Raw genomic sequence first — 111,337 nt, forward strand, 5'->3', positions numbered from 1 at the left:
TTGCCGGGTCGAACTGGGCGCGCATCGCGGCCAGCGTTTCTTCGGCCAGCTTCATCCGCTTTTCGCCATCGGCGGGGGTGTAATCGTCGAGCTTGTCGTAATTGGTCTTGAGGCCGAGCGCGGTCTGCGTTTCCGGGCTGAGCGCCACGCCCTTGTCGAACGCGGCGTCGAGGAAGGCGGTCAGGCGCGCATCCTCTGCCTGGGCCGTCGCCTGGGCGGCCGGTTCGGCGGGCGCAGCGGCCAGCATCAGCGGAGCGGCGGAAATCATCAGGAGCGGCAACAGCTTGCGCGACATCAGGCAGCCCTTTTTGCATCGGGGTTTCGGGATGGGCGCGAAGCTGGCCGATTGTGGCGCGCGGGGCAAGGGGGTGTATGCGTCCGCTAGGTCACTTCCGGCTGCAGGTCAGTCATCCTCATCCTCGAAGCCGACGAGATCGAGGGCGCGGGCCTTGATCTGATGCGTCTGGCACCAGTGGACGAGGGCATCCTCCCGCCCGTGCGTGACCCAGACTTCTCGCGGGGCGACATCGCGGATGGTGGTGGTGAGTTCGTCCCAGTCGGCATGATCGGACAGGATGATCGGAAGTTCCACGTTGCGCTGGCGCGCGCGCTGGCGCACCCGCATCCAGCCCGATGCCATGGCGGTCAGCGGATCGGGCAGGCGGCGGGACCAGCGGTCGTTGAGCGCCGAGGGCGGAGCAAGCACGATGCGGCCGGCAAGATCGGCCTTGCTCGCATCGCTGGCCGGGCGCAGTTCACCAAGGTCGACGCCGTGCGCGACATACAGGTCGCACAATCGCTGCAGCGCGCCGTGCAGATACAGCGGATCGTCGAACCCCGCATCGCGCAGTTCGCGGATCACCCGCTGCGCCTTGCCCAGCGCATAGGCGCCGACCAGCACGCAGCGCGTCGGATCGGCGCGGACGGCGGCGATCAGCTTGGCGACCTCTGACGGGGTGTCGGGATGAACGAAGACGGGCAGGCCGAACGTCGCCTCTGTCACGAACACGTCGCAGGGGACGACTTCGAAGGGCGCGCAGGTGGGATCGGGACGGCGTTTATAGTCGCCGGTGACGACGACGCGCTCGCCCCGATGCTCCAGCACGATCTGGGCCGAGCCGAGGACATGGCCGGCGGGGACGAAGCGGATATCCACCTCCCCCAGCCGCACGGTGTCGCCATAGCCGACGGGATGGCCCGATTGTTCGCCATAGCGCACACCCATAATGGCGAGGGTTTCGGGCGTCGCCCAGACCGCGCCATGCCCGCCGCGCGCATGATCGGCATGGCCGTGCGTGACGAGCGCGCGGGATTTCGGCTGGCTGGGGTCAATCCACGCATCGGCGGCGGGGACGTAAATCCCCTCCGGTCGCGGGTCTATCCAGTCGCCGAGCCTTGCCATGCGCGGGATATGGGGCGGGGGGACGGGTGGGGGAAGGGATGCGTCCTTCGACAGGCTCAGGACGAGCGGGGTTTCTGGTTGGGGCCAGGTTCGCTCATGCTGAGCCTGTCGAAATATTGTGCCCGCAGCCAGCAATTGGGCAACGTCCTTCGACAGGCTCAGGACGAGGGAGGGTGCGGGACGCTGGGCGGGGGAAGGGTGGAAGGAAGAACACCCTCACCCTTCCCGCCGCTTCGCGGCGGGCCCCTTCCCTCTCCCGCATGCGGGAGAGGGAGGGAGGCGCGTCAGCGCCGGAAGGGTGAGGGCTTCTTCTTACAGCCCGCACGGGTGAGCGCGGGGGGCTAGGCGCAGGCGGGGGGTGTGCCCCATATGGGGCGGGTGAGCGACCTTTCCCCCATCCTGACCGACTGGTTCGCATCGCGGGGATGGGGGGTGCGGGACCATCAGTTGCGGATGCTGGCATCGGCGCGGGCGGGGCGGCACGCGCTGCTGGTCGCGCCGACGGGGGCGGGCAAGACCATGGCCGGGTTTCTGCCGGTGCTGGACGACCTGATCCGTGCGCCCGCCGAGGGGCTGCATACCCTGTATATCAGCCCGCTAAAGGCGCTGGCGGTGGATGTGCGGCGCAATCTGCTGGCGCCGATCGAGGACATGGCCCTGCCGATCCGGGTGGAGACGCGGACCGGCGATACGCCCAGCGACCGCAAGGCGCGGCAGCGGGCGCGGCCGCCGCAGATATTGCTGACCACGCCGGAATCGCTGAGTTTGCTGATCAGCTATCCCGACAGTTTCGAATTGCTGGCGGGCCTGAAGACCATTATCGTCGATGAGGTTCATGCGTTCGCCACCGGCAAGCGGGGTGACCTGTTGTCGCTGGCGATGAGCCGATTGCAGGCGATCGCGCCCGCAGCGCGGCGGGTGGCGCTGTCCGCCACGGTCGCCGATCCGGACGGGTATCGCGCCTGGCTGGCCCCGGATGGCGATATCGATGCGGTCGATCTGGTCGCCGGGGTCGAGGGGGCGGAGCCGGATATCGCCATCCTGTTGCCCGAGGGGCGCGTGCCCTGGTCCGGCCATTCGGGGCGATATGCCGCGCCGCAGGTGATGGCGGAGATCGAGACGCACGAGACGAGTATCGTGTTCTGCAACACTCGCGGTCTGGCCGAGCTGATCTTTCAGGAGTTGTGGAAGGTCAACGAGCTGAAGCTGCCAATCGGGGTGCATCACGGCAGCCTGTCGATCGAGGCGCGGCGCCGGGTGGAGGAGGCGATGGCGCGCGGCGAACTGCGCGCGCTGGTCGCCACGGCCAGCCTGGACCTGGGCGTGGATTGGGGCAATGTCGATTGCGTCATTCAGATGGGCGCGCCCAAGGGTTCATCGCGCCTGCTCCAGCGGATCGGGCGGGCCAATCACCGGCTGGACGAGCCGAGCGAGGCGGTGCTGGTGCCGGGCAACCGGTTCGAATATCTGGAAGCGCGCGCGGCGCTGGACGCGGTGCGCGACGGCGAGCTGGACCCTGATATCTTTCGCCCCGGCGGGCTGGACGTGCTGGCCCAGCACCTGATGGCGTGCGCGTGCGCCGCGCCGTTCGATGCTGCGGCCATGCTGCGCGAGGTGCAGTCGGCGCTGCCATACTCCGGGCTGGATGCAGCGACGTTCGACCGGGTGCTGGGGTTCATCGCCGATGGCGGCTATTCCCTGCGCGCCTACGACCGGTTCAAGCGGCTGATCCTTGACAAGTCCCTGGGGGACAGGGACGGCCTGTGGCGGGTCAGCCATCCGCAGTTCGTGGCGCAGCACCGGTTGAATGCCGGGATCATCGTCGATGCCCCCGTGCTGGACGTGCGGTTCAAGAACGGGCGCAAGCTGGGCACGGTGGAGGAGTATTTCGCCGCGTCGCTCAGCCCAGGCGACACGTTCTTCTTTGCGGGCATCAGCCTGGAGGTGGAGCGGATGGACGCCGCCGAGCTGATCGTGCGGGCGACCAGCCGGCCGGCGCGCATCCCCACCTATGTCGGCGCGCGGATGCCGCTGTCCACGAACCTCGCCAACCGGGTCCGCCATTTCCTGCACGAGCCGGAGGAATGGGCGCGCTTTCCCGCCGATGTGCGCGAATGGCTGGAGATGCAGCAGCGGCGCTCGCGCCTGCCGGAACCGGGCGAATTGCTGGTCGAAACCTTTCCGCGCGAGGGGCGGCATTACATGGTCGCCTATAGCTTTGAAGGGTGGAACGCGCATCAGTCGCTGGGGATGCTGATCACCCGGCGGATGGAGGCACAGGGGCTGAAGCCGCTGGGGTTCGTGTCCAACGACTATGCGCTGGCGTGCTATGGGCTGGAGCCGATCACGGACCCGGCGGCGCTGTTTTCGCGCGACATCCTGGAGGAGGAGTTTGTCGACTGGGTGCAGGGATCCTCGCTGCTGAAGCGCGCGTTCCGCGAAGTCGCGGTGATCGGCGGGCTGGTCGAGCGGCAATTGCCGGGCAAGCGCAAGACCGGGCGGCAGGTGACGTTTTCCACCGACCTGATCTACGACGTGCTGCGCCGGTACGAGCCGGGGCACCTGCTGCTGCAGGCGGCATGGGCGGATGCGCGGGCGCGGATGACGGATGTCGGGCGGCTGGCCGACCTGCTCGACCGGGCGGCGGGCACGATGCTGCACGTCGAGCTGGACCGGATCAGCCCGCTGGCCGTGCCGGTCATCGTCCTGATCGGGCGGGAGAGCGTGGCGCAGGGATCGGTGGACGACGAATTGCTGATCGAGGCAGAGGCGCTGGCGGCCGAGGCGATGACATAAGGCGCGGGCGCGGCGGCGGTCATTGACCGGGCAGGCCCCATGGCCCTAAGCGGCGCGGGACATTTTCTGCCGTTCGCGAATGGACCCCAGCCTTGGCACAGCCGCTCAGTTTCCAGCGCATGATCCTGACGCTCCACGATTACTGGAGCCGTCACGGATGCCTGATCCTGCAACCCTATGACATGCGCATGGGGGCAGGCACGTTTCACACCGCAACGACGCTGCGCGCGCTGGGGCCGGAGCCGTGGAACGCCGCGTTCGTCCAGCCGTGCCGCCGCCCGACCGATGGCCGCTATGGCGAAAACCCCAACCGGTTGCAGCACTATTACCAGTATCAGGTGATCCTGAAGCCCAGCCCCGAAAACCTGCAGGAACTGTATCTGGGTTCGCTGGCCGAAATCGGCATCGACCCGCTCAAGCACGATATCCGGTTCGTCGAGGATGACTGGGAAAGCCCGACACTGGGCGCATGGGGCCTGGGCTGGGAAGTGTGGTGCGACGGGATGGAGGTGACGCAGTTCACCTATTTCCAGCAGATGGGCGGGTTCGACTGCAAGCCGGTGGCGGGCGAGCTGACCTATGGCCTCGAACGGCTGGCCATGTACATCCAGAATGTCGACAGCGTGTACGACCTGGCGTTCAACGATGCGGGCGTGACGTACGGCGAGGTGTTCCTGGAAAACGAGCGCCAGATGTCGAAATATAATTTCGAGGTGGCGGATACCGAAACGCTGTTCGAAGGATTTCGCAAGGCAGTGGCCGAGTGCGAAAACTGCCTGACCCACAATGTGCCCATCGCGGCGTATGAACAGGCGATCGAGGCGAGCCACCTGTTCAACCTGTTGCAGGCGCGCGGCGTCATCAGCGTGGCCGAACGGCAGGCCTATATCGGCCGGGTCCGCGATCTGGCCAAGGGTAGCTGCGAGGCGCACATCAAGCACATGACGCCAGACTGGCAGGCGAAGTTTCCGGAGTGGACGCTGTGACCGATTTTCTGCTGGAGCTGCGGTCGGAGGAAATCCCGGCGCGGATGCAGGATCGCGCGCGGGCCGATCTGGAAAAGCTGTTCGTCGCCGAGCTGGAGAAGGCGGGGCTGAAGGCCGGGGGCATCGTCACCTATGCCACGCCGCGCCGGCTGACCCTGATCGCGCGGGACTTGCCGGAGGCGACGGCCGCGGTGAGCGAGGAGCTGAAAGGTCCGCCCGCCGATGCGCCTGATGCTGCGGTCGAGGGGTTTCTGCGCAAGGCGGGGCTGACCCGCGACGCGCTGGAAACGCGGGACGTGAAGGGGCGGGCGACGCTGTTCGCGGTGATCGAGCGGGCGGGGCGGCCGACGGCGGACCTGCTGGCCGAGGCGATCCCGGCGATCGTGCGCGCGTTCCCCTGGCCCAAGTCGATGCGCTGGGGCGCGGCGTCGATTTCGACCGAGAGCCTGCGCTGGGTTCGGCCGTTGCAGGGCATCGTCGCGCTGTTCGGGGATGCCGTGGTCGACTGCGAAGTGGCGGGCATCCGGTCGGGGCGGGACACGGTGGGGCACCGGTTTCATTCGAGCGGCGCCATCACCATCGGTTCGGCTGAGGATTATGCGGACACGCTGCGCGCCGCCCATGTCATCGTGGATCAGGACGAGCGCCGCGCGATGATCCGCGGCCGCGCCGCGGAACTGGCGGCGGAGGCTGGCCTGACCCTGATCGAGGACGAGGGGCTGGTCGCGGAAAATGCGGGCCTGACCGAATGGCCGGTTCCGCTGATCGGCCGGTTCGATCCGGCGTTCCTAGAGGTGCCGCCAGAGGTCATCCAGCTAACCGCACGGGTTAATCAAAAGTATTTCGTTTGTGCCAATGCGGATGGAAAGCTGGCCAATGCGTTCGTGTGCACCGCGAACATCGCGGCGAGCGACGGCGGGGCCAAGATCGTCGAGGGCAACCAGAAGGTGCTGGCCGCGCGATTGAGCGACGCGCGCTTCTTCTATGACACCGACCTGAAGGTGCCGCTGGAGGCGCAGGCCGAAAAGCTGAGCAAGATCGTGTTCCACGAAAAGCTGGGCACGGTGGCCGACAAGGTCGAGCGCGTGGCGAAGCTGGCCCGCTGGCTGTGCAAGGAGGGGATTGTAAAGCCCTCTCCCCTTCAGGGGAGAGGGTTGGGAGAGGGGGATGCCTCGCAGAGCGCATCGCCTGCAACTCAGCCCCTCTCCCCGGCCCTCTCCCCTGAAGGGGAGAGGGAGAAGCTCGCCGACCTTGCCGAACGGGCGGCGCGGCTGTGCAAGGCGGACCTGGTGACCGGGATGGTCGGCGAGTTTCCGGAATTGCAGGGCCTGATGGGTGGCTATTATGCCGCCGCGCAGGACGAACATCCCGCCGTCGCGGCGGCGATCCGCGATCATTACAAGCCGGTCGGGCAAGGGGACGAGGTGCCCACCGATCCGGTGACGGTGGCGGTGTCACTGGCGGACAAGCTGGATACGATTGCGGGCTTTTTCCTGATTGATCAGCGGCCGACGGGATCAAAGGACCCTTTCGCGCTTCGACGCGCAGCGCTTGGCATTATTGAGTTAGTGTTGGCGAACCGTCTGAAGATGGAAACCATGTACTTTTTCGCATGGGCGATCGGACACTACGCACGCCAGTTCGAAACGCGTCCCGAATATCAAGGCGAATGGCAGGACGGTCTTGGTAACCTCATCAATACTGATTTGTATGCCGCGGTTGTCAGTTTCATTTTTGATCGCTTGAAAGTGCAGCAACGCGCGCATGGCGTGAAGCACGACCTGATCGATGCAGTTTTTGAGCTTGGTGACGATCAGCCGCTCCGCCTGCTCGCCCGCGTCCATGCGCTGCAGGCGTTCATGGGGACCGAGGATGGCGCGAACCTGCTGGCCGGATACAAGCGGGCGGCGAACATCCTGAAGAGGGAGGGGTGGGGCGGCAACACCCCAACCCGTCACCCCGGCCAGGAGCCGGGGGCCAGCGTATCCAATGGTGGCCAAGGCAGCCTTGCCCCGGATCAAGTCCGGGGCGACGATGGGGGTGTGGCGGGCGTGTCGCCCGGAACCGCCCCTCTCCCAACCCTCTCCCCTGAAGGAGACAGGGCTTTGGTGCCCGCCGAAGGCGCGCTGGTCGCGGCGCTGGATGCGGCCGAGCCGCTGGCGTCGGCGGCGGTGGCGGAGGAGCGGTTTGGCGACGCGATGGCGGCGCTGGCCAGCCTGCGCGCGCCGATCGATGCGTTCTTCACCGACGTGATCGTCAACGATCCCGATCCGGCGATCCGCGCGGCGCGGCTGGCACTGCTGGCGCGGATGCGGGATGCGGTCCACGCCGTCGCGGACTTCAGCCGGATCGAGGGATAGCGATATCATTGGTCGTCGTGTCCCGCTGCGACGCAACAAAATCATTGCATACGAATGCAAGCTCTGGTGAAGGGGCGTGAAAGCGACGATGGAACACAGCGGCGCAACCGCGCGGTGCCGACCAGTACAAGGGGCAGGAACAAGCAGATGACCCAATATGTGTATCGCTTTGGCGGCGGCGTGTCGGATGGCGGCAAGGGGGACAAGAACCTGCTGGGCGGCAAGGGTGCGAACCTGGCCGAAATGGCGTCGATCGGCCTGCCTGTTCCGCCGGGCTTTACCATCGGCACGCCGATGTGCGCGGTCTATTACGACAATGGCGAGCAGTTTCCCGACAGCGTGAAGGCCGAGGTCAAGGGCGGCATCGCGCATATCGAGGGGGTGACGGGCAAGACGTTCGGCAATCCGGCCGATCCGCTGCTGGTATCCGTCCGTTCGGGCGCGCGTGTGTCGATGCCGGGCATGATGGACACGGTGCTGAACCTGGGCCTGAATGACGAGACGGTCGAGGGGCTGGCGGCGACGAGCGGCGACGAACGCTTTGCCTGGGACAGCTATCGCCGGTTCATCCAGATGTATTCCGACGTGGTGCTGGGCCTGGACCATGGCCGGTTCGAGGAAGCATTGGAGATCGCCAAGGAGGACAACGGATTCTACCTGGACACCGACCTGTCGGCAGCGGACTGGAAGAAACTGGTCGCCGAATACAAGGCGCTGGTCGAGGAAATGTGGGGCAAGCCGTTCCCGCAGGACGTGCACGACCAGTTATGGGGCGCGATCGGCGCGGTGTTCGGATCGTGGCAGTCGGAACGGGCCAAGGTCTATCGCCGCCTGAACGACATTCCCGGCGACTGGGGCACGGCCGTCAACGTGCAGGCGATGGTGTTCGGCAACATGGGCGATACGTCGGCCACGGGCGTTGCGTTCACGCGCGATCCGTCGACGGGGCACAATGCCTATTATGGCGAATTCCTGATCAACGCGCAGGGCGAGGATGTGGTCGCGGGCATCCGCACGCCGCAATATCTGACCAAGGCAGCGCGCGAGGGCGCGGGGGCCAAGCCGCTGTCGATGGAAGAGGCGATGCCGGAAACCTATGCCGAGCTGGCATCGGTATTCGACCTGCTGGAACGGCATTACCGCGACATGCAGGACATCGAGTTCACCGTGGAGCGCGGCAAGCTGTGGATGCTGCAGACCCGGTCGGGCAAGCGGACGGCCAAGGCGGCGCTGAAGATCGCGGTGGACATGGCCAATGAAGGGCTGATCACCGAGGCGGAGGCGGTGGCGCGCGTCGACCCGTCGGCGCTGGACCAGCTGCTCCACCCGACGCTGGATCCGGCGGCACCGCGCGACGTGCTGACCAAGGGGTTGCCCGCATCGCCCGGCGCGGCGAGCGGCACGGTGGTGTTCGATGCCGACACGGCGGAACGCCATGCGGCGCTGGGCGAGAACGTCATCCTGGTCCGCATCGAGACCAGCCCGGAGGATATTCACGGCATGCACGCGGCGCGCGGCATCCTGACCGCGCGGGGCGGGATGACCAGCCACGCCGCCGTGGTCGCGCGCGGCATGGGCCGGCCGTGCGTGTCGGGCGCGGGCGCGCTGCAGATCGATCCCAAGGCGCGGATGATGCGGGTGGGCGCCGGAGAACATTGCCGCGAGGTGAAGGAAGGCGACACCATCACCATCGACGGCGCGACCGGCGAAGTGATGGCGGGCGAGGTGCCGACGATCCAGCCCGAACTGGCCGGCGATTTTGGCACGTTGATGGTGTGGGCGGACCGGGTTCGCCGGCTGAAGGTGCGGGCGAACGCCGAAACGCCGCTGGATTGCCGCACCGCGCGCGATTTCGGCGCGGAGGGCGTGGGCCTGTGCCGCACCGAGCACATGTTCTTTGACGGCGCGCGGATTACCGCGGTGCGCCAGATGATCCTGGCCGAGGACGAGAAGGGCCGCCGGGCGGCGCTGGACAAGCTGCTCCCCGAACAGCGGGCGGATTTCATCGAGATTTTCGAGGTGATGGCTGGCCTGCCCGTCACCATCCGGCTGCTCGATCCGCCGCTGCACGAGTTTCTGCCGCACGAGGAATCCGAATTTGCCGATGTGGCCGAGGCGGCGGGCGTGGGGATCGAGGCGCTGAAGCGGCGCGCGGCGGAGCTGCACGAGGTGAACCCGATGCTGGGCCATCGCGGGTGCCGGCTGGGCGTTACCTATCCCGAAATCTATGAGATGCAGGCGCGCGCGATTTTCGAGGCGGCACTGGCGGTGGCCGAAAAGTCGGGCGCTGCGCCGATCCCGGAAGTGATGATCCCGCTGGTCGCCACGCGGCGCGAGCTTGAGCTGATGAAGGCGGTGGTCGACCGGGTGGCCGAGGCGGTGTTTGCCGAGGCGGGGGCGCGGGTCGAGTATCTGGTCGGCACGATGATCGAGCTGCCGCGCGCGGCGCTGAAGGCCGGGGAAATCGCCGAGGTGGGCGAGTTTTTCAGCTTTGGCACCAACGACCTGACCCAGACGACGCTGGGCGTCAGCCGCGACGATGCCGCCCGCTTCCTGGGCGTCTATGTCGACAAGGGCATTTATGCGCGCGATCCGTTCGTGTCGCTGGACATCGAAGGGGTCGGCCAGCTGATCGAACTCGCTGCAGAGCGCGGGCGGGCGACCCGGCCCGACGTGAAGCTGGGCATTTGCGGCGAGCATGGCGGCGATCCGGCGAGCATCGCGTTCTGCGAGACGCTGGGCCTGGATTATGTGTCGGCCAGCCCGTACCGCGTGCCGATCGCGCGGCTGGCCGCGGCGCAGGCGGCGCTGAAGCGATGAGCGAGCCGCAGCCCAATGTGACGCGCGGCGGATATGACCGCATCTATGGCCTGCACCCGTTCTTTTTCTGGGCGGCGGTGCTGTTGCTGCAGGTGGCGTTCGTGGCGGTGATCGTGACCGCGCTGGTCGCGACGATCGACTGGACCGAGGATCTGATCTGGCCGGGCGGGCCGGAACTGCTGCCGTTCTGATAATCCTCCCCTGCAAGGGGAGGTGGCGCGCATAGCGCGTCGGAGGGGTGTCGCCCTATCCGTTGGCGTATACCCCTCCGTCAGGCCTTCGGCCTGCCACCTCCCCTTGCAGGGGAGGAGCTTTGCTTAATTGCTGAGCAGCGCGTCGTTGATCGAGCAGGCCGCCGGGCCAAGGATGACGACGAACAGCACCGGTAGGATGAACAGGATCAGCGGGATCGTCATGATCGCGGGCAGGCGCGCGGCCTTTTCCTCGGCGCGCATCATGCGTTCGTTGCGGAATTCGGCCGACAGCACGCGCAGCGCGGAGGCGAGCGGGGTGCCGTATTTCTCGGTCTGGATCATGGTGGTGACCACGCCCTTTACCGCATCCAGATCGATCCGCATGGCCAGGTTTTCGAACGCCTGCCGCCGGTCGGTCAGGAAGCCCAGCTCGATCGCGGTCAGGCTGAATTCCTCGCCCAGTTCGGGATAGGCGCGGCCCAGTTCCTTTGCCACGCGGTGAAAGGCGGCATCGACGGTCAGGCCGGCCTCGGCGCAGATGACCAGCAGGTCGAGCGCATCGGGCAGCCCCTTTCGGATCGCGTCGGACCGTTTCGTGATCTTGTTCTTCAGCCAAATATCCGGCGCCTTGTAAGACCCGATAAAGGTGATGGCGACCAGGCCATAGGCCTTGAGCGGCGACCAGTCGGAAAAGGCCTGCGTGCCATAGACCAGATAGACGGCCGCGCCGCCCAGCACGATCGGCAGCACCAGGCGGCCGAAGATGATGGCGGGTGCCCATTCCTTGGTCCGGATACCGGCCTGAAGCAGGCGGCGCTGCGCGACCTTGACCTGATCGTCCTGCAGCACCTTCAGCCCGGAGAGCAGCGCCTTGATCCGGTCCGCCGTCTCGTGCTTTTGCACCAGCTTGGCGCGGCGCTTGGACGTGGAGGCGGTGATGCCCGCCTTGAGCTGTTCGCGCCGTTCGGTCAGCGCCTTGACCCGCTTGGCCATCGGATCGCGCACCGTGGTGGCGGCATAGATGGCGACCAGAACGGCCACCGCGGCAATGCCCGACAGGAACGTGGCGACAAGATAGATGTCGACGCCCAGGATGGTCGGCGAGGTGTTGGGATCCATCATCGCTGCGCCCTCAAATCTCGAAGCTGACCATCTTGGCCATGATGAAGGCCCCGATGGACATCCAGCACAGGCCGCCAAGGCCGGCGATGATCAACCGTTCGTCGACAAAGAACCGCTGCATGTAATCGCCCGAAATCATGTAGATGAGGCCGAACACGATGAAGGGCAGGGAGCCGACGATATAGGCCGATGCCTTTGATTCCGACGACATCGCCTTGATCTTCAGCTTCATCTGCATCCGCTGGCGCAGCACGGTGGCAAGGTTGGCCAGCGTTTCGGCCAGGTTGCCGCCGGTTTCCCGCTGAATCGCGATGGTGATGACAAAGAACTGGAATTCCGGCGTGCCAAGGCGGTCGGACGTTTCCTGAAGCGCCTGGTCCATCGTCTTGCCGATCTTCATCTTGTCGGCGACGGCGCGAAATTCCTCACCCACCGGGCCGTCCAGCTCCTGACCCACGACGCCGATCGTTTCGGTGATCGGCAGACCGGAGCGCAGGCCGCGAACGAGCAGTTCGATGGCGTCGGGAAACTTGGCGTTGAACTTGGTCACGCGGCGCTTGATGACGAACCCGACCGCGAAATGCGGCAGGCCTGCCCCCACGAACAGGCCGAGGAACAGCGCCAAGAGGATCGGCAGCCCCTGAAGCCAGGCCAGCGCGGTGACGACGACCAGCAGGCCGGCCGTCACCATGCCATATTGGCCGACGGTCCATTTCTTGCCCGTCATCGCCAGGCGCTTGTTCAGCTCTGCCGGACGCGGCAGGAAGCGGCTGACGGCCAGGTCCATGCGCGTCGCGCCGACATTGGCGATCTTGCGCATCTGCGCTTCCATCGCCTTTTCGGGCACGAAGCCGGCATGGCGGGCGCGAAGCCCCGCCACGCGGCGGGAACTGGCCCGTGCCGCCGACGGCCCGCTGAAGGCAAGCGCGACAAGCAGCAGCATGAGCACCAGTCCGGCCCCAAGCACGATGATCGGCATTGCGTCCATGCGTCATTCCCGTCCGTTGCCCAGCCCCGGCGCGCCTGTGCCGGGTCAGGGGGAGTCCGCCGTTCAGGCGGCGGTCTTTTTCTTGCCCTTCAGCGCGACCAGCTTGCCCAGCAGCGAGGTGCCGGTGCCGCCCTTGGCATCCTTTGCCCGTGCCTTGCCCTTGCCCTGTGCCGGCTCTGCTTCGGCACCGGCATCGGTTACGCGGGTGATGTGCGTGGCCAGTTCGACCAGCGGTGCCGCGGTCTTGCCGCCCTTGCCCGCCTCTGCCAGCGACTTGCCCAGCTTGGCGGCGTTGGCGGCCAGTTTCTGATCGAACGGCACGACGAAATCGACCTTGCGCTCGATCGACTGTTCGAAATCCTTGCGGCTGATTTCCAGCTGCGCGGCGGGCTGAACACGGTTGGCGACGATCACCATCTGCGTCTGCGGCGCATTGGATTTGAACCAGGACAGGATGCGGATGGCATCGCGGGCAGCCGCCAGCGTGAATTCCGTCACCACCACCGCCATCTGGACGTCGGTGAGCAGGTGCGGATGCTGGACCAGCATGTTGCGCGGCAGATCGATGACGGTGCATTCGAACGCCGAGCGCATTTCCTCCTGAAGCTGATAAAAGGCGCCGCCATCGGTCAGCATCGGCGTGTTGATCGGCGCTTCGGCCGACAGCACGGCCAGCCGGTCGCTGGCGCGGACCATCGCGCGTTCGATGAACAGGCCGTCGATGCGGCTGGGGTTTTCGATGGCGTCGGTCAGGCCGCGGCCGGGCTCAAGATCCAGCGCCAGCGCACCGGTGCCGAAATGCACGTCGAGATCGAGCATCGCGGTGGTGCGGCCGAGCTTTTCGCTGAGCAGCCATGCCAGCGACGTGGCCATCGTGGATGCGCCGGTGCCGCCGCGCGTACCGATCACCGCCATGCTGCAATGCGGGCGGTCCTCGGTCGGTTCCGCCGTTTTCGGGGCCGACAGGATCGCCTGAGCCGAGGCAAAGGCATCGCGCAGCATATCGGGGTTCAGCGGTTTCAGCAGGTAATCCTGAATGCCGCTGGCCACCAGATCGCGGTACAGGCGCACATCGTTCACCTGACCCGCCGCGATGACGACGGTGCCGGGTTCGCATACTTCGGCAAGCGCGTTGATGTCGTTCAGCGGATCGCCGCTTTCCGACAGGTCGACGAACAGGACGTTGGGGCTGGCGGATACCGACAGCGTCTGGACCGCGTTGCGCAGCCCGCCCTTGTTCACCTTTTCCGGCGGCCAGCCCATTTCGATGGCGACGGGGCGCAGCGCCTCTGCGGTGGTTTCGTCACACACAAAGGCCACGAAGGGATCGCGATTGCCCGCGCGTGCGGGATTCCATGGCGCGTTCATTACTTGCCCCCCGTGGATTCGTTCTTGAGCCCGGCCGCGCCGGTCGATGGCGCCTTGCGATAGGTTTCGATGGCCTTGGCCGCGATTGCCGGATCGGTCGTGCCGCTGCCCGGCTGACCGCGCACCAGATCGGCCGGATTGGCGATCATGGAGGCAAGGTTGCCGTTGATCGCGCAGCCATGGTTCGGATGGGTGTGGCCATCGCCGTTGGTTGCGTCGAAATCGCGGAAATTGGGGCAGTTCGGCACGCTGGCGCTGAACCGGCTGACAACGATCCGCGCCGTGCCGGGCGTGACCGCACCGGTGGTCACCGGCGCGACCGTTTCGACGAACAGGCCATAGCGTTGCGCCTGAGCCGACACCTGGGCGCGCACGCCCGGATCGCCGCTGGGGTCATCCAGCGCCACGCGGTCGCCATAGGCCACCTGAAGCGTGCGCATCCAGCCGTCCAGCCGGTCGATTTCGCCCGATGCCAGTCCCGACGGGCCGGTGGCCACGTCAAAGGCGTAATCCGCGCGGGTCACGACCGGCTGATTGACCGATTCCAGGCCGCGCGTTGCATCGTTGCAGCCCGCAAGCAGCACCAGTGCCGCAATCGCCGCCTGTGTCCGGAATGATGAAGGCTTGAACATGGTAACGATCCCTTCTGGCATCAATTCGCGGCGGTGAAGCCGGGAGCGGCGGAAACCGGGCGACCCTTGGCCGGCTTTGCCGGACCCTGAGCGGGCTGGACGTTGCGCTGCACCGGAAAGGCCGGGGGCAGGCCGGGGCCGGCGGGCAGCGCGGCGTTGGGCGCAGGCGTTGCCAGGGCACCGATGGCCGGTTCGCCGCCGCCCTGTGCCATGGTCGGCACCGGGCGCGGGGCGCCATCGCCGGTCGACAGCTGACCCAGCAGCACGCGGCCCAGATCGGTCGGTGCCTTGATCCCGTCGGTCGGCAGATGAATGTCCGCCATGTTGTTCACCGGTTTCACCAGATACGGCGTGACGATGATGACCAGTTCGGTTTCGTTGCGCTGAAACGCGTTGGACCGGAACAGCGAGCCAAGGATCGGCACATCGCCCAGGCCCGGCGTCTTGGTGATCGCATTGTCATGCTGATTCTGGATCAGGCCGCCGATCATCAGGCTCTGCCCCGAACCCAGTTCGACCGTGGTTTCGGCCCGGCGGGTGGTGAGGGCGGGAATCTGTGTTCCCTGAAGGGTGACGGCGCCGGCGCTAGTCAGCTGCGACACCTCCGGCTTGACGCGCAGGCTGATCCGGCCGTCCGACAGGACCGTCGGGGTATAGGCCAGCGACACGCCATATTGCTTGTATTCCACCGCGACCGCGCCCAGCCCCTGGCTGACCGGGATCGGGATTTCGCCGCCCGCCAGGAACGAGCTGGTTTCGCCCGACATGGCGGTCAGATTGGGATTGGCCAGCGTCGTCACCTGACCATTGCGTTCGCCAAGGTCGAGCGAGCCGAGCAGGTCGAGGCCGAGCAGACGGCCCGCGCCGAACAGGGCAGAGCCGGTTGCCGGACGATTGAGCAGCGTGGCGTTTTCGCCCGCCGTCGCGACGGCCAGCGGGCCGCCCGGCGTATATTGGCTGTAGAAATTATTCCCCTGCGACACGCCGAACTTGAACCCGCCGGTCGAATCGGCCGAGGCGAGGTTCACGCCGACATTCTTGAGGAAACTGCGCTGCACTTCGGCAAAGCGGACCTGCAGGTTCACCTGAAGCGGGGTTGCCGTGCGCAGGCGCGTCAGCACCTGGGTCTGATCGCCGACATACGCCTTTACCAGCCGTTCCGCCTCCGCAATGTCATTGGGATGCTGAACCGTGCCGGTGAGCAGCATGACGCCGTTCATCGCGGTGGCCGTGATCTGCGCATCGGGCATGGTGACCGCCAGCATTTCGGCAACGCTGGTGATGTTGTTGCCCACGCGGATCGTGGCGGAATAGACGACGCGGCCCGCCTTGTTGGTGGCATAGACCGTGGTCTGGCCCGGCGCCTTGCCGAACAGATAGATCTGTGTCGGCGAGCGCACCTGCACATCGGCGACCGCGTCGTTGGCGACGAACAGGTCGGACATGGGCGCAGCCAGCGTGACCATCCGGCCCTGACCGGTCGGCACCTGAACCACGTCCGGCGTGGCGGCCACCGACTGGGCAGCGAGCGGCGCGGCGACAGGCGCGACGATCGTGGCGGCAAGGGCGACGATGCTGACGGCCCCCCGCGCGGCGTTGACGACGTATCCCATTACTTGGTCCCCCCGACCGGAACTTCGGTCACGTTGTTGCCGCGAGCGACACGCACCACCGGCCCCCGCACCACGGCGGGTGCGCCGCCGGGGAAGCTGGACTGGGGAGGCGGGGCCGCAGCAGCGGAACCCCCTTCGGTCGCGGGCTTTCCAGGCACCGAGCTGCGCTGAAAGCGCGACACATCGGCACCGGTGGAAAAGGTTGCCTTGCCCTCGATCGGCCGGCTGGCGGCGCGGGCCAGCATGGCCTTTTCCGCCTTGGGATCGTTGGACTGCGGCACATCGATGTCGCCATTGGCGATCGCTTCCTCAAGCTCGCCCGCATTGTCGGCGATCGAGCGCAGCGACAGCGACAGGGTGCCCAGCGTCTGGGCAACCGCGATCTTTTCGGCGATCGTGGGCGTCGCCTCGACCGTGACCGAGGAATAGGTGTTGACGACGGTATTGCCCTTGTCGTCGGTTTCCTTGTCCGTGCTCTGGTCGGTGGCCAGCACGCGCAGGTTGCGCAGCACGGTTTCCGAAACCTTGAGCGGCGGGCCATCGCCGCCGCCGGGAACCGACTGGGTCAGCACCAGGTCGACCCGGTCGCCCGGAAAGACGAATCCGGCAACCGCGCTTTGTGCCGACACCGGCACGGTGACGGCGCGCATGCCCGGGCCGAGCGCAGCGGCAAGGAAGCCGCGATCGCCCGGCTTGACCAGCGCGCCCTGCGCGATCGGCTGACCCGCCGGAATGGCGAAGCGCACGACCGTGCCCTGCAGCTTGGCAAGGTCGGTTTTCGGACCTTCGACGAAATAGGCACCCTCGACCAGTTCGGCCGGCCAGGGTTGGAACTTCATGGCGGTGGCATCGAGGATCGTGCCGACCGGCAGCGCCTTGGTCGCCACCAGCACCTTTGGCCCGGTGACCGGGGCCGGTTGCGGGGCGACAAGGCCGATGCTGGCCGTCGCCTGGGGCGCGGCCGATCCGAGAATCAGGCTGCGCGCCAGAAATGCAGTGAGCGCCGCGACGATCAGCGCGCCCACCAGAAGCATGATTTTCCGTCCGTCCATGACGCAAGCAGCCTTTCCGATGCCGGTCCGGGATTTTTCCCGGTCCGATCAGTCACCCAAAATGGTAAAAATTTGGTTCACTAAGGATCATCAGGGTCGCCGCAGCGATCGCGACCCCATAGGGAATCTCTGGCCGCCCCTCGCGTTTCAGCCGCCAATGGTCGATCACCATGATCAGCGTGAGCACGCCGCCAAAGATCGACATGAGCACCAGCATCCAGACGAGCGCGCCGACCGGCAGCCAAAGGGCGAGCGCGGCGATCATCTTCACATCGCCGCCGCCCATCATCCCCAGATGAAAGGCGAACCAGAACAGGAAGAGCGTGCCGAAGCCCAGCGCCAGCTGGATCGCCATGTCGGGCCAGGGATCAAGGCCGATCGCAAACCACCACGGCACGGCCAGCAGCGCGACGCCGCCGTTTTTCCAGTTCGCGATCTCGCGCTTTTGCAGATCCTCGATCCCGGCGGAGACCAGGAACAAGAGCAAGATGCCCACCAGAACGAGCGGTGCGTATTCCCCCATAACGCTTCAGCTCTAGACGGGATGGCTTATCAAAACGTAACCAGCGGCCATGGCCCATGCCGCATATGCCCGACGCGCGATCCCCGACGACGCCCGGATCACCCGGTGGTCAGCGCCCGACGGATGGACGCTGCGCTGCTTTGCCTGGCCCCAGCCGGCGGGCAGCACGCCGCGCGGGTCGATCCTGTTTCAGGGCGGGCGGGGCGACATCATCGAAAAATATCTGGAGGCGTTCGGCCATTGGCACAGCCGCGGCTGGACGATCACTGCGTTCGATTGGCGGGGGCAGGGCGGATCGGGGCGGCTGACCCGCGATCCGCAATGCGGGCATATCGACGATTTTGCCCAGTATATCGCCGATTTCCGCGCCTTTCATGCCGAATGGCAGGGCGCGGTGCCGGGTCCGCATATCGTCATCGGCCATTCGATGGGCGGGCACCTGTTGCTGCGCGCGATGCTGGAGGGGGCGGCCCAGCCGGATGCCGCCATCCTGATCGCGCCGATGCTGGGCCTGAAAGGGCCGTTCGGGCCGTGGCTGGGCGAGCGGATCGCGCGGGCGATGTGCCGGATCGGATCGCCCGAACGCCGGGCGTGGAAGGGCAATGAGCGGCCCTTTACCACCGATACCCGCGCCGAATTGCTGACCCACGATCCCGACCGATATGCCGACGAGCTGTGGTGGCAGGCAGCGCAGCCCGAACTGGTGACCGGCCCGCCAAGCTGGCACTGGGTGGCGGAAGCGTTCCGGTCGACCAACGCGATGCGCCATGATCCGCGGGTGGCGGGCATGGCCGTGCCGACGCTGATGCTGGTCGCGGATGCCGATGCGCTGGTCGATCCGCGCACGGCCATTGCCATTGGCGAGCGGATGCCCGATGCGCGCATCGTCCGGTTCGGGGCAGAGGCGGCGCATGAGCTGCTGCGCGAATCGGATGCCGTGCGCAACCGCGCGCTGGCCGAAATCGACCTGTTCCTGGAGGCGCGCGCGCCCGCATGAGTTCCGACCGGTTCTACATCGCCATTGTCGGCGCAGGCATTGCCGGGGCCAGCCTGGCCGCGTTCCTGGCGCCCCATGCCCGCGTCCTGTTGCTGGAGGCGGAGGATCAGCCGGGATATCATGCGACGGGGCGATCCGCCGCCTTCTGGTCCGAAAGCTATGGCGGGCCGGGTATCCAGCCGCTGACCACCGCGTCCGGCCCGTGGCTGGCATCCCCGCCCGAGGCATTTGGCGGCACCAGTTTCCTGAAGGACCGGGGCGAATTGTTCATCGGGCGGGAACAGGACCGGCCCGTGCTGGATGCGTTCATGGCGAGCTTTGCCGGGACGGGCGTGCCGCTGACCTGGACTGATCCGCGCGGCGTGGTGCCGGGATTGCGGCCGGAATGGACGCTGGCGGTGACCGAGCCGACCTGCATGGACATCGATGTCGGCGCGCTGCACGGCCAGTGCCTGGGGGTTGCCCGGCGAAACGGGGTGCGCGTGGCGACGCTGGCGGGGCTTGAGCGGGCGCACAGCGGATGGCGGCTGGACACGCGGGGCGGTGCGTTCGAGGCGGACCTGCTGGTCAACGCTGCCGGTGCCTGGGCCGACCAAGTGGCGCGCATGGCGGGCGTGACCCCGGTGGGCATCCGCCCCTATCGCCGGACGATGGTGCAGTTGCGCGTCGATCCGCCCGCGCCGATGGACATGCCGCTGATCCGCGATGCGAGCGACCAGTTCTATTTCAAGCCGGAAGCGGGCGGGCGCATCTGGTTGTCGCCGCATGACGAGGTGCCGGATGATCCCCGCGATGCCGCGCCGGAGGAGCTGGACGTGGCCATTGCGATCGACCGGTTCGAGCAGGCGGTCGACTGGCGGATCGAGGCGGTGGAGCGCAAATGGGCCGGCCTGCGCAGCTTTGCCCCCGACCGGCTGCCGGTGTACGGGTTCGACCCGCGCGTCACCGATTTCTACTGGTTCGCCGGGCAGGGCGGGTTCGGCATTCAGACCGCACCCGCCGCCGCGATGATCGCATCGTCGCAGCTGTTGTCCATGCCGCCCGACCCCGCCATCGCGGGGATCGAGGCCGAGCGATATCATCCGGCGCGGTTCGGCCTGACCTGATCCCGATCCCGCATCCCGTTGCCGCTGGCGTGGGCTTGCGATAGCCTGCCCATCCTGTCCGATGAATCGGAGGTGTGTGATGCGTATCGCGATTGCCCTGACCCTTGGGCTTGCGGCCATGATGCCGGCCACCGCGCAGCAGGCGGAGCCATTCGACGTCAAGGCGGCGATCAACCGGATGGCGTTCGATCCGGCGCGATATTTCACGTTCGAAAGCGCACAGGACCTGATGCGCGTCACCTATCGCGGCGATGATTATGATTTCCCGGTCTGGTCGATGACGATCCGCAACGGATGCCGGGCGGAACCGCGCCTGCCGCCCTGTTTCAGGCAGCGCATTGCGCGGATGGTGCGCGCGCCAGTTCCGGCCGAGGGCGCGGAGCGGCCCCGCTGGCGCGGCATGGCGCTGGTCGCGGCGCTGGAGGATGCCAGGACCGAGGCGGAGGTCGCCGACCGGCTGGACAAGGCGGGGCTGGACTGGGTGGAGGCGGACCTGACCGCCTGTCCCGGCGCAATGGATGCGCTGAAGGCGATGACCGAAGCGCGCTGGGCATCGCCCACTCCCCTGTTGCCCAGCGACGATTTTCCGCCACTGGCGCTTCACGCGGACAAGGTGACGGTGGACATCCCGACCTTTCTGCACGCCGTGCGCTATTCCGGGGCGGCATTCAAAGGATCGCCGGGCGAAGCGGCGGTACGGCTGGCGCAGACGCTGGAGCCGTGCTGGAAGCCGAGCGCCGCGCCTGTCCCGTGGCGGAACCCGGCGCCCAGGCGATAGCAACATCCGGTTGGATTTCGTTTCGGTCACGATAAGCTGCGATCATCGGGACTCACCCGAGAGGAGGCTGACATGGCGCACAAGTTCGTGATCGAGAAGAACAAGGCCGGCGAGTTCGTTGCGAAGTTCAAATACAACGCCGAAACGATTTTCTGGACCGAAGGCTATACCAGCAAGGCATCGGCCAGGAATGCGATCGAATCGATCCTGAAGAACGGCCCCGCCGCCGAGGTCGAGGATCATTCGGCGGATTGATCCGCGCCGGAACGCGCCGTTCCCCGGCCGGTGTCGGGGAACGGGCGTGAACCCGTTCAACCGGACCAAGGGGTGACGCGGCGGGGGACGCTGGGCTAGAGGAGCGGGCGAGTTTCCCCCGCTGGAGTGTTCCCAATGTCGTTCGAAATCCCCTATACCGCAGAGCCGGGCCGGTATGACGGCCGGATGCCCTATCGCCGGTGCGGCGTCAGCGGGCTGGACCTGCCCGCGATCAGCCTGGGCCTGTGGCAGAATTTCGGCGGCACCGACGTGTTCGAAACCGGCCGGGCGATGATCCGCCGGGCGTTCGACCGGGGCGTCACGCATTTCGACCTGGCCAATAATTACGGCCCGCCCTTTGGTTCGGCCGAGGAGAATTTCGGGCGCGTGCTGGCCAAGGACCTGGCCGCGCATCGCGACGAGCTGATCATTTCGTCCAAGGCGGGGTGGGACATGTGGCCCGGCCCCTATGGCGGGATCGGGGGCAGCCGCAAATATCTGATCGCGTCGTGCGACCAGAGCCTGAAGCGGATGGGCCTGGACTATGTCGACATCTTTTATTCCCACCGGGTCGATCCCACGACCCCGCTGGAAGAGACGATGGGCGCGCTGGCCAGCCTGCACCAACAGGGCAAGGCGCTGTATGTCGGCATTTCCAGCTATTCCCCCGAACTGACCCGGCAGGCGGCGGCGATCCTGAAGGAACACAAGGTCCCGCTGCTGATCCATCAGCCGAGCTATTCCATGCTGAACCGCTGGATCGAGGATGAGCTGCTGGACACGCTGGAGCACCTTGGCACCGGCTGCATCGCCTTTTCCCCGCTGGCGCAGGGGATGCTGAGCAACAAATATCTGAACGGCATTCCCGACGATGCGCGCATCCGCCGTTCGGGTTCGATCGGCGAGGATATGCTGAACGAGGATAATCTGACCCGCATCCGCAAGCTCAATGAGATTGCGGCGGCGCGGGGCCAGACGCTGGCGCAGATGGCGATTGCGTGGGTGCTGCGCGATCCCCGCGTCACCAGCGCGCTGATCGGGGCGCGGACGGTGGAGCAGCTCGACAACTCGCTGGATGCGGTCAACAACCTCGCCTTCAGCGAGGCGGAGTTGGCGGCGATCGATCCATGGGCCAGCGAGGGCGCGATCGATCACTGGAAGGTGTCGAGCACGGTGCGCGAACTGCCCGCTGCCTGACGCGCGGCCGCGGCGGGGTCGGGGTCAGCGATCGACGATCAGGTCGATATCGCTGGCATCGGCCCCGCGCGCGGTGATCCGCGCGGTAAAGGCGGTGCCGTCGCGCTGTTTGCCGATCAGCAGATGCTGTGTCCCGTCGCTTTCGTGGCGCGGGGCAAAGCCGGCCTGCTGCGCGCGGGCATATATCCAGTCGATCATCGTGGCCGCCGGGACCGGCGCCGAATAGCTGACGGCACGCATCCGGCAGGACGGGCCGTCGATCCCCGCCGCCTCGGCCACCGCAGCAGCGGGGTGGAGCGGCAGATCGGCCGGCAGGCGGGCGGCCCAGCGGGCAGACGGGGCCAGCGGGCCGCACGGCTTCATCGCCGCTGCATCGGCCAGCATGGTCAGCGTCTCGCTGGCGGCCATCGCGGCGCAGCGGGGGCAGGCATCGGCGCCCGGCGCACTGGCCAGCCGTTCTGCCGGGCCAGCCGGACGGGCGGCGACGAAATCGGGCGCGACCGGCGCGGCATAGGGTTCGGCCGGGGGCCGGATCGCATCGCCATTCGCCTGCGACGCGAGCGAGGGATCGACCATGATCGGTTCTTCAAGCGCGGCGGCAATCACCGGGTCGGGCGTGGCGGCGGTGTCGAGCAGCGCGCCGGCGGCTTCGGTGCGGGCGGCATCGGACGACGCACCCCCGCAGGCGGCCAGCGCAGCGGCAAGCAGCAGGGGCAGGGCAAGCGACAGGGCGGCACGCATCGCGCAACTCCATGGGGTCTGCCGCGTTCTTGGCCCGGAATGGTTAAGGATCCGTCCTATTGCCGGGACGGTGCGGCAGCAAAGCGCGGCAGATGCCGCCGCCGCGCCATTGCCGACGACCGGGCAACCCCCAATGTTTTGAACGAAGCGAATATTCAAGGAGATCATCATGGCAACGCGGGCGATGGAAAAGCAGGGGACCAACCGCTGGCTGTGGATCGGCGCGGGCGCGCTGGCCGTGGGCGCAGCGGCGGTCGCTGCCCAGCGCCTGGCCAGCGGCGGCGAACAGCCGGAATATCAGACGATCACCACCGATGGCGCGTTCAGCATCCGCGCCTATCCCGCGTTGGTGGTGGCCGAAACGCGCCAGTACGGGATGCGCGAGCCGTCGCTGCGGCGCGGGTTCGGCATGCTGGCCGATTACATCTTTGCCAAGGCGCGGCCGGGCGAAAAGATCGCGATGACCGCGCCCGTGCTGAGCGATACCGATCAGGGCGCGTGGCGCACCCGGTTCGTGCTGCCTGCCCGCTATTCCGCCGAGGCAGCTCCGACGCCGCAGGCCGGGGTAAGCATCGCCACGCTGCCCGCGCGGCGTGTGGCGGCCGTGCGGTTTTCCGGCGTTGCGGACGATGCGGTGCTGGCCGATCAGGAGGCGCGGCTGCGCCGATGGGTCTATGATCGCGGCCTGACTCCCGCCGGCCCGGCGGAGCACGCATTTTATAACGCGCCCTTCGTTCCCGGGCCGCTGCGCCGGAACGAGGTGCTGATCGCGTTGGCGGACTAGACCCCGCCCGCGCGTTGGGCGATCATGGCGCGGAACGGGAGGCGCAAGCGATGCTGAATTTACTATCCATCCTCATCGGGATCGTGACGCTGGTGCTGGTCGCCATCGCGTTTTTTCCGCTGCTCGGCTGGGCGAACTGGCTGTTCCTGCCCCTGGCCGTGATCGGCGCGGGCATCGGTGCGCTGTCCGACCGCAATGGCGGCCGCAACCTGAACCTGGTGGTGCTGGCGATCGGGACGCTGCGCCTGATGCTGGGCGGCGGCGTTTTCTGATCCGTCAGATGCGCCGGTCGCCCGGATAGGCGAAGTAGAGCACAGCATCGTCGCTGGCGGACAGGGCGGTGGCGCCGGTGAAGGTCAGACATTCGCCCGCCTGCCACGCGACATCGCCCGCCGTGCCGGTGCCGGTGACCGGCACGAACCAGCCGGTCACGCCATCGGGCAGGGTGACCTCGCGGGTGCCGCCCGGCCAGCGTTCCAGCACGAATTTCGGCCCCTCGGCCAGCAATTCGCGGTCCGGGGCCACGCGGCCGGGGGCGGGCAGCGGTTCGAATGGGCGGGGCACCGACACCGCGACGCCATCGTCCAGATGCAGTTCGCGCGGCCGGCCATAATCATAAAGGCGATAGGTCAGGTCGACATTCTGCTGCACCTCGACCAGCGTGATGCCAGCGCCGATGGCGTGGACGGTCCCCGCCTCCGAATAGAAATAGTCGCCCGCCTTGACCGGTTTCCAGTCGAGCAGATGTTCGATCGACCCGTCGAGCGATGCGGTGCGCAGTTCATCGCTGGTCATCGGGGCAAGCGTGCCGAGCGCGATGGTCGAATCGGGTTCGGCGGCCAGGATGATCCACGCCTCGTCCTTGCCGCGCGCATGGCCGCGCGCCTGTGCCTGAACATCGTTCGGGTGCACCTGAACCGACAATTTTTCGCTGGTGAACAGATATTTGATCAGCAGGTCCGGCTGATCGCCGTCGGGCGTCTGAAACCAGATTTCGCCGACCGGATCGCCGTCCGCCGCCGGATCGGCAAAGCCGGGCCACAGCGTGTGGCGGCCCCAGGGCTTTTCGACGCGATGCGTGGTCAGGCGAGTGGCGGGCATGGACGATGTTCCTGTTCTGACTTTGTCGGCGGCGATGCCGGTTCACCAACGCCTGATGCCCCAATGCGCTGCGTTGCGGCAAGCGGGCATCAAAAATCGTTGGTAGCGGCGGCGACGCTTCGCTACACACCCGCCATGGCCCTGTTACCGTTCCGCCCCCTTTCCGCCGTGGCGCTTGGCGCGCTTGTCCTCACCAGCGCGTGCAGCAAGACGACCGGCAATGCCGACACGCCCTATATCGCGCGCGACGTGGGCACGCTGTATTCCACCGCCAAGCAGCGGCTGGACCGCAACCAGTACAAGCTGGCCGCCGCGCTGTTCGACGAGGTGGAGCGGCAGCACCCCTATTCCGTATGGGCGCGCCGAGCACAGCTGATGGGGGCATTCAGCTATTATCTGGATCAGGATTATACCAAGGCGATTCAGGGCGCTCAGCGGTTTCTGGCGATCCATCCGGGCAACCGCGATGCGCCCTATGCCTATTATCTGATCGCGCTGAGCTATTACGAACAGATTTCCGACGTGCAGCGCGACCAGAAGATCACCGATCAGGCGCTGAGCGCGCTGGGCGAGCTGATCCGCCGCTATCCCACCAGCCGCTATGCCGCCGATGCGCGGTTGAAGCAGGATCTGGTGCGCGACCACCTGGCCGGCAAGGAGATGGAGGTCGGCCGATATTATCAGCAGCGCGGCCAGTGGCTGTCGGGCACCATCCGGTTCCGCAAGGTCGTCGACGAGTTTCAGACGACCAGCCATGCGCCAGAGGCGCTGATGCGGCTGACCGAATGCTATCTGGCGCTGGGGCTGCGGCCCGAAGCGGTGAAGACCGCCGCCGTGCTGGGCGCCAATTATCCCGGCACCGAATGGTATGAGCGCGCCTATTCGCTGGTGCGCGACAATGTGCCCGATGCGCCGGTGACGGCGGCGCGCGGCAGCTGATCCGCCGGGCGGGGCCGGGCCGGGGCAGGGCCATGCCATGCTGACCGCATTGTCCATCCGCGACGTCGTGCTGATCGAGGCGCTGGATTTGGCGTTCGATCGCGGCCTGGGCGTGCTGACCGGCGAAACGGGCGCGGGCAAATCCATCTTGCTGGACGCGCTGGGGCTGGCGCTGGGCGCGCGCGGCGACAGCGGGCTGGTGCGGCAGGGCGCGGCACAGGCCGTGGTGACGGCCAGTTTCGACGTGCCGCCGGGCCATGCGGCGATCCACGCGCTGATCGCGGAAAACGGGCTGGACGCCGAACCGGGCGAGCCGTTGACCATCCGCCGGATCGTCAAGGCCGATGGCGGCAGCCGGGCGTTCGTCAACGACCAGCCGGCATCGGCGGCGCTGCTGCGCGAACTGGGCGGGATGCTGGTGGAAATCCATGGCCAGCATGATGATCGCGGTCTGTTGAACCCGCGCGGGCACCGGGCGATGCTGGACAGTTTCGGACGGCTGAACCCTGGCGAGGTCGCTGGCCTGCACGCCGCATGGCGCGCGGCCGAGGCTCGGCTGGCCGAGGCGCTGGCCGAACAGGAAACGGCGGACCGCGACCGCGAATGGCTGGACCATTCGGTCGCCGAGCTGACCCGGCTGGCCCCCGAACCGGGCGAGGAGGCAGAGCTGGCCGAACGGCGCGCGACCATGCAGCGGGGCGAGAAGGTGGCGGGCGAATTGCAGGCGATTGCCGAATTGCTGGACGGCAGCGACGGCGCGCTGACCCGGTTGCGGCAGGCGGCGCGCATCCTCGAACGGGTGGGCGAGGATCATGAGGCGCTGGCCGAGGCGCTGGCGGCGGTGGACCGCGCGATCATCGAAACCGCCAATGCGCAGGATCAGGTGGATGTCGCGGCCGATGCGCTGGCGTTCGATCCTGCCCGGCTGGAGGCGGACGAGGCGCGGCTGTTCGAGCTGCGCGCGCTTGCCCGCAAGCACCGGGTGCAGCCGGACGAGCTGGCCGACCTGACCGAGCAGCTGTCGGCGCAGCTGGCGCTGATCGAGGGCGGCGGGGCGGCGATTGCCCGGCTGGAACGCGAAGTGGCGGCGGCGCGCACCGCCTATCGGGCGGCGGCGGCGGCGCTGAGCGCGGCGCGGGTCGAGGCGGGGCAGCGGCTGGACGCGGCGGTGGCGGCCGAGCTTGCGCCGCTGAAGCTGGATGCCGCGCGGTTCCGCACCGTGGTGGAGCCGCTGGCCGAGGGGCAATGGGCGGCATCTGGCATGGACCGGGTGGAGTTCGAGGTGTCGACCAACACCGGGGCACCGTTTGCGCCGCTGATGAAGATTGCATCGGGCGGCGAACTGTCGCGCTTTATCCTGGCGATGAAGGTGGCGCTGGCCGAGCGGGGCGGGGCGGCGACGCTGATCTTTGACGAGATTGACCGGGGCGTCGGCGGCGCGGTGGCGAGCGCGATCGGCGAGCGGCTGGCGCGGCTATCCTCCGGCGCGCAGCTGCTGGTGGTGACGCACAGCCCGCAGGTCGCGGCGCGGGGCAGCCAGCATTACCGCATCGCCAAGGCGAATGACGGGCGGGTGACGCGCACGGGCGTCGTGCTGCTGAACGAGGGCGAGCGGCGCGAGGAGATCGCCCGGATGCTGTCCGGCGCGGAGATCACCGACGAGGCGCGGGCCCAGGCGGAACGGCTGCTGGAAGCGGCCTAGCGATCCGTCATTGCGAGCACAGCGAAGCAATCCAGTTCCGCCGCTGGTTTGCTTCGCTGTGCTCGCAATGACGATTGGCGGGTATGGCATCCCGCGACAACGTGGTGCCTGATCCGCCCGCTTGACACAAACGGGTCTTGGACGACAGCATCAACTACCGCGATTTGATCCGCCACACCCTTAACGGGGTTTCGCCGGGCAGGGTGACGGGTTCCAGCCAGTCGAAGCGTTCGCCGCCCATCAGGCGGGCATAGAAGCCGCGCGGTCCGCGGGCGCGATAGATGGTGGTTTCCGCCATGTCGGGGCAGACGACCAGCAGCGTCGCGCCATGGGCACGGGCGATGCGCCGGAACCCGTCGGGATCGCCGGTAAAGGCGTGATGCACGTCCAGGATCGCCGCTTCGTTGCGGTGATAGGGGCCGGCAATCGCGCTGTGCCGGGTCAGCGTGATCATGCGCGGGCCAAGATCGACATGGGTAAAGACCGTCTGGCGCGGCAGGGCGTTGAGCGGGCGCAGCGCCGTCATGGTGTTGCACTGGCGTCCGGCGCGGCTCACCACCTGTCGCCGGGCGCTGCCCTGTTCGCCGATCGGCAGCTTGTCGATGATCAGACCCACGGCAAGCCCGGACAGGACAAGGCCAGCGCCAACGGTGCCCAGCACGCGCACCGGCATCAGCCGGTGGCGGATGCACCAGGGCAGCAGCCACCAGGCGAGCGACACGCTGCCCACCATGCCGATCAGCTGCGCCGCCGGGGCAGAGCGGACCTGCCACGCCATCATGGCACCGGCAAAGGCGATAAACGCACTGGCCGCGATCCAGCCGGTCAGGCGGGGCGTGCCGCGCGCCCGCCATGCCGCGATCAACGCGCCGATCAGGCCGACCAGCGGGACGGCGGCAAGGGCCAGGCCCGTCTTGAGCGGATGGCGAAAGATCGGCTTTGCCTCGCGCACATTGCCCAGCCAGACGCTGACCAGCTCGTCGGACACCCCTTCGGGACGGGCGAGACACTGGGGATAGAGCAGGGCAAAGCCGCCGCCGACGACCAGGCCGGCTATCGCCGCCAGGGCAAGCCGCGATGCGCGGCCGCGCGGCCCGATCCAGGCGATCAGGACCAGCAGGCCGCCCGCCGCCAGCATGGCCGACAGCCAGACGGGGGTCAGCGCGTCGCAGCGCATGGCCCAGTTGTCGTGGCTGGCAAATCCGGCAAAGCCCGCCGCAACGCCGCCCGCCAGGGTGATCCCATAGGCCATCAGGCGATCGCGCCGGTCGGCGTCCCACACCCATTCCAGCGTCAGGATGGCCCCCGCCATGACGGCATAGGGCAGCATTTCAAGGCCGATCGACAGGCTGACCGCGCTGGCCAATCCCACCGTCGCGCCGCCGCGCGCTCCCCGCGGATCGGCCAGACCGGCCAGCGTCCAGGCAAGGCAGGCCAGTTGCCAGCCATGATGGTCGATCCGCATCGGCATGAACATGAGGAGCGCAGAGGTACAGCCGAACAGGAACAGCACCGCCAGCGGCCAGGCGAGCGGAGAGATCAGCCGGCGGACGGCCAGCGCGATCGCGGCCAGCGTGACGCCCAGCGGCAGCAGCGGGGCAATGCCCGCCGCCCAGCGTTCGGCCATCACCGTGCCCAGAAACGGTTTCAGGATCAGGATCAGCGCCGCGATCGGCAAATCGACGATCCGCGACCAGTGAATATCGAACCCCTGTGGCGGGTTCAGCCGATATTGCCTGAGGTCGAACCAGCCCTGGCCGGACAGCCATGCCCGCACCTGTGCCATGCGCAGATTGTCGTCGGTGTCGGTCAGCACGAACCAGCGGATCTGCGGATAGCGCTGAACCAGATAGACCGCCGCCATCGCCGCCCATGCGATCAGCACCCAGCGAAGCCAGTGCCGGTCGATCTGCCGGACCGCCCATCGTGCCGTTGAACCCTGGCCGTGCAAAACCGCTTTCCCTAATCCCGGCCCTTGATTAGGGCGACCGTCGCGCCCGCCCTATACCGGGGACGGGCGCGAAGGAAGCGGCTTGGCGTCGCATGGATGGTTGAACGGGCGGTGATGATCCAGCGGATCAACGAATTGAGGCGGCATCCGGTGATGGGTCAGCTGGTGCGGTTCGGCATCGCGGGCGGCATATCGTCGCTGATCTATGTCGCCGTCTACGTCCCCCTGACCGAAACCGTGTTTCCCGGCGCGCGGGCGGTGCTTGCCGTCCCCTTTGCCTTTGCCTTTGCCGTGACGGCGGGTTTTTTCCTGCACAGCCGGTGGAGTTTCAAGGACCATGGCGTGCGCACATCGGGGGGCGGCCAGCCGGTCAAGTTCGTGATGGTGCAGGGTGCCGGCCTGCTCCTCCACCTGCTGCTCACCTGGGGCATGGTGGGGCAGGCGGGATTGCCGGAATGGTCGCCGCTGGTGCCCGGACTGACGCTGGTGCCGCTGCTCACCTTCTGGATCAATCGCCAATGGGTTTTCGGGGAGTAATCAGGCAGCCATGGATCGCATCGTTTACGACCGCATGGCGGCACATGACACCACCCATTGGTGGTATCGCGCGCGGCGCGAGGTTCTGGCCGACTATATCACGCGTGAGGCGGGGCTGAAGCCGGGCGCGCGCATCCTGGAAATCGGGTGCGGCACCGGCCACAACCTGCCGATGCTGGCCCGGTTCGGCGCGGTGGACGCGATCGAGATCGACGCCGCCGCCCGCGCCATTGCCAGCGAGCGGCTGGGCAAGCCGGTGGGCGATGCGCCGCTGCCCGAACTGCCCGGCGTGCCGCGCGGCAGTTATGACATGATCGCCGTGCTGGACGTGGTCGAACATATCGCGGACGATGTCGGCGCGCTGAAGGCCATGGCCGATTGCCTGAAACCGGGCGGGGCGATCCTGATCGCGGTGCCGGCGCATCCGTGGATGTGGAGCGCGCACGACGTGGTGAACCATCACCAGCGCCGCTATACCAAGGGGACGTTGGACGCCGCGATCCGCGCCGCCGGGCTGACCCATAATGGCCTGCGCTGGTTCAATTCGCTGCTGTTTCCCGCTGCGGTCGCCGCGCGGCTGGCGGGCAAGCTGACCGGCAAGGACGACAGCGACGATTCGCCGCCGGCCGCGCCGCTGAACGCCGCGTTCCAGGCGATTTTTTCGCTGGAGCGGCATCTGGTCGGGCGGATGCCGTTGCCGCCGGGCCTGTCGATCCTGACAATCGCGCGCAGACCCTGATCCGTCCCCTGCCGGGGGTGGACCGGAGGTCGAACCTCACACCAGCGGCGGGTGGACGTCGTCCTGGTCGCGCGCCTCGACCGCGTTATAGCCCAGCGTGGCGTGGCCGCGCGCCGTTCCGGCGATATCGGCGACCAGATAGAGCGGGCGGCGCTTCGCCTCGATATACAGGCGGCCCAGATATTCCCCGATCAGGCCAAGGACGAACATTTGCGCCGCGCCCAGGAACAGGACCAGCAGCATCAGCGACGTCCAGCCAGCGACCGTGCCCCCCAGCGCCCAGCTGGCCAGAATGTACAGCATCAGCAGCCCGGCCGCACCGACCAGCCACATGCCGATATGACTGGCCAGCCGCAGGGGCGCGGTGGAAAAACCGGTCATCGCATCGAGCGCGAACCGGATCATCTTGGCCAGCGGATATTTGGTTTCGCCCGCATGGCGTTCCGCCCTGTCGTACAGGAACGGCACCTGTCGAAAGCCGATCCAGGCGACCATGCCCCGGATGAAGCGCGCCTGTTCCGGCAGGGTCAGGAACGCATCCAGCGCGCGGCGGCTCATCAGGCGGAAATCGCCGGTATCCAGCGGGATCGGCGTATCCGTCACCCGGTCGAGCACGCGGTAAAAGGCAGCGGCGGTCAGTTTCTTGAACAGGCTTTCGCCCTCCCGCTTGCGGCGGACGGCATAGACGACATCGGCGTCCTGTTCCGCCATCACCGCGCGCATATCGGCCAGCAGTTCGGGCGGATCCTGCAGATCGGCGTCGATGATCAGGATCTGTTCGCCGCTGCACAGGTCCAGCCCGGCGGTCAGCGCAAGCTGATGCCCGTGATTGCGCGACAGGTTGATGCAGACAAGGTGCGGATCGGCCGCCGCCAGCCGCTGCATCACCGCCCAGCTGGCGTCGCGCGAGCCGTCATTGACCAGCACGATTTCGAAATCCTCGCCCACCGCGGCGCGCGCGGCCGCCGCAATGCGGGCGTGCAGCACCTCAAGACAGGATTCTTCGTTGTAACAGGGGACGACGACGGAAAGCCGGGGACGTTGCATGACCGCGCGCTTTAACGTGGAGATGCGCGCAAGTCATCGACAGATTGCGGGACAATCCGGCGGCCGGTCGCGCGCGATCAGGCGGCGCGCAGTTCGGCCATGAACCGGGCGGTCATCTCTGTCAGCGTGGCGGCGGTTTCCGACAGGCTGCCGGCGGCGCCGGCGACGCTGTCGGACAGAAACTCGGTCTGAAACGCGACCTGCGCGATTTCCTTGACCTGATCGGCCATCATTTCCGCGCCTGTCGCCACATCGCGGGCGCTGAGTTCGATGGCGTCGGCGGTGCCATGCTGTTGCCGCACGGCCGCGCGGACCGACTGGGCAGCGTCGGCCAGTTCGCTGACCATGGCGGCGATATCGGCAAGGGCGGAATCGGCGCGGTCCGCCTCGCTATGGATCGAGCCGGCAAGGGTCCGGATTTCGGTGGTCGCGCCCGATGCCTGTCCGGCAAGCTGCTTTACCTCGTTGGCGACGACGGCAAAGCCGCGCCCGACCTCGCCTGCACGCGCCGCCTCGATCGTGGCATTGAGGGCGAGCAGGTTGGTGCGCGCGGCGATATCGTGGATCGATTCGGCAAATCCGCTGATCGTATCCGTCCGGTGGCCGAGCACGCCGACCGCCGCTGCGCCAGCCTGTGAACAGTCGCGGGCATCGGCGCTGAGCCGCGCCTGTTGTTCGGCAGTGGCGGCAATGGCGGTGATCGATTCGCTGAGTTCATGGATGCGCGCGGCAAGGCCCGCGGCGCCGAGCGACGACCGGTCGGCGGCATCGGCGGCCTGGGCCGTATCGCGTGTGGCGCGGCGGGCAATGTCGTTGAGCGCGCGGGCGGAATCGTTGAGGTCGGCGGCCGCGCTGCCCACGCGGGCGACCAGATCGGCGACCGAGGCGTTGAAGCCATCGGCAAAGCGGATGATTTCGGCGCGGCGCTGGGCACGTTCATCCGCTTCGATCCGCTGACGCAGTTCGCGTTCGTGCCGGGCGCGTTCCTCGGCCTCTGCGGCCTTGGCCATGGCCTGTTCCACCTGCTGGCGACGCTCATCCGCTTCGCGGGCATGGGTCTCGCTTGCCGCACGGGCTGCGTCCTGACGCTGAAGCAGCAGGGCAAGGCGCGTGGTAAGCGATGCAAGCACGGCAAACTGAAGCACCACGGCAACGGCGTGGATGATGACGCGGCCGATATTTTCCGTCCCCTGAAACACCCAGGCCGGCATGACCCAGCCCAGGATCAGATGGTGCAGCGCGACCATGGCGCTGGCCAGCAGCATCGGACGCCAGTCGCACAGCACCACCAAGGCGGCGAGCGCGACGAAGAAGTACATATGGCCGTCCATCTGCCACTCATGCCCGGCCATCAGGAACACGCCGAGCGCGGGATAGACAGCGGCAAGCGACCCGATGGTCAGGCGCGCGCCCGCATCGTGACGACCGTTCAGATAGTTGCGGGTCGGCAGGATGGTCGCGGCAGCCGCGATCAGGACGGCCAGCCCGACATGCTGCGAGCCGGTGGCAAGGCCGATCAGCCCGATGGCAAGCACACAGGCCCAGCCGCCAAGGACGATCAGCCGGACACCGGTGCGGCGCAGGCGGTCAAGGCTGGGGGAGGGGGCATCCGTCATTGGGGAACTCCGCAACCGGCGCGGGGTGCGCGCAGGATCAGGGCATGGCCGACGCTGCCGGCAATCCGGTCCAGCCGGCCATGGACGATGATCGAACCGGGCAGCGGCCCCAGATCGACCAGCGCAGCGCCGCCGTCCATTGCCGGGCCGGTCACGTCGCGGGAATCCATCGGGATGATGAGCATCGCCCCTTCCGCCGGGGGCAGCATGGTCAGGCCGCCAAGGGCAGCAAACGCCGCCAGCGACTGACCGAGCCATACGGGGAGGATCAAACAAACACGACTGAACACCATCCCCGGTTAGGGGACATTGGTTATCCGGCGGTTAACCGCGATCCTGCGATTCGCGGATTTCGCCAGGCGACAGGTCCGCAAGGAAGCGGGCGGCGATATCGCGCGCGACACGGATCGGCCGGCGGCTGTGAACGTCGAGCGCGCACCAGCTGCTTTCCACCTCTGCCAGCACGTCCTCGCCGCGCTTGATCAGGGTGCGGAACAGCGCGCGTGCGCCCTGAACCCGTTCGGCCACCACCGTGGCGATCACCTGATCCTCAAGGAACGCGGGGCGGCGATAGGTAATCTCGTGCTTCAGCGCGACCCAGAGATGCGCGGCCACCGCCTCTGCCGGGGCGACTGCGCGCCAATAGGCGATCACGGCATCCTGTACCCAGGTCAGATAGACGGCGTTGTTCACATGGCCCATGAAGTCGATGTCGCCGGGGGCGATCGACACGGCATGATCATGCTGGGTGACGGGGGTGTTCACGCGCCGGATCATGCCCGCTGCTTACATCAGTGTCAATGAACTGTCAGGCGCGTTCGGCGGCACTCACCGCATCGGCGGCACGCAGGGCGGCAAGCAGGCGCATCAGATGGCTGTTGTCGCGCACCTCCACATCAATGGCATTGGTGTGAAAGGTGGTGTCGCGATTGTCCATGCGCAGGCCAAGGATGTTGGCGCGGTGCGACCCGATGATGGTGGCGATGGCACCCAGCGCACCGGGTTCGTTCTTCAGCGTCACCGAAATGCGGGCAACGCCGCCCTCTGCCTTGTCGCCCCAGTTCAGGTCGACCCATTGCGCATCGTCGAAATGGTCGAGTTCGGGACATTCGATGGCATGAACGGCAATGCCGGTCCCCGGCTGGCGAATGCCGACGATGCGGTCGCCCGGCACCGGACGGCAGCAATCGGCCAGATCGAATGCGACGCCGGGGGTCAGCCCCTTGATGATGATCGCATGGCGTTGCGGCGGCAGTTCCCCCGCTTCGTCCGCGTCGGCCGAACCGGGCATCAGCGCGTTCATCACCTGTGCGTCGGTCAGGCTCTGGCGCGCGATGGCCTGCATCAGCGCGGCATCGTCGGCCAGTTTCAGCCGCTTCAGCGCCTCTGCCACCGCCTCCGGCCCCACCTTGGCGGGCAGGCGTTCGATGATGTTCTCGAACAATTTGCGGCCCAGCTTGTCGCGTTCCACGCGTTCCTTCTGGCGCAGATGGCGGCGGATCGCGGCGCGCGCCTTGCCCGTGATGGCGAAGTTCATCCACGCCTCGTGCGGGCGCTGTGCCTTGGATCGCAGGATCTGTACCTGATCGCCATTGGCCAGTTCGTGGCGCAGCGGGACGACGCGGCCGTTCACCTTTGCACCCACCGCCTGATCGCCCAGATCGGTGTGCACGGCATAGGCAAAGTCGATCGGCGTCGCGCCCTTTGGCAGCTGGATCAGCTCGCCCTTGGGCGAAAAGGCAAAGATGCGATCCTGATACATCGCCATCTTGGTATGCTCGATCAGCTCTTCCGGGCTTTCGGCAGTGTCCAGGATCTCGATGAGGTCGCGGATCCAGCGGACCTGCGTGTCGGGGCGCACCGCATCCTGTTTATAGGCCCAGTGCGCGGCAAGGCCGTGTTCAGCCTGTGCGTGCATTTCGGCCGTGCGGATCTGGATTTCGACGCGCGTGTCGCCGGCGTGCATGATCGTGGTGTGCAGCGACCGATACCCGTTGCGCTTGGGCGTCGAGATGTAATCCTTGAACCGCCCCGGCACCATCGGCCAGCGGCGATGGATGATGCCGAGCGCGCGGTAACATTCCTCCTCGGTCGGCACGATCGCGCGGAACGCCATGATGTCGGACAGCTGTTCAAGGCTGACATGCCGTTCCGACATCTTTTTCCAGATGGAATAGGGGTGTTTCTCGCGGCCCGACAGTTCCGCCTCCACCCCGCCGCGAGACAAGAGCAGCTTCAGACCCGACGCGATCTTGGCAATCCGGTCGCCGCCGCCTTCCTTCAGCGCGGCAAGCCGGCGGGTAATGGATTCATACCCCTCCGGCTCCAGCTCGCGCATGGCCAGCGTCTGCATCTCCTTCATGAATTCGTACATGCCGATCCGCTCGGCGAGCGGGGCATAGATATCCATGGTTTCGCGGGCGATGCGCTTGCGCTTTTCCGGCTTTGCGATGTGGTGGAGCGTGCGCATGTTGTGCAGCCGGTCGGCCAGCTTGACCAGCAGCACGCGAATGTCGTCCGACATGGCGAGCAGGAATTTGCGCAGGTTTTCGGCCGCGCGCTCGTTTTCCGACTGCGCCTCGATCTTGGACAGCTTGGTCACGCCGTCGACCAGCCGGGCGACCGACGGGCCGAACTTTGCCAGGATTTCGTCCGGCGTGGCGACCGTATCCTCGATCGTGTCGTGCAGGATCGCGGTGGCGATCGTCTCGTCATCCAGCTGCAGGTCGGTCAGGATGCCCGCAACCTCGATCGGATGGCTGAAATAGGGGTCGCCGCTGGCGCGTTTCTGGCTGCCATGGGCGTGCATGGAAAAGACATAGGCGCGGTTCAGCAGCGCCTCGTCCGCGTCCGGGTCGTAACTTTTGACCCGCTCAACCAGTTCATATTGCCTCAGCACGCCGCCAATGTGGGGCGGCGCGCCGGGTCTTTGCAAGCGGTTAGTGACGCCGAATATGGCGCAAAAGGCACAGTTCTGCCGAAATCAGCCCTTGGCCTTGGCATTGCACTTGGCCAGCTGTTCCGCATCGAAGGCCAGGCCATCGACCGCAAAGGCGGTCAGCGTGCCGACTTCGCGCACGGCCAGCTCGCACACCACCTTTGCCGGGCTGCTGCCCTTGGGCGCGACGCAGCCATTATCGGTGCAACGCCACATCACGCCGCGCGTGATGAAGCTTTCACCCGCCTTTGCAGCCGCAGGGGCGGCCATATAGCCGGCGCGCGATTGCGCCATGGCGGGGGCGGCGGCGGAAACAAGCGCGGCGGCAAGCAGGGCAAGACGGATCATTCGCGGAAACTCCCCTGGACACGAATCGAAATAGGTTGCAGGACGATACTTACACCAATGTTTTTACGCACATGCGTCATAGGTTGCAACAGGAAACTATTGCTGCATTGCCGCAAAACAAGCGTTTCCAATTTGCACCCGATCGGGATAGGTTCGACGACCATGTCGGAAAAATTGCGGGAACCCCTGGCGGAGTTGGCGGCCAATTGCAGCCTGCCCGCTGCACTGGAAGCGATGGGCGAACGGTGGTCGTTCCTGATCCTGCGCGCCGCGTTCAACGGATTGAAGCATTTCGAGGAGTTTCAGTCCGAGCTGGGCATAGCCCGCAACATCCTGGCCAACCGGCTGACCCGGCTGGTCGGGCACGGCATCCTGGAACGGCGGCCATGCGAGGATGACCGGCGCAAGGTGGAATATTGCCTGACTGAAAAGGGGTTTGCCCTGCTGCCAACCATGGTCGCGCTGCGCCAATGGGGCGAGCGGTGGGAAACCGGCACCCCGGCCAGCCCGGTACTGGTCGATGCGCGCGACCGGCGGCCGGTGCGACAGGTGTCAGTGCTGGCCCATGACGGCCGCCCGCTGACCAAGCAGGACCTGGTCTGGGCGTTGCCCGAGGAGGTTGCCTGACCCGCCGGTTCGCCGGGCAAGGCCGCGGCGATCCGTTCAGCCGTCGCCGACGCGCTCGATATCCGCGCCGACCGCCTGCAGCTTTTCCTCAAGCCGCTCATAGCCGCGGTCGAGGTGATAGATGCGGCTGACCTGGGTTTCGCCCGTCGCCGCCAGACCGGCGAGAATCAGGCTCATCGACGCGCGAAGATCGGTCGCCATCACGGGCGCGCCGATCAGGGGCGACCGGCCGCGCACGACGGCGGACCGGCCCGTCACCTGAATGTCCGCGCCCATCCGCGCCAGTTCGGGCACGTGCATGTAGCGGTTTTCAAAGATGGTTTCGGTCAGCACGCTGGCCCCGTCCGCCTGGGTCAGCATCGCCATGAACTGCGCCTGCATGTCGGTGGCAAAGCCGGGGAAGGGCGCGGTGGACAGCGACACCGGCTGAAGCGGGCCGTTGGCGGCGACATGGATGCTGCCGGCGGTTTCGGTGATCGTCACGCCCGCTTCCTGAAGCGCGACCAGCGTGGCGCGCATGTCCGATGCCTCGGCACCGACCAGTTCCAGCGCGCCGCCGGTGATCGCGGCGGCACAGGCATAGCTGCCCGCCTCGATCCGGTCGGGCATGACGCGATAGGTCGCGCCGTGCAGCCGGTCGCGCCCCTCGATCGTCAGGGTTTCGGTGCCGACGCCGTCGATGGACGCGCCCATCGCGATCAGCAGGCGGCACAGGTCCACGATCTCCGGCTCGCGCGCTGCATTTTCCAGGACCGTGGTACCCTTGGCCGTCGCCGCCGCCATCAGCGCGTTTTCGGTCGCGCCGACCGAGACGACGGGGAAGGTGAAGCGACCGCCGGGCAGGCGGCCACCGGGGGCCGTCGCCTTGACATAGCCGGCCGCCAGCTCGATTTCCGCGCCCATCGCCTCGAGCGCCTTGAGGTGCAGGTCGATCGGCCGGTTGCCGATCGCGCAGCCGCCCGGCAGCGACACCGTCGCCTCGCCCATCCGCCCGATCAGCGGGCCGAGCACCAGGATCGATGCGCGCATCTTTCGCACAATGTCATAGGGCGCGGTGCTGGAGGTCAGGCGGCTGGCGCGCATCGTCATCACCCGGCCGAATTCATCGGGCCGCGTGCCTTCGATCATGGTCGAAACGCCGAACTGGTTCAGCAGATGCCCGAAACTGTCGACATCGGCCAGCCGCGGCAGATTGCGCAGCGTCAGCGGCTCATCGGTGAGCAGCGCGCAGGGCAGCAGGGTGAGGGCGGAGTTCTTGGCCCCGGAAATGGCGATGCGGCCGGACAGGCGGTTGCCGCCGCGGATAAGGATGCGGTCCATCGCCGGGTTAGTAACGGGTGCGGTGCAGGGCGCAAGGGGGGTGGCCGCACGCGGCGGCCGGGCCAACCCGATCCGTTGCGTCGATTACGCCTTTTCCAGCGTGCATTGCAGCGGATGCTGATTCTGCCGGGCGAAATCGATCACCTGGCTCACCTTGCTTTCCGCCACTTCGTACGTGAACACCCCGCACACGCCGACGCCGCGCTGATGGACGTGCAGCATCACCTGGGTCGCCTCGTCCCGCGTCATCCGGAAAAACCGCTGAAGCACCAGCACGACGAATTCCATCGGGGTGTAATCGTCGTTCAGCATCAGCACGCGATAGGGCGTGGGCTTTTGCGTCCGGGTGCGGGTACGGGTGGCGACGCCGAGCGACGTGCCCTTGCCGTCGTCATCCGGTTCGTCGGCCATGGTGGCGGGGATGGGGAACAGCGGCTGGGTCATGCAGCCGAAAATATGGCAGGTCGCAGCCCCGGGGCAAGGGGGCGGGACAGGAAAAAGGCGCGATCCGGCGCGCACCAATGGAAAGGGCGGCCGCACCCGGTGGTGCGACCGCCCGTCCATGGATCGGATCGGAACCGCTTACGCGGCGATCTTCATCTTGTCGGCGGCAACCGCGACGCGGTTGCTGATCGGCTGGGCGGCGTCACCGGCCAGCTTCAGCATCGCTTCGGTCTGCTTCGACGTTTCGGCGACGACCGTGTCGAACAGCGAGCGGAAATAGTCGCTCTGGATCTTGGCGAACTCGGTCGGCGACTTGGCGCTGGCCAGGCTCTTCATGGTGGCGGTCGCCTGCTCGAAATGCTTGCGGCTCAGCTCGACGGCTTCCTGACCCAGCGTTTCCATGCCCTTGACGGCAATCTTGCCGCTTTCGACCACGGCTTCGACATTGCCCTTGGCCAGGTCGTTCATTTCCTCGACCAGCTTGGCATTCTTTTCCATGGCGGCCTTGGCGCGCTCGTTCATCTCGGCAAACATCGCCTGGCTCTTTTCGGTGACGGTTTCGAACGTGGTGGTCATGATGTCGGTGTCCTTCTTTGCGGCGGTGCGCTTCAGTGCGGGCTTCACAGGGGCAGCGGCCTTGGCGATCGTGTCGACCGCCTTGCTGACCGCCTCGACCACCTTGGCTGCGGGCTTGGCGGGTTCGACCGGCTGGACAGCGGCGACAATCGCCGGTGCCGGTTCTGCTTTCGGGGCGGCTTCGGCAACGGCCTTCACCACCTTTTCCGTCACGGCGGTCGTTGCCGCCGTGGTTGCCGCAACCGCCTCGACAGCCGCTGAAGCGGCTTGCTTGACCGGCGCTGCGGCCTTTGCCGCCTCGCGGGCCACCGGCTTGCCGGTGCCGGGCTTTTGACCCTTGCTCGCCATCATTCAGCTCCTCGTGCTATTGCTGCGACGCAGCATATAACAACGATGATCGCCAAGATCAAGCGGCTTTTGTGCAGTGCAACATAAGTGATTTTCGATACCGTTATCAATGGCTTGCGCCGATGAGTGCGGTGCCGGAATAATCCTACTGCATCAGCGTAATTTCACATACTCGCCCGGGGCATCGCTCAGCGCCTTGCCCGGCTTTCTTGGCCCGGTCGCGGGCACTTTTCCGGCATCCTGCGCGGCGATCCATTCGATCCAGTCCGGCCACCAGCTGCCCGCCGTCTCGCGCGCAGAAGCGACAAAGGCGTCGAGCGATTCGGCCGGGGCGTCACAGGTCCAATACTGGTATTTGCGTGCCGAGGGCGGGTTGACCACGCCCGCGATATGGCCCGATCCGGCCAGCACGAACCGCACCGGCCCATTCAGATGCGTGTTGAGTTTCCACACGCTGGCCGCCGGGGCGATATGATCCTCTTTGCCGGCCTGGATATAGGCGGGGGTTTCGATGCGGGTCAGGTCGATGGGCGTGCCGCCGATGCTGAGCGCGCCGGGCACGACCAGCCGGTTGTCGCGGTACAGATCGGTCAGATAGCTGAGGTGCCAGCGCGCGGGCAGGTTGGTGACGTCCGCATTCCAGTGGAGCAGGTCGAACGGCGGATAATCGTCGCCCAGCAGGTAATTGTTGGTGACATAGTTCCATATCAGCTCGCGCCCGCGCAGCAGATTGAACGTGGCGGCCATGTAGCGCCCGTCCAGAAACCCCTCGGCAGAGATGGATCGGATGAATTCCAGCTGCTCGTCGGTGACGAACAGCGACAGGTCGCCGGCTTCCGAAAAATCGACCTGCGCGGTGAAGAAGGTTGCGCTCTTGACCTTGTCCGCCTGTCCGCGCGCGGCCAGCACCGCCAGCGTCGCGGCAAGCGTGGTGCCGGCCACGCAATAACCGATGGTGTGGACGCTATCGACGCCCAGCAGGTCGCGCACGGTGTCGATCGCGTCGATCTGACCCCGTTCGACATAATCGTCCCAAACCACGTCCTTCATCGTGGCATCGGCGGATTTCCACGAAACGACGAACACGGTCAGCCCCTGATCCACCGCCCATTTGATGAAGCTTTTTTCGGGCGTCAGGTCGAGGATGTAGAAGCGGTTGATCCACGGCGGAAAAATGATCAGCGGCACCGCGAACACCTGATCCGTGGTCGGCGAATACTGGATCAGTTCATACAGGTCGGTGCGATGGACCACCTTTCCCGGCGTGGCGGCGATGTTGCGGCCCAGTTCGAACCCGCTGCTGTCCACCTGCGTCATCTGGCCGCGGGCCATGTCGCTCAGCATGTTGGACAGCCCCTTCAGCAGGTTTTCACCGCGTGTCTCGATGATGCGTTCCACGACGACGGGATTGGTCGCGGGGAAATTGGACGGGCTGATCGCGTCGATGAACCCCTTGGTCGCGAAACGAAGCTGTTCCTTGTGCCGGGGGTCGACGCCCTCCAGCGAATCGACCCCGCGCAGCATATGGTCGGCGATCAGGAAATAGCTCTGGCGCAGGAAATCGAACACCGGATTGTCGCGCCATTGCGGCGCCTTGAACCGGCGATCGCTGCTGAGTTCGCGCGGTTCCGGTTCGCCGGCCGCCGCCTCCGGATCCAGGAAACGCTGCCGCAGCTTCATCGTGTCGGCCCAGAAATCGGCAGAGGCGCGGGCAAAGGCGGTCGGATCGCTCCATGCGGCCATCGGCCCGGCCTGCATCGCGCCATAGCCATGTTCCAGCATCATCTGCTGCGCTCGGCCAAGCACCCAGGTCCAGTGCTGCAGCTCTTCCAGCCGGGGGGGCTCGGCGTGCTGGTCGGTCATCTGGGCATCCCTCCATTGCGTGACGCCAAGGTCTTAGCCCAGCCATGCCGCCCCGTCAGCCCGTCGCGGCGCCCGTCACCGGCCGGGGCGACAAATCGGTGACGCAAAAGATTCCCGTGACCGGCGAAACCGGCTAAGGTCGTCGCTCCTCCAACGGAAAGAACGAGGTCCATGTCCGACGAATTCTACCGCATGAAGCGGCTGCCGCCCTATGTCATCGCCGAAGTCAACGCGATGCGGGCAGCGGCGCGTGCGGGCGGAGAGGACATTATCGACCTTGGCATGGGCAATCCCGACCTGCCCCCGCCGGACCATGTCATCGACAAATTGTGCGAAGTGGCGCGCAAGCCGGGCGCCCATGGATACAGCCAGTCGCGCGGTATTCCGGGCTTGCGCCGGGCACAGGCCAATTATTACGGCCGCCGCTTCGGCGTCGAGCTGGACCCGGAGCGGGAAGTCGTCGTCACCATGGGGTCGAAGGAGGGGCTGGCCAGCCTGGCCACCGCGATCACCGAACCGGGCGATGTCGTGCTGGCACCCAATCCCAGCTATCCGATCCACACGTTCGGTTTCATCATTGCGGGCGCGACGATCCGCAGCGTGCCGACCACGCCGGACGAGAATTATTTCCGCTCGCTGGAACGCGCCATGGCGTTCACCGTGCCGCGCCCGTCGATCCTGGTCGTCAATTATCCGTCCAACCCCACGGCCGAGACGGTTGACCTCGCTTTTTACGAGCGGCTGGTCGCCTGGGCGCGGGAAAACAAGGTCTGGGTGCTGTCCGATCTTGCCTATTCCGAGCTGTATTTCGACGGCAAGCCGACCGTGTCGATCCTTCAGGTGCCGGGGGCCAAGGACGTGGCGGTCGAGTTCACGTCGCTGTCCAAGACCTATTCCATGGCCGGGTGGCGCATGGGCTTTGCGGTCGGCAACCAGAAACTGATCGCGGCGATGACGCGGGTCAAAAGCTATCTGGATTATGGCGCGTTCACGCCCATTCAGGCGGCGGCCTGTGCCGCGCTGAACGGCCCGCAGGATATCGTGGAAAAGAACCGCCAGCTGTATCACAAGCGGCGCGACGTGCTGGTCGAAAGTTTCGGCCGGGCGGGGTGGGACATTCCGGCCCCGCCGGCGTCCATGTTCGCCTGGGCACCGCTGCCGCCCGCGCTCGCCCATCTGGGTAGCCTGGAGTTTTCCAAGCAGCTGCTGACCCATGCCAAGGTCGCGGTCGCGCCGGGCGTCGGCTATGGCGAGGATGGCGAGGGTTATGTCCGTATCGCCATGGTGGAAAACGAACAGCGCCTGCGCCAGGCGGCGCGCAATGTGCGCAAATATCTGCAGTCGATGGGCGTCAACACCGGCGCGAAGCAGGCGGGATAGGGACGCGTCCAATAAGATCGTCACCCCGGCTCAGGGCCGGGGTGACGAATGGTTACTGTACGTTGTCCACCGCATCGACCGCATTCACGTCCAGCATCTCGGCGGCTTCGTTCAGCGCCTGCGCCTCGCCCACCGATACCCCTCCTGGGCCGGGATCGCTCTGCGACGGCCCGCAGGCGGCAAGCAATGCAATGGGCAACAGGATCAACAGGCGCATAAGTTCTCCCGATCAATAACGCTGAGCCTAGCCGCGAACAGAGCGAAAGTCATGATCCTCCCCTGCAAGGGAAGGTGGCAGGCCGCAGGCCTGACGGAGGGGTGGCTCCCGCTGACGATAACGTCACACCCCTCCATCGCGCTCGCCCGCGCCGCCTCCCCGTGCAGGGGAGGATCGGCTGGTAAAACCGCATCCTTCGACAGGCTCAGGAGGAGCGAGAACGGGAATTGGCGAATGCGGTTGTCACCGGTCATCCTTGCCCCTTGTCCCTGTTTCCATAAGCCGCAACCCACGCCCAACCCCCGCTCATCCTGAGCCTGTCGAAGGATGTATCCCTGCAGGCAAGCATGGAGCACCATCTCTCGAAGCTTCAGGATAAGTGAGAGCAGGGTGTGCTCTCCGCCCATAAAAAACGGCCGGCGCATCGCTGCACCGGCCGCTACGAATGATCACGCCTGTGGCGGGTTATTCGGCCTTGTTGTCACCGATATTGTCGGCCTCACGCTCAATCGAATCGCCGACATTGTCCAGCGCGCGCTCGGCCGTGTCGAACGCTGCGTCAACGTCGTTGGCGGCCTCTGCGGCGGTGGCTTCCGCGTCGGAGGCGATGGCTTCGGCCGCTTCGCCGGTTTCGTTCTTTGCCTGTTCGGAGCAGGCGGCCATGCCGAAAGCGGACAGGGCGATGATCGGTACGAACAGCGATTTACGCATCGGAGCTATTCCCTTTGTCGTTGATAATCCCGCGAAAATTCCGCCGATGTTTCGGTCGATCGTTCCGCGCGCGCCATGGATAACGCCCGTTTGTGCAGCAGGTTGCAAGCATTGGATGCGGATCGCGCGTTGACCGCATATAAAGAAATCTTTATATGACGATCCATGGCGCAGGCACTCGAGATATTCCGGGCATTGGCGGACCCGACGCGGCTGCGCATCCTGTCGCTGGTCCGGCGCATGGAATTGTCGGTGGGCGAACTGGCGCAGGTGCTGGAACAAAGCCAGCCGCGCGTGTCCCGGCACGTCAAGATCCTGACCGATGCCGGGCTGGCCGTGCGGCGCAAGGAAGGCAGCTGGGTCTTTGTCGCGCTGGGGGCAGAGGGGACGACGGCCCCCGTCATGGCGGCGATGGACGCATGGGCCGGGCCGCTGGATCACGCGCTGGCCGATGCCGACGGGCAGCGGCTGGCCGCGGTGCTGGCCGAACGGACCGCAGCGGCGGCGCAGTGGTTTCAGGCGCATGCCGGGGAATGGGACGCGATCCGCAACCTCTATATCGCCGAAAGCGAGATCGAACAGGCGATGGTCAACGCGCTGGGCACCGAAACGCTGGGCCGGCTGGTCGATATCGGCACGGGCACCGGGCGGATGCTGGAATTGTTCGGCCCGATGGCCGCGTCCGCGATCGGCATCGACCGGTCGTCGGAAATGCTGCGGCTGGCGCGGGCCAAGCTGACCGAGCGGGGGCTGGACCGGGCGGAACTGCGCCAGGCGGATTTCTATACCCTGCCGGTCGAGGATAACGGGGCGGACGCCGCGATCCTGCACCATGTGCTGCATTTTGCGCACGCCCCCGAACAGGTACTGGCCGAGGCGGGGCGGGTGCTGGCGGCGGGCGGGCGATTGCTGGTCGTGGATTTCGCGCCCCATTCGCGTGAGGAATTGCGGACGCAGGAGGCGCACGCCCGGCTGGGTTTTTCGGACGAACAGATGCTTGGCTGGTTCGCGGCCGCTGGCCTGGCCCCCGAACGGGTGGACACGCTGAAGGGCGGCGAACTGACGGTGAAATTATGGGTCGGGCGCAAGCGCGCCGCCCCGGTGACGGAGAAGATTGCGGCATGAGTATCTCGGTTTCCCAGCTCGAAGAAGCACGCCGGGCGCTGGAAGCGCCGCTGTTCGCCGATCTGGCAGGCGATGCGGCGGTCAGTTTCGAATTTTTCCCTACCAAGACGGAAAAAATGGCCGAGGCGGCGTGGGACGCGCTGATGACGCTGGCGCCGCTGGGTCCGCGCTTTGTCTCTGTCACCTATGGCGCTGGCGGATCGACGCGCGACCGCACGCATGAAACGGTGGCGCGCATCGCACGGGACACCAGCATCCCGGCCGCCGCGCACCTGACCTGCGTCAGCGCCAGCAAGGAAGAGGTGAACGCCGTTGCCCGCGAATACTGGGCGGCGGGCGTGCGCCATATCGTCGCGCTGCGCGGCGACATGCCGGTGATGGGCGAAAAGTTCGTCGCTCATCCCGACGGATACCAGAATGCGGCCGATCTGGTCGCGGGGCTGCGCGCACTGCACCCGTTCGACATTTCTGTCGCCGCCTATCCCGAATGTCACCCGGATTCGGCCGATGTGACGGCGGATATCGACAATCTGAAGCGCAAGATCGACGCCGGGGCGAACCGCGCGATCACTCAGTTCTTTTTCTCGCCCGACACGTTTTTCCGGTTCCGGGATGCAGCGGCGGCGGCGGGGATCGGCGCTGAAATCGTGCCGGGCATCCTGCCGGTGTCCAACGTCGCCCAGACGCGCAAGTTCGCCGGAATGTGCGGCGCGGCAATCCCGGAATGGATGGACCGATTGTTCGATGGCCTCGACGAACATCCTGCCGCGCGCCAGCTGGTTGCGGCGACCGTCGCGGCGGAAATGTGCCGCCGGCTCTATGCGGGCGGGGTGCGGCATTTCCACTTCTACACGCTGAACCGCGCCGAACTCAGCTTTGCCATCTGCCACCTGCTTGGCCTGCGCGCGCAGGACGAGCAGGGCCGGGCGGCGGCCTGATCATCAATTGCCCCTCCCCTCTGGGGGGAGAGGAGCATGGAGAAACCAAGTGTCTACAGCCCGCCAAGCCTTTCTCGACATTGCCGCACAGCGTATCCTGATCTTTGACGGCGGCTATGGCACGTCGATCCAAAAGTTCGGGTTGCAGGAGGCGGATTATCGCGGCGACCTTGACCTGCCGATGGATCAGAAGGGCAATAACGACCTGCTCTGCCTGACCCGGCCGGACATCATCAAGGGCATCCATGCCGCCTATTTCGCGGCCGGCGCCGACATGGTGGAAACCAACACCTTCAGCGGCACGCGGATCGCCATGGCCGATTATGGCTGCGAGCATCTGGTGTGGGACATCAACCTGGCCGCCGCGAAACTGGCGCGCGAGGCGGCGGAGGAGGCGAGCGCAAAGGACGGCAAGCGCCGCTTCGTCGCCGGCTCCATCGGCCCGACCAACAAGACGCTGTCGCTATCGCCCGACGTCAACGACCCGTCGTACCGCGAAGTCGATTACGATGCGTTGAAGGAACAATATAAGGAACAGTGCGCCGCGCTGATCGCCGGCGGGGTGGACTTCATCCTGATCGAGACGTGTTTCGACACGCTGAACGCCAAGGCCGCCGGCATGGCCGCGAAGGAAGCGGAGGCAGAGGCGGGGCGCGAGGTGCCGGTGATGGTCAGTTTCACCATCACGGACATGTCCGGCCGCAACCTTTCGGGCCATACGATCAACGCCTTCTGGTACACGCTGCGCCATCTGAAGCCGCTGACCGTCGGTGCGAACTGCGCGTTCGGGGCGGACCTGCTGCGCCCCTATCTGTCGGAACTGGCCAAGACGGCCGACACGCTGATCCTGGCCTATCCCAATGCGGGCCTGCCCAACGAACTGGGCCAGTATGACGAGTTGCCGGAGCGCACGGCCGAGCTGATCGCGGAGTGGACGCGCGAGGGGCTGGTCAATGCGGTCGGCGGCTGCTGCGGCACCACGCCGGACCATATCGCCGCCATCGCCCGCGCGGTTGCCGACGCCCCGCCGCGCCAGTTGCCGCAGGTGCCCGTCACCATGAAGCTGTCCGGCCTGGAGCCGTTCATCATCGCCGCCTGACCCATCAAAACCCTCTCCCCTCCAGGGAAGAGGGTTGGGAGAGGGGCCGTGCCGCACGGACGCCGCTCTCCGACGCCCCCTCTCCCCGACCCTCTCCCCTGAAGGGGAGAGGGAGAGAAGAAAGAAGCCATGACCACCGCCACTGCCTCCACCGTCTTCATCAACATCGGCGAACGCACCAACGTCACCGGGTCGGCTGCGTTCAAGAAGCTGATCATGGCGGGGGATTATGCCAAGGCGGTCGAGGTCGCGCGGCAACAGGTGGAAAACGGCGCGCAGATCATCGACGTCAACATGGACGAGGGGCTGCTCGACGCGGTCGAGGCGATGACCACGTTCCTGAAGCTGATCACCGCCGAACCGGACATTGCCCGCGTGCCCGTGATGATCGATTCGTCGAAGTGGGAGGTGATCGAGGCGGGCCTGAAATGCGTGTCGGGCAAGCCGATCGTCAATTCGATCAGCATGAAGGAAGGCGAGGGGCCGTTCCTGGACCATGCCCGCAAGTGCATGGCCTATGGCGCGGCGGTCGTCGTCATGGCGTTCGACGAGGTGGGACAGGCGGACACAAAGGCGCGCAAGGTCGAAATCTGCGAGCGGGCCTACACGCTGCTGACCGGCATCGGTTTCCCGCCCGAGGACATCATCTTCGACCCCAATGTGTTCGCCGTGGCGACGGGGATCGAGGAGCATAACAACTATGCCGTCGATTTCATCGAGGCGACGCGCGAGATCCGCAGGCGTTGCCCGCATGTCCACATCTCCGGCGGCCTGTCCAACCTGTCGTTCAGTTTCCGCGGGAACGAGCCGGTGCGCCGGGCGATGCACAGCGTGTTCCTGTACCACGCCATCCCGGCGGGCATGGACATGGCGATCGTCAATGCCGGCCAGCTGGACGTGTACGACACCATCGATCCCGAGCTGCGCAAGGCGTGCGAGGATGTGGTGATGAACACCGATCCGGAGGCTGGCGAGCGGCTGGTCGCGCTGGCCGAGAAATATCGCGGCACCGATGCGGCGACGGAAAAGGCCGCCGCCGAATGGCGCGGCTGGCCGGTGGTCAAGCGGCTGGAGCATGCGCTGGTCAAGGGCATCGACATGTATGTCGTCGATGATACCGAGGAAGCGCGGCAGGAAATCTTTGCCCGCGGCGGCCGCCCGATCGAGGTGATCGAAGGCCCGTTGATGGAGGGGATGAACGTCGTCGGCGACCTGTTCGGCTCCGGCAAGATGTTCCTGCCGCAAGTCGTCAAATCCGCCCGCGTGATGAAAAAGGCGGTCGCCCATCTGCTCCCCTATATCGAGGCGGAAAAGGCCGAGGGGGACAGCAAGGGCAAGGGCCGCGTCATCATGGCGACGGTCAAGGGCGATGTTCACGATATCGGCAAGAACATCGTCGGCGTCGTGCTGCAATGCAACGGGTTCGAGGTCGTCGACTTGGGCGTCATGGTCCCCTGGACGAAGATCCTGGAGGCGGCGAACGAGAATGATGCCGACATGATCGGCCTGTCCGGCCTGATCACGCCCAGCCTGGACGAGATGGTGACGGTGGCGGAGGAGATGCAGCGCGCGGGCATGACCATGCCGTTGCTGATCGGCGGCGCCACCACGTCGAAGGTGCATACCGCGCTGAAGATCGCGCCCGCCTATACCGGCCCGGTCGTCCATGTCCTCGACGCCAGCCGCGCGGTCGGCGTTGCCACCACGCTGGTTTCTGACACGATCCGCGACGATTACGTGACCAAGGTTGCGGCGGAATATGAGGCGGTGCGCGCCGCCCGCGCGGGCAAGGGGCAGAGCGAGCTGGTGTCGCTGGACACGGCCCGCGCCAATGCGTTCGAGGCGGACATGAGCCTCAAGCCGCGCAAGCCCATCCTGCCGGGCGTGCACCGCTTTCCCGACTGGGATCTGGCGGACCTGCGCGACTATATCGACTGGACGCCGTTTTTCCGCGCGTGGGAACTGCACGGCAATTATCCCGCGATCCTGACCGATACGGTGGTCGGCGAAAGCGCGTCGTCGCTGTTCGCCGATGCGCAACGGATGCTGGACCGGATCGTTTCGGAACGCTGGCTGACCGCGCGCGGCGTCGTCGGCCTGTGGCCCTGTGCGCGGGAGGAGGACGATGTGGTCGTCCATATGGACGATGAAAGCCATGTCCGCCTGCCGTTCCTGCGGCAACAGATCGCCAAGCGCGAAGGGCGCGCAAACATGTGCCTTGCCGATTTCATCGACCGCGACGGTGACTGGATCGGCGGCTTTGCGGTGTCGATTCACGGCATCGAACCGCATCTGGCGCGGTTCAAGGCGGCGGTGGACGATTATTCCGACATCCTGCTGAAGGCATTGGCCGACCGGTTCGCAGAGGCGTTTGCCGAGCGGCTGCACCAATATGTCCGCAAGTCCCTGTGGGGCTATGCCGAGGGCGAACAGCTCGACAATGCCGCGCTGATCCGCGAGCAATATCGCGGCATCCGGCCCGCACCCGGCTATCCCGCCTGCCCGGACCACAGCCTGAAACCGATCCTGTTCAAGATGCTGGACGCGCACCACGCGACGGGCGTTTCGCTGACCGAAAGTTTCGCCATGCTGCCGACCGCGGCGGTCAGCGGCTTTTACTTCGGCCACCCCGACGCCGCCTATTTCGGCGTCGCCCGCGTCGGCAAGGATCAGGTCGAGGACTACGCCGCCCGCCGCGGGGTGGACCTCGCCACGGCGGAACGCTGGCTGCGCCCTAACTTGGATTGAGCCCTCACCAGGTGGCCCGCTCCCACCACACGGCCACCCCCCACCGTCGCCCCGTGCTTGACACGGGGCTAGGCTTTTCTTCCGCTCGCGTTGGCGCGATCGTCGGCGGATGAAGAAGGGTGGATGGCTTTACATCATGGCGAACCGCTATCGCGGCGGGATGTATGTCGGTGTGACTGCAGACGCACTCGCCCGCATCCACCAGCACCGTGAGGGCACGGGTTCGCGCTGATCGAGGCCGACAATCCCGAATGGGACGATCTTTGGGAGCAAAGGTTCACACCCGGCGCGCCGCAAGACTAGCCAAGCCCCGTGTCAAGCACGGGGCGACGATGAAAAGGTATGGCCGCAATGGGGCCGAAAGCCGCCGGGGGGGGCGTCAACCGCTGGCCCGTAGCCATGCCCCCGCCGCCGCAGAAAACCCCTGTCCTACACGCCGCCGGTCATGCTTCATCCTGTCCGCATGGATCAGCCCACATCCCCCGCATCGCCGCGCGTCCGCGCGCATTGGACCCCGGCCAGACAGCGCATCTTCCTGACCGCCCTTGCCGAAACCGGCAGCATTGCCCGCGCCGCGCGGGCGGCGGGGATGTCGCGGTCCAGCGCGCACCGGCTGCGGCTCAGGCTGGCGGGCACGCCGTTCGACCGGCTGTGGGACCGGGCGCTTGCGGTCAACGCGGCCCGGCTCGCGGATCCCTTTGCCGAGATGCGGGGCGCGTCCGGCGCCGCCCTGCCGCCTGATCGTGGCCACCCCGCGGCATGATTGTCGCGCATCCGCCGCGGTCCGGTTGCGCGCCTGTGACGGGGCCGACGCGGCCCGGTAGCGCACGTGTCGCGTCGCGGGCACCTTCCGGTCGCTTCCCCGGCGAATCCGGCAAAATCATGCCCGAATGCGTCAAGACTGTCCGGTCTCGTCGTATCACGCATCTTGCCCCGACCCGCCGGATCGGCCAGCGTGAGACGGGCAAGCATTTCGGGGGAGCCAATGGCCGATACCGTCACCAGTGACGACACGACACCGCGTGAGCCGAGCGCGAAGGAAATCCGCACGGTCATCACCGCGTCCTCGCTGGGCACCGCGTTCGAATGGTATGACTTCTTCATCTATGGCACGCTGGCTGCGTCCGGGATCATCGGGCGCACCTTCTTTCCCGGCGGGAACGAGGTGCTGCAGACGCTGCTCGCCTGGGCCGGATTTGCCGTGGGATTCGGGTTCCGGCCGCTGGGCGCGGTGCTGTTCGGATTTCTGGGCGACAAGCTGGGCCGCAAATACACGTTTCTGGTGACGATCACGCTGATGGGCATTGCCACGGCGGGCGTCGGGCTGGTCCCCAGCTATGCCGCGATCGGGGTTGCGGCGCCCGTCATCATCATCCTGCTGCGCATCGCACAGGGGCTGGCGCTGGGCGGGGAATATGGCGGGGCCGCCATCTATGTCGCCGAACATTCGCCGCCGGGCAAAAGCGGCTACCACACCAGCTTCATCCAGGCATCGGTGGCGGGCGGTTTCATCCTGAGCCTGATCGTCGTGCTGGGGTTCAAATCGTCGATGAGCGCCGAAGTCTGGAACGACTGGGGCTGGCGCGCGCCGTTCCTGTTTTCGCTGCTGCTGCTGGCCATTTCGCTGTGGATGCGGGTGAAGCTGTCGGAAAGCCCGGTGTTCAAGGCGATGAAGGCGGCCGGCCAGACGGCGAAGAACCCGTTCATCGAAAGCTTTACCTATCCCGGCAACTGGAAGCGGCTGTTCGTTGCGCTGTTCGGCATTGCCGCCGGTCTGACCGTGATCTGGTACACCGCGATGTTCAGCGTATTGAGCTTCCTTCAGGGGCCGATGCGGGTGGATGAGACGACGGCGCAGCTGATCGTCGGCGCGGGCGCACTGTGCGGCCTGTTCTGGTTCGTGTTTTTCGGCCGCCTGTCCGATCGGGTGGGGCGAAAGGCGCCGATCGTCACCGGTTATGCCGCCACGCTGATCCTGCTGTTCCCGATTTTCTGGACCATCGGCCATGCCGCCAATCCCGGCCTTGCCTATGCCGCCGACCGGGCGCCGGTGGTGGTGACGGGTCCGGCCTGCGGGTTCGACCCGTTTGCAGCGACACAGAAGGATGCGTGCGGCCGCATCCTCGACCATCTGTCGAAACGGGGGGTCAGCTATACCACGGTGCGGGCACCGGCCGTGACGATGGCGGTGGGGGGCATTCCTGTCGGTTCGCTGGAGCCGGCCGCGATCGACGCGGCGCTGGAACATGCCGGATACCGGCTGGACCGGGTGGTGCCGTCGCCGCGCAATATCGGCATTATCCTGATCGCGATTCTGGCGCTGTCCATGCTGGCCGGGGCGACATTCGGCCCGGTCGCGGCACTGCTGTCCGAGATGTTCCCGCCGCGCATCCGCTATTCGTCCATGTCGATCCCCTATCATATCGGCACGGGCTATTTCGGGGGTTTCCTGCCCTTTATCAGCGCGTACATGGTTGCCCGGTCGGGCAATCCCTATGCCGGGTTGTGGTACACCGTCGCCGTCGTGGCGATGGCACTGCTGGTCTCGCTCTGGGGCCTGAAAAGCGGTCGGCCGGAGCCGCTGAAGGATTGAGCGCGGCGGCAAAGCGGGATAGCGCGGCGCGGGCATGACCATCGAACCGCCCCCGCCGCCGCTGCGCCTGATCCTGGACAGCGATGCCCTGGCCGCCAACTGGCGGACCCTGGCGGCGCGGCACCCGGCTGCGGCCTGCGGCGCGGCGGTCAAGGCGGACGGCTATGGCCTTGGCGCGCGCGAGGTGGTGCGCCGCCTGACCACCACCGGATGCCGCGATTTCCTTGTGGCCACCTGGGCCGAGGCGCTGGCGATTGCCGACCTGGCCCCCTCGGTCGCGGTGCTGCACGGGGTCCGGTCGGCAGACATGGCGGTGGCTGCAGCGGCTCCTGCCCATCTGAGGCCCGTGCTGAACAGCGCCGAACAGGTCGCCCGTTGGCGGCAGGGCGGCGGGGGACGGCCATGCGACCTGATGGTCGATACCGGTATGAACCGGCTGGGCGTGGCGGCGGGCGATGCGGCCGCGCTGGCCGAGGGGCTGGCGCTGGACACGCTGATGAGCCATCTGGCCTGTGCCGACGAGGTGCATCCGCTGAACCAGCGTCAGCTGGATGCGATGACCGGGCTGCGCGGTGCGGTGGCGGCCCGCCGGTACAGCCTGGCGAACAGTGCGGGCATCTTTCTTGGCCCCGAATATGGCTTCGATCTGACGCGGCCCGGCCTGTCGCTCTATGGCGGCATCCCCTGCGCGGAGGCTGAAGCAGCCATCCGCCCCGTCGCCCGGCTGGAGGCAGAGGTGCTGCAGGTCCGCGGGATCGGGGCAGGGGAAAGCGTGGGGTATAACGCCACCTTTATCGCGCCCGCGCCGATGCGTCTGGCGACGCTGAACATCGGATATGCCGATGGCTATGGCCGCGGCTTTTCCGGCGTCGGGGCGGCGATCGGGCCGGACGGTCGGCGGCTGGCGGTGCTGGGCCGGGTGTCGATGGACCTGTTGATCGTCGATGTGACCGATGCCGGGGACGTGGGCGAGGGCGACTGGCTGACCGTCGATTACGACCTGGTCAGCGCGGCCGCGGCATCGGGCCGGTCGCAATATGAGCTGCTGACCGGGCTGGGCCAGCGCATGGCGCGCCACTGGCGCTGATTTTCATCGCCGATGGACATGTTCGGTTCATCGGATTTGCGGTACAGTTCGGCATGATTTGACGAGGGAGTTACGCCCATGTCCCGCCGAATGACATTGATCGCCGCCCTGCCGCTGGCACTGACCGCCGCCACGCTCCCCGCCGAGGACAAGCCCACGGGCGAGGCCGCGCTGGCCAAGGCCGTCGAGGGGCGCGAGGCCGGCAAGCCGATCAGCTGTGTGTCGATGTCGCAGCTGCGCGGATCGGATTCGATCCGGGGCACTGCCATCGTCTATCGCTCTGCCGGGTCGACGCTGTACGTCAACCGGCCCAAGGGCGGATCGTCGGAGCAGCTGGATCGCGACACGATCCTGGTCACGCAAACGCCCACTGGTCAGCTTTGCCGCAACGATGTCGTCAATCTGGTCGACCGGATGACGGGGTTTCAGCGTGGTTTCGTGATCCTGGGCGATTTCGTGCCGTACAAGCGGGTGCCCAAGGCGAGCTGATCCCCGCGCTGGTCCGCCGCGAGGACGCGGTTCAGCGGATCGGCTTTCCGCTGTCGCGCCAGCGGGGCAGGATCTGATCATCCGCCGGGGGCGGCGCGGTCGCCGGGCTTGCGGCAGGGGCGGGCGCGCCGATCGCACTGCCCGATTGCGACCAGCGCGGCTGAATCCCCTGAAGATCCGCAGCGGGCGGCAGGGCGGGCGGTGTCACCGCGGTCGTGGCGGCCGGCGCATTGGCGGGTGCCGGGGTTGCCAGCGGGGCGACACTGAGGTCCGCCATCACGGTCAGTGCCACCGGCCGATGCGGCCCCGGCACCGGTTCGCCGCCGGCATAGCTGCTGCGGAAAGCACCGGGCGTTCCCCAATACCCCTTCCACCGGTGAAAGAAGTGCGCGCCGAACACGCCAGTCATCACAAGACTGCTCGCCCAATAGGGTTTGACGGCATAGGTGTGGTAATGCGTGGCGTGGCCGACCGCCGCCATGACATGGCCGTCAAGCGCCCGCTGTGCCGTGCGGCGGGCGCGGTCCCATGCCGATGCGACCGGGCGGCGCGCCATGGCCCCGTCGCAGGCAAAGCTGAACTGGCATCCGGCGCGTTCCGACCCCTGATACACCACGCCGCACACCGTGTTCGGAAAGGCGGGATGGCGTACCCGGTTCAGGATCACCTGAGCCACGGCGGCCTGTCCGTCGGCGGGTTCGTTCGCGGCCTCGTAATAGATGGCGGTGGTCAGGCATTGCAGCGCGCGGGCCCGGTCGGATTCGCTGCCCGTCAGGATGAAGGGCGGGGCGGGCCGCACCGTGCCGTCGCCGGCCAATGCGGCGAGCGCGCCCGGATCCTGTGCAGGGATCGGCAGATCGGGCAGGGCGATGGTCCCGGTGACGCCTGGGGCGATGGCATCGCCATCCTCGATCGACAACAGCAGCGCCGCGCCGGGGAAATGATCGTCCGCCTCATACCCGCTGGGCAGGCGTTCGGGGGGGGCGGGCGGCGTTGCCTGCTTCATCGAGACATAGCCGGCATGGCCCGAAAACCCGGCGCCGATCATCGACACCAGGATCGCGGCCAGCACGCCGCGCGATTGCAGGACAGGCCAACGCCGCTGGATCACGGCCCCCTGATACCGGATGCAGGTTGCGCTTTCCCTACCCGATTTTCGCCTGTCCCACGCTGTTACAGCTTATGGTTAAGGCAAGGATTGCGATGCGGGGCGACGCCGTGCCATCGCTGCCAGTGGGCTTGACCCGCCCTGCCGCGCCCGCGATCAACAGGGCATGGACGCCCCCGCCGCATTGCCGCCCCGCCGCCGCGTTTCGACCCGCATCAGCGCGCTCTATGGCGCGGGTGCGATCGCCTATGGCGTCAAGGATTTCTGTTTCTCCACCTTTCTGCTGCTGTTCTACAATCAGGTGCTGGGCCTATCGGCGGCGCAGGTGGGGCTGGTAATCGGCGGCGCGCTCATCATCGATGCCTTTGTCGATCCCGCGATCGGGTTCTTGTCCGATCGCACGCGCAGCCGCTGGGGACGGCGGCATCCATGGATGTATGGCGCGGCGCTGCCGATCGGGCTGGGCTGGCTGCTCCTTTGGAATCCGCCGGAATGGGGCGCCGGTGCGCTGCTCGGCTGGCTGTTCGTCATGGCCGTGCTCGTCCGCACTGCCGTATCGGCCTATGAGGTGCCAAGCCAGGCGCTGAGCCCTGAACTGACCGCCGATTATGACGACCGCACCCGCATCATGGCCTATCGCTACGTGTTCGGCTGGGGCGGCGGACTGGGGATGCTGATCCTGACCTATGGCGTGTTCCTGAGCGGGCCAGAGGGGGTGCTGGACCGGGCGGGCTATGTCGGATTTTCGGTTGCCGGGGCCGCGCTGATCGTCGGGGCGATCCTGATTTCGGCGCTGGGCACGCACCGGGAAATCGCCCGATTGCCGAGGTCGCCGATCGTGCGCCAGTCGCTGGCCGGATATCTGCGCGAAATGGGGGACAGCCTGAACAACCGGGCGTTCCTGATCCTGATGGCGGGCGGCCTGTTCTATTATGTGGCGCAGGGCGTCAGTTTCGGCCTGTCCAATTACCTGTATGTCCATGTGTGGCGCATGGCGGGCAGCGATTTCACCTGGCTGGGGCTGGTCCTGCTGGCCGGCGCTGTCGCCGCGTTCGCGGTCGCGCCCTGGCTGGGGCGGGCGCTGGGCAAGCCCAAGGCGGCGATGCTGATGCTGATCGGGGCGGCGGCGCTGAACGGTGCGCCTTATTGGTTGCGGCTTGCCGGGATGTTTCCCGAACCGGGCGATGCGGCCATGATGCCGACGCTGTATCTTGTCTATTTCATCAACGGCGCGTGCGGGGTCAGCTCGACCATCCTCCTGGCATCCATGCTGGCGGATGTTGTCGAACACTCCGAAGCACGCACCGGCCACCGGTCCGAAGGGCTGTTCTTTGCCGGGCTGTTCTTCATCCAGAAATGCACCAGCGGCATCGGCATTGCGCTGGTGGGCGCGATCCTGTCGTGGATCGCGTTTCCGACAGGGGCCGCGCCGGGCACGGTGCCGGTACCGGTCATTGACCGGCTGACCATCGCCTTTGCCGCCATCTACCTTAGCCTGGGGGTGACGGGTGCGCTGTGCTATCGCGCCTTTCCGTTCGGGCGCAAGGAGCATGACGACCGCATCGCCCGGCTGGCGCAGGCGACGCCGCCACAGGGATGACGTCGATGCGGTCCCGGCGGGAACGGTGGATCGCGCTGGCCGGATCGGCGGCGGCGGTCGGCGGGATCATCGCGGTGCTGCTGATCGGACTGAGCGTAACGACGGGCGTGCGGATCGATTCGGCGCTGGATGTTTTCGACATCAGCGTGCCGCCGCCCCCGCCGCCGCCCGAACCGGCCCCAAGGCCAGCGGCAAGCGAACGGGAAGCGGGCGCGGCCGCTCCACCCGCCCTGAAGGCGCGGCCAAAGCCGGTGACTGCCCCGCCAGTTCCGCCGCGCAAGCCGCCGCCGCTGGCCGCCCCGCCGGTTGCGGCCGATGGCACAGCGGCGCGGGCCGGGGCCAGTGAGCGGCCGGGACCGGGCACCGGGGCGGGCGGGTCCGGCAGCGGCCTTGGCAGTGGCGGCGCGGGCGATGGCACGGGTGGCGGCGCGATGCGGGCAAGGCGCGTGCGCGGCAGCATCAGCAACCGGGATTATCCGCCCAGCGCCTATCGCGCGGGTGCGGGCGGTCGGGTGATCGTGACGTTGACGGTGGCGGCGGACGGGCGCGTTACCGGATGCCTGATCGCGCGATCCAGCGGCAACGCCGCACTGGACGAGGCGACGTGTTCCCTCGCGCGCAAGCGGTTCCGCTATACCCCGGCGCGTGATGCGTCAGGCAAGCCGGTGGAAAGTCAGGCGGGATACCGGCAGGACTGGTGGCTGGAAGGTCAGGCGCCGCCTGCACCCTGACCCTGCAACGGGGCCACCGCACAAAGGAAAGGGGCGGCGGAACCTGCGTTCCACCGCCCCCGTCCGTAACCGATCGGTCGAACCGATTAGTTGGCAGCAGCCATCGTGCTGGACACGTTGTTGAACGTGGTCTTCAGCTCGTTGCCCAGGCCCTGCATCGCGGCGATCGCGGCAACCGCGATCAGAGCGGCGATCAGGCCGTATTCAATGGCGGTGGCGGCCTTCTTGTTCTTCAGGAACGTGCGAATCTTCATCATTTCCGGTCTCCAAGGGTTGAAAACGTCTTCAATTACCCGGCTTTCCCGGGTTTGCCCCCGGATCAGCCCGTCCATGTAAGCGGTGCAGGGTTGACAAATATTTAAGCGCCCACACGATTTTCGAAGGATGGATCAGCGTGCGCGTTCGACCTTGTTCGCAACATCGTTCCACATCGACGTCGTTTCGCTGGCCAGCGATTGCAGCGCGCCGATGATGGCGATCACCACCAGCGATACAATCAGGCCATATTCGATTGCGGTGCCGCCCCGCCGGTTTCTGGCGAAGCGGCGGATCGCTTTGACAAGGTTCGCAAACACCGCAATCTCCCATCCGACGACATGAAAATTACCAAGACGGGGTTAATGAATTGCTGATGGGCGCGAGCGAAAATACCGCGAATTTGCTGATCGTTACGGCTGCAGCAATGATCGATGCCGATGGCCGCGTGCTGGTGCAGCAACGCCCGCCGGGCAAGCCGATGGCGGGGTTGTGGGAGTTTCCGGGCGGAAAGGTTGAGGCGGGCGAAACGCCGGAACGGGCGCTGATCCGCGAATTGCACGAGGAACTGGGCGTGACTGTGGATCATAGCTGCCTGGCCCCGGCGGTGTTCGCCAGTGAGCCGCTCGGCGACCGGCACCTGTTGCTGCTGGTCTATGCGCTGCGCAAATGGTCGGGCGTGCCGACGGCGCGCCATGCGACTGCGCTGGCGTGGAGGCGGCCGATCGAGCTTCATGCGCTGGAGATGCCACCGGCGGACCGGCCGCTGATCGGCCTATTGGAACTGCTGATCTGACAGTCAGTAAAAGCGGCTGAGCACCAGTTGCCGTTCGCCGCCATCGCACAGGCCGATCGACAGCGACCTGCCCGGCATTCCCGCAAGGACGGACAGGTCGGCGCGCTGCGCCCCCGCGCCGTCGATCGAACAGATCGCGTCGTCCGCGCGAAAGCCGCTGCGTTCCGCCGGGCTGCCGCGCATGACGTGAAGGACGGTCAGTCGCTCGCCCGTCCGGCCGAGCAACAGGCCGCTGGTCGAGCGCAGCGGGCTGGTGTCGGGTTCGGTCCGCGCCAGCACCATGCGCCCGGCACCGGGATCGAGCAGCAGGCGATATCGCTGCATCAGCCCCGCGCCGATCCGTCCGGTCAGGCCGCGACTGGCGGTATAGCCCCCCTCCGGCTCGATCCGCGCCTCGATCTGGCGGATGGCCTGTCCGGCAAGGTCGATGCGGTCGATGATCGCCAGTCCCGTCGCCACGCGCCCGCCCGCGCCCCATCCGATCGTCGTCGACAGGCCGTCATGGCGAAAGCCGCCCGCTTGCCACGCCGCCTGAGTGAGCGTCAGCGCCGCGCCATCGCCGGTATCCATCAGCACCGCGCCAAGCCGGGTCCCGGCCAGCGCAAGTTCGGCGACATAGCCCGCGCGCAGCGGCGCGATCAGGCCGGGAAAGGCCAGCCGCCCGCTGGGCAGCAGTCGGAACCGCCGGGCAGCAAAATCGAGGTCAAGGGCATGGCGGCCCAGAATATCGGCGCCCAGGATCATGTGGACCGGCGCGCCATTGCCGCTGGCACTGGCGGGCAGGGGCAGCACGGCCAGCCGCTGACGGGCCAGCACCTGCGTGCCGATGGTGATGGGCTGCGGGCGGCTCCAGCGGATTGACACAGTGCCGCCAATGGCGTTTGCCCGACCCGCCGCGCCAAGCGGCAGGCCGATTTGCGCGGCGAACCGCTGATCGATCACGCTGTGGCTGGCCCCGGTATCGAGCAGCGCAGTGACCGGATGGCCGGCGACGGTCATTTCAAAGGCGATCTGGTTGCCGGGCGTGCGCTGAAAATCAATCCAGCCGCTGTCCTGCGCCCGGGCGGGTGCTATGGTGAGGAACAGCAGGGCAAGGGCAAGGATCAGCCGCATGGCCGGATGCTAGGTCAGGCGACCGGGATCCGCCACCGCTTCCGATGCTGGTTAATGTCCCGTTCTGGGGTCGACCCCATGGCCGGGGATCAGAGGCATGCTTCCAGCAGCGCCTGGTCGAAACCGAACTGCTTTGCCTTGTCCAGCGTATAGGGGCGCAGGCCCATGGAGCGATATTCGCCGATGATCTTGCCGTCGGCGGTTTCGTCCAGATATTCGAACTTGAACAGTTCCTGCGTGACGATCACCGGCCCTTCCATCCCGATGACTTCGGTGATGTTGGTGACGCGGCGCGAACCGTCGCGCAGACGCTTGACCTGAACGATCAGGTCGACCGAGTCGGCGATCTGGCGGCTGATCGCTTCCTTTGGCACCTTGATGTCCGACATCATCACCATGTTTTCCATACGCGCCAGACATTCGCGCGGGGAGTTGGAGTGAAGCGTCGCCATCGAGCCGTCATGGCCGGTGTTCATTGCGGCCAGGAGGTCGAAACACTCCGAGCCGCGAATTTCGCCGAGGATGATCCGGTCCGGCCGCATACGCAGCGCGTTCTTGACCAGATCGCGGATGGTCACTTCGCCAACGCCCTCAAGGTTCGGGGGGCGAGTTTCGAGCGGCAGCCAGTGCGGCTGTTGCAGTCGGAGTTCGGCCGCGTCCTCGATGGTCAGCACGCGCTCGCCCGGGTCGATCATCTTGGACAGCGCGTTCAGCATCGTCGTTTTACCGGAGCCGGTACCGCCGGAAATCACGATGTTGAAGCGGCAGGCACCCGCCACCTTGAGCGCGGTCGCCATCTTGTCCGACATCGACCCGCCCTTGGCCATCATGTCCAGGGTGATCGGCTTGGCCGAAAACTTACGGATCGAGATGGCCGTGCCCTTGAGGCTGAGCGGCGGCACGATCACGTTGACGCGGGATCCGTCCTTCAGGCGGGCGTCGGCGAGCGGCGTAGTCTGATCGACGCGGCGGCCGACCGAGTTACAGATGCGCTGCGCGATCTGGAACAGATGTTCCTCGTCGCGGAACTGGATATTGGCCAGCTCCAGCTTGCCCTTGCGTTCCACAAAGGTCTGTTCGGGGCCATTGACCATGATGTCGCTGATCGCCGGATCGGACAGCAGTTCTTCCAGCGGACCAAGGCCCAGCAGCTCGTCGACCAGCACCTTTTCCAGCGCGAACTGTTCGCGCCGGTTCAGCGTCAGTTTCAGTTCGGCCAGCACTTCACCGATGATCGGCCGGAATTCCTCGGCCAGTTCATCCTTGCCCAGCGTCGCGGCCGCTTCGGGATCGACGCGTTCAAGCAGGCGCGGCAGCACCTGTTCCTTGATGCGGTGGATCGAGCTTTCGAACCCCTCGACGCGGCTGTTGGCGGCATCGCCCGATGCGGACTGGCGCTCGGCCAGACGCGCCATGGCATCGGCGTTCGCCATGCTGCTGCCGGGGGCGGGCTCGAACGGATCGGAAGCGGGCGGGGGTGCGACGGGTTCGGGAATCGACGGAAACTGTCCGGCCCCGTCCATGTCGCGGGAACCGGCGGGCGACCCCTGCATTGGGCGTGCGACGCCGAATGCAGGACGTCCCCCGGTGCTGCTGCCACCGCCTGGTCCACTGCGTCGCCCGAATGCGCTCACGGTTACACTCTTATCCCGGTCGATAACGTTCAACCGGCAGAGGTAAGCGGCAACCGTTTAGAATTGACTAACCAAGGCCCCGGTCATTCCGGGCGGCGATAGAAGCGGACATACTCCACCTCCATCCGTTGCGGGAATGCGGCGTCGTCGATCCCCTTGCTGCCGCCCCAGGTGCCGCCGATGGCGATGTTGAGGATCAGGCGGAACGGTTTGTCGAACGGCCAGGTCGCCCGATCCCCCTTGCCGTCATTGTCGAACCGGAAATAGGGCTGGCCGTCCATCGCCATTTCGACCGTGTCCGGTGTCCAGGTGACGCTGTAATCGTGAAACGCATCGCACATGTCGGCGGAATTGACCGTGCCCGTCTTGTGCGTGTTGCGGATGTGATTGAACGCTTCGGTATGCACCGACCCGTGGATCACGCCGCGGGTGTGGCCGACATGTTCCATGATGTCGATTTCGCCCCCGCGCGGCCATCCCGCATCGCTGGCGACGGGCAGCATCCAGATGGCAGGCCAGGTGCCACGCGCACAGGGCAATTTGGCCCGCGTCACGACATGGCCGTAGAGCCAGTCGGTCGGCGCGCTGAGCAGCCGGGCAGAGGTATAGTTCTGGCCGCCGAAATCGGGGAAACGGGCGTTGTCCAGCGTCTCCTTGCGCGCCTCGATGATCAGCTTGCCGTCCTCCACCCGCGCATTTTCGGGGCGGCTGGCGGCGTAATATTGCGCTTCCTCGTTATACCAGCCCTGTGCGTTGCGATGCGTATCATAGGTCCAGCGGGTCGCATCCGGCAGGCCGGGGGTGTCGAATTCATCGGACCATGCGAGGACATATCCGTTGAGCGGTTCCCCGGCGGCCGCAGCGGCGGGGGCAAGGGCGAGCGCGATCAGCGCAGCGGCACGTACCATCATCCCGGCACGATAGAGCGTGGCAGGCGTGCGGCAAACGAAAAAGAGCCCCGGCAGATGCGGGGCCCCCTTAACCGGCGTGACGCCCAATGCGTCGGGATCAGCCGGCCTGTTCCGCCAGCACGGTCAGGCCGCGCTCGTTCACCTCGGCAAAGCCGCCGCGGATCGGCAGGACTTCAGGCTCGCCGCGCTCGGTGCGGTAAATGGCAAGCTGGCCGTCGCGGATCGTCGACATCATCGGCGCATGCCCTTCCAGCACGCCGAAATCCCCTTCGCTGCCGGGGACGACGACCATGTGGACCTGTTCCGAGCGGAGCAGCTTTTCGGGCGTGACAAGTTCGAAGTGCAGCATGGTGGTTACCTTCTCCCTCTCCCATCAGGGGAGAGGGGCGGGAGAGGGGGTGTCGGAGAGCGGCTGGCACAGGGCGCAGCCTCTCTCTCAACCCTCTCCCCCGGAAGGGAGAGGGTTGTTGGCAGTTACGCGTCGGCGGCCAGCTTCTTGGCCTTTTCGACCGCCTCGTCGATGCCGCCGACCATGTAGAAGGCGCTTTCCGGCAGGTGGTCATATTCGCCGTTCACCACGGCCTTGAACGACTTCACCGTGTCTTCCAGCTGCACGAACTTGCCGGGGATGCCGGTGAACACTTCGGCGACGTGGAACGGCTGCGACAGGAACCGCTGGATCTTGCGGGCGCGGCTGACGGTCAGCTTGTCCTCTTCCGACAGCTCGTCCATGCCCAGAATAGCGATGATGTCCTGAAGCGACTTGTACTTCTGCAGGATCGACTGGACCGCGCGGGCGGTTTCGTAATGTTCCTGGCCGACGACGCGCGGCTCCAGCACGCGGCTGGTCGAATCGAGCGGATCGACCGCCGGATAGATGCCGAGTTCGGAGATGGCGCGCGACAGCACGGTCGTGGCGTCAAGGTGAGCGAACGAGGTGGCCGGCGCAGGGTCGGTCAAGTCGTCGGCGGGCACATAGATCGCCTGGACCGAGGTGATCGACCCCTTGTTGGTCGAGGTGATGCGTTCCTGCAGCGCGCCCATGTCGGTCGACAGGGTCGGCTGATAGCCCACGGCCGACGGGATGCGGCCGAGCAGCGCCGAAACTTCCGAACCGGCCTGGGTAAAGCGGAAGATGTTGTCGACGAAGAACAGCACGTCCTGCCCTTCGACATCGCGGAAATATTCGGCGATGGTCAGACCGGACAGGGCGACGCGCGCACGGGCGCCCGGCGGCTCGTTCATCTGGCCATAGACCAGCGCGACCTTCGATCCTTCGGAAATGGCGTTGCCATCGGCGTCCTTGGCGATGACGCCCGCGTCGAGGAATTCGTGATACAGGTCGTTGCCTTCACGGGTCCGCTCGCCGACGCCGGCGAACACCGACGTGCCGCCATGGCCCTTGGCGATGTTGTTGATCAGTTCCTGAATCAGCACGGTCTTGCCCACGCCCGCGCCGCCGAACAGGCCGATCTTGCCGCCCTTGGCATAGGGGGCGAGCAGGTCGATGACCTTGATGCCCGTCACCAGGATGCTTGCTTCGGTCGACTGTTCGATGAACTCCGGCGCCTTGGCGTGGATCGGCGACTTCAGCTCAGTCTGCACCGGGCCGCGCTCGTCGATCGGCTCACCGACTACGTTCAGGATGCGGCCGAGCGTTGCCGGGCCGACCGGCACGGAAATCTGAGCGCCGGTGTCGGTGACGGTCTGACCGCGGGTCAGGCCCTCGGTCGCGTCCATCGCGATGGTGCGGACGGTGTTCTCACCCAGATGCTGCGCCACTTCGAGCACCAGACGCTGGCCGTTATTGTCGGTTTCCAGCGCGTTGAGGATCGCGGGCAGCGCATTGTCGAACGTCACGTCGACAACGGCGCCGATCACCTGGGCGATGCGGCCGACATTGTTGCTGCCGGTGGTGGGGCGGGTCATTTCAGGCGCGGTTGCCATGGTTCAGTCCTCAGCTTGCGAAGGTCAGGCGGACGCGGACGGCGTCGGCGGGGTTAGGGTGACGGTGATGCTTTCGCCCTTGGGCGCAACAGTGAAAGCGACGGCGCCGCCGATGGTGCCACGGGCATCCTTGCCCGCCGCAACGGCATCGACCATCGCCGGATCGGCCAGATCGAACTGGGCCAGATAATCGCGCACCAGCGTCGCTGCGCGCTGGCGGGCGGCATCGGCATTGGCAGCATCCGACAGGATGACATCGAACCGGATACGGTCGATGCGGTCGGCGGCCGGGCCGCTGGCGGCGAAATCGATGCGGTTGGGCTTTGCCGCTTCGGGTGCGGAAAGCACCGCCGAACCGGTGCTGGCAAATCCGCCATCGACGGCCGCGAAATCGTCGGGTTTGAACCCGAACTGCCGCGCCGCGCCCGTGGCCGCTGCGGGCGCAGCGAACAGCCGGTCGGGGCCGGTCAGCGCCGCAACCTCATTGGCCACCACTGCCTCATTCTCAAGCACCGTCGGCTGCGGCTTGCAGGCCGACAGGGCAAGGATGCTGACAAGGGCAAGGGCGGCGGGGCGGAACATTACAGCGCCTCGGCACCCGAGATGATTTCGACCAGTTCGGTGGTGATCGCCGCCTGACGCTGGCGGTTATATTCGATGTTTAGCCGCTTGATGAGATCGCCGGCATTGCGCGTGGCGTTGTCCATCGCGGTCATCTTGCTGCCCTGCTCCGATGCCGCATTTTCGCGCATCGCGCGATAGAGCTGAATTGCGACATTGCGGGGCAGCAGATCGGCCAGGATCGATTCCTCGTCCGGTTCATATTCCACCACGGCACCGCTGGCGTCGTTGGCGGCGGCGGCCGGCACCTTGACCGGCAGGATCTGCTGTTCGGTCGGCTCCTGCGTCAGCACCGTCTTGAACGTCGCATAGAACAGGTGCGCCACGTCGAATTCGCCGCGTTCGAACCGGGCGATCAGATCGTCGGCATACGCCTTTGCCTCGACAAAGGTCAGCTTGCCGAGGTCACCCGGCTCGATCGAATGGACGATCAGATCCTTGTAGCTGCGGGCCAGCACGCCGCGGCCCTTGCGGCCGATGGTGTAGAACTGAACCGTCTTGCCGGCAGCGCGCAGTTCCTCCGCCCGGCGGCGGGCAGCGCGGGCGATGTTGGTGTTGAACGCGCCGGCCAGGCCCTTGTCGCTGGTTGCGACGACCAGCAGATGCACTTGATCCTTGCCCGTGCCGGACAGGAGCAGCGGGCCGCCCGACTGCTGGCCGACCTTTGCCGCCAGGCTGGCGACGACCGCCTCCAGCCGCTGGGCATAAGGGCGACCGGCCTCGGCCGCTTCCTGCGCACGGCGCAGCTTCGCGGCGGCGACCATCTTCATCGCCTTGGTGATCTTCTGGGTCGATTTGACCGACCCGATCCGGAGTTTCAGCGACTTGAGCGTTGCCATCTAGTTCGTCACCATCGTTCAACCGTCATGCTGAACTTGTTTCAGCATCCACCCCGCCACGATCCATGTCGCTTTGGGCACATTGGACCCTGAAACAAGTTCAGGGTGACGGCAGGTTTGTTGCCGCCAGTCGTTTCTTACGCGAACGTCTTGCCGAATGCGGTCAGCGCGTCCTTCAGCTTTGCCTTGCTGTCGTCGGACAGGTCCTTGCTGTCGCGGATCGCGGTCAGCAGGTCGGCCTGATTGGCGCGCATCCAGGACAGCAGGGCCGCTTCGTAGCGGACCACATCCTGCACCGCGACATTGTCGATAAAGCCGTTGGTGCCGGCAAAGATCGACACGACCTGTTCCTCGAACGGCATCGGGTTGAACTGCGGCTGCTTGAGCAGCTCGGTCAGGCGAGCGCCGCGGTTCAGCAGCTTCTGCGTCGAGGCATCGAGGTCCGACCCGAACTGGGCGAACGCGGCCATTTCGCGATACTGGGCCAGCTCCAGCTTGATCGATCCGGCGACCTTCTTCATCGCCTTGGTCTGCGCGGCCGAACCGACGCGGCTGACCGACAGGCCGACGTTGATGGCCGGGCGGATGCCGGCAAAGAACAGGTCGGTTTCAAGGAAGATCTGACCGTCGGTGATCGAAATCACGTTGGTCGGGATGTACGCCGACACGTCGCCAGCCTGGGTTTCGATGATCGGCAGCGCGGTCAGCGAGCCGGCGCCTTCGGCATCGTTCATCTTGGCCGCGCGCTCCAGCAGGCGCGAGTGGAGATAGAACACGTCGCCGGGATAGGCTTCGCGGCCCGGCGGACGACGCAGCAGCAGCGACATCTGACGATAGGCAACGGCCTGCTTCGACAGATCGTCATGCACGATCACGGCGTGCATGCCGTTGTCGCGGAAATATTCGCCCATCGCGGTGCCGGTATAGGGCGCCAGGAACTGAAGCGGGGCGGGTTCCGACGCGGTGGCGGCGACGACGATGGAATATTCCATCGCGCCGTTTTCCTCCAGCTGGCGGACGATCTGCGCCACGGTCGAGCGCTTCTGACCGATGGCGACATAGATGCAGTAAAGCTTCTTGCCCTCGTCCGTGCCGGCATTGACGCCCTTCTGGTTGATGAAGGTGTCGATGGCGACGGCGGTCTTGCCGGTCTGACGGTCGCCGATGATCAGCTCGCGCTGACCGCGGCCGACGGGGACCAGCGCGTCCAGCGCCTTGAGGCCGGTCTGCATCGGCTCGTGCACCGACTTGCGCGGGATGATGCCGGGGGCCTTCACCTCGACGCGGCGGCGCTCGGTCGCCTCGATCGGGCCCTTGCCGTCGATGGGGTTGCCAAGGCCGTCGACCACGCGACCCAGCAGGCCCTTGCCCACCGGCACGTCGACGATGGTGTTGGTGCGCTTGACCGTGTCGCCTTCCTTGATCTCGCTGTCCGAACCAAAGATCACGACGCCGACATTGTCCGCCTCAAGGTTCAGCGCCATGCCCTGAACACCATTGGCGAATTCGACCATTTCGCCGGCCTGGACATTGTCGAGGCCGTGGATGCGGGCGATGCCGTCACCGACGCTGAGCACCTGACCGGTTTCCGAAACCTGCGCTTCGGTGCCGAAATTGGCGATCTGGTCCTTGATGACCTTCGAGATTTCTGCGGCGCGGATATCCATGACGAGTGCCTTAGCCTTTCATCGCGTGGGCGAGAGAATTGAGACGGGTGCGGATCGACGAATCGATCATCTGGCTGCCGATACGGACGACCAGACCGCCCAGCAGGGCGGGATCAACGGAAAGATCGACGGCGACTTCGCGGCCCATGCGGATGCGAAGCTGCTGCTTCAGATCAGTGACCTGGGTATCGGTCAGCGGGTGGGCGGAGGTGACCTCTGCCGTCACTTCGCCGCGATGATGCGCAGCAAGCTGGCCGAACGCGCGGATGATGCCGGGCAGGGCGGCAAGGCGGCGGTTGTTCGCCAGTACGCCCAGGAATTTCATGGTCACCGGGTCCAGCCCCAGCTTGGCCGCGACCGCTTCGACCGCCGCCAGGCTGGCCGTACGGGAGATCAGCGGGCTGGTGGTCAGGGCGGCGAAATCGGCCGATTCGGCCAGCAATGCCTTGATCGTGGCAAGGCTAGCCTCGACCGTTTCGATCGTCTTGCCTTCGCGGGCCAGACTGAACAGCGCGATTGCATAGCGCCCGTTCAACCCTGCCTGAAGTCCGCCGGAATGCTCCACGCGCCCTGGTTCCCCGATTGGTAAGATGAGAGGACGGAAAAACCATGTCGTCCGCCCGAAGTCGCGCGGCCGTTAGCATCCACCCGTGTCACGTGCAAGCGACTCCCGCCCTATGGTTGACTAGGAAACTATATTCAGCCAGTTTTCGGCAGGAAGATGCACGGGAGGCGAAAGGATGGCGGACGGTCCGGCGGCGCTGCACGATCATCACGGCCATTGGCTGCGGCTGGTGTCCGGTCATGTGTCGCACCGCTTTGCCCGCGCGCTGGAGGCAGAGGGCGTGACCGTGGCCGAATGGGTCCTGCTGCGCGCGCTGCATGGCGCTGGCGCAGTGCCGCCCAGCGAACTGGCGACACGGATGGGCATGACGCGCGGAGCGATCACCAAGCTGGTCGACCGGCTGACGGCCAAGGGGCTGCTGGTTCGGGCACGCGGCGGTCGGGGCGACCGGCGCTATCAGACGCTGGCACTGACCGGGCAGGGCGCGGCGCTGGTGCCGGTGCTGGCGCACATCGCGGATGCGAACGAGGCGGCGCTGTTCGGCATGCTGAATGCACGGGATCGGCAGGCGCTGCTCCGGCTGTTGCAGACGCTGGCCGAACGGTGGGATGTGACCGCGCAGTCCGTGGCATAGGTGCGGAACGGCCCCCTAGGCCAACAGGGTCACGTCCGTGGCATAGTCTCGCTCGACATAATCGAACCAGCTGAAATCAGCCGGCATTGCCGTGCCCGCCATGTCCTGAGCCGCCATGCCGACGAAACATCCGGTGAAGTTGGGCGCACCGGGCGCCGTCGCCTCGTCCGACAGGATGCTGGCATCGAACAGTTCGGGCAGCCAATACCAGACCGTTTCGTCGGCCGGACGCCAGGCACAGCGCAGCCGTTCGAAGTCGATCGTCATGCGCAGTTCCAGTGGCCCCGGTGGTACAGGCACCGGCTCGGAAAAGGCGTCGGCGGTGGTGCCGTCGGGCAGTGCGGACATGACGCGCAGATGCAGGCCGATGGCATCGTCATGCGTCAGCTGCAGATAATGGAACTTTGCGCCGTTGTAATAGGCGACTAGCCCGGCCGCCTGCTGATAATGGGCGGGCGATGCGTCCATCCGCGTCGTGACGGTGACGCAATGCGCCTGCAGCCGGCGGGCGACCAGGGATTGCTCGAACAGGCTGCCGATCGATTCGCGCCCATAGAGGCGCAGATTTCCCGGTGGGGCGGCTAGGGAGAAGATCCGCTCCGGATACGGTGTGCGTAGCCACTGGAAATGCACCGGCAGGTCCGGCCCGCGGAAATCCTGTCGGACAGGCTGATCCGGCCAGGGCTGTTCAGGCAGGCCCGCCTCTGGCACCTCGACCGCCGGATCGCCGCTGCCGTCCAGCGTTTCCAGCCAGCCATCCGCCGTCCAGCGCATCGGCTGGATCGCGGTTTCGCGGCCCAGCATGCAGCGGCCGCGATTGGGGATGGGTCGCCCGCACAGATAAACCAGCCAAGGGGTGCCATCCGGCGTCTCGACCAGATCGGCATGGCCCGCCCGCTGCAACGGGGCATGGGGCCGGTCGCGCGCGGTCAGGACAGGGGTGTTCGGGGCCACCTCATAGGGGCCGAGCAGGTCGCGCGACCGGGCGAGTGTGACGGTATGGCCCCATCCGGTCCCGCCTTCTGCGGTGATCAGATAATACCAGCCATCGCGGAAATAGAGGTGTGGTGCCTCGGTCAGGCCAAGCTCGGTGCCGGGAAAGATCAGGTGGCGTTCGCCCACCAGCCGCTGTTCGCCGGGCGCATATTCCTGTGCCACGATGCCCGCAAACCGGTTGCGGCCGGGCCGATGGTCCCATAGCTGGTTGAGGAACCATTTGCGGCCATCGGGCGCGTGGAACAGCGACGGATCGAACCCGCTGGAATTAACGTAAATTGGGTCCGACCACGGCCCCTCGATATGCTCGGCCGTCACCAGATAATTGTGAAAGTCGCGCAAGCTGGCGCCCGATGCACCGCCTACCGTGGTGCGGCCATATCGTTTGACATCGGTGTAGATCAGCCAGAACCGCTCGCCGTCATGGGACAGGCACGGCGCCCATACCCCGCAGCTGTCGGGATCACCGCGTAGATCAAGCTGGCTCGCGCGGGTCAGCGGGCGGGTGAGCAGCCGCCAGTGCTTCAGGTCGCGGCTGTGATGGACTTGGACGCCGGGAAACCATTCGAAGGTGGAGGTGGCGATGTAATAATCCTTGCCCACCCGGACGATCGACGGGTCGGGGTTGAAGCCCGGCAGAATGGGATTGCGGATCATGCCACGCCCTTTCGGCTGGTTCGTGCCCGTGCCTCGATGGCGATGCCCAGCACCAGCAGCAGGGCACCGAATGCAAAGCCGACATAGCCCGCCACGCCCGCCGCCTCGATCCCGGCAACCGCGCCCAGATAGACGGTCGTCGCGCCGCCCAGCAGGATCGGCACGATCCCGCTCTCGCGCTGAGCGGATCCCGGCCGGACCACCATCGTCCACAGGATGGCGGCGGCGATCAGGTCGAACACCGCCAGCGCGATGAAGAAGGGTTCATATCCGATCCGCGTCACCAGCGCGCCGATCAGCAGGGTAAAGATCATGACGCCCAGATTGGCCATGGTGCCCGCCATGCCCGCCACCGTGCCCAGTTCGTCGCGGCGGAACAGGTCGCTGGCCAGCGTGATGCACGTGACCGACAGCACCTGATGCGCGAATGCCCCGATGCTGAGCAGGGCGACGGCGGCATAGGCGCTGGTCACGCCGCCGACGAACATCATGCTGGTCATCAGCAAAGCACCCAGCGTGAAGGTCCATCGGCGCGCATCGATCAGTGCGATGCCGCGCCGTTCCAGCCACAGGACGATGGCCGGACCGACCAGGCATCCGATGTCCGCCGCGACAAAGGGCAGGATGACCGCGATGGCCAGTTCGCCAAGGTTCAGCCCGCGCGTCTCGCTGAGATAAAGCGGCAACCAGAAGGTCAGTGTCGCCCAGGTCGGATCGGCCAGGAAGCGGGGCAGGGCGATGCCCCAGAAGTTGCGGCGGCCGAGCAGCGCCAGCACCTTCGGCTTTTCGCCGCTGGCCCGCACATGGACTTCCTGTCCCTGATCAATCAGCGCGCGTTCCGCATCGGTGACATTGGGATGGGTTTCGGGCGTGCGATACCAGCGCAGCCACAGGACGACCCAGATCAGCGCCAGCACGCCCGCAACGTAAAAGGCCGCACGCCAATCCCACCAGACGATAGCGATGGCGACCAGCGGTCCGGCCAGCGCGATCCCCGCCGATGCGCCCAGATTATAGATGCCGCCCGCAAAGCCGCGTTCGCGCGCCGGAAACCATTCCGACACGACTTTCAACCCCAGGGTGTGGGACGTGCCCTCTGCAAAGCCCAGCGCGCCGCGCAGCACCGCCAGCCCCTGCCAGTTCGCCACCCAGCCATGCGCCATGGTCAGCACGCCCCAGGCCGTGGCAAAGATTGCCATGCCGAGGCGAAGGCCGATGCTGTCGAGAATATAGCCGACCACGGGCTGCAGCATGATGAACGCCTGAAACACGCCGGTTACCCAGCTATATTCCTCTTTGGTCATCGGAACATCGGCCTGGAACGGCTCGGTCGCCACCGCGACGCCGAGCGTCTGACGGACGAGATAGTTAATGATGGTGCCCAGCATCACGATGCTGATGATCCACCATCGCAGGCCCTTTATCCTGCGGCTCAGCATCCGCGATCCATCCCTCTCCGTGTCTGACTGGTCTTGTTACCGCTAACCTGACGAAAGCTGGAAGCGTTGGCAAGGTCGGAGAGCCAATCGCTTGGCTTCGATCGCAAACCGCGGGATGCGCCGATCCCCTTCGACGCGTAGGATGGGGACATGACGACGCATCCCGACCCCGATGAGTGCTGGCAGGCGGTGGTCCGGCGCGACCGGGCGCGGGACGGGGATTTCGTGTTCGCGGTGGCCAGTACCGGCGTCTATTGCCGCCCCAGTTGCGCCGCGCGCCACCCGTTGCGAGACCGGGTCAGCTTTCATGCCGATGGCGCTGCCGCGCGTGCGGCCGGGTATCGCCCGTGCCGCCGGTGCCATCCCGACGACGTGGCCCGCGACCGTGCGGCGGTGCGTGCGGCGGCCGAGCGGATCGAGGCCGCCGACCCGGCCGACCCGGTCCCGTCATTGGCCGAACTGGCCGGGCAGGCAGGCTATTCGCCCGCGCATTTCCAGCGATTGTTCAAACGGATCACAGGCATTTCGCCCGCCGCCTATGCCCGGTCGCTGCGCGGCGAGCGGGTGCGGACGGCGCTGACCGAGGAGGCGAGTGTGACCGATGCGCTTTATGCAGCAGGCTATGGTGCAGCCAGCCGCTTTTATGCCGATGCGCCCGACCGGCTGGGCATGACGCCGTCGGCGTGGCGGGCGGGCGGGGCGGGGGTGGCGATCCGCTGGACGATCGCGGCAACGTCGCTGGGTCCGCTGCTGATCGCGGCGACCGATCGCGGGCTGTGCCGGGTGGCGTTTGACGAGGATGCGACGGCGCTGTCCGCCCGGTTTTCGCGCGCCGACATCGTGCCCGGGGGCGAGGCGCTGGCCGCGCTGGCGGCGCGGGTGGTGGCCGAGGTGGAGCGGCCGGGCAGCGACGCGGACCTGCCGCTGGATATTCGCGGGACAGCGTTTCAAGAGGCGGTGTGGCAGGCGCTGCGGACGGTGCCGCCGGGACAGAGCCTGAGCTATGCCGCGCTGGCCGCACGCGCCGGGCATCCGCAGGCGACCCGTGCTTCGGGATCGGCATGCGGGGCGAACCCGGTTGCGGTCGTCATTCCATGCCACCGCGCTCGGCGCGGCGACGGTTCGCCCGGCGGCTATGCCTGGGGCCTCGATCGCAAGGCGGCGCTGCTGGCCCGCGAGGGCCAGGCAGACGATCAGACCGGGCGGGTTCGCAGCAGGGAGATGGAAATGAAGCTGAGCACCGGCACATCGTCCTGATTGAACACGGTCATCCGCGTGCGCACACTGCCCATTTCGGGACGGCTGGCTGAGGGCCGCTTGTCCAGCACCTCTGTCTCGCAGCGCAGCGTGTCGCCGGGATAGACGGGCTTCAGCCAGCGCAGTTCGTCAATGCCGGCCGCGCCCAAAGATGCCTGTTGATCCTGTTCGAACTGTTCGACGATCATCGCCATGGTCATCGCGCAGCTGTGCCAGCCGCTGGCGGCGACCCGGCCGAAATGCGTCCCTGCCGCTGCCGCATCGTCCAGGTGAAAGGGTTGCGGGTCATAGGCGCGGGCAAAGGCGATCACTTCGTCCCGCTTGACCGCATAATGGCCGAAGCGGTGGGTTTCGCCGATCTGGACATCTTCGAAATAGCGCATGGAAATGAGTTTCGATCAAAAACCAATCCCGTGCAACCCTCAAATGCTTGCCCTTGCCGGGCAGAAGGATTAAGTCATTGGGGTCAGCGGCCATCCCGGAAGGGGTGGCCCTTGTTATTTCTAGAGGATTTTTGAAGAGATGGCCCAGCCGCTCATGCCGCACGCGACCGCCGCCTGGCTGGTCGACAACACTGCGCTCAGCTTTCAGCAGATTGCCGATTTCTGCGGCCTCCACATCCTTGAGGTGCAGGCGATCGCCGACGATACCGCCGCCACCAAGCTGACCGGCCGCGATCCGGTGCGCGCGCACGAGCTGACGCAGGACGAGATCGAAAAGGGTCAGGCCGATCCCAATTACCGGCTGCAGATGATGAAGGGGCCGGAACAGGTCCGCCGGACCAAGGGGCCGCGGTACACGCCGGTGTCCAAGCGGCAGGACAAGCCGGACGGCATCGCCTGGATCATCCGCAACCACCCGGAAATCAGCGACGGCGCGATCGGCAAGCTGATCGGCACGACCCGCACCACGATCGCCGCGATCCGCGACCGCAGCCACTGGAACATCGCCAACATCACGCCCAAGGACCCTGTGACGCTGGGTCTGTGTTCGCAGCGCGAACTGGACGCGCTGGTGGCCAAGGCGGCCAAGGCCGCGGGCATCGAGGCGCCGACCGACACCCGGCTGGAGGGGGACCGCGAGGCGCTGATCACCCAGCTGCGTGCTGAGCGCGAACAGGCGGTGCGCGATGCCGAACAGGCCGCGCTGGGCGAGCCGGAGGCGCAGACCCCGGCCAGCGCATGGGACAACGCCTTCAAGAAATAAGCGCGTTCAGGAAAAAACGGACTGACCGGCTTGCCCCGCTGATCGGCGGGGTTCATCCTTTGTTCCAATTCCCGATTCGGAGGAGGAATGGATGGTGGCCGATCTGATCCTGTACACCAACCCGCATTCGCGCGGGCGCATCGCCCGCTGGGCGATGGAAGAGGTGGGGGAGCCCTATGACGTCGTCGTGCTCGATTACGAGACGACGATGAAGGGGCCGGACTACCTGGCGATCAATCCGATGGGCAAGGTGCCCGCGCTGGTCCATCGCGGCCTGGTCGTCACCGAATGTGCGGCAATCTGTGCCTATCTGGCCGACAGTTTTCCGGACAGGGGGCTGGGGCCGATGGCGGCGGAGCGGGCGGATTATTTCCGCTGGCTGTTCTTTGCCGCCGGACCGGCCGAGGCAGCGATCACCAACCGCTATGCGAAGTTCGAGCCCGATGCCGAGCAGGGACGTATGTTCGGCTATGGCAGCTTCGACCGGATGGCCGAAGTGCTGGCCGATGCGGTCGCCACGCGCCCCTATATCGCGGGGGACCGGTTCACGCTGGCCGATGTGTATGTCGGCGCGCAGATCGGATGGGGCGTGCAGTTCGGCACGCTGCCCCGGCATTACAGTTTCGTCGCCTATTGGGACCGGCTGAAGGATCGCCCCGCCCATCGCCGCGCAGCGTCGCTGGACGACGAACTGGCGGCAAAGGCGAAGGCGGCGGGTTGAGCCTTACAGGGCGACCAGCGAACCGGCAGCCGCGCCCCCGGCGATCAGCAGCGGCGCAACCCAGCGCCCCCGGATCCGCCACACGATCGCCAGCGCGATGCCGAACAGGAGGATCGCCGGCACCGGCTGGCTGTTCCGGCCGGCAACCGTGAGGCCAAGGTCGATCAGCGTCGCTGCGATCACCCCGACCACGGCCGCAGCCAACCCGGCCAGCCAGCGGTGCAGCGCCCGATTTTCGACCAGTGATTCCAGCCGCTCGAAAAACACCAGGGAAAAGGCAAAGGCGGGCAGGAACATGCCGGCCGTGATTGCCAGCGCCCCCGCCATGCCGCCCGCGACATAGCCGGTAAAGGTTGCAAAGATGACGAGCGGCGCTGGCATGATGTTGGCCACCGCCACCCCGTCCAGAAACGCCGCGTCGTTCAACCAGCCGCGCTGGACCGTATCGGCGCGGACATAGGGGATGGCGGTATAGGCCCCGCCAAAGGTGAGCAGCCCGCCCTTCAGCCCCGCGATGAACAGGGCCAGCGTCGTCGCAGTCGATGGCGCGGATGCAGCCTGTGTCGGCGTTGCGCCGCCCATGCCATGCGCCATCCATGCCGCCGCCACCGCCGCGATCAGGACCAGCGGCCAGGCCCATCGCCGCTCGCCAGCGGCATAGGCCGCCCCGCCCGCTACCAGCGGGATCCAGAAGGGAACGCCCGCGATGGTTGCGGCAAGCGACAGCGCGGCGATGATCCACAGCGGCCGGTTTTCCAGGATATGCCCGCCAATCCGCTGCACCGCACGGGCGATGATCGCCAGCACCACGATCTGGACGCCCAGGAACAGCCCGGACAGCCCGTCGATGGTGCCAACCCAGCGCTGATAGCTCCATGCCGCGACCAGCATCAGGACAAGCCCCGGCAGCATGAAGCCCAGTCCGGCAAGCACGCCGCCGATCCGCCCGCGCGCAACCATGCCCAGATGCACGCACAGCTCATGCGCCTCCGGCCCCGGCAGCACCTGCATCACCGCGAGCAGGCGGTTGAATCGGGCGGGCGATATCCAGCGTTCCTCCTCGACCAGCGCCTGGCGGATCATCGCGATCTGGGCCACCGGTCCGCCAAAGGCGAGGCAGCCAAAGCGCAGGAACCGGAGGAACAACTGGCCAAGGCCGAGCGTGGTGGGGTTGACTGAACCGGACGAGTTCATGGCATGGTCGCTCCCGCCGCAAAATGCGGCATGATGGAGCGGCGCTTGGGCTGATGCCTGAACGGGCGACCGCATGGCCCGTGCGGATCAGATATCACGGTCATGCAATCCCGCAAGCCGCCGGCGTCAGTTTGCGGCGTCGAACTTGTCCGCCTTGCGCTTGCCGAACAGCAGCTTGCGTTCCAGTTCCTGACGCAGCGCGGCGTAATAGGCGTCCAGAAAGGCGCGATCCTGGCGGTCGTCGGGCCGGCCGATCTTGCGCCGGATGGTGGCGGCAACGGTGGTCAGCGCGTCGGCATCGCCTTGTCGCAACAGATCCTCCAGCCGTTGCAGCTCATATTGGCCGTACACCGCCAGCTCGGCCGGGGTGAACGGCGCGATGGCGGTGCCCGCTGGCCGCCGGTCGAGCAGTTCCGCGCCGATTTTCCGCCGCTCCGCCTCGACGACCCAGGTGCCCGCGATCAGATCGCCTGCCCGCATCCGGTCGCGGTTGAACAATGGAAAGAACAGGAAGATCAGCGTCCAGCCAAAACCGAACAGCGCGGCCCAGCCGCTGGAAAACCCCTCGACATGGGCGGCGGGGATCGCGCCCAGCGCCAGGAACAGCTCAATTTCGCGCATCATGTTGCGGGCGATCACCGCCCCGCTGGTCAGCCGCCCGCCATCGCGGCTGACGACGCGCAGCTTCATCAGCCGCTTGCCGGGCGTCGCCGCCCGCCGGCCGCTTTCGAACAGGATGAAATAGAAATTGCGCAGGACGAACGCGCCGATCATCCAGATCGCCAGCACGATGCCGCCCGCGCCCGTCATCGCGTTCAGCCCGGTCAGCAGGGCGATGACGGTGAAGACGATCAGCACGAACAGCATCACGATCAGGTCGAGGAAGAATGCCCCGGCCCGCGCACCCGCCGTGCCCAGCGTGATGTTGAGCGGCACGCCCTCTGGCGTCACCAGCCGCCGGGTGCGGGCCACATCGGTGGCGGCACGGCGGTGCGGGCGGGCCGGGCGACGATCAGCCATGCCGGACCCGCCGCCCGGCCAGTACGAAATAGCCGACCCAAAAAGTGAACATGGACAGGGCGATGGCAAATCGCGCCATGTCGGTCCGGATCAGCTGTCGGCCAAACCCTTCCAGCAGGGCCGCGACCGCCATCATGATGACGACGCCCATCATCACCGTTGCCGCCCGGCGCCCGGCGGCGGATGCGGCGGCGAGGCGGGTCAGCTCGCCCGGAAAGGCGACGGCGCGCCCGATGTGCAGGCCGGCGGCCCCGGCCAGAACGATGCCGAACAGTTCCGTCGATCCATGGATCATCAGCCATCCGGTCAGGCCCCAGCCCAGGCCGTGCGGGATATAGGCGGCATAAAATGCGCCCAGCGTCGTGGCGTTCGACGCGATCAGCAGCAGCGTCGGGATGCCAAAGGCAAAGCCGAGGGCAAAGGCAAAGATCGAAACGCGGGCATTGTTGCTGAACAGGAACGCGGCGAATACCTCCAGCCCGCCCTGATCGGGTGCATCGTACAGGCTGGCCCGCATGGTCGCCGCGCTGGCGGTCATGTTGCGTTGATCGGCAAATTGCTGGGGGACCAGCGCGTCGAACCATGCCGGGTCGTTTGCGACAAGGAAATAGCTGGCGATCGCGCTGGCGATGAACAGCGCGGTGATGATCAGGATTTCGGGCAGCAACCGGCGGACCATCGACGGCCAGCCATGGGCAAAGAAGCGGCCGATCTGACGCGACCATGGCTCGCGCGTGCCGTACAGCACGAAATAGGCGCGGGTCGACAACCCCTCCAAATACGCGATCAGTGCGGCATCGAGCGAGGTTTCGCGCGCCACCGACAGCGCGGACAGGGTGGCACGATACAGCCGCGGCAGTTCGATCAGGTCATCCGGGCCAAGCCGCCGCGCCGACTTGCCCTCAACGAGGTCGAGCAGCCGTTCCAGCCGGTGCCAGTCCGCCTCCCGCTCCGCACGGAAATGCCGGCTGGTAAAGATGGACAGGGCGCGCGGCGGCGCGGCGGAGGTGTCGTTCATGCCCGTTCCCTGATCTTCAGATAGCGTTCGACCAGCGCCAGGGCCATGTCGTCCGGTCCGGCCTCGATCACGTCGATGCCCGACCGGCGCAGGCGTTCGGCAACGATACGCCGTTCGCGCAGCAGGGTGTGGGCGATGGTGGATCGGACCACATCGTCCGCCCGGTTCGGCGGTTGATCGACCACGCTTTCCAGTTCGAGGTCGCGGAACAGCAGGACCAGCACCCGGTGCCGCCGCCGGAGCCGCTGAACCGCCGCCAGCATCAGTTCCGCGCCGGTCGGATCGGCAAATTCGGTGAACAGGATGATCAGCGACCGCCGCTCCAGCCGCTGATCCAGCGTGACCAGCGACAGGGTGAAATTGCTTTCATCGGTTCCGTAATCGATGGCGGCGGCCGCGCGGTGCAGTTCGGAAAAGCCGCGCGTTCCGGCCTGTGTCCCGCTGTCCGCCCGGGGCCGTGCGGCAAAGCCGAACAGGCGGGCACGGTCGCCGGCCTTCAGCGCGACGAACCCGGCCAACAGCGCGGCGGACACCGCCCGGTCGATGCGGGGCACATCACCCACCGGGTCGCTCATCGCACGGCCCGAATCGATGGCAAAGACGACGACATTTTCCCGTTCTGGCCGGTATTCGCGGGCCAGCAGCGCGTTCAGCCGGGCCGACGCCTTCCAGTCGATGGCACGGCGCGCCATACCCGGCTGAAAATCGGTCAGTGTCTGGAACTCCATACCGTCGCCCGCCTCTGGCCGCAGGCGATTGCCCGCCTGGCCGATGCGCTGAACCTGACGCATCCCCTGATCCCGCACGGGCGTCAGGTCGGGCAGGACCAGGATGTCGCGATCGGCGTCCCGCACCGCCTGCCGCCAGGCAAGACCCAGTGGGCCGGCGCGTCGCGCCCAGATGCGGCGGACAGATGCGGTGCCGCGCCGGGCCAGTCGGATGCTGGTGCCGGCATGGTCCACCGGCTCTGCCGGGCCTGTTGCCTCTACGGCAAAGGCGGTGGCGGCATCGTCGCTCCCCTGCGGCCCGGCAATGCGGGGCGACAGGTCGATCACCTCGCCCACCTGAGCCGTTGCGGGAGCATCCAGCACGAATTGCTGACCCGCAAAGCGGCGCGTGACCAGCCCGTCCATCAGCGTCAGCGCTATCAACAGCACGACCCAGGCCATGCCGATCATCCACCCGTCGGGCCGCACGATCCCGATCAGCAGCGCCACCGGCGCCGCTGCCACCATCAGGATCACCGCCCGCTGGGTGGGATAGATCACCGGGGCGCCTCGACGCTGTCGATGATCCCGGCGATGATGTCGTCCACCCGTCGGCCGTCGATTTCGGCGGCGGGGGACAGGATCAGGCGATGCCGCATCAGCGCAGGGGCCAGCCGCTTTACATCGTCGGGCAGCACATAATCGCGCCCGTCGAGCGCCGCCGCCGCGCGCGCCGCGCTGGCTAGGGCCGATGCCGCACGCGGCGATGCGCCGCTGGACAGATCGGGATGGCTGCGCGTCGCGCGGATCAGGTCGACGATATAATCGATCACCGTTTCCTTCAGCGTCACGGTGGACACCGCATCGACCGCGGCGGTGATGGCGGTATGATCCGCCACCTTTTCCACCCCGATATCCTCGGCACGCGGCGTGCCGGTGCGCACGCCATATTGGGCGACGATCGCGCGTTCCGCCTCGATGCCCGGATAGTCCACCGACACCTTGAACAGGAACCGGTCGAGCTGTGCCTCGGGCAGGGGATAGACGCCCTGTTGTTCGATCGGGTTCTGCGTCGCGATGACCGTAAAGCGGTTAGACAGCGGCTCTGTCTTGCCATCAATGGTGATGGCGCGTTCCTGCATCGCCTCCAGCAGCGCGGCCTGGGTCTTGGGCGGCGTGCGGTTGATTTCGTCCGCCAGCAGCAATTCGCAGAACACCGGCCCGCGGGTCAGGTTGAACGTCGATGTCTGGAAATTGAACAGGTTCGATCCGATGATGTCGCCGGGCATCAGGTCGGGCGTGAACTGGATGCGGCCGAAATCCAGGCCGAGCGTGCGGGCGAAACTTTGCGCCAGCAGCGTCTTTGCCGTGCCCGGGGGGCCTTCCAGCAGGACATGGCCGGCGGAAAACAGCGCGATGGTCATGAACCGGACGATGGCCGATTGATCGACCACTGCCTTTGCCACTTGTTCATCGATCGCGGCGCCAAGCTGGCGCACTTCCTCCAGGGTCATCGAGTCACGTTCCTTCGCCATTCATGAAGCGCCTGTGCCGCATCCAGCAATTCAGGCTCGGTCTGCGCCGCGGCGATTGCGCTGCGCAGGGTGGAATAGGGTCGCTCGCCATCGGGCGACAGGCTGTCGAGATGCGCCTCGACCTCTGCATCGGTCAGCATCCGGCCGGGCCGGGCGCGGCGCAGCACGATGTCGCGCATCGCATCGGCATAGGCAGCGCCGCTGGCCACGGTGCGCCCGGCCAGCCGGGTCAGCATCGCGACCGTGTCGATCAGCGCCAGCTTGCCAGCGGCAAAGGCCCGCTGTTCCCGCCGGGGCGGGCCAAAGCGGTTGGTCGTGGCCATACCCGCCAGCACCGCACCGCCGATCAGCGCCAGCGTCACCGCCAGAAAGGGCGGCGTGAACATCAGTTTCAGGACGTTGCGTTCGCCAGCGGCATAGAGCAGCGTCACGTCGAACGCGACGCCGCCGGGATCGTCTGGGTGCATCAGCGCCAGCATCTCCAGCGCAGCACGGGCATTGTCGCGGCGGCTCAATCCGAAATTGTTGAACAGGTCGGGGTCGGCGGCGACGAAGATGTCGCGGCCCTTCACCTTGGCGATCAGCGCGCCGCCCCTGCGCGCCTCGACCACGGTTTCCAGATTGCTGCCGGTAATCGTCTGAATGGCCCGTTCCGGCGGCTGGAACGTGCTGCGTGCGCCGTTCCATCGCGTCAGGATCGGTTCGGGCGGCCGCTGCATGATGGCGATTTTGCCGAACAGCGGGGGCAGCATCGCCGTCAGCCGCTTGGTTTCAACCAGGCCAGTGCGCGTCACCCGGTCGCGCAGCAGGGGGATGCCCGTCACCGTCCATTTGGGCAGGATGATCAGCGTCGGCCCCTCGACATTCTGCTCCGCATCGTCGTCATAATAGGTCCGCCGGGCGATCAGCGCCGCGACGTCCTCTGCCCGGGTATCGATCCGCGGCGTGGCGACCACGATGTCGGGGGTAAAAAGGTCGTCCGCCTTGCCAACGACGACCCGATCATAGGGGCCGGTCGCCTCGGTCAGTTCCATCAATGCGTGAAAGCCGATGCCGTTGCGGGCGTCGGCCCGCGCCTGAAGCCCGATCGCCCGGTCGATATCGGCCCCGAACCCGGTCAGCAACAGCGTCGCCATGGCAAGCAGCGCGCCGACGACGACCATCGTCACGACGGTGCGAACGGAAAAGGCAGGGGCGGTGCCAGTTGCCGCCATCACAAGCCCTTCAGCGCAAAGCGGGCATAATCGCCGCGCGCGCTTTCCCAGTCGGACCGGGCGAGCGCACGCCCTGCAAACAGGCTGCGTTCGACGACGGCAACGATCCGGCCGAATACCGGCCGCGCCTCACCCGGCAGCGCATCGAGCGCGGCGATATCGCGGCTGGTCTGGGACGGGCGGACGAGTTCGCCGCGCCATCGCTGAATATCCTCGATGCTGCGGTGAAGCAGCAGGCGCACCGCCTCTTCATACCGCCCGGCCGTGGCCAGCGCGTCCGCTTCGGCCAGCAACTGCCGTGCCGCGTCGGTGGTGGGTGCCCAGTGGACCGGTTCGGCCGCCTGTGCCCGCCGCCGGCGCAGATAGACCAGTTCCTTCAGCCGCTGACGCAGCGAGGGGACGGCCACCACGATCAACAGGACGATCAGCAGCGCCAGCACGATCCAGAACAGCCAGGACCAGACGGGTCCCGCCCATTCGATGAATCGCCCGATCGCGCCGATCAGGTCGAGCAGCCACTTGGGCGGGGGATCGGGTTTCACCTCCCTGAACGGCAGGTCGAACTGGATGCTGGGATCGGCGCGTACGCGGTCATAGGCACCGTCGAACCGGGCCGGATCGGGAAAGGGAGCTGGGGGCGCCGGGGCCGCTTGCGTCACATCGGGCGCATTGGTGACGGTCATCGACGCGGCTGTCCCCCGGCGCTGCGACTGTCGCAGCAACCTTGCCGGGTTATTGGAGCAAATGAACGATTTACACGCAATGCTTTTCGCGCCAGCTTCGCAAGGCCTGAAGACGACGGCCGAGATCATACCGGCCTCTTGGGGAACAGGGAGTAGATCGGGGTGCTTAATAAAATGACGCTGATGCGGTGCGCAGCGATGGCCGCTGCGTGCGCGCTGGCCGGGACGGCGATGTCCGCCACCGCTGCCGAGCGGGAGAAAAAGTCGGACGCAGCCAAGAAGGGCGGCGAAACCTATAACCGCGATCCTTTCCCGTCGACCTACAAGCCTTATCCGGGCGTGCCGACGCTGATCGTCAATGCCACCGTGCTGGACGGCGAGGGGCAGCAGATCGACGGCGGCGCAGTGCTGTTTGCGGATGGCAAGATCGTCGCGGTCGGGCCGAATGCCGCCGCGCTGAACGTGCCCGCCGGCACGACCACGATCGACGCCGCCGGCAAATGGGTCACCCCTGGCATTATCGACGTGCACAGCCATCTGGGCGATTATCCCAGCCCCGGCGTTGACGCGCATTCCGACGGCAATGAAGCGACCGGCCCGGTGACGGCGGATGTGTGGGCCGAACATTCGGTCTGGCCGCAGGACCCCGGCTTTTCGCGTGCGCTGGCCAATGGCGGCGTGACCGCGCTTCAGATCCTGCCCGGATCGGCCAACCTGATGGGCGGGCGGTCAGTGACGCTGAAGAATGTCTATGCCCGCACGGTGCAGGGAATGAAGTTTCCCGGCGCGCCATACGGCCTGAAAATGGCGTGCGGTGAGAACCCCAAGCGCGTCTATGGATCGCGCGGACGCCAGCCGTCGACCCGGATGGGCAATGTCGCGGTTGATCGGCAGACCTGGGCCAAGGCGCGCGAATATGATCGCAAATGGGACAAGTATGAAAAGGAGGGCGGCGAGGCACCGACCCGCGACATCGCCATGGACACGCTGCGCGGCGTGCTGGACGGCGAGATCATTGTGCACAACCACTGCTATCGCGCCGACGAAATGGCCATCGTCCTCGATATGGCCAAGGAGTTCGGCTACAAGCTGGGCACGTTCCACCACGCGGTGGAGGCGTACAAGATCGGCGACCTGTTGAAGGAACGCGATGCCTGTGCCGCCGTCTGGGCCGACTGGTGGGGCTTCAAGATGGAAAGCTATGACATGGTGCCGGAAAACCTGGCGCTGGTCGACCGTGCGGGCGCGTGCGCGATGATCCATTCGGACGATGCCAACGGCATCCAGCGGCTGAATCAGGAAGTCGCCAAGGTGCTGGCCGACGCCAAGCGGGCGGGCATGGACTACACCAAGGGGCAGGCATGGCGATGGCTGTCGCTGCACCCGGCAAAGGCGATGGGCATCGACAAGATGACCGGCAGCCTGGTCGCCGGAAAGATGGCGGACGTGGTGCTGTGGAACGGCGATCCGTTCAGCGTCTATACCCGCCCCGAACGGGTGTGGATCGACGGCGCGCTGATGTTCGACGCCAATAACCCCGCGCTTCGCCCCGTGTCCGATTTCGAGCTGGGCCAGCCCGGCGAGGGAGATGTGAAATGATCGCCCGCCTGATGTTTTCCGTGGCGGCGCTTGCGTTCGCCCTTCCTGCCGCTGCTCAGACGGTGGCCATCACCAATGCCAAGCTGGTCACCGGCGACGGCTCTGCGCCAAAGGACGGCGGCACCGTCGTCATCCAGAACGGCAAGGTCGTTGCCGCCGGGGTCGGCGTTGCCGTGCCGGCCGGTGTCAAGACCGTCGATGCCGGCGGCAAATGGGTGACCCCCGGCCTGGTCGCGGGCTTTACCCGCATGGGCATTGTCGAGGTGGATGCCGTCGGCGACACCAATGACACCAGCGCCAGCGGATCGCCGTTCAACGCAGCGATCGACATTGCCCCGGCGGTCAATCCGCGGGTCAGCGCCATGCAGCTGAACCGGGCAGAAGGGATCACCCGTGCCGTGGTCGCACCCGACACGGCGGGATCGATCTTTGCCGGGCAGGGCGCGGTCATCGACCTGGGCGTCGATACCGATCCTGTGACGCGGGCCAAGGCGTTCCAGTTCATGGAATATGGCGAGGCGGGCGCGCGTTCGGCGGGCGGCAGCCGCCCGGCGGCGCTGGCGATGCTGCGCAACACCCTGTTCGAGGTTAAGGCCTATGCCGCCAGCCCGGCGGCCTATCTGGACCGGGGCAAGGACGCGTTGCTGACCCGCGCCGATGCAGAGGCACTGGTCCCCGTGCTGAACGGCCGGCAGAAACTGCTGGTCCATGTCGAGCGCGCCGCGGATATGCGCACGCTGATCGCGATCAAGCGCGAATTTCCGACGCTGGACCTGGTGTTCGTCGGCGCCAGCGAGGGCTGGACGCTGGCCAGCGAGATCGCTGCGGCGGGGATTCCCGTGATGGCATCGGCGCTGGTCGACCTGCCCGAAAGCTTTGATCAGCTTGCCTCGACCCAGTCGAATATCGGCCGCATGGCCGCCGCCGGGGTGAAGATCGGCATTGGCATGATCAACGACAACGAGGCGCGTCAGGCGCATCTGGCCAAGCAATATGCCGGCAATCTGGTCGCGCTGACCAAGGTGCCGGGCGCATCCGGCTTGAGCTGGGGACAGGCGTTTGCCGCGATCAGTTCCGGCCCGGCGGCGGTGCTGGGGCTGACCGATATCGGATCGCTGGCCCCCGGCAAGCGCGGCGACGTCGTGATCTGGGACGGCGATCCGCTGGAAATCGGCTCTGCGGCGCAGGCGGTCTATATCGACGGGGTCGAACAGCCGCTGCAGAACCGGCAGACCCGCCTGTTCAAGCGGTATGCCCAGCCGCAGGAAGGCGCGTTGCCCAAGGCGTATGAACGGTAAGGCGGCCTGCGCCTAACCCCCTCCGATCGGGGAAGCCGACTTTTCGTCCAGATGGCGGCTTCCCCGGTTGTCCCGGCCGCGTGACCGGGCTAAGCGGCGGGCATGGGACTGCTCGGCTCGATCTTCACGTGGTGGAACGGCGCCACCTTTGGCACGCATATGGGTCTGCGCGGCAAGAAGCGCGTGGGTTCGGATGCACTCGGCAATGTCTATTACGAGGGCGGGCGCGATACCGCCGGTAATCCGCGCCGCTGGGTGATCTATTCCGGGGCCAATGATTCCAGCCGCGTGCCGCCCGACTGGTTCAGCTGGCTGCACCATCAGATCGAAGGGACGCCCGACGAATCGCTGCCGCCGGTGCGCGTGTTCGAAAAACCGGCGACGCCGAACCTGACCGGCACGGGCCTGGCCTATCGCCCGCCCGGCGCGCTGGAGGCGGGGGGGCGCCGCGCCCGCGCCACCGGCGATTATGAAGCATGGACGCCGGACGCTTGAGCCGAGGCTGGCTTGCCGCCACGGCCGGCGGTCTGATCCTGCTGGCCGGTGCGGGAACGGCGGCATGGTGGTTCTGGCCGGGCGCAACGCAGCGAACCGAAACAAAGGCGGTTGCCGAAAAGGGCACGGACGGGCTGGACGCCGCGCGCACGGACGTGGTGACCATGGCCAGCGCGCAGAGCCGCGACACGGCGGGTGCGACCCCGATGAACCAGCGCGTCGCCGTGCTGGGCCTGCTGAACAAGCGCAATGGCGAGACGCGCGATATCACGCTGCGTCCAGGCCAAGCGGTGCGCGCCGGGCCGGTAATCGTCCGCCTGCGGGCGTGCGAGGTGACCGCGCCGTGGGAGCCGGATCAATATACCGGCGCCTTTGTCCAGCTGGACGTACAGAACAGCGAGGGGCAATGGGGCCGCGCCTTTTCCGGATGGCTGTTCAAGGAACGACCCGCGCTGAACGTCGTCCAGCACCCGATTTATGATGTGTGGCCCAAGAGCTGCAAAATGACCTTGCCGGGTGCCGATGCACCCGCAACGCCCGATGGCGGGGACAGCCGGTCGAGCGCGCCGAAATCCCCCGAAGGCGAAGCTGGCGACGGCCCGGCCGGGGGTGCCGAACCGTCGGCCGCTCCGCCGCCCGCTCCCGCAGCCGGATCCAGTCCGCCCAGCGCCGCGCCCAGCAGGGACGAATAGCGCACGCGCGGGATTTCCACCGCGCCTAGCGTGGCAAGGTGATCCGTCTGAAACTGACAGTCGAGCAGGGTAAAGCCGCCGGTGCGCAGCCGTGCGACCAGCCAGGCCAGCGCCACTTTGGACGCATCGGTCGCCCGGCTGACCATGCTTTCCCCGAAAAACGCGCGGCCCAGCGCGAGGCCGTACAGCCCGCCGACCAGCCGGTCGTCCGCGTCCCACACCTCGACCGAATGGGCATGGCCCAGCGCGTGAAGGCGCAGGAAACAGCGTTCGATGGCGCTGTTGATCCAGGTGTCCGGCCGGTCGGGGGCGCTTTGCGCACACAGCTGGATGATGCCGGCGAAATCGCGGTCGGCGGTGACGCGAAACCGGTCCTGCCCGATCCGTTTCCTGAGCGATCGCGACAGGATCATGCCGTCCAGCGGCAGGATGCCGCGCCATTTGGGCTCCACCCAATAGACGCTGGCGGCATCGCGGTGATCGGCCATGGGAAACACGCCCATCGCATAGGCGCGGAGCACAACAACGGGGTCCAGTTCAGTCAGCGCACTCACGATCCCCAAGCTGCCGCAGCAGGGGACGGGGTGCAAGCATCGGGATGGCGGTGCAACGGATGCCGGGCGGGCCGGGGCATGAAAAAGGCCGCCGACTGGGGGTCGGCGGCCGATCGGATATTGGGTTGATTGACGCGCTTAAGCCTTGCAGGTCTGCTCGCCCTTGCCCGGCAGGGTGACGGTGACATTCTTGGCATCGCCGGCCAGCGAATAGCCGTCGGCCGTGAACGCCTCACCCGGCGCTGCGGAGCGCAGCTGGGTCGGCGTGCCCTTGGGGTCGGTCTTGATGTTCGCCAGCTTGTCGCCGTTGAAGAATTCGACATAGACCAGGCTGTTGTCCTTGCACCGGAACGTCACCGTTTCGCGGATCGACGGCGGCAGCTCGATCGGACCGGCCTTCTTCTTTGCCTCGGCATAGGGGTCGGGCGCGCGGCTGGAGACGACTTCCGGTTCGGACTGGCATGCGGCGAGGGTGGCAGCGGCCATGGCGGCTGCGGCGAGCAGGGGAAGCTTTTTCATGACGCGCAGTTGTTCGCTGATGCAGCACGGCGCGTCAACCCTTTTGGCCTCGCCGCGCCGCCGGCATTGATGCACCGCAGCGATGGTTTTCGTGCCCATGGCGGTCAATCGTGAAATTCATGCGCCTCCGGGATGCGGCCAAACGCAATTTTCGCACCCACCCGGTCGATCCGGCCGCCGCCCATCGGCCCGACCGATACGGCGTGGCGCCCGAATTTCTCGTTGATCCGATCCATCGCCCGCGACAGTTTCAGCGTGCGCGTTTCGCGGGCCAGCGGATCATCGGGGTCCAGCGCGCCGAACAGGCTGCCCTGTTCCCCGGCCACCGGCTCGATCTCCATCAGCGTGACGCCGATCATCCGCACCTGAACCCCGCGCGGCCGTTCCGCTGACGCGGCGCGCAGCCGGGGGATCAGCTGATCGAGCGCGGACAGCACGACGAAACTGTCCTGTGTGGCGGGCAGCTTGATGCTCGTCTGAAACTTCGCCTTGTCCTCGAACCGGGCGTGAAGGACGAGCAGGCGGCTGACATGGCCCTTGCGCCGCAACCGGCTTGCGGCTTTCAGCGCCAGGCGGCGGGCGGTCAGCCGCACCGGTTCCGGCCCGCGCTTTTGCGGGGACAGGACATGGCTGTGCCCGATGGTGCGCGACTGGGTCGGCTTTTCGGGCAGGTCGACGCCGTGCAGCAGATACCATAGCCGGTCGCCATTGGTGCCGCCCCAGGCCGTACCCGCATCGCGCGGCCGCCGGGCGCACAGCTGGCGGATGTCGAGCACGCCGTCGCGTGCCAGCCGCCGCTCCATCTTGGCCCCGATTCCGGCAATGTCGCGCAGCGACAGGTCGTACAGCCGTTCGGGCAGTTCATGCCCCTCGAACACCACCAGCCCGTCCGGCTTTTGCAGATCGCTGGCCAGTTTCGCCAGCAGCCGGTTGGGCGCGATACCCACCGAACTGGTCAGGCATTCGCCGACATTGCCGCGGATCCCGGCCTTGATCCGGTGCGCCAGTGCAATCGCCTGTTCCCGGCTGTTTTCATTGTCGAGCAGGCGGCAGGCGACTTCGTCGATCGAGCAGACCCGCGTGACCGGGATGTGCCGCCACACCTCTGCCACCACCGCTTCGTGTACCGCGACATACCGGTCGTGGCGGGCGGGGGTGATGATGATGTCGGGGCATTTGCGCTTTGCCTCCCACACCGGGGTGCCCGTCGAAATGCCGAATTTCTTGGCCTGAACCGACGCGGCGATGGCAACCGTCGTGTCGCTGTCCACCGGGGCGACGATCAGCGGACGGCCCCGAAAAGCGGGATTATCCTGTTGCTCGACGCTGGCGAAATAGCTGTTGAGATCAAGGAACAGCCAGCGCAGCGGGCGCGGGGGAAGGTCGGGACGACTCGACATGACGCGTGGAACAATAGCAGAACATCGCCGGGCCGGAGAACCGAAAATCAAGGCATTGCGCGATCGGGAAAATCAGCACGCGCATTTTCCGCACAAAGCGGCTATGGACCCGGTCGAACGGCCTTGCGCCGCCATGGACGGGTGAGCGAGAGGCCCTGTTCCGGCGACGGGCGAGCCACCCCTTTTCCTCCCGCCCCGCACGTCCGTGCCGGGCAGACCTGTTGCGAGATCCATGTCCTTTTCCGAATTGCCGACCATCCTTGCCGACGCTCTGGCCGAGCGCGGCTATGCCGAACCCACTGCGGTGCAGGCCGCCGTCATCGCCGCCGATGCGGCCGGGCGCGACCTTATCGTTTCTGCCCAGACCGGATCGGGCAAGACCGTCGCGTTCGGCCTGGCCATGGCGGGCGACATCCTGGATGCGGACGGGGCCGCGCCGCCGGCCGAGCGCCCGCTGGCGCTGGTCATCGCGCCGACCCGCGAACTGGCGCTTCAGGTCAGCCGTGAACTGATGTGGCTTTATGCCAAGGCGGGGGCGCGGGTCGTCACCTGCGTCGGCGGCATGGACCAGTCAAAGGAACGGCGCGCGCTTCGCGGGGGCGCGCATATCGTCGTCGGCACGCCGGGGCGGCTGCGCGATCACCTGGAGCGCGGGGCGCTGGACCTGTCGGACCTGCGTGCCGTGGTGCTGGACGAGGCGGACGAGATGCTCGACATGGGCTTTCGCGACGATCTTGAGCAGATCCTGGACGGCACGCCAGAGGGGCGGCGGACGCTGCTGTTTTCGGCCACCATGCCGGGGCCGATCGTTGCGCTGGCCCGCCGGTATCAGCGCGATGCCCTGCGCATTTCCACGGTCGGGGCGGATCGCGGTCATGGCGACATCGCCTATCAGGCGGTGACCGTCGCGCCGGCGGAGATCGAGGCGGCGGTCGTCAACCTGCTGCGCTATCACGAAGCGGAAACGGCGATCCTGTTCTGTGCCACGCGCGACAATGTGCGCCATCTGCACGCGACGCTGCAGGAACGCGGCTTTGGCGTCGTTGCGCTGTCGGGCGAACATAGCCAGTCGGAACGCAATCATGCGCTGCAGGCGCTGCGCGACCGGCGGGCGCGGGTGTGCGTGGCGACGGACGTGGCGGCGCGCGGCATCGACCTGCCGACGCTGAGCCTGGTCATCCATGTCGAAATCCCCCGCGATGCCGAAACGCTGCAGCATCGGTCGGGTCGCACGGGCCGGGCGGGGAAAAAGGGGACGGCGGTGCTGATCGTGCCCTATCCCCGTCGCCGCCGGGTCGAATCGATGCTGCGCGGCGCGCGCATCGCCGCCGAATGGATCGATGCGCCGACCGCCGATGCGATCCGGGAACAGGATCGCGAACGGCTGATCGCCGCGCTGCTCGCCCCGGTCGAGGTGGATGACGAGGATCGGGCGCTGGCCGCGCGCCTGCTGGCCGAACGGTCGGCAGAGGACATCGCCGCCGCGCTGGTGCGCGCCCACCGCGCCGCCATGCCGCAGCCGGAGGAGCTGATCGAAAACACGCCGGAAGCGCGGCGAGAGGCGCAGGCCGAGCGCCACCGCCCGGGGTTCGAGGATACGGTGTGGTTCCGCGTCGATATCGGCCGCCGCCAGAATGCCGATGCGCGATGGATCCTGCCGCTGATCTGCCGCCGCGGGCACATCACGAAGAACGAGGTCGGCGCAATCCGCATCGGCCAGCACGAAACGCATTTCCAGGTGCCCCGTGCCATCGCCGCCAAATTCCAGGCAGCGGTCATCCGCACCGGCCAGACCGAAGGCGATGAGGATGTGGTGCGGATCGAGCCTGCCGAGGGCGGGCCGGAGGGGCATGTGCGCGGCGATCATCGCGCCGGGCCGCCGCGCGGTCGCCCGACGCTGCACCGGGCGCAGCCCAGCCGCCCGGCAGGCCCGCCGCGCGGCGGACCCAAGCCGTTCCGCAAGGGACCGGGCGGCAAGCCCGCGCATCGGGGTCCGCGTCCCAAATGACCGTCAAGATCCTCGTCGACGCCGACGCCTGTCCGGTGAAGGACGAGATCTATAAAGTGGCGTGGCGGCACGAGGTGCCCGTGACTGTCGTCAGCAACAGTCATCTGCGCGTGCCCGATCACCCGCTGATCGCCCGGGTGGTGGTCAGTGACGGGTTCGACGCGGCGGACGACTGGATCGCGGCGGCCGGCGATGCGGCCAGCATCGTCGTCACCGCCGACATCCTGCTTGCCGACCGTTGCCTTAAGACCGGGGCTACCGTCATCGCCCCGACCGGGCGGCCGTTCACGACCAGCTCGATCGGGGCAGCGATCGCCACCCGTGCGATCATGGCCGACCTGCGCGCGGGGGGCGACCAGATCGGCGGGCCAAAGCCGTTCGGCAAAGCGGATCGGTCCGCCTTTCTGCAGGCGCTGGACACCGCAATCGTTCGGTTGCGGCGCCGCTGACGGACTTGCATCCCGCCGGGCGGTGGTCCATCGCGCGACGGACGGGTTCGTGAACCATTTGTGACGGCGGAGGGGTTTTCCGTGACAGAAATGTTGCAATGCGCCCCGCTGCGGCGGGCGGGCGGAGCGCTTGCCATCGGGGCCATGGCGCTGTTCCTGCCGGTCGATGCGGCGCGTGCCCAGACGGTCGAGGAACTGCAGCGACAGATTGACGAGCTGAAGGCGACGGTCGCCGAATTGAAGGCCGCTCTGGCCGCCCAACCCGCATCCCCACCGCCTCTGCCGCTGCCGCCACCCCAGCCGGCCATTGCTGCTGCACCGCCGGTGGCCGTCGCGCCCGCGGCACCCGCCGCACCGGTTTCAGTTGCGGTGACCGGGGACAAGCCGCGATCCCCGCACTGGTATGAACGCATCCGCCTGCGCGGTTATGCCCAGTTGCGGCTGAGCGAGATCGTGGCGGGCGATGCAACGGCACCGGCCGGCGTTTCGCGGCTGCGATCCGTAGCCGATGGCGGGATCAGCGACCGCGGCAATTTCAGTTTCCGGCGCATCCGCCTGGTCATGCAGGGCGATCTGAGCGACCGGCTGTCCTTTTACTTCCAGCCCGATTTCGCCGTCGCGGTCAGCAACCAGACGGCGGGCGAACCGCGCGAGGCCTATGTCCAGCTGCGTGATGCCTATGTCGACTGGTTCCTGGACGACGCCAAAAGCTGGCAGGTGCGGTTCGGTCAGGCAAAGGTGCCGTTCGGATGGGAAAACCTGCAATCCTCGTCTAACCGCGTGCCCATCGACCGGACGGATGCGATCAACAGCGCGGTGCCGGGCGAGCGGGATATCGGCGTCACCCTGTTCTACACGCCGCCCCTGTTTCAGCGGATCTGGGACCGACTGGAAAAGGATGGGCAGAAGCTGTTCGGCAATTACGGCGCGTTCAGCCTGTCGGTCTATAACGGACAGGGGACCAATCGCCGGGAAAGCAACAACGGCCTGATGACCGTGGCCATGGCGACATGGCCCATCGAACTTGGCGGCGCGCTGGACGGACAGGTGATCGAACTGGGCGGGGCGCTGCTGCGCAACGATTTCCAGCCGGAATTGCGCAGCGGCGGCGTGAGCGCCACGGCGTTCCGCGAGGAGCGGGCGGGGCTGCACGCAATCCTGTATCCCCAGCCATTCGGCATCCAGGCGGAATGGAACTGGGGCAAGGGGCCGGAATATGACGCGGTGATCGGCGCCATTGCCGAAAAGCCGCTGACCGGCGGTTATGTGCAGACCATGTTCCGCATCAAGGACAGCCCGCTGGGCGAGGTCACGCCCTTTGCCCGCTGGCAGCATTATCGCGGCGGGTGGAAGGCCGCGCTGAACGCGCCCCGGCTGGAAACCGACGATTGGGAAGTCGGGGCGGAATTCCAGTTCGCCGATCCCATCGAGCTGACGCTGGCCTATGCCCATATGCGCCGGCGCGAGGCGGACGAGCGGCGCACCGGCCAGGCGGAGGGCGACGTGATCCGCGCCCAGCTGCAATGGAATTACTAGCGCAGGGGTTAGCCCGAAGCCAATCTACACCAACGCCCCACGCCTCGCTCATCCTGAGCCTGTCGAAGGATGCTCACACCGGCCATCATCGTTGGGATGCGTCCTTCGACAGGCTCAGGACGAGCGGGCTTTAGGGATTGCGAGCTGCCCTGAGCAGCCAACTCCCGAACATCTCGGCTATCGGTAAGGGCCGCGCCCTGCTATCGGGCGCGGCGATCATGCTGAACCTCAACAACATCACCGTGCGGCTGGGTGGCCGCACCATCCTGGACAGTGCCAGTGCCGCACTGCCCCCCCGGTCGCGCGTCGGCCTGATCGGGCGCAATGGCGCGGGCAAATCGACGATGGTGCGCGTCATTGCCGGGATGCTGGAACCGGATGGCGGCAGCGTGGAAATGCCGCGCGGCAGCCGCCTTGGCTATATCGCACAGGAAGCGCCATCGGGCACCGCAACGCCGTTCGAAACCGTGCTGGCCGCCGATACCGAGCGCGCCGCGCTGCTGGCGGAAGCGGAAACCCAGACGGATATGGACCGGCTGGGCGATGTGCATGAGCGGCTGATCGCCATCGACGCCTATGCCGCGCCGGCACGGGCGGCCCGCATCCTGGTTGGCCTGGGCTTCGATGAGGAGATGCAGCAGCGGCCGCTCGACAGCTTTTCGGGCGGGTGGAAGATGCGCGTCGCGCTGGCCAGTCTGTTGTTCAGCCAGCCCGATGTGCTGCTGCTCGACGAACCGTCCAACCACCTCGATCTTGAGGCGGTCATGTGGCTGGAGGATTTCCTGAAGGCTTATCGCGCGACCATCGTGGTGGTCAGCCACGAGCGCGATTTCCTGAACAATGTCGTCGACCATATCCTGCACCTGCAGGGGGGCAAGGTGACGCTGTACCCCGGCGGCTATGACGCGTTCGAAAAGCAGCGGGCCGAACGCATGGCGCAGTTGGCCGCGGCCAAGGCGAACCAGGAGGCGCAGCGGGCCAAGCTGCAGGATTACATCGCCCGTAATTCCGCCCGCGCATCGACCGCGAAACAGGCCCAGTCGCGGCAAAAGGCGCTGGCCAAGCTGACGCCGATCGCGTCGCTGGCCGAGGATCCGTCGCTCAGCTTCGATTTCCCCGATCCCGACGAGCTGCGCCCGCCGCTGATCACGCTGGACATGGCTGCTGTCGGCTATGGCGAAACGCCGATCCTCAGGCGGCTGAACCTGCGGATGGACCCGGACGACCGGATCGCGCTGCTTGGCCGCAACGGCAATGGCAAGACGACGCTCGCTCGCCTGCTCGCCGCGCAGCTGACCCCGATGGAAGGGGCGATGAACGCGACGGGCAAGATGAAGGTCGGGTATTTCACCCAGTATCAGGTCGAGGAACTGGACGTCACCGACACCCCGCTGGACCACATGACCCGCCAGATGAAGGGGGCGACCCCGGCGGCGGTGCGCGCGCAGCTCGGCCGGTTCGGCTTTTCGGGCGACAAGGCGACGACCAAGGTCGGCAAGCTGTCGGGCGGCGAGCGCGCGCGGCTGGCGCTGGCGCTGATCACGCGGGATGCACCGCATCTGCTGATCCTGGACGAACCGACCAACCACCTGGACGTCGATGCGCGCGAGGCGCTGATTCAGGCGCTGAATGCCTATACCGGCGCGGTGCTGCTGGTCAGCCACGACCGGCATATGCTGGAGACGACCGCCGACCGGCTGGTGCTGGTCGATCAGGGCGCGGCGCGCGAGTTTGACGGGACACTGGACGATTACATCGCCCATGTGCTGGGCCAGAACGCCGCCGAAAAGGCGTCGAAAAAGGACAAGAAGGCCGACCGCAAGGCCGCCGCAGAAGCGCGCGAGAAAGAGGCGGAGCTGAAAAAGCAGGCGCGCGCGGCAGAGGCGGAGGTGGCAAAACTGACCGCCGAGAAACAGGCGCTGGATCACGCGATGTTCGCCCCCGCCGAGGCGCAACCGGCGCTGGCCAAGCTGCCGATGAGCGAGTTGATGAAGCGCCACGCCGATGTCGTCGCCCGGCTGGAAGCGGCGGAAACCCGCTGGCTGGACCTCAGCGAGGCGCTGGAGCAGGTGGCGGGTTAGGGGTTACCCATCTCCGTCATTGCGAGCGTAGCGAAGCAATCCAGCTACCGGACATGGATTGCTTCGCTGCGCTCGCAATGACGAACGTCAGGGCCGGGGCAGGCGCCGACCCTTTGACCGGCTGGTCAGGTGGAACTGGCCGCAACGGTCGCAGCGATAGGGGAACAGGGCAAGGCCATGGCTGGCCGCTGCGGCTGCGGCCTCCCCGCCGCTGCGATAGCGGGCCTTGCGCGCGCAGATACTGGCCCTGGTCCGCATGATCCCGCTCCCGTTGCGCCGCCCTCTGTATCCGATAGAGTGGCGCGGAGAGGAGCGCAAAGCCATGGCCGCCACGATCCGCCGCTATGCCGATTTCTGGCCGCATTATCTGCGCGAACATGGGCGGCCGGAAACGCGGGCGATCCATTATGCAGGTACTGCGCTGACCTTTGTCGCGCTGGTGCTGGGGCTGACCGGTTCAGCCTGGTGGTTTCTTGCGATCCCGCTGGCCGGATACGGCTTTGCCTGGGCCGCGCATTTCGCGGTGGAGCGCAATCGGCCCGCGACGTTCACCTATCCGTTCTGGTCGCTGGTCAGCGATTACCGGATGTTCTTCCTGTGGCTGACCGGACGGCTGGGCCCGCATCTGGCGCGGGCAGGGGTAGCAAGCCGCGCTTGATGCGCTCGCAGCAGCCCTTGCTTGCGGTGGACTGGCGGGCGGCATAGCTAACGAGACATGACGACCATCCCCGATACGCTCGCCCTGATCGGCAACACCCCACTTGTGAAGCTGAAGGGGCCGAGCGAGGCCGCTGGCGCAGAAATCTATGGCAAGTGCGAATTCGCCAATCCCGGCGCGTCGGTAAAGGATCGCGCCGCCCTGTTCATCATCGAGGATGCGGAGGCGCGGGGCGCCATCCAGCCCGGCGGCACCATTGTCGAGGGGACGGCCGGCAATACCGGCATCGGTCTGGCGCTGGTCGCTAATGCCAAGGGGTACAAGTCCATCATCGTGATGCCGGAGACGCAGAGCCGGGAAAAGATGGACACGCTGCGCGCGCTGGGGGCCGAACTGGTGCTGGTGCCCGCCGCGCCCTATGCCAATCCGGGCCATTTCGTGCACACCAGCCGCCGGATCGCGGAGGAGACGCCGAACGCGATCTGGGCCAACCAGTTCGACAATATCGCCAATCGCCGCGCCCATATCGTTGGCACCGCCCCTGAAATCTGGGAACAGATGGACGGCCGGATCGACGGGTTCACCTGTGCCGTTGGCACGGGCGGCACGCTGGCCGGCATCGGCCTGGGGCTGAAGGAGCGGGACGAAAAGGTGCGGATCGCGCTGACCGATCCGCATGGCGCCGCCCTCTATCATTACTATGCGCACGGTGAATTGAAGGCCGAGGGATCGTCGGTGGCCGAGGGGATCGGGCAGGGGCGGATCACCGCCAATCTGGAAGGCGCGCCGATCGACACCCAGTATCGCGTGTCGGATGCGGAGGGCATGGAATGGGTCCGCCGCCTGCTGGACGAGGAGGGGCTGTGCCTGGGCCTGTCGTCCGGCATCAACGTGGCGGGCGCGGTGCGGCTGGCGCGGGAACTGGGGCTGGGATCGCGGGTGGCGACGATCCTGTGCGACACCGGCTTTCGCTATCTGTCCAGCCTGTACAACGCCGAATGGCGTGCGGCAAAGGGGCTGGTGGTGCCTGAATGGGCGGATCGCGGCTGACGAGCCGTGCGCGATGGGCGGTGGACAGGGAACCGCTTCCCTGTTACTTCCTTGCAACAGTGCTGCAACAATCGACAACCGACCGGGGGCAGGTTCTTCAGCGGGTCCGAGTCGGCCTGACCGGGCTGACGATCGTCGTCCTGTTGATTCTGGTTGCTGCCATCATCTATCGGTCCGCCTCTCGCGAGGTGCAGCCCGATGTGATCGGCCAGCCCAATCCCGATGTCGTGGCGAACATGACCATGGCCACGCCTGTCGCCAATGTCGCCGGCCCGACCGACAATGACGAACCGCTGGCGACCCTGGGCGTCGCGCCAAGTGCGCGGCCAAAGGAAGATGCGGTCCCGGCCGATCCCGCTGCGGACCAGCCGACTCCGCAACCCTGATCCCGCGGGACTGCGTCCCCCACTTTTCCCCACCACCGCCCCCAAATCGCCCCACCGGGTGCCGAAATCCCCCTTTTGCATTGCTGACGGGTGCAGATGGGCCCATCCGATGGCCTGTGATCCCCGAATGGTGCGTCCGGCAATGAGAACATACATCGAATAAACCACGTTCAGAACTGGATCGCCAACCCGCTCATGCCGGTTTTAGAGCGCTGTGGGGCAAATTCCCGGAAAATGGCGTTGAATCCCGGCGGGGTTTGCGATAGCTCTAATCGCTAACAGGGCAGGGATTTCACGCGCCAGAGTCACGTTCCGGCACGCTTTCACAGCGTGGCTTCCGGTGGCGCCTGAGCTTTGCCCAGCAAAGGGTGCGATCAGGAGCGTGACGGGGCGAAGCGGATATAAGGGCGTTGGCCTGCAGGCGGTGGACGACAAAAGTCGTGTCGCCCTGCCGTCGGCGCTCCGAATCCTCGTCGAACGCAACCTGGGTCCGATGGCCGAGCACAAGGAAGGCCGCGTCCTCACCATCACCTCACACGAGCGCGATCCCTGCCTGCTTGCCTATGACGAACCGTGGTTCGACCAGATGATGCTGGACGTCGAATCGCGCGCCCGCGCCCATGGGGCAGAGGATGGCGCGATCAACGACTGGATCCTGCGCCTGGGCACCGGCGTGCCCGAAAATGCCAGTTTCGATGCCAATGGCCGCTTCATCCTGCCCGCTTTCCTTAAGGCCCATGCCGGCATCACCCGTCATGCGTTCTTTTATGGCCGCATTTCCGGCATCGAAATCTGGGACCCTGCGACGCTGATGGCGTTCGAGGGTGCGCCGCCCGTCCTGCGCGAGGCGTGCCGGTTCCACATGGAACGCAACAAGGTGGTGCTGTGAGCGCCCCCGGCCAGCCGCATATCCCGGTCCTGCTCGGCCCCGTGCTCGACGCGCTCGCCATCCTGCCCGGCGAACGGCACGTCGATGCGACGTTCGGCGCGGGCGGTTACACGCGCGCCATGCTGGCCGCCGGGGCAGAGGTCATCGCGTTCGACCGCGATCCCGATGCGATCCGCGATGGTCAGCCGCTGGTGGCCGAAAGCGAAGGGCGGCTGACCCTGATCCATGCGCCCTTTTCGGCGATGGCAGAGGCGCTGGCCGCGATCGGCAAGGTGCCGGTCGACGGCGTGGTGATGGATATCGGCGTGTCGTCGATGCAGCTGGATCAGGCGCATCGCGGCTTTTCGTTTCAGGCGGAGGACGGCCCGCTCGACATGCGCATGGCGCAGGAGGGCGAAAGCGCCGCCGATTTCGTCAACATGGCGGACGAGGGCGCGATTGCCGACGTCCTGCATCGCTATGGCGATGAACCGCGCGCCCGCCGGGTCGCCCGCGCGATCGTTGCCGACCGGCCGTTCGATACCACGGGCAAGCTGGCCAACACGGTTCGCAAGGCGCTGGGCCACCGGCCGCATGACAAGAAGGATCCGGCCACCCGCACCTTTCAGGCGATCCGCATTCATGTGAACCGCGAACTGGACGAACTGGCCGACGCCATGATCGCCGCCGAACAGGTGCTGGCGCCGCAGGGGCGGCTGGCCATCGTCACCTTTCATTCGGGCGAGGACCGGATGGTCAAGCGGTTTCTGCGCGAACGGTCGGGCAGCGAGCCGGCCGGATCGCGCCATCGCCCGGCGATGGTCGCCGAACAGGCGGCAACTTTTGCCACGCCGGCGCGGGCCGTGCGGGCGGATGAGGAAGAACTGGCGCGCAATCCGCGTGCGCGCTCGGCAACGTTGCGTGCGGCCCGGCGGACGTCCGCCGCGCCATGGACCGGCAGGAGGACGGGCTGATGGCAGTCAGGGGCTTCAGGGGGCTGGGTTGGCTGGGCGGGGCGGTCGTCGTCGCGCTTGGCTGCAACATGGTTTCATCCAGGGTCGATGCCGAACGGCAGCGGCTGGTCGCGCTCGACAAGGCGATTGCCGCGACCCAGAACGATATCCGGATGCTGGAGGCGGAGTTCATGACCCGCGCCAACACGGCTCAGCTGGAAAAATGGAATGGCGAGATGATGCGCCTCAGCGTTCCGGCCGCCGGACAGTTTCTGGTCGGCGAAACCGCGCTGGCGCAGCTGGATCAGCCGGGCGCGCCGACCGATCGGCAATTTGCCGGCTACATCGTGCCCGAGGCGGTGCCGGAACTGGCCATGCCTCAGCCGGTGGAGGCATCGACGACGGAAAAGCCTGCGCCGCGCCCCGCCGCCCCGCCCGCAGCCGTGCAGACCGTGGCCGCGACTGCGCCGGTCAAGCCCCGCCCGATCGCGCCCGCCGACACGGTCAAGGTGAAATCGGTCACCATTTCGGCCGAACGCACGGCCAAGCGCGGTTCGCCTCGTGCCCAGGCGGTTGAAAAGCGGCTGCTGCGCGAAACCAGCTTCAACGATCTGCTGCGCGGATCGGATGCCGGGGGGTCAACCCTTCAGTGAGCACGCTGCTGCTTGGGCGCGATCTGTCGATTGACACGGCGCCCGCCGGTCCCACCCCGCTGCCGCCGCCGCCCCTTGGCCTGGTGCCGGTTGCCCATGCCCGAATGGCCGTGATCCTGGCGCTGTTCGTGCTGGCGGTGTCCGCTGTGATCGTCCGGCTGACCTGGCTGGCGCTGATGCCGGATACGGAGATGACGGCCAGCCGCTATGGAGTGCCCAGTGCGCGGGGCGATATCGTCGATCGCAACGGCGTGCCGCTGGCGCAGACCATCCTGGTGCCCTCGATCGGGGTTCAGCCGGACAAGGTGATCGGCGACAAGCGCGATCTTGCCCGGCGGCTGGCCGAACTGATGCCCGAACAGACCGAGGCATGGTATTATTCCCGCCTGACCAGCACCGAGCCGTTCCAGTATCTGAAGCGCCATGCCCGGCCCGAACTGGCGGTGGCCGTCAACGCGCTGGGCGATCCCGGCATCCGCATCGGGCGGGAGCCGGAGCGGCTGTATACCCAGTCTGCCACGGCGGCCCATGTCCTTGGCTTTACCAACGCGCAGGGGCGCGGTGCGATGGGTATGGAGCGGTTTCTGGACGCGCGGCTGACCGATGGCGCCATGCAGGGGCGTCCGGCATCGCTGTCCATCGACCTTCGCGTTCAGTCCGCGCTGGAAAGCGAGCTTGGCCACGCCATGGTCAAGCATCAGGCGCTGGGCGCGGCGGGCGTGATCCTGGACGTGGACACGGGCGAGGTGATGGCGATGGTGTCATTGCCCAGCTTCAACCCCAATCATGTCCGGTCGCTGGAGGGACAGTTCAACAACGTTACCAAGGGCGTTTACGAACTCGGTTCGACCTTCAAGCCGATCACCATTGCCGGCGCGATCGAGGCGGGCGTGGTGACGTCGATGCAGCGCCGCTATGACGCGGTCGAGCCGCTGGCCGTCGGCCGGTTCCGCATCAAGGACGACCATGCCCAGCGCCGGTTCCTGAACGTGCCGGAAACCCTGGTCCATTCGTCCAACATTGTCACCGCCCGGCTGGCGGACGAGATGGGCGAGGACCGGATGAAGGCGCTGTTCCGCAGCCTTGGCTTTCATCAGCCGCTGGATATCGAGATCGAGCGCAGCAATCCCCGCTTTTCGGACGCTCGGTGGAGCCGGGCGCGGATCATGACCAGCGGCTATGGCCACGGCGTCGCGGTGACGCCGATGCACCTGGCCATCGCCTATGCCGCGCTAGTCAATGGCGGCATCCTGCGCCCCGCAACGATGATGAAGCTGGCCCCCAGCCAGGTGCCCGAAGGGACGCGGGTGTTCAGCGAATCGACCAGCCAGCGGATGCGCCAGCTGCTCCGCCTGATCGCGGTGCGCGGCACGGCAAAGCGCGGGGATGCGGCGGGTTACCGGGTCGGTGCCAAGACCGGCACTGCCGAACGGCTCAGCGCGACGGGCGGATATTCCAAGACGGTCAACGTCTCCACCTTTGCAGCGGCTTTCCCCATGGACGCACCGCGCTATGTGGTGGTTGCCATGCTTGATTCGCCCAAAGCCAGCGCCGACACGTTCGGTCAGACCGCTGCGGCATGGACGGTGGCCCCCGCCGTCAGCCGCACCATCCAGCGCACCGGCCCCATGCTGGGCGTGCTGCCCGATCCCACCCGCGACATCGACCTGTCGGAACTGCAACCCCTGCTCTGGTCGCCGCCTGGCGCGGAGGCGGCGGGGGAATGAGGCTGTCGACCCTGATCGGCGGCACGGACGAGCGGACCGTCACCGGCTTTGCCATCGATCACCGCAAGGTCGCGCCCGGCACGATCTTTGGTGCGTTCGAGGGGCTGCGCGTCAATGGCGAGGACTTCATTCCTGCGGCGGTGGCAGCGGGTGCGATCGCCGTCGTCGCCCGGCCCGGCGCGCGGGTCGAGGGCGCCGTTCACATTGCCGACGATACGCCGCGTGCACATTTCGCCCGGCTGGCAGCGCGGTTCTTTGCGCCGTTTCCACCAATTGCGGTGGCCGTCACCGGCACCAATGGCAAGACGAGCACGGTCGAGCTGACCCGCCAGCTGTGGCGCATGGCCGGCCATCATGCCGCCAGCATCGGCACGCTGGGCGTCACGACGGCCGATGAGCGCGTGGTTACCGGCCTGACCACGCCGGATGTCGTCACCTTTCTTTCCAACGTCGCGGGCCTTGCGCGGGAGGGGGTGACCCATGTCGCGTTCGAGGCATCGAGCCATGGTCTGGCGCAATATCGGACAGAGGGGCTGCCGGTCCGCGCGGCGGCATTCACCAACCTGTCGCGCGATCACCTGGATTATCATGGCGACATGGCAGCCTATTTCACCGCCAAGCTGCGGCTGTTCAGCGAAGTGCTGGACGCGGACGGGACGGCGGTCGTGTGGGCCGATGATCCCCATGCGGAACGGGTCATCGACCTAGCCCGGCACCGCGGCAACCGCATCCTGACCGTGGGTGAGCATGGCGATGCCCTTCGCCTTGTCTCGCGCGAACCATCGCTCCTTGGCCAGCGGCTGGTGATCGAGGCGGACGGGGCGCAGCACCGGGTCATGCTTCCGCTGATCGGTGCCTATCAGGCCGCGAATGCCCTTGTTGCAGCTGGTCTGGTGATTGCATCGGGCGGCGATGTTGCGGCGACGCTGGCCAATCTGGGGCGGCTGGCCCCGGTGCGCGGGCGGCTGGAGCGGGCGGCGATCACGCGGGCGGGGGCACCCGTCTATGTCGATTATGCCCATACCCCCGATGCGCTGGCGGCGGCCACCGCCGCGCTGAAGCCCCATGCGGAGGGACGCCTGATCCTGGTGTTCGGCGCAGGCGGCGACCGCGATGCCGGCAAGCGCGAGGAAATGGGCGAGGTTGCGGCGGCCGAGGCCGATCATGTGATCGTCACCGACGACAATCCCCGGTCCGAAGATCCCGCCGCGATCCGCGCCATGGTGCTGGCCGGCGCGCCGGGTGCGCTGGAGGTTGGGGACCGCCGCGCAGCGATTGCCGCCGCCATTGCAGAGGCCGGCCCGACCGATATCGTGTTGATCGCTGGCAAGGGGCATGAACAGGGGCAGATCGTGGGCGACCGCGTGCTGCCGTTCGATGATGTTTCCGTGGCGCGGGAGTGCGCGGGCGCATGACGTTGTGGACCGCAGCCGAAATCGCCGCTGCCACTGGGGGCACTGCCTCGGTCGACTTTGCCGTCACCGGCGTCACCTTTGACAGCCGCGAGGTGCAGCCCGGCGACCTGTTCATCGCCATGAAGGGCGAGGCGAGCGATGGCCATCGCTATCTGGATCAGGCGATGGCTCGCGGTGCGGCCGGCCTGATCGTCAGCGAGCCGACGGATCATCCCCATGTCCGCGTTGCCGACGGGTTTGCCGCACTGAACGCCCTTGGCGTGGCGGCGCGCACCCGGTTGCAGGGCACGGTGATCGGCGTCACTGGCTCTGTCGGCAAGACGGGAACGAAAGAGGCGCTGTTCGCCGCGCTGGACCGGACGGCACCGGGCGCGGTCCATCGGTCGGTCAAAAGCTACAACAACCATACCGGCGTTCCGCTCAGCCTGTCGCGCGCATCCGCCGCCAGTCGGTTCGGCGTGTTCGAAATGGGCATGAACCATGCCGGAGAAATCACCGCCCTGACGCGGATGGTCCGCCCGCACGTGGCGGTCATCACCGCGATCGCGCCCGCCCATATCGAGTTTTTCAAGGACGAAAGCGGCATCGCCGATGCCAAGGGCGAGATTTTTCAGGGGCTTGAACCCGGCGGCACTGCGATCGTGCCGTTCGACAGCGTGCATCGCGACCGGCTGATCGGCCATGCCCGCCCCCATGCCGGGCGGATCGTGACGTTCGGGATTGGCGAGGGCGCGGACGTGCGGGCGCTGGACGTCGTGCGGACCCTGACCGGCGGCAGCGAGGTGACGGCAAAGGTCGGCGACCGGCAACTGACCTATCGCATCGGCCTGCCCGGCGCGCATTGGGTGTCTAATTCTCTGGCCGTGCTTGCGGCGGTGGAAGCTGCGGGCGGCGATCTGGCGCTGGCGGGCCTGGCGCTGGCCGACATGGCTGACCTGCCGGGGCGGGGCGCGCGGGTGGGGATTACGGTCGGCGGCGGCCATGCACTGCTGATCGATGAGAGCTATAACGCCAACGCCGCCTCGATGCGCGCGACCTTGGCCGTGCTGGCGGCAGAACCGGCGACTCGCCGGGCGGTGGTTCTGGGCGAGATGCGCGAGCTGGGCGATCAGTCGGCGGCGCTGCACGCGGCGCTGGCCGATCCGGTCGTCGCGGCCGATGTCCGCTTCGCCGTGTTGGTGGGCGAGGGGATGGCGCCGCTGGCCAAGGCGCTTGAGGGGCGGGTGGAAATGGTCCATGTGCCCGATGCCGCAGCCGCAACGGCAGCGATCGGCCCCTGGCTGGCGCCGGGCGATGCGGTGCTCGTCAAGGGATCCAACGGAGTGAGGCTGGCGACGCTGGTGGCGGCGCTGGCGGGGAAAAACTGATGCTGTACCTGCTGGCCGATGCGCTCGGCTTTCCCGGCCTGCTCAATCTGGTGCGCTATCTGTCGTTCCGCACCGGTGCGGCGGTGGCGACGGCGCTGTTCATCGGCCTGGTCATCGGGCCGCGCTTCATCGGATGGCTGCGCGTGCGGCAGGGCAAGGGTCAGCCGATCCGCACCGACGGCCCGCAATCGCACCTGGCCAAGCGCGGCACGCCCACCATGGGCGGACTGATGATCCTGACCGCGATGAGCCTGTCGATCCTGATCTGGATGGACCTTGAAAACCCCTATGTCTGGGCGTGCCTGTTCGTCACGCTGGGCTTTGCGTTCATCGGGTTCCTGGACGATTACGACAAGGTGCGAAAGGCGAGCACGGCGGGCGTTTCCGGCCGTGTGCGGCTGGCCGGCGAATTCGCCATCGCGGCGCTGGCGGCGTGGATCATCACCGGCCAGAACGGCACGCAGCTTTATGTCCCGTTCTTTTCCAACATCGCCATCGATCTTGGCTATTTCTACATCGTCTTTGCCGCGTTCACGATCGTGGCGTTCGGCAATTCGGTGAACCTGACCGACGGGCTGGACGGGCTGGCGACGATGCCGGTCATCATCGCCTGCGTTGCGTTCATGCTGATCGCCTATCTGGTCGGCAATGTGAAGTTCGCCACCTATCTGGGCATCCCGCACGTTGCGGGGGCGGGCGATCTGGCCATTTTCTGCGGGGCCATCGTCGGCGCCGGACTGGCGTTCCTGTGGTTCAATGCACCCCCCGCAGCGGTGTTCATGGGCGATACGGGCAGCCTGGCGCTGGGCGGCGCCATCGGCACCATAGCGGTTGCGACGCATCACGAAATCGTCCTTGGCATCATCGGCGGCCTGTTCGTGGTCGAGGCGCTGAGCGTCATCATCCAGGTGTTCTTTTACAAGCGGACCGGCAAGCGGGTGTTCCGCATGGCGCCCATCCATCACCATTTCGAACAGCTTGGCTGGAGCGAGCCGACCGTCGTGATCCGGTTCTGGATCATCGCGCTGGTGCTGGCGCTGGCCGGCCTGTCGACGCTGAAGCTCAGGTGATCGTCAGCCCCAACTGGCGCGGCAGACGCTATGCGGTGCTGGGACTGGCGCGGTCCGGGGCGGCGACCGTGCGCGCGCTGCTGGCTGGCGGCGCTGACGTCACCGCATGGGATGCGGACGAGGGGCGACGCGCCGCCACGAACGGTGCGGTTCTGGCCGATCCCCTGACGCTGGACCTGACTGGTTACGATGCCGTGATCGTGTCGCCTGGCGTACCCCTGAACACACATCCGATCGCCGCCCACGCCGCCCGGTTCGACGTGCCGGTGATCGGGGATATCGAACTGTTTGCCGAGGCGCGGGCATCGCTGCCGCCGCACAAGGTTGTCGGCATCACCGGCACCAATGGCAAATCCACCACGACGGCGCTGACCCACCACATCATCGCCGGGGCGGATATCCCCAGCCTGATGGGCGGCAATATCGGCCTGCCGATCCTGGAGCAGGATCCGTTGCCTGCGGGCGGTGTCTATGTGCTGGAACTGTCCAGCTATCAGATCGACATCACGCGGACGCTCGATTGCGACGTTGCGGTGCTGCTGAATATCACGCCCGATCATCTGGACCGGTATGACGGGTTCGACGCCTATGCAGCGGCAAAGGAGCGGTTGTTCGCGATGCAGTCGAACGATCACCACGCGATCGTCGGCATTTTCGATGCAGCCTCCGCGGCCATTGCCCGCCGCCTGTCGAAACGGTGCGAGCGGCTGACCAAGATCGCGCCGGGCTTTTGCATGGATCAGTCGCGCTGGCCCGCGCTTCAGGGGCCGCACAATGCGCTCAATGCGCTGGCCGCCATTGCGGCTTGCGAGGCGCTGGGCGTGCCGCGTGCGGCGATCGACCGGGGGCTGGAGACGTTTCCCGGCCTGCCGCACCGGATGGAACGGGTGGCGACGATCAATGGCGTGACGTTCGTCAACGACAGCAAGGCGACCAATCCGGATTCGGTCGCGCCCGCCCTTCAGGCGTTTTCGCGCATCCGCTGGATCGTCGGCGGGCTGGCCAAGACCGATGATCTGGAGGCGTGCCGTGCGGGATTCCCCCATGTCGTCAAAGCCTATACGATCGGTGATGCAGGGGGGCGTTTCGCTGACCTGTTGAGGGGGGATATGGCTGTCGAGGAAATGGGCACGCTGGACCGCGCCGTTGCCGCTGCCGCTGCCGAAGCGGCGCCGGGCGACACGGTGCTGTTGTCGCCGGCCTGCGCCTCGTTCGACCAGTTCCGCGATTTCGAAGCCAGGGGGGCCGCCTTTCGCGCGGCGGTGGAGGCGCTGAAATGACCGATATCCTGCGTGGCGGGCCGACCGGCCGTGCGCTGACCACGCGCAGCCGCAGCGCCTATTCCGCATGGTTTCACGAAATCGACCGGTCACTGGTGGCAATCACGCTGATCCTGATCGCGTTCGGCCTGTTCGCCGTCGCTGCGGCGTCGCCTGCCTCTGCCCTTCGCTATTCGGGCGCCAACCTCACCTTTCCGCCGATGTATTTCTTTTGGCGGCAGGCGGTGTGGGTGGCCATTTCCGTGCCCGTGATGATCGCCGTGTCGATGGCGCCGCCCCGGCTGGTGTCACGCATCGCGCTGCCCGCGCTGCCGGTCTGCATCCTGCTGGTCGGGCTGGCCGCGGTGGTGGGGGGCGAAGGGACCAATGGCGCGGCGCGCTGGATCCCGCTCGGCTTCTTTTCGTTTCAGCCGTCCGAACTGTTGAAGCCGGTGTTCATCGTGTCCACCGCATGGATGCTGTCGCTGCGCGCCGATGCCCCGTATCTGCCGATGTTCAGCGTGACCGGCGCGATCACCGCGCTGACCGCTGCGCTGCTGATGCTTCAGCCCGATTTCGGCCAGACGTTCCTGTTGTGCAGCATCTGGCTGGTCATGGTCATTCTGGCGGGCATCCCGTTCCGGGCGATCGCCGCGTTGATCGCGGCGGGCTTTGGCGGGATCGTCGCGGCCTATTTCTTTTACGGCACGGCCCAGCGCCGGATCGATGCGTTCCTGTTTCCATCCAGCGACGATACCGAATCCACCCGGTTCCAGATCGAGCGCGCGATGGAAACGCTGACCGGCGGCGGGCTGCTGGGCACCGGACCCACTCAGGGTCAGGCCAAGTTCCGCCTGCCGGAGGCGCATACCGATTACATCTTTGCCGTGGTGGGTGAGGAATTCGGGCTGGTCGCCTGTGCCGTCATCGCCGCCTTGTTCGTTGCGCTGATCATCCGCTCTGCGGTTCGCCTGTTCGACGAAACCGACGCCTTCCGCCTGCTCGCCGGGGCGGGAATCACGGTGCAGATCGGGTTGCAGGCGCTGATCAGCATGATGGTCAACACCGGTCTTGCCCCGGCAAAGGGCATGACGCTGCCGTTCATTTCCTATGGCGGCTCGTCCATGGGTGCGATGGCGATCACCACCGGGCTTTTGCTCGCCTTTACGCGCCGGAATCCGTATCTGGCCCAATCTCCATACGGGTCGAGGTGGAACGGACGATGAAAAGAACCCGCCATTTTGCGCTGGCGGCCGGTGGAACGGGCGGGCACATGGTGCCGGCGGCGGCGCTGGCTGCCGAACTGATCCGGCGCGGGCACAGCGTTGCCCTGATTTCCGATGCGCGCGGCGTACGCTTTCCGGGGTTGTTCGACGGGGTTGAAACCCATGTGCTGCCTGCCGGGCGGCTGACTGGCGGTCCGCTGGGCTGGCTGCGCGCGGTCAACCAGATGCGTCAGGGCCGCGCCCGCGCGATCGAGATCTACACCAAGATGCGGCCGACCGCCGTGGTCGGCTTTGGCGGTTATCCCGCGCTGCCCGCACTGCTCGGCGCGTTTCACAAGCGCATCCCGACCATCGTGCACGAACAGAATGCCGTGCTGGGCCGGGTGAACCGCTTTGTCGCGGGGCGGGTGGACGGCATCGCCACCAGCTATGCAACCGTCGAGCGGCTGAAGCCCGCCTATGCGCCCAAGGTGCATCTGGTCGGCAATCCGGTGCGCGAGGCGGTGCTCGACCTGCGCAGCCGGCCCTTTCCGCCGCTGGATGCCGACGGCATCTTTCGTGTGCTCGTCACCGGCGGCAGCCAGGGGGCCAGCGTGCTGAGCCAGGTGGTGCCCGATGGCCTGGCCATGCTGCCCGTGCATTTCCGCCAGCGGCTTCAGGTCACGCATCAGGCGCGGCCGGAGGATGTGGACGGCGTGCGCGCGAAATACGCCGCGCATGGTATTCCGGCCGAAATCGCAACCTATCTGCCCGACATGCCGGAGCGGCTGGCATGGGCGCATATCGTGATCGCCCGCGCTGGCGCATCGACCATTGCGGAACTGACCGCTGCTGGCCGTCCGGCGATCCTGGTGCCGCTGCCCACCGCCACCGACGATCATCAGACCGCGAATGCGCGGGAGATTACGGAGGCAGGCGGCGCACGGACCATTCGCCAGTCCGCCTTTACCGCCACCGAACTGGCCAAGCAGATGCAGAAACTGGGGCTGGAGCCTGACGCGCTGGCCAATGCCGCCGCCCGCGCCCGGTCGGTCGGTCGCCCGGATGCGGTCCGCGATCTTGCCGATCTGGTCGAAAGCGTCGACGCACCGCCCGCGCCGATCGGCAAGGTCAAGGCCGCATCCAGCCGGGAAGCCTACGCATGAAGGGCGTCGGCACCGATATCGGGACGATCCATTTCGTCGGCATCGGCGGCATCGGCATGTCCGGCATTGCCGAGGTGATGGCCAATATGGGCTATTCGGTTCAGGGATCGGACGTGGCCGAGGGCTATGTGATCCAGGGCCTGCGCGACCGCGGCATCCGCGTGTTCATCGGCCATGATGCCGACAATCTGGGCGAGGCCGCCGTCGTCGTCACCTCGACCGCGATCAAGCGCGGCAATCCGGAGGTTGATGCCGCCTATGCCCGCCGCATCCCGGTGGTTCGCCGGGCGGAAATGCTGGCCGAACTGATGCGGCTGAAATCCACGGTCGCCGTTGCCGGCACGCATGGCAAGACGACGACGACCAGCATGATCGCCGCGTTGCTGGATGCGGGCGGTATCGACCCCACGGTCATCAATGGCGGCATCATCAACAGCTATGGCAGCAATGCCCGGCTGGGTGCATCCGACTGGATGGTGGTGGAGGCGGACGAAAGCGACGGCAGCTTCCTGCGGCTGGATGGCACCATCGCGGTCGTCACCAACATCGATCCGGAACATCTGGATCATTACGGGTCGTTCGACCGGGTGAAGGAATGTTTCGTCGAGTTCGTCGAAAACGTCCCGTTTTACGGCGCGGCGCTGCTCTGCCTTGATCATCCGGAGGTGCAGGCGATCATTCCCAAGGTGCGCGACCGGCGCATCGTCACCTATGGCTTTGCCGCACAGGCGGATGTGCGCGGCACCAACGTCACCCCCTATCCGGGCGGCAACCGGTTCGATGCCGTTGTTCGCCAGCGGGACGGCGAGCAACGCGTGATCGAGGGCGTGGACCTGCCCATGGCGGGCCGCCACAATGTTCAGAACGCGCTGGCGGCGATCGGCGTCGCGCTGGAACTGGGCGTGGACGATGCCACGATCCAGCGGGGCTTTGCCCGGTTCAGCGGGGTTAAACGGCGTTTTACCCGCGTCGGTGAAATCGCCCTTGGCGACGGGCGTTCGCCCGCGATGGTGATCGACGATTACGGCCATCATCCGGTCGAGATCCGCGCCGTCCTGTCCGCCGCGCGCGAAAGCGTGGAGGGGCGGGTGATCGCGGTTTGCCAGCCGCACCGCTATTCGCGGCTGGGCGGCCTGATGGAAGAATTTGCCACTGCGTTCAACGATGCCGATGCCGTGATCGTCACCCCGGTCTATGCCGCCGGTGAGGCGCCGGTCGAGGGTGTGTCCGCCGATGCGCTGGCCCAGGCGATCCTGAATCGGGGCCACCGGTCCGCCCGCACCGTGGACAGCGCCGACGCGCTGGCCGGGATGCTGGCGTCAGAGGTCGGGCCGGGCGACCTGATCGTCTGCCTCGGCGCGGGCGACATCACCAAATGGGCCGCCGGCCTTGCCCCCGCCATCGAACGGCAACGCGAGGCGATGGCATGAGCGACTGGTTCTCCACCGCGATCGAAATGCAGCGCGAAATCATCCGCGCGCAACGGGCACAGCTTCATGCCGCGCAAAAGCTGCTCGATCAGGGCAGGGTGATTGCGGACATGCAGGCCGCCGGGCAACAGGCGGCCGAGGCGAACGTCAAGGCGTGGAAAGCCTGGGCCAGGCTGTGGGGGTGGAAATGACCCTGCCCACCGCTGCCCCGACATCGCTGCCCGCCGTGCGCGGCAAGCTGACCGCCAATGCGCCGCTTGCGCCGCTGGTGTGGTTCAAGGCGGGCGGGCTGGCCGAATGGCTGTTCGAACCGGCGGATGCCGACGATCTGTCGGCGTTCCTGCGCGATCTGGACCCTGCAACGCCGGTCATGGCGCTGGGCCTTGGCTCCAACCTGATCGTCCGTGACGGCGGCGTCCCTGGCGTGGTCGTGCGGCTGGGCAAGGCGTTTGCGCGGGTCGAGCGGCTGGACGATACCCTGCTTCGCTGCGGCGCGGGCGCATCGGGCATCCTGGTATCCTCCACTGCGCGCGATGCCGGGATTACGGGGCTTGAGTTCCTGCGCTCGATCCCCGGCACGGTCGGCGGGTTCGTGCGGATGAACGGCGGCGCCTATGGCCGCGAGGTCAAGGACGTGCTGGTCGAGGCCGACGTGGTGCTGCGTTCGGGCCAGCGGGTCACGCTGCCGCTCGATGCGCTGGGGTTCACCTATCGCCACAGCGCGTTGCCGGAGGGCGCGGTCGTGGTCGGCGCGCTGTTCCGGGGCGATCCGGGTGATCCCGCCGCGATCCAGGCGGAAATGGACCGGATCGGCGCGGCGCGAGAGGCCAGCCAGCCGCTGCGCAGCAAGACCGGCGGCTCCACCTTCAAGAACCCCGATGGCGGCAAGGCGTGGGCGCTGGTCGATGCGGCGGGCTGTCGCGGCCTGACGCTGGGCGGGGCGCAGGTGAGCGAGAAACACACCAATTTCCTGATCAACACCGGCGATGCGACCAGTGCCGAGATCGAGGCGCTGGGCGAGGAAGTCCGCGCGCGGGTCAAGGCGCATTCGGCCATCGACCTGCACTGGGAAATCCAGCGGGTCGGCGTATTCGCCGACCATGGCGGTAATGAGCGTGCGGGAGCAGCCAAGTGAGCGTATCGGTAACCCCCCTCCATATCGCCGTCCTGATGGGCGGCTGGTCCGCCGAGCGTGAGGTATCGCTGATGTCCGGTGCCGGCGTTGCCGATGCGC

107 protein-coding genes and 2 pseudogenes (2 of these 109 running past the window's edge) are annotated in these 111,337 nt (G+C 66.7%); 59 read left to right on the forward strand and 50 right to left on the reverse strand.

Annotated elements, in window-relative coordinates; genetic code table 11:
* Positions 1-295, reverse strand: partial view of a DUF885 domain-containing protein gene (locus tag ACNI3Q_RS08990; RefSeq protein WP_426275935.1) — the 5' end (the start) only. It extends 1,523 nt beyond the left edge of the window; the window shows 295 of its 1,818 coding nt (coding positions 1-295); its start codon is at positions 293-295; its stop codon lies beyond the left edge, outside the window.
* 108 nt (positions 296-403) lie between these two features.
* Positions 404-1,402, reverse strand: a complete 999-nt coding sequence (locus ACNI3Q_RS08995; protein WP_426275937.1) for a ligase-associated DNA damage response exonuclease — start codon at positions 1,400-1,402, stop codon at positions 404-406.
* A 369-nt stretch (positions 1,403-1,771) separates the two neighbouring features.
* Between ACNI3Q_RS08995 and ACNI3Q_RS09000 the strand changes: the two genes are divergently transcribed.
* From ACNI3Q_RS09000 to ACNI3Q_RS09020, 5 genes are all read left to right on the forward strand, one after another.
* Positions 1,772-4,198, forward strand: a complete 2,427-nt coding sequence (locus tag ACNI3Q_RS09000; RefSeq protein WP_426276668.1) for a ligase-associated DNA damage response DEXH box helicase — start codon at positions 1,772-1,774, stop codon at positions 4,196-4,198.
* A gap of 119 nt (positions 4,199-4,317) precedes the next feature.
* Positions 4,318-5,184, forward strand: coding sequence for a glycine--tRNA ligase subunit alpha (locus tag ACNI3Q_RS09005; protein ID WP_426276670.1), 867 nt, complete (start codon positions 4,318-4,320; stop codon positions 5,182-5,184).
* A complete protein-coding gene (gene glyS, locus ACNI3Q_RS09010; RefSeq protein WP_426275939.1) occupies positions 5,181-7,544 on the forward strand; it encodes a glycine--tRNA ligase subunit beta in 2,364 nt (787 codons plus the stop codon). The genes ACNI3Q_RS09005 and glyS overlap by 4 nt, the downstream gene beginning before the upstream one ends.
* A gap of 147 nt (positions 7,545-7,691) precedes the next feature.
* Positions 7,692-10,364: a pyruvate, phosphate dikinase gene (gene ppdK / locus ACNI3Q_RS09015; RefSeq protein ID WP_426276672.1), complete on the forward strand. Its 2,673-nt coding sequence runs from the start codon at positions 7,692-7,694 to the stop codon at positions 10,362-10,364.
* Positions 10,361-10,555: a hypothetical protein gene (locus ACNI3Q_RS09020; RefSeq protein WP_426275941.1), complete on the forward strand. Its 195-nt coding sequence runs from the start codon at positions 10,361-10,363 to the stop codon at positions 10,553-10,555. Before ppdK ends, ACNI3Q_RS09020 begins: the two co-directional genes overlap by 4 nt.
* Positions 10,556-10,681: 126 nt before the next feature.
* Here the strand turns inward: ACNI3Q_RS09020 and ACNI3Q_RS09025 are convergent, their stop codons facing one another.
* The 7 genes from ACNI3Q_RS09025 to ACNI3Q_RS09055 form a co-directional block, all read right to left on the reverse strand.
* Positions 10,682-11,677 (reverse strand): type II secretion system F family protein, encoded by a 996-nt coding sequence (locus ACNI3Q_RS09025; protein ID WP_426276674.1) that lies wholly within the window; start codon positions 11,675-11,677, stop codon positions 10,682-10,684.
* A 13-nt stretch (positions 11,678-11,690) separates the two neighbouring features.
* Positions 11,691-12,668: a type II secretion system F family protein gene (locus tag ACNI3Q_RS09030; protein ID WP_426275943.1), complete on the reverse strand. Its 978-nt coding sequence runs from the start codon at positions 12,666-12,668 to the stop codon at positions 11,691-11,693.
* A 63-nt stretch (positions 12,669-12,731) separates the two neighbouring features.
* Positions 12,732-14,036 (reverse strand): nucleotide-binding protein, encoded by a 1,305-nt coding sequence (locus tag ACNI3Q_RS09035; RefSeq protein WP_426275945.1) that lies wholly within the window; start codon positions 14,034-14,036, stop codon positions 12,732-12,734.
* On the reverse strand, positions 14,036-14,668 hold the full coding sequence (locus ACNI3Q_RS09040; RefSeq protein ID WP_260021869.1) for a CpaD family pilus assembly protein: 633 nt from the start codon (positions 14,666-14,668) through the stop codon (positions 14,036-14,038). The genes ACNI3Q_RS09035 and ACNI3Q_RS09040 overlap by 1 nt, the downstream gene beginning before the upstream one ends.
* 20 nt (positions 14,669-14,688) lie before the next feature.
* Complete coding sequence (locus tag ACNI3Q_RS09045) at positions 14,689-16,281, reverse strand: type II and III secretion system protein family protein (RefSeq protein WP_426275947.1); 1,593 nt, start codon at positions 16,279-16,281, stop codon at positions 14,689-14,691.
* A complete protein-coding gene (gene cpaB, locus ACNI3Q_RS09050; protein WP_426275949.1) occupies positions 16,281-17,333 on the reverse strand; it encodes a Flp pilus assembly protein CpaB in 1,053 nt (350 codons plus the stop codon). Before cpaB ends, ACNI3Q_RS09045 begins: the two co-directional genes overlap by 1 nt.
* Positions 17,334-17,385: 52 nt before the next feature.
* Positions 17,386-17,856, reverse strand: coding sequence for an A24 family peptidase (locus ACNI3Q_RS09055; RefSeq protein WP_426275951.1), 471 nt, complete (start codon positions 17,854-17,856; stop codon positions 17,386-17,388).
* 49 nt (positions 17,857-17,905) lie between these two features.
* Here ACNI3Q_RS09055 and ACNI3Q_RS09060 point away from each other — a divergent pair, with 49 nt between their 5' ends.
* From ACNI3Q_RS09060 to mgrA, 5 genes are all read left to right on the forward strand, one after another.
* Positions 17,906-18,853, forward strand: coding sequence for an alpha/beta fold hydrolase (locus tag ACNI3Q_RS09060; RefSeq protein ID WP_426275953.1), 948 nt, complete (start codon positions 17,906-17,908; stop codon positions 18,851-18,853).
* Positions 18,850-19,959, forward strand: coding sequence for an NAD(P)/FAD-dependent oxidoreductase (locus ACNI3Q_RS09065; RefSeq protein WP_426275955.1), 1,110 nt, complete (start codon positions 18,850-18,852; stop codon positions 19,957-19,959). Before ACNI3Q_RS09060 ends, ACNI3Q_RS09065 begins: the two co-directional genes overlap by 4 nt.
* Positions 19,960-20,038: 79 nt before the next feature.
* On the forward strand, positions 20,039-20,737 hold the full coding sequence (locus ACNI3Q_RS09070; protein ID WP_426275957.1) for a hypothetical protein: 699 nt from the start codon (positions 20,039-20,041) through the stop codon (positions 20,735-20,737).
* A gap of 72 nt (positions 20,738-20,809) precedes the next feature.
* Positions 20,810-20,992 (forward strand): YegP family protein, encoded by a 183-nt coding sequence (locus ACNI3Q_RS09075; protein WP_426275959.1) that lies wholly within the window; start codon positions 20,810-20,812, stop codon positions 20,990-20,992.
* A 135-nt stretch (positions 20,993-21,127) separates the two neighbouring features.
* The gene (mgrA, locus tag ACNI3Q_RS09080) at positions 21,128-22,189 is read left to right on the forward strand and encodes an L-glyceraldehyde 3-phosphate reductase (RefSeq protein WP_426275961.1); all 1,062 of its coding nucleotides are present in this window, start codon (positions 21,128-21,130) and stop codon (positions 22,187-22,189) included.
* 24 nt (positions 22,190-22,213) lie between these two features.
* On the opposite strand, the gene ACNI3Q_RS09085 is transcribed toward mgrA, so the two are convergent.
* Entirely contained in the window at positions 22,214-22,930 is a 717-nt protein-coding gene (locus tag ACNI3Q_RS09085) for a hypothetical protein (protein WP_426275963.1), read from the reverse strand.
* A gap of 169 nt (positions 22,931-23,099) precedes the next feature.
* On the opposite strand from ACNI3Q_RS09085, the gene ACNI3Q_RS09090 reads away from it, so the two are divergent.
* Positions 23,100-23,714 (forward strand): SOUL family heme-binding protein, encoded by a 615-nt coding sequence (locus tag ACNI3Q_RS09090; protein ID WP_426275965.1) that lies wholly within the window; start codon positions 23,100-23,102, stop codon positions 23,712-23,714.
* Positions 23,715-23,764: 50 nt separating this feature from the next.
* Positions 23,765-23,986: a hypothetical protein gene (locus ACNI3Q_RS09095; RefSeq protein WP_426275967.1), complete on the forward strand. Its 222-nt coding sequence runs from the start codon at positions 23,765-23,767 to the stop codon at positions 23,984-23,986.
* Between the two features lie 4 nt (positions 23,987-23,990).
* Here the strand turns inward: ACNI3Q_RS09095 and ACNI3Q_RS09100 are convergent, their stop codons facing one another.
* Positions 23,991-24,815, reverse strand: a complete 825-nt coding sequence (locus ACNI3Q_RS09100) for a class I mannose-6-phosphate isomerase (RefSeq protein WP_426275969.1) — start codon at positions 24,813-24,815, stop codon at positions 23,991-23,993.
* Between the two features lie 135 nt (positions 24,816-24,950).
* Between ACNI3Q_RS09100 and ACNI3Q_RS09105 the strand changes: the two genes are divergently transcribed.
* Both ACNI3Q_RS09105 and recN read left to right on the forward strand, forming a co-directional pair.
* Positions 24,951-25,754, forward strand: a complete 804-nt coding sequence (locus ACNI3Q_RS09105) for an outer membrane protein assembly factor BamD (RefSeq protein ID WP_426275971.1) — start codon at positions 24,951-24,953, stop codon at positions 25,752-25,754.
* A gap of 37 nt (positions 25,755-25,791) precedes the next feature.
* The gene (gene recN / locus ACNI3Q_RS09110; RefSeq protein ID WP_426275973.1) at positions 25,792-27,456 is read left to right on the forward strand and encodes a DNA repair protein RecN; all 1,665 of its coding nucleotides are present in this window, start codon (positions 25,792-25,794) and stop codon (positions 27,454-27,456) included.
* A gap of 154 nt (positions 27,457-27,610) precedes the next feature.
* Here the strand turns inward: recN and ACNI3Q_RS09115 are convergent, their stop codons facing one another.
* A complete protein-coding gene (locus ACNI3Q_RS09115; RefSeq protein ID WP_426275975.1) occupies positions 27,611-29,407 on the reverse strand; it encodes an AcrB/AcrD/AcrF family protein in 1,797 nt (598 codons plus the stop codon).
* Between the two features lie 114 nt (positions 29,408-29,521).
* On the opposite strand from ACNI3Q_RS09115, the gene ACNI3Q_RS09120 reads away from it, so the two are divergent.
* Both ACNI3Q_RS09120 and ACNI3Q_RS09125 read left to right on the forward strand, forming a co-directional pair.
* Positions 29,522-29,944 carry a GtrA family protein gene (locus ACNI3Q_RS09120; RefSeq protein WP_426275977.1) on the forward strand — a complete coding sequence of 141 codons (423 nt, stop codon included), beginning with the start codon at positions 29,522-29,524 and terminating at the stop codon, positions 29,942-29,944.
* Positions 29,945-29,954: 10 nt separating this feature from the next.
* Positions 29,955-30,683 carry a class I SAM-dependent methyltransferase gene (locus ACNI3Q_RS09125; RefSeq protein ID WP_426275979.1) on the forward strand — a complete coding sequence of 243 codons (729 nt, stop codon included), beginning with the start codon at positions 29,955-29,957 and terminating at the stop codon, positions 30,681-30,683.
* 36 nt (positions 30,684-30,719) lie between these two features.
* Here ACNI3Q_RS09125 and ACNI3Q_RS09130 read toward each other — a convergent pair whose 3' ends face one another.
* The 6 genes from ACNI3Q_RS09130 to ACNI3Q_RS09155 all read right to left on the reverse strand — a co-directional run bounded on the left by ACNI3Q_RS09130 (position 30,720) and on the right by ACNI3Q_RS09155 (position 36,632).
* Positions 30,720-31,730: a glycosyltransferase family 2 protein gene (locus tag ACNI3Q_RS09130; RefSeq protein WP_426275981.1), complete on the reverse strand. Its 1,011-nt coding sequence runs from the start codon at positions 31,728-31,730 to the stop codon at positions 30,720-30,722.
* Between the two features lie 77 nt (positions 31,731-31,807).
* On the reverse strand, positions 31,808-33,346 hold the full coding sequence (locus ACNI3Q_RS09135; RefSeq protein ID WP_426275983.1) for a methyl-accepting chemotaxis protein: 1,539 nt from the start codon (positions 33,344-33,346) through the stop codon (positions 31,808-31,810).
* Positions 33,343-33,618, reverse strand: a complete 276-nt coding sequence (locus tag ACNI3Q_RS09140; RefSeq protein ID WP_426275985.1) for a hypothetical protein — start codon at positions 33,616-33,618, stop codon at positions 33,343-33,345. The genes ACNI3Q_RS09135 and ACNI3Q_RS09140 overlap by 4 nt, the downstream gene beginning before the upstream one ends.
* A 52-nt stretch (positions 33,619-33,670) precedes the next feature.
* A complete protein-coding gene (locus ACNI3Q_RS09145) occupies positions 33,671-34,123 on the reverse strand; it encodes an acyl-CoA thioesterase (RefSeq protein WP_260021894.1) in 453 nt (150 codons plus the stop codon).
* 31 nt (positions 34,124-34,154) lie between these two features.
* Positions 34,155-36,245 carry a RelA/SpoT family protein gene (locus tag ACNI3Q_RS09150; protein WP_426275987.1) on the reverse strand — a complete coding sequence of 697 codons (2,091 nt, stop codon included), beginning with the start codon at positions 36,243-36,245 and terminating at the stop codon, positions 34,155-34,157.
* A gap of 84 nt (positions 36,246-36,329) precedes the next feature.
* On the reverse strand, positions 36,330-36,632 hold the full coding sequence (locus ACNI3Q_RS09155; protein WP_260021895.1) for a CC_3452 family protein: 303 nt from the start codon (positions 36,630-36,632) through the stop codon (positions 36,330-36,332).
* A 162-nt stretch (positions 36,633-36,794) separates the two neighbouring features.
* Here ACNI3Q_RS09155 and ACNI3Q_RS09160 point away from each other — a divergent pair, with 162 nt between their 5' ends.
* The gene (locus tag ACNI3Q_RS09160; protein WP_260022379.1) at positions 36,795-37,259 is read left to right on the forward strand and encodes a winged helix-turn-helix transcriptional regulator; all 465 of its coding nucleotides are present in this window, start codon (positions 36,795-36,797) and stop codon (positions 37,257-37,259) included.
* 36 nt (positions 37,260-37,295) lie between these two features.
* Here ACNI3Q_RS09160 and murA read toward each other — a convergent pair whose 3' ends face one another.
* The 4 genes from murA to ACNI3Q_RS09180 form a co-directional block, all read right to left on the reverse strand.
* Positions 37,296-38,579, reverse strand: coding sequence for a UDP-N-acetylglucosamine 1-carboxyvinyltransferase (gene murA / locus ACNI3Q_RS09165; protein ID WP_426275990.1), 1,284 nt, complete (start codon positions 38,577-38,579; stop codon positions 37,296-37,298).
* Positions 38,580-38,663: 84 nt separating this feature from the next.
* Positions 38,664-38,990, reverse strand: coding sequence for an ATP-dependent Clp protease adapter ClpS (clpS, locus tag ACNI3Q_RS09170; RefSeq protein ID WP_260022381.1), 327 nt, complete (start codon positions 38,988-38,990; stop codon positions 38,664-38,666).
* Between the two features lie 171 nt (positions 38,991-39,161).
* Complete coding sequence (locus ACNI3Q_RS09175; RefSeq protein WP_426275992.1) at positions 39,162-39,947, reverse strand: phasin family protein; 786 nt, start codon at positions 39,945-39,947, stop codon at positions 39,162-39,164.
* Positions 39,948-40,100: 153 nt separating this feature from the next.
* A complete protein-coding gene (locus ACNI3Q_RS09180) occupies positions 40,101-41,810 on the reverse strand; it encodes a PHA/PHB synthase family protein (protein WP_426275994.1) in 1,710 nt (569 codons plus the stop codon).
* 171 nt (positions 41,811-41,981) lie between these two features.
* On the opposite strand from ACNI3Q_RS09180, the gene ACNI3Q_RS09185 reads away from it, so the two are divergent.
* Positions 41,982-43,190, forward strand: a complete 1,209-nt coding sequence (locus ACNI3Q_RS09185) for an LL-diaminopimelate aminotransferase (protein WP_260021900.1) — start codon at positions 41,982-41,984, stop codon at positions 43,188-43,190.
* 52 nt (positions 43,191-43,242) lie between these two features.
* Here ACNI3Q_RS09185 and ACNI3Q_RS09190 read toward each other — a convergent pair whose 3' ends face one another.
* Positions 43,243-43,407 (reverse strand): hypothetical protein, encoded by a 165-nt coding sequence (locus ACNI3Q_RS09190; protein ID WP_426275996.1) that lies wholly within the window; start codon positions 43,405-43,407, stop codon positions 43,243-43,245.
* Positions 43,408-43,872: 465 nt separating this feature from the next.
* Positions 43,873-44,118 carry a hypothetical protein gene (locus ACNI3Q_RS09195; RefSeq protein ID WP_426275998.1) on the reverse strand — a complete coding sequence of 82 codons (246 nt, stop codon included), beginning with the start codon at positions 44,116-44,118 and terminating at the stop codon, positions 43,873-43,875.
* 165 nt (positions 44,119-44,283) lie between these two features.
* On the opposite strand from ACNI3Q_RS09195, the gene ACNI3Q_RS09200 reads away from it, so the two are divergent.
* The 9 genes and pseudogenes from ACNI3Q_RS09200 (at position 44,284) to ACNI3Q_RS09240 (ending at position 54,197) form a co-directional block, all read left to right on the forward strand.
* Positions 44,284-45,243 (forward strand): ArsR/SmtB family transcription factor, encoded by a 960-nt coding sequence (locus tag ACNI3Q_RS09200; protein ID WP_426276000.1) that lies wholly within the window; start codon positions 44,284-44,286, stop codon positions 45,241-45,243.
* Complete coding sequence (metF, locus tag ACNI3Q_RS09205; protein ID WP_426276002.1) at positions 45,240-46,181, forward strand: methylenetetrahydrofolate reductase [NAD(P)H]; 942 nt, start codon at positions 45,240-45,242, stop codon at positions 46,179-46,181. The genes ACNI3Q_RS09200 and metF overlap by 4 nt, the downstream gene beginning before the upstream one ends.
* A gap of 49 nt (positions 46,182-46,230) precedes the next feature.
* Positions 46,231-47,280: a homocysteine S-methyltransferase family protein gene (locus ACNI3Q_RS09210; RefSeq protein WP_426276004.1), complete on the forward strand. Its 1,050-nt coding sequence runs from the start codon at positions 46,231-46,233 to the stop codon at positions 47,278-47,280.
* Between the two features lie 129 nt (positions 47,281-47,409).
* Positions 47,410-50,028 carry a methionine synthase gene (metH, locus tag ACNI3Q_RS09215; protein WP_426276006.1) on the forward strand — a complete coding sequence of 873 codons (2,619 nt, stop codon included), beginning with the start codon at positions 47,410-47,412 and terminating at the stop codon, positions 50,026-50,028.
* 109 nt (positions 50,029-50,137) lie between these two features.
* Positions 50,138-50,254: pseudogene (locus tag ACNI3Q_RS09220) on the forward strand (GIY-YIG nuclease family protein); the annotation flags it as partial.
* A 237-nt stretch (positions 50,255-50,491) separates the two neighbouring features.
* Positions 50,492-50,791, forward strand: coding sequence for a LysR family transcriptional regulator (locus tag ACNI3Q_RS09225; protein WP_426276008.1), 300 nt, complete (start codon positions 50,492-50,494; stop codon positions 50,789-50,791).
* 222 nt (positions 50,792-51,013) lie between these two features.
* Complete coding sequence (locus ACNI3Q_RS09230) at positions 51,014-52,621, forward strand: MFS transporter (protein ID WP_426276010.1); 1,608 nt, start codon at positions 51,014-51,016, stop codon at positions 52,619-52,621.
* A gap of 34 nt (positions 52,622-52,655) precedes the next feature.
* Positions 52,656-53,708 carry an alanine racemase gene (gene alr, locus ACNI3Q_RS09235; protein ID WP_426276012.1) on the forward strand — a complete coding sequence of 351 codons (1,053 nt, stop codon included), beginning with the start codon at positions 52,656-52,658 and terminating at the stop codon, positions 53,706-53,708.
* Between the two features lie 78 nt (positions 53,709-53,786).
* Positions 53,787-54,197: a hypothetical protein gene (locus ACNI3Q_RS09240; protein WP_426276014.1), complete on the forward strand. Its 411-nt coding sequence runs from the start codon at positions 53,787-53,789 to the stop codon at positions 54,195-54,197.
* A gap of 31 nt (positions 54,198-54,228) precedes the next feature.
* Here the strand turns inward: ACNI3Q_RS09240 and ACNI3Q_RS09245 are convergent, their stop codons facing one another.
* The gene (locus ACNI3Q_RS09245) at positions 54,229-55,308 is read right to left on the reverse strand and encodes a cell wall hydrolase (RefSeq protein ID WP_426276016.1); all 1,080 of its coding nucleotides are present in this window, start codon (positions 55,306-55,308) and stop codon (positions 54,229-54,231) included.
* 163 nt (positions 55,309-55,471) lie between these two features.
* Between ACNI3Q_RS09245 and ACNI3Q_RS09250 the strand changes: the two genes are divergently transcribed.
* A complete protein-coding gene (locus tag ACNI3Q_RS09250; RefSeq protein WP_426276017.1) occupies positions 55,472-56,905 on the forward strand; it encodes an MFS transporter in 1,434 nt (477 codons plus the stop codon).
* A 5-nt stretch (positions 56,906-56,910) separates the two neighbouring features.
* A complete protein-coding gene (locus tag ACNI3Q_RS09255) occupies positions 56,911-57,636 on the forward strand; it encodes an energy transducer TonB (RefSeq protein WP_426276019.1) in 726 nt (241 codons plus the stop codon).
* 86 nt (positions 57,637-57,722) lie between these two features.
* On the opposite strand, the gene ACNI3Q_RS09260 is transcribed toward ACNI3Q_RS09255, so the two are convergent.
* Both ACNI3Q_RS09260 and ACNI3Q_RS09265 read right to left on the reverse strand, forming a co-directional pair.
* Positions 57,723-57,893, reverse strand: coding sequence for a Flp family type IVb pilin (locus ACNI3Q_RS09260; protein ID WP_260022383.1), 171 nt, complete (start codon positions 57,891-57,893; stop codon positions 57,723-57,725).
* A 132-nt stretch (positions 57,894-58,025) separates the two neighbouring features.
* A complete protein-coding gene (locus tag ACNI3Q_RS09265; RefSeq protein ID WP_260021914.1) occupies positions 58,026-58,211 on the reverse strand; it encodes a Flp family type IVb pilin in 186 nt (61 codons plus the stop codon).
* 56 nt (positions 58,212-58,267) lie between these two features.
* On the opposite strand from ACNI3Q_RS09265, the gene ACNI3Q_RS09270 reads away from it, so the two are divergent.
* On the forward strand, positions 58,268-58,687 hold the full coding sequence (locus tag ACNI3Q_RS09270; protein WP_426276022.1) for a (deoxy)nucleoside triphosphate pyrophosphohydrolase: 420 nt from the start codon (positions 58,268-58,270) through the stop codon (positions 58,685-58,687).
* Positions 58,688-58,690: 3 nt separating this feature from the next.
* Here ACNI3Q_RS09270 and ACNI3Q_RS09275 read toward each other — a convergent pair whose 3' ends face one another.
* The 9 genes from ACNI3Q_RS09275 to ACNI3Q_RS09315 all read right to left on the reverse strand — a co-directional run bounded on the left by ACNI3Q_RS09275 (position 58,691) and on the right by ACNI3Q_RS09315 (position 67,984).
* Positions 58,691-59,800 (reverse strand): retropepsin-like aspartic protease, encoded by a 1,110-nt coding sequence (locus ACNI3Q_RS09275; RefSeq protein WP_426276024.1) that lies wholly within the window; start codon positions 59,798-59,800, stop codon positions 58,691-58,693.
* Between the two features lie 89 nt (positions 59,801-59,889).
* Entirely contained in the window at positions 59,890-61,434 is a 1,545-nt protein-coding gene (locus tag ACNI3Q_RS09280; protein ID WP_426276026.1) for a TadA family conjugal transfer-associated ATPase, read from the reverse strand.
* An 83-nt stretch (positions 61,435-61,517) separates the two neighbouring features.
* The gene (locus tag ACNI3Q_RS09285) at positions 61,518-62,345 is read right to left on the reverse strand and encodes a glycoside hydrolase family 16 protein (protein ID WP_426276028.1); all 828 of its coding nucleotides are present in this window, start codon (positions 62,343-62,345) and stop codon (positions 61,518-61,520) included.
* Positions 62,346-62,442: 97 nt separating this feature from the next.
* The gene (locus ACNI3Q_RS09290; RefSeq protein WP_260021923.1) at positions 62,443-62,694 is read right to left on the reverse strand and encodes an ATP synthase F1 subunit epsilon; all 252 of its coding nucleotides are present in this window, start codon (positions 62,692-62,694) and stop codon (positions 62,443-62,445) included.
* Between the two features lie 125 nt (positions 62,695-62,819).
* Entirely contained in the window at positions 62,820-64,274 is a 1,455-nt protein-coding gene (gene atpD, locus ACNI3Q_RS09295; protein ID WP_426276677.1) for a F0F1 ATP synthase subunit beta, read from the reverse strand.
* 42 nt (positions 64,275-64,316) lie between these two features.
* Positions 64,317-64,874, reverse strand: coding sequence for a hypothetical protein (locus ACNI3Q_RS09300; RefSeq protein ID WP_426276031.1), 558 nt, complete (start codon positions 64,872-64,874; stop codon positions 64,317-64,319).
* Complete coding sequence (locus ACNI3Q_RS09305; protein ID WP_426276033.1) at positions 64,874-65,752, reverse strand: F0F1 ATP synthase subunit gamma; 879 nt, start codon at positions 65,750-65,752, stop codon at positions 64,874-64,876. The genes ACNI3Q_RS09300 and ACNI3Q_RS09305 overlap by 1 nt, the downstream gene beginning before the upstream one ends.
* Positions 65,753-65,889: 137 nt before the next feature.
* Entirely contained in the window at positions 65,890-67,419 is a 1,530-nt protein-coding gene (atpA, locus tag ACNI3Q_RS09310; protein WP_426276035.1) for a F0F1 ATP synthase subunit alpha, read from the reverse strand.
* Positions 67,420-67,429: 10 nt separating this feature from the next.
* Entirely contained in the window at positions 67,430-67,984 is a 555-nt protein-coding gene (locus ACNI3Q_RS09315; protein ID WP_426276037.1) for a F0F1 ATP synthase subunit delta, read from the reverse strand.
* 175 nt (positions 67,985-68,159) lie between these two features.
* On the opposite strand from ACNI3Q_RS09315, the gene ACNI3Q_RS09320 reads away from it, so the two are divergent.
* Entirely contained in the window at positions 68,160-68,618 is a 459-nt protein-coding gene (locus tag ACNI3Q_RS09320; protein WP_426276039.1) for a MarR family winged helix-turn-helix transcriptional regulator, read from the forward strand.
* A gap of 15 nt (positions 68,619-68,633) precedes the next feature.
* On the opposite strand, the gene ACNI3Q_RS09325 is transcribed toward ACNI3Q_RS09320, so the two are convergent.
* Both ACNI3Q_RS09325 and ACNI3Q_RS09330 read right to left on the reverse strand, forming a co-directional pair.
* Positions 68,634-70,271, reverse strand: coding sequence for a glycoside hydrolase family 43 protein (locus tag ACNI3Q_RS09325; protein ID WP_426276041.1), 1,638 nt, complete (start codon positions 70,269-70,271; stop codon positions 68,634-68,636).
* The gene (locus ACNI3Q_RS09330) at positions 70,268-71,710 is read right to left on the reverse strand and encodes an MFS transporter (protein ID WP_426276043.1); all 1,443 of its coding nucleotides are present in this window, start codon (positions 71,708-71,710) and stop codon (positions 70,268-70,270) included. Before ACNI3Q_RS09330 ends, ACNI3Q_RS09325 begins: the two co-directional genes overlap by 4 nt.
* 150 nt (positions 71,711-71,860) lie before the next feature.
* On the opposite strand from ACNI3Q_RS09330, the gene ada reads away from it, so the two are divergent.
* A complete protein-coding gene (gene ada, locus ACNI3Q_RS09335) occupies positions 71,861-72,967 on the forward strand; it encodes a bifunctional DNA-binding transcriptional regulator/O6-methylguanine-DNA methyltransferase Ada (RefSeq protein WP_426276045.1) in 1,107 nt (368 codons plus the stop codon).
* On the opposite strand, the gene ACNI3Q_RS09340 is transcribed toward ada, so the two are convergent.
* The gene (locus tag ACNI3Q_RS09340; RefSeq protein ID WP_426276047.1) at positions 72,904-73,350 is read right to left on the reverse strand and encodes a MaoC family dehydratase; all 447 of its coding nucleotides are present in this window, start codon (positions 73,348-73,350) and stop codon (positions 72,904-72,906) included. The genes ada and ACNI3Q_RS09340 overlap by 64 nt on opposite strands.
* A gap of 139 nt (positions 73,351-73,489) precedes the next feature.
* Here ACNI3Q_RS09340 and ACNI3Q_RS09345 point away from each other — a divergent pair, with 139 nt between their 5' ends.
* Together ACNI3Q_RS09345 and ACNI3Q_RS09350 are read left to right on the forward strand one after the other, a co-directional pair.
* Positions 73,490-74,173: a DUF1013 domain-containing protein gene (locus tag ACNI3Q_RS09345; protein WP_426276049.1), complete on the forward strand. Its 684-nt coding sequence runs from the start codon at positions 73,490-73,492 to the stop codon at positions 74,171-74,173.
* A 91-nt stretch (positions 74,174-74,264) separates the two neighbouring features.
* Entirely contained in the window at positions 74,265-74,894 is a 630-nt protein-coding gene (locus ACNI3Q_RS09350; RefSeq protein ID WP_426276051.1) for a glutathione S-transferase family protein, read from the forward strand.
* Positions 74,895-74,897: 3 nt separating this feature from the next.
* On the opposite strand, the gene chrA is transcribed toward ACNI3Q_RS09350, so the two are convergent.
* The 7 genes from chrA to ACNI3Q_RS09385 all read right to left on the reverse strand — a co-directional run bounded on the left by chrA (position 74,898) and on the right by ACNI3Q_RS09385 (position 82,265).
* Positions 74,898-76,088 carry a chromate efflux transporter gene (gene chrA, locus ACNI3Q_RS09355; RefSeq protein WP_426276053.1) on the reverse strand — a complete coding sequence of 397 codons (1,191 nt, stop codon included), beginning with the start codon at positions 76,086-76,088 and terminating at the stop codon, positions 74,898-74,900.
* Positions 76,089-76,214: 126 nt separating this feature from the next.
* Complete coding sequence (locus ACNI3Q_RS09360; RefSeq protein ID WP_426276055.1) at positions 76,215-77,108, reverse strand: RDD family protein; 894 nt, start codon at positions 77,106-77,108, stop codon at positions 76,215-76,217.
* Positions 77,101-78,126, reverse strand: a complete 1,026-nt coding sequence (locus ACNI3Q_RS09365) for a stage II sporulation protein M (RefSeq protein ID WP_426276057.1) — start codon at positions 78,124-78,126, stop codon at positions 77,101-77,103. The genes ACNI3Q_RS09360 and ACNI3Q_RS09365 overlap by 8 nt, the downstream gene beginning before the upstream one ends.
* Positions 78,123-79,394 (reverse strand): DUF58 domain-containing protein, encoded by a 1,272-nt coding sequence (locus ACNI3Q_RS09370; protein WP_426276059.1) that lies wholly within the window; start codon positions 79,392-79,394, stop codon positions 78,123-78,125. Before ACNI3Q_RS09370 ends, ACNI3Q_RS09365 begins: the two co-directional genes overlap by 4 nt.
* Positions 79,391-80,347, reverse strand: coding sequence for an AAA family ATPase (locus ACNI3Q_RS09375; RefSeq protein ID WP_426276061.1), 957 nt, complete (start codon positions 80,345-80,347; stop codon positions 79,391-79,393). The genes ACNI3Q_RS09370 and ACNI3Q_RS09375 overlap by 4 nt, the downstream gene beginning before the upstream one ends.
* Entirely contained in the window at positions 80,344-81,582 is a 1,239-nt protein-coding gene (locus tag ACNI3Q_RS09380) for a hypothetical protein (protein ID WP_426276063.1), read from the reverse strand. Before ACNI3Q_RS09380 ends, ACNI3Q_RS09375 begins: the two co-directional genes overlap by 4 nt.
* The gene (locus ACNI3Q_RS09385) at positions 81,582-82,265 is read right to left on the reverse strand and encodes a DUF4129 domain-containing protein (RefSeq protein ID WP_426276065.1); all 684 of its coding nucleotides are present in this window, start codon (positions 82,263-82,265) and stop codon (positions 81,582-81,584) included. Before ACNI3Q_RS09385 ends, ACNI3Q_RS09380 begins: the two co-directional genes overlap by 1 nt.
* Positions 82,266-82,439: 174 nt before the next feature.
* Here ACNI3Q_RS09385 and ACNI3Q_RS09390 point away from each other — a divergent pair, with 174 nt between their 5' ends.
* From ACNI3Q_RS09390 to ACNI3Q_RS09405, 4 genes and pseudogenes are all read left to right on the forward strand, one after another.
* Positions 82,440-83,864 carry an amidohydrolase gene (locus tag ACNI3Q_RS09390; protein ID WP_426276067.1) on the forward strand — a complete coding sequence of 475 codons (1,425 nt, stop codon included), beginning with the start codon at positions 82,440-82,442 and terminating at the stop codon, positions 83,862-83,864.
* Positions 83,861-85,162 carry an amidohydrolase family protein gene (locus ACNI3Q_RS09395; RefSeq protein WP_426276069.1) on the forward strand — a complete coding sequence of 434 codons (1,302 nt, stop codon included), beginning with the start codon at positions 83,861-83,863 and terminating at the stop codon, positions 85,160-85,162. Before ACNI3Q_RS09390 ends, ACNI3Q_RS09395 begins: the two co-directional genes overlap by 4 nt.
* 102 nt (positions 85,163-85,264) lie before the next feature.
* Positions 85,265-85,657: an NADH:ubiquinone oxidoreductase subunit NDUFA12 gene (locus ACNI3Q_RS09400; RefSeq protein WP_260021945.1), complete on the forward strand. Its 393-nt coding sequence runs from the start codon at positions 85,265-85,267 to the stop codon at positions 85,655-85,657.
* A 206-nt stretch (positions 85,658-85,863) separates the two neighbouring features.
* Positions 85,864-86,097, forward strand: a pseudogene (locus ACNI3Q_RS09405) (DUF2155 domain-containing protein); the annotation flags it as partial.
* Positions 86,098-86,132: 35 nt separating this feature from the next.
* Here ACNI3Q_RS09405 and aat read toward each other — a convergent pair.
* The 3 genes from aat to ACNI3Q_RS09420 form a co-directional block, all read right to left on the reverse strand.
* The gene (gene aat, locus ACNI3Q_RS09410) at positions 86,133-86,852 is read right to left on the reverse strand and encodes a leucyl/phenylalanyl-tRNA--protein transferase (RefSeq protein WP_426276679.1); all 720 of its coding nucleotides are present in this window, start codon (positions 86,850-86,852) and stop codon (positions 86,133-86,135) included.
* 189 nt (positions 86,853-87,041) lie between these two features.
* Positions 87,042-87,422, reverse strand: coding sequence for a hypothetical protein (locus ACNI3Q_RS09415; RefSeq protein ID WP_426276071.1), 381 nt, complete (start codon positions 87,420-87,422; stop codon positions 87,042-87,044).
* A 104-nt stretch (positions 87,423-87,526) separates the two neighbouring features.
* Positions 87,527-88,822, reverse strand: coding sequence for a Y-family DNA polymerase (locus tag ACNI3Q_RS09420; RefSeq protein ID WP_426276073.1), 1,296 nt, complete (start codon positions 88,820-88,822; stop codon positions 87,527-87,529).
* Positions 88,823-89,054: 232 nt separating this feature from the next.
* Here ACNI3Q_RS09420 and ACNI3Q_RS09425 point away from each other — a divergent pair, with 232 nt between their 5' ends.
* The 4 genes from ACNI3Q_RS09425 (at position 89,055) to ACNI3Q_RS09440 (ending at position 94,896) form a co-directional block, all read left to right on the forward strand.
* Positions 89,055-90,830, forward strand: a complete 1,776-nt coding sequence (locus ACNI3Q_RS09425) for a DEAD/DEAH box helicase (RefSeq protein ID WP_426276075.1) — start codon at positions 89,055-89,057, stop codon at positions 90,828-90,830.
* The gene (locus tag ACNI3Q_RS09430) at positions 90,827-91,279 is read left to right on the forward strand and encodes a YaiI/YqxD family protein (protein ID WP_426276077.1); all 453 of its coding nucleotides are present in this window, start codon (positions 90,827-90,829) and stop codon (positions 91,277-91,279) included. Before ACNI3Q_RS09425 ends, ACNI3Q_RS09430 begins: the two co-directional genes overlap by 4 nt.
* Before the next feature lie 90 nt (positions 91,280-91,369).
* On the forward strand, positions 91,370-92,815 hold the full coding sequence (locus tag ACNI3Q_RS09435) for a porin (RefSeq protein WP_426276681.1): 1,446 nt from the start codon (positions 91,370-91,372) through the stop codon (positions 92,813-92,815).
* A 218-nt stretch (positions 92,816-93,033) separates the two neighbouring features.
* Positions 93,034-94,896 carry an ABC-F family ATP-binding cassette domain-containing protein gene (locus ACNI3Q_RS09440; protein WP_426276078.1) on the forward strand — a complete coding sequence of 621 codons (1,863 nt, stop codon included), beginning with the start codon at positions 93,034-93,036 and terminating at the stop codon, positions 94,894-94,896.
* Positions 94,897-94,983: 87 nt separating this feature from the next.
* Here the strand turns inward: ACNI3Q_RS09440 and ACNI3Q_RS09445 are convergent, their stop codons facing one another.
* Entirely contained in the window at positions 94,984-95,154 is a 171-nt protein-coding gene (locus ACNI3Q_RS09445) for a hypothetical protein (protein WP_260021951.1), read from the reverse strand.
* A 64-nt stretch (positions 95,155-95,218) separates the two neighbouring features.
* Between ACNI3Q_RS09445 and ACNI3Q_RS09450 the strand changes: the two genes are divergently transcribed.
* The 17 genes from ACNI3Q_RS09450 to ACNI3Q_RS09530 form a co-directional block, all read left to right on the forward strand.
* On the forward strand, positions 95,219-95,554 hold the full coding sequence (locus ACNI3Q_RS09450; protein WP_426276079.1) for an Mpo1-like protein: 336 nt from the start codon (positions 95,219-95,221) through the stop codon (positions 95,552-95,554).
* A gap of 57 nt (positions 95,555-95,611) precedes the next feature.
* Positions 95,612-96,604, forward strand: coding sequence for a cysteine synthase A (locus ACNI3Q_RS09455; protein ID WP_426276081.1), 993 nt, complete (start codon positions 95,612-95,614; stop codon positions 96,602-96,604).
* Positions 96,586-96,990, forward strand: a complete 405-nt coding sequence (locus ACNI3Q_RS09460; protein WP_426276083.1) for a hypothetical protein — start codon at positions 96,586-96,588, stop codon at positions 96,988-96,990. Before ACNI3Q_RS09455 ends, ACNI3Q_RS09460 begins: the two co-directional genes overlap by 19 nt.
* Positions 96,991-97,372: 382 nt before the next feature.
* On the forward strand, positions 97,373-97,879 hold the full coding sequence (locus ACNI3Q_RS09465) for a division/cell wall cluster transcriptional repressor MraZ (RefSeq protein WP_426276085.1): 507 nt from the start codon (positions 97,373-97,375) through the stop codon (positions 97,877-97,879).
* Positions 97,876-98,832, forward strand: coding sequence for a 16S rRNA (cytosine(1402)-N(4))-methyltransferase RsmH (rsmH, locus tag ACNI3Q_RS09470; protein WP_426276087.1), 957 nt, complete (start codon positions 97,876-97,878; stop codon positions 98,830-98,832). Before ACNI3Q_RS09465 ends, rsmH begins: the two co-directional genes overlap by 4 nt.
* The gene (locus ACNI3Q_RS09475) at positions 98,832-99,464 is read left to right on the forward strand and encodes a hypothetical protein (RefSeq protein WP_426276089.1); all 633 of its coding nucleotides are present in this window, start codon (positions 98,832-98,834) and stop codon (positions 99,462-99,464) included. Before rsmH ends, ACNI3Q_RS09475 begins: the two co-directional genes overlap by 1 nt.
* Entirely contained in the window at positions 99,461-101,191 is a 1,731-nt protein-coding gene (locus ACNI3Q_RS09480) for a peptidoglycan D,D-transpeptidase FtsI family protein (RefSeq protein ID WP_426276091.1), read from the forward strand. Before ACNI3Q_RS09475 ends, ACNI3Q_RS09480 begins: the two co-directional genes overlap by 4 nt.
* A complete protein-coding gene (locus ACNI3Q_RS09485) occupies positions 101,188-102,606 on the forward strand; it encodes a UDP-N-acetylmuramoyl-L-alanyl-D-glutamate--2,6-diaminopimelate ligase (RefSeq protein ID WP_426276093.1) in 1,419 nt (472 codons plus the stop codon). The genes ACNI3Q_RS09480 and ACNI3Q_RS09485 overlap by 4 nt, the downstream gene beginning before the upstream one ends.
* Positions 102,603-103,973, forward strand: a complete 1,371-nt coding sequence (locus ACNI3Q_RS09490) for a UDP-N-acetylmuramoyl-tripeptide--D-alanyl-D-alanine ligase (protein ID WP_426276095.1) — start codon at positions 102,603-102,605, stop codon at positions 103,971-103,973. Before ACNI3Q_RS09485 ends, ACNI3Q_RS09490 begins: the two co-directional genes overlap by 4 nt.
* Positions 103,973-105,043 carry a phospho-N-acetylmuramoyl-pentapeptide-transferase gene (mraY, locus tag ACNI3Q_RS09495; RefSeq protein WP_426276097.1) on the forward strand — a complete coding sequence of 357 codons (1,071 nt, stop codon included), beginning with the start codon at positions 103,973-103,975 and terminating at the stop codon, positions 105,041-105,043. Before ACNI3Q_RS09490 ends, mraY begins: the two co-directional genes overlap by 1 nt.
* Positions 105,040-106,323 (forward strand): UDP-N-acetylmuramoyl-L-alanine--D-glutamate ligase, encoded by a 1,284-nt coding sequence (gene murD, locus ACNI3Q_RS09500; protein ID WP_426276099.1) that lies wholly within the window; start codon positions 105,040-105,042, stop codon positions 106,321-106,323. Before mraY ends, murD begins: the two co-directional genes overlap by 4 nt.
* Positions 106,320-107,528, forward strand: a complete 1,209-nt coding sequence (locus tag ACNI3Q_RS09505; RefSeq protein WP_426276101.1) for an FtsW/RodA/SpoVE family cell cycle protein — start codon at positions 106,320-106,322, stop codon at positions 107,526-107,528. Before murD ends, ACNI3Q_RS09505 begins: the two co-directional genes overlap by 4 nt.
* On the forward strand, positions 107,525-108,673 hold the full coding sequence (murG, locus tag ACNI3Q_RS09510; protein ID WP_260021965.1) for an undecaprenyldiphospho-muramoylpentapeptide beta-N-acetylglucosaminyltransferase: 1,149 nt from the start codon (positions 107,525-107,527) through the stop codon (positions 108,671-108,673). Before ACNI3Q_RS09505 ends, murG begins: the two co-directional genes overlap by 4 nt.
* Complete coding sequence (murC, locus tag ACNI3Q_RS09515) at positions 108,670-110,103, forward strand: UDP-N-acetylmuramate--L-alanine ligase (protein WP_426276103.1); 1,434 nt, start codon at positions 108,670-108,672, stop codon at positions 110,101-110,103. The genes murG and murC overlap by 4 nt, the downstream gene beginning before the upstream one ends.
* The gene (locus ACNI3Q_RS09520) at positions 110,100-110,294 is read left to right on the forward strand and encodes a hypothetical protein (protein WP_426276105.1); all 195 of its coding nucleotides are present in this window, start codon (positions 110,100-110,102) and stop codon (positions 110,292-110,294) included. Before murC ends, ACNI3Q_RS09520 begins: the two co-directional genes overlap by 4 nt.
* Entirely contained in the window at positions 110,291-111,238 is a 948-nt protein-coding gene (gene murB / locus ACNI3Q_RS09525) for a UDP-N-acetylmuramate dehydrogenase (protein WP_426276107.1), read from the forward strand. The genes ACNI3Q_RS09520 and murB overlap by 4 nt, the downstream gene beginning before the upstream one ends.
* Positions 111,235-111,337: the 5' end (the start) of a D-alanine--D-alanine ligase gene (locus ACNI3Q_RS09530; RefSeq protein ID WP_426276109.1), read on the forward strand. Its footprint extends 854 nt past the window's final position; the window shows 103 of its 957 coding nt (coding positions 1-103); the start codon lies at positions 111,235-111,237; its stop codon lies off the right edge, out of view. The genes murB and ACNI3Q_RS09530 overlap by 4 nt, the downstream gene beginning before the upstream one ends.

It is taken from the genome of Sphingomonas eleionomae, assembly GCF_049889035.1.
GTDB lineage: Bacteria > Pseudomonadota > Alphaproteobacteria > Sphingomonadales > Sphingomonadaceae > Sphingomonas.

Excerpts from the sequence above, each read along its gene's own strand:
- ACNI3Q_RS08995 (WP_426275937.1), bottom strand. The coding sequence starts at position 1,402 with ATGGCAAGGCTCGGCGACTGGATAGACCCGCGACCGGAGGGGATTTAC.
- ACNI3Q_RS09000 (WP_426276668.1), top strand. The coding sequence starts at position 1,772 with ATGGGGCGGGTGAGCGACCTTTCCCCCATCCTGACCGACTGGTTCGCA.
- ACNI3Q_RS09005 (WP_426276670.1), top strand. The coding sequence starts at position 4,318 with ATGATCCTGACGCTCCACGATTACTGGAGCCGTCACGGATGCCTGATC.
- ppdK (WP_426276672.1), top strand. The coding sequence starts at position 7,692 with ATGACCCAATATGTGTATCGCTTTGGCGGCGGCGTGTCGGATGGCGGC.
- ACNI3Q_RS09020 (WP_426275941.1), top strand. The coding sequence starts at position 10,361 with ATGAGCGAGCCGCAGCCCAATGTGACGCGCGGCGGATATGACCGCATC.
- ACNI3Q_RS09025 (WP_426276674.1), bottom strand. The coding sequence starts at position 11,677 with ATGGATCCCAACACCTCGCCGACCATCCTGGGCGTCGACATCTATCTT.
- ACNI3Q_RS09030 (WP_426275943.1), bottom strand. The coding sequence starts at position 12,668 with ATGGACGCAATGCCGATCATCGTGCTTGGGGCCGGACTGGTGCTCATG.
- ACNI3Q_RS09035 (WP_426275945.1), bottom strand. The coding sequence starts at position 14,036 with ATGAACGCGCCATGGAATCCCGCACGCGCGGGCAATCGCGATCCCTTC.
- ACNI3Q_RS09040 (WP_260021869.1), bottom strand. The coding sequence starts at position 14,668 with ATGTTCAAGCCTTCATCATTCCGGACACAGGCGGCGATTGCGGCACTG.
- ACNI3Q_RS09045 (WP_426275947.1), bottom strand. The coding sequence starts at position 16,281 with ATGGGATACGTCGTCAACGCCGCGCGGGGGGCCGTCAGCATCGTCGCC.
- cpaB (WP_426275949.1), bottom strand. The coding sequence starts at position 17,333 with ATGGACGGACGGAAAATCATGCTTCTGGTGGGCGCGCTGATCGTCGCG.
- ACNI3Q_RS09055 (WP_426275951.1), bottom strand. The coding sequence starts at position 17,856 with ATGGGGGAATACGCACCGCTCGTTCTGGTGGGCATCTTGCTCTTGTTC.
- ACNI3Q_RS09060 (WP_426275953.1), top strand. The coding sequence starts at position 17,906 with ATGGCCCATGCCGCATATGCCCGACGCGCGATCCCCGACGACGCCCGG.
- ACNI3Q_RS09065 (WP_426275955.1), top strand. The coding sequence starts at position 18,850 with ATGAGTTCCGACCGGTTCTACATCGCCATTGTCGGCGCAGGCATTGCC.
- ACNI3Q_RS09070 (WP_426275957.1), top strand. The coding sequence starts at position 20,039 with ATGCGTATCGCGATTGCCCTGACCCTTGGGCTTGCGGCCATGATGCCG.
- ACNI3Q_RS09075 (WP_426275959.1), top strand. The coding sequence starts at position 20,810 with ATGGCGCACAAGTTCGTGATCGAGAAGAACAAGGCCGGCGAGTTCGTT.
- mgrA (WP_426275961.1), top strand. The coding sequence starts at position 21,128 with ATGTCGTTCGAAATCCCCTATACCGCAGAGCCGGGCCGGTATGACGGC.
- ACNI3Q_RS09085 (WP_426275963.1), bottom strand. The coding sequence starts at position 22,930 with ATGCGTGCCGCCCTGTCGCTTGCCCTGCCCCTGCTGCTTGCCGCTGCG.
- ACNI3Q_RS09090 (WP_426275965.1), top strand. The coding sequence starts at position 23,100 with ATGGCAACGCGGGCGATGGAAAAGCAGGGGACCAACCGCTGGCTGTGG.
- ACNI3Q_RS09095 (WP_426275967.1), top strand. The coding sequence starts at position 23,765 with ATGCTGAATTTACTATCCATCCTCATCGGGATCGTGACGCTGGTGCTG.
- ACNI3Q_RS09100 (WP_426275969.1), bottom strand. The coding sequence starts at position 24,815 with ATGCCCGCCACTCGCCTGACCACGCATCGCGTCGAAAAGCCCTGGGGC.
- ACNI3Q_RS09105 (WP_426275971.1), top strand. The coding sequence starts at position 24,951 with ATGGCCCTGTTACCGTTCCGCCCCCTTTCCGCCGTGGCGCTTGGCGCG.
- recN (WP_426275973.1), top strand. The coding sequence starts at position 25,792 with ATGCTGACCGCATTGTCCATCCGCGACGTCGTGCTGATCGAGGCGCTG.
- ACNI3Q_RS09120 (WP_426275977.1), top strand. The coding sequence starts at position 29,522 with ATGATCCAGCGGATCAACGAATTGAGGCGGCATCCGGTGATGGGTCAG.
- ACNI3Q_RS09125 (WP_426275979.1), top strand. The coding sequence starts at position 29,955 with ATGGATCGCATCGTTTACGACCGCATGGCGGCACATGACACCACCCAT.
- ACNI3Q_RS09130 (WP_426275981.1), bottom strand. The coding sequence starts at position 31,730 with ATGCAACGTCCCCGGCTTTCCGTCGTCGTCCCCTGTTACAACGAAGAA.
- ACNI3Q_RS09135 (WP_426275983.1), bottom strand. The coding sequence starts at position 33,346 with ATGACGGATGCCCCCTCCCCCAGCCTTGACCGCCTGCGCCGCACCGGT.
- ACNI3Q_RS09145 (WP_260021894.1), bottom strand. The coding sequence starts at position 34,123 with ATGATCCGGCGCGTGAACACCCCCGTCACCCAGCATGATCATGCCGTG.
- ACNI3Q_RS09155 (WP_260021895.1), bottom strand. The coding sequence starts at position 36,632 with ATGATCCGTCTTGCCCTGCTTGCCGCCGCGCTTGTTTCCGCCGCCGCC.
- ACNI3Q_RS09160 (WP_260022379.1), top strand. The coding sequence starts at position 36,795 with ATGTCGGAAAAATTGCGGGAACCCCTGGCGGAGTTGGCGGCCAATTGC.
- murA (WP_426275990.1), bottom strand. The coding sequence starts at position 38,579 with ATGGACCGCATCCTTATCCGCGGCGGCAACCGCCTGTCCGGCCGCATC.
- clpS (WP_260022381.1), bottom strand. The coding sequence starts at position 38,990 with ATGGCCGACGAACCGGATGACGACGGCAAGGGCACGTCGCTCGGCGTC.
- ACNI3Q_RS09175 (WP_426275992.1), bottom strand. The coding sequence starts at position 39,947 with ATGGCGAGCAAGGGTCAAAAGCCCGGCACCGGCAAGCCGGTGGCCCGC.
- ACNI3Q_RS09180 (WP_426275994.1), bottom strand. The coding sequence starts at position 41,810 with ATGACCGACCAGCACGCCGAGCCCCCCCGGCTGGAAGAGCTGCAGCAC.
- ACNI3Q_RS09185 (WP_260021900.1), top strand. The coding sequence starts at position 41,982 with ATGTCCGACGAATTCTACCGCATGAAGCGGCTGCCGCCCTATGTCATC.
- ACNI3Q_RS09190 (WP_426275996.1), bottom strand. The coding sequence starts at position 43,407 with ATGCGCCTGTTGATCCTGTTGCCCATTGCATTGCTTGCCGCCTGCGGG.
- ACNI3Q_RS09195 (WP_426275998.1), bottom strand. The coding sequence starts at position 44,118 with ATGCGTAAATCGCTGTTCGTACCGATCATCGCCCTGTCCGCTTTCGGC.
- ACNI3Q_RS09200 (WP_426276000.1), top strand. The coding sequence starts at position 44,284 with ATGGCGCAGGCACTCGAGATATTCCGGGCATTGGCGGACCCGACGCGG.
- metF (WP_426276002.1), top strand. The coding sequence starts at position 45,240 with ATGAGTATCTCGGTTTCCCAGCTCGAAGAAGCACGCCGGGCGCTGGAA.
- metH (WP_426276006.1), top strand. The coding sequence starts at position 47,410 with ATGACCACCGCCACTGCCTCCACCGTCTTCATCAACATCGGCGAACGC.
- ACNI3Q_RS09225 (WP_426276008.1), top strand. The coding sequence starts at position 50,492 with ATGGATCAGCCCACATCCCCCGCATCGCCGCGCGTCCGCGCGCATTGG.
- ACNI3Q_RS09230 (WP_426276010.1), top strand. The coding sequence starts at position 51,014 with ATGGCCGATACCGTCACCAGTGACGACACGACACCGCGTGAGCCGAGC.
- alr (WP_426276012.1), top strand. The coding sequence starts at position 52,656 with ATGACCATCGAACCGCCCCCGCCGCCGCTGCGCCTGATCCTGGACAGC.
- ACNI3Q_RS09240 (WP_426276014.1), top strand. The coding sequence starts at position 53,787 with ATGTCCCGCCGAATGACATTGATCGCCGCCCTGCCGCTGGCACTGACC.
- ACNI3Q_RS09250 (WP_426276017.1), top strand. The coding sequence starts at position 55,472 with ATGGACGCCCCCGCCGCATTGCCGCCCCGCCGCCGCGTTTCGACCCGC.
- ACNI3Q_RS09255 (WP_426276019.1), top strand. The coding sequence starts at position 56,911 with ATGCGGTCCCGGCGGGAACGGTGGATCGCGCTGGCCGGATCGGCGGCG.
- ACNI3Q_RS09260 (WP_260022383.1), bottom strand. The coding sequence starts at position 57,893 with ATGATGAAGATTCGCACGTTCCTGAAGAACAAGAAGGCCGCCACCGCC.
- ACNI3Q_RS09270 (WP_426276022.1), top strand. The coding sequence starts at position 58,268 with ATGGGCGCGAGCGAAAATACCGCGAATTTGCTGATCGTTACGGCTGCA.
- ACNI3Q_RS09275 (WP_426276024.1), bottom strand. The coding sequence starts at position 59,800 with ATGCGGCTGATCCTTGCCCTTGCCCTGCTGTTCCTCACCATAGCACCC.
- ACNI3Q_RS09285 (WP_426276028.1), bottom strand. The coding sequence starts at position 62,345 with ATGATGGTACGTGCCGCTGCGCTGATCGCGCTCGCCCTTGCCCCCGCC.
- ACNI3Q_RS09290 (WP_260021923.1), bottom strand. The coding sequence starts at position 62,694 with ATGCTGCACTTCGAACTTGTCACGCCCGAAAAGCTGCTCCGCTCGGAA.
- atpD (WP_426276677.1), bottom strand. The coding sequence starts at position 64,274 with ATGACCCGCCCCACCACCGGCAGCAACAATGTCGGCCGCATCGCCCAG.
- ACNI3Q_RS09300 (WP_426276031.1), bottom strand. The coding sequence starts at position 64,874 with ATGTTCCGCCCCGCCGCCCTTGCCCTTGTCAGCATCCTTGCCCTGTCG.
- ACNI3Q_RS09305 (WP_426276033.1), bottom strand. The coding sequence starts at position 65,752 with ATGGCAACGCTCAAGTCGCTGAAACTCCGGATCGGGTCGGTCAAATCG.
- atpA (WP_426276035.1), bottom strand. The coding sequence starts at position 67,419 with ATGGATATCCGCGCCGCAGAAATCTCGAAGGTCATCAAGGACCAGATC.
- ACNI3Q_RS09320 (WP_426276039.1), top strand. The coding sequence starts at position 68,160 with ATGGCGGACGGTCCGGCGGCGCTGCACGATCATCACGGCCATTGGCTG.
- ACNI3Q_RS09325 (WP_426276041.1), bottom strand. The coding sequence starts at position 70,271 with ATGATCCGCAATCCCATTCTGCCGGGCTTCAACCCCGACCCGTCGATC.
- ACNI3Q_RS09330 (WP_426276043.1), bottom strand. The coding sequence starts at position 71,710 with ATGCTGAGCCGCAGGATAAAGGGCCTGCGATGGTGGATCATCAGCATC.
- ada (WP_426276045.1), top strand. The coding sequence starts at position 71,861 with ATGACGACGCATCCCGACCCCGATGAGTGCTGGCAGGCGGTGGTCCGG.
- ACNI3Q_RS09340 (WP_426276047.1), bottom strand. The coding sequence starts at position 73,350 with ATGCGCTATTTCGAAGATGTCCAGATCGGCGAAACCCACCGCTTCGGC.
- ACNI3Q_RS09345 (WP_426276049.1), top strand. The coding sequence starts at position 73,490 with ATGGCCCAGCCGCTCATGCCGCACGCGACCGCCGCCTGGCTGGTCGAC.
- ACNI3Q_RS09350 (WP_426276051.1), top strand. The coding sequence starts at position 74,265 with ATGGTGGCCGATCTGATCCTGTACACCAACCCGCATTCGCGCGGGCGC.
- chrA (WP_426276053.1), bottom strand. The coding sequence starts at position 76,088 with ATGAACTCGTCCGGTTCAGTCAACCCCACCACGCTCGGCCTTGGCCAG.
- ACNI3Q_RS09360 (WP_426276055.1), bottom strand. The coding sequence starts at position 77,108 with ATGGCTGATCGTCGCCCGGCCCGCCCGCACCGCCGTGCCGCCACCGAT.
- ACNI3Q_RS09365 (WP_426276057.1), bottom strand. The coding sequence starts at position 78,126 with ATGAACGACACCTCCGCCGCGCCGCCGCGCGCCCTGTCCATCTTTACC.
- ACNI3Q_RS09375 (WP_426276061.1), bottom strand. The coding sequence starts at position 80,347 with ATGACCCTGGAGGAAGTGCGCCAGCTTGGCGCCGCGATCGATGAACAA.
- ACNI3Q_RS09380 (WP_426276063.1), bottom strand. The coding sequence starts at position 81,582 with ATGGCGGCAACTGGCACCGCCCCTGCCTTTTCCGTTCGCACCGTCGTG.
- ACNI3Q_RS09385 (WP_426276065.1), bottom strand. The coding sequence starts at position 82,265 with ATGACCGTCACCAATGCGCCCGATGTGACGCAAGCGGCCCCGGCGCCC.
- ACNI3Q_RS09390 (WP_426276067.1), top strand. The coding sequence starts at position 82,440 with ATGACGCTGATGCGGTGCGCAGCGATGGCCGCTGCGTGCGCGCTGGCC.
- ACNI3Q_RS09395 (WP_426276069.1), top strand. The coding sequence starts at position 83,861 with ATGATCGCCCGCCTGATGTTTTCCGTGGCGGCGCTTGCGTTCGCCCTT.
- ACNI3Q_RS09400 (WP_260021945.1), top strand. The coding sequence starts at position 85,265 with ATGGGACTGCTCGGCTCGATCTTCACGTGGTGGAACGGCGCCACCTTT.
- aat (WP_426276679.1), bottom strand. The coding sequence starts at position 86,852 with ATGGGCGTGTTTCCCATGGCCGATCACCGCGATGCCGCCAGCGTCTAT.
- ACNI3Q_RS09415 (WP_426276071.1), bottom strand. The coding sequence starts at position 87,422 with ATGAAAAAGCTTCCCCTGCTCGCCGCAGCCGCCATGGCCGCTGCCACC.
- ACNI3Q_RS09420 (WP_426276073.1), bottom strand. The coding sequence starts at position 88,822 with ATGTCGAGTCGTCCCGACCTTCCCCCGCGCCCGCTGCGCTGGCTGTTC.
- ACNI3Q_RS09425 (WP_426276075.1), top strand. The coding sequence starts at position 89,055 with ATGTCCTTTTCCGAATTGCCGACCATCCTTGCCGACGCTCTGGCCGAG.
- ACNI3Q_RS09430 (WP_426276077.1), top strand. The coding sequence starts at position 90,827 with ATGACCGTCAAGATCCTCGTCGACGCCGACGCCTGTCCGGTGAAGGAC.
- ACNI3Q_RS09435 (WP_426276681.1), top strand. The coding sequence starts at position 91,370 with ATGTTGCAATGCGCCCCGCTGCGGCGGGCGGGCGGAGCGCTTGCCATC.
- ACNI3Q_RS09440 (WP_426276078.1), top strand. The coding sequence starts at position 93,034 with ATGCTGAACCTCAACAACATCACCGTGCGGCTGGGTGGCCGCACCATC.
- ACNI3Q_RS09445 (WP_260021951.1), bottom strand. The coding sequence starts at position 95,154 with ATGCGGACCAGGGCCAGTATCTGCGCGCGCAAGGCCCGCTATCGCAGC.
- ACNI3Q_RS09450 (WP_426276079.1), top strand. The coding sequence starts at position 95,219 with ATGGCCGCCACGATCCGCCGCTATGCCGATTTCTGGCCGCATTATCTG.
- ACNI3Q_RS09455 (WP_426276081.1), top strand. The coding sequence starts at position 95,612 with ATGACGACCATCCCCGATACGCTCGCCCTGATCGGCAACACCCCACTT.
- ACNI3Q_RS09460 (WP_426276083.1), top strand. The coding sequence starts at position 96,586 with ATGGGCGGATCGCGGCTGACGAGCCGTGCGCGATGGGCGGTGGACAGG.
- ACNI3Q_RS09475 (WP_426276089.1), top strand. The coding sequence starts at position 98,832 with ATGGCAGTCAGGGGCTTCAGGGGGCTGGGTTGGCTGGGCGGGGCGGTC.
- ACNI3Q_RS09485 (WP_426276093.1), top strand. The coding sequence starts at position 101,188 with ATGAGGCTGTCGACCCTGATCGGCGGCACGGACGAGCGGACCGTCACC.
- ACNI3Q_RS09490 (WP_426276095.1), top strand. The coding sequence starts at position 102,603 with ATGACGTTGTGGACCGCAGCCGAAATCGCCGCTGCCACTGGGGGCACT.
- mraY (WP_426276097.1), top strand. The coding sequence starts at position 103,973 with ATGCTGTACCTGCTGGCCGATGCGCTCGGCTTTCCCGGCCTGCTCAAT.
- ACNI3Q_RS09505 (WP_426276101.1), top strand. The coding sequence starts at position 106,320 with ATGACCGATATCCTGCGTGGCGGGCCGACCGGCCGTGCGCTGACCACG.
- murG (WP_260021965.1), top strand. The coding sequence starts at position 107,525 with ATGAAAAGAACCCGCCATTTTGCGCTGGCGGCCGGTGGAACGGGCGGG.
- murC (WP_426276103.1), top strand. The coding sequence starts at position 108,670 with ATGAAGGGCGTCGGCACCGATATCGGGACGATCCATTTCGTCGGCATC.
- ACNI3Q_RS09520 (WP_426276105.1), top strand. The coding sequence starts at position 110,100 with ATGAGCGACTGGTTCTCCACCGCGATCGAAATGCAGCGCGAAATCATC.
- murB (WP_426276107.1), top strand. The coding sequence starts at position 110,291 with ATGACCCTGCCCACCGCTGCCCCGACATCGCTGCCCGCCGTGCGCGGC.